Origin of the sequence: Streptomyces sp. NPDC038707 (genome assembly GCF_040636485.1) — a bacterium.
Lineage (GTDB): Bacteria > Actinomycetota > Actinomycetes > Streptomycetales > Streptomycetaceae > Streptomyces.
Genome location: NZ_JBEZUP010000010.1, coordinates 1 through 112,572 on the forward strand (window position 1 = coordinate 1; position 112,572 = coordinate 112,572).

At 73.3% G+C, this 112,572-nt stretch carries 103 protein-coding genes, 1 pseudogene and 1 riboswitch (1 of these 105 only partly in view); of the genes and pseudogenes, 43 read left to right on the forward strand and 61 right to left on the reverse strand.

What is annotated here, in order from left to right:
- Positions 1–450: biotin/lipoyl-containing protein (locus AB0E62_RS15710; RefSeq protein ID WP_362192852.1), on the forward strand; the 450-nt coding region annotated here is incomplete at its 5' end.
- 242 nt (positions 451–692) lie between these two features.
- Here the strand turns inward: AB0E62_RS15710 and AB0E62_RS15715 are convergent.
- Both AB0E62_RS15715 and AB0E62_RS15720 read right to left on the reverse strand, forming a co-directional pair.
- On the reverse strand, positions 693–1,613 hold the full coding sequence (locus AB0E62_RS15715) for a DeoR/GlpR family DNA-binding transcription regulator (RefSeq protein ID WP_362192854.1): 921 nt from the start codon (positions 1,611–1,613) through the stop codon (positions 693–695).
- A 192-nt stretch (positions 1,614–1,805) separates the two neighbouring features.
- On the reverse strand, positions 1,806–3,254 hold the full coding sequence (locus tag AB0E62_RS15720; protein ID WP_362192857.1) for an NAD(P)H-quinone dehydrogenase: 1,449 nt from the start codon (positions 3,252–3,254) through the stop codon (positions 1,806–1,808).
- Between the two features lie 96 nt (positions 3,255–3,350).
- On the opposite strand from AB0E62_RS15720, the gene AB0E62_RS15725 reads away from it, so the two are divergent.
- The 3 genes from AB0E62_RS15725 (at position 3,351) to AB0E62_RS15735 (ending at position 6,500) form a co-directional block, all read left to right on the forward strand.
- The gene (locus tag AB0E62_RS15725) at positions 3,351–3,788 is read left to right on the forward strand and encodes a gamma-glutamylcyclotransferase (protein ID WP_362192859.1); all 438 of its coding nucleotides are present in this window, start codon (positions 3,351–3,353) and stop codon (positions 3,786–3,788) included.
- A 125-nt stretch (positions 3,789–3,913) separates the two neighbouring features.
- The gene (locus tag AB0E62_RS15730) at positions 3,914–4,738 is read left to right on the forward strand and encodes a purine-nucleoside phosphorylase (protein WP_362192862.1); all 825 of its coding nucleotides are present in this window, start codon (positions 3,914–3,916) and stop codon (positions 4,736–4,738) included.
- A gap of 130 nt (positions 4,739–4,868) precedes the next feature.
- Positions 4,869–6,500, forward strand: coding sequence for a phospho-sugar mutase (locus tag AB0E62_RS15735; protein WP_362192865.1), 1,632 nt, complete (start codon positions 4,869–4,871; stop codon positions 6,498–6,500).
- A gap of 680 nt (positions 6,501–7,180) precedes the next feature.
- Here AB0E62_RS15735 and AB0E62_RS15740 read toward each other — a convergent pair.
- Positions 7,181–7,882, reverse strand: coding sequence for a PH domain-containing protein (locus AB0E62_RS15740; RefSeq protein WP_362192868.1), 702 nt, complete (start codon positions 7,880–7,882; stop codon positions 7,181–7,183).
- Between the two features lie 176 nt (positions 7,883–8,058).
- Between AB0E62_RS15740 and deoC the strand changes: the two genes are divergently transcribed.
- Genes deoC through AB0E62_RS15755 form a run of 3 tightly spaced genes read left to right on the forward strand, consistent with a single transcriptional unit; the run spans position 8,059 to position 11,329 of the window.
- A complete protein-coding gene (gene deoC / locus AB0E62_RS15745; RefSeq protein ID WP_362193463.1) occupies positions 8,059–9,018 on the forward strand; it encodes a deoxyribose-phosphate aldolase in 960 nt (319 codons plus the stop codon).
- Positions 9,019–9,021: 3 nt separating this feature from the next.
- Positions 9,022–10,452 (forward strand): aldehyde dehydrogenase family protein, encoded by a 1,431-nt coding sequence (locus AB0E62_RS15750; protein ID WP_362192871.1) that lies wholly within the window; start codon positions 9,022–9,024, stop codon positions 10,450–10,452.
- Positions 10,445–11,329 carry an aldehyde dehydrogenase family protein gene (locus tag AB0E62_RS15755; protein WP_362192874.1) on the forward strand — a complete coding sequence of 295 codons (885 nt, stop codon included), beginning with the start codon at positions 10,445–10,447 and terminating at the stop codon, positions 11,327–11,329. Before AB0E62_RS15750 ends, AB0E62_RS15755 begins: the two co-directional genes overlap by 8 nt.
- A 28-nt stretch (positions 11,330–11,357) precedes the next feature.
- On the opposite strand, the gene AB0E62_RS15760 is transcribed toward AB0E62_RS15755, so the two are convergent.
- Positions 11,358–11,759, reverse strand: a complete 402-nt coding sequence (locus AB0E62_RS15760; RefSeq protein WP_362192877.1) for a hypothetical protein — start codon at positions 11,757–11,759, stop codon at positions 11,358–11,360.
- Between the two features lie 160 nt (positions 11,760–11,919).
- Here AB0E62_RS15760 and AB0E62_RS15765 point away from each other — a divergent pair, with 160 nt between their 5' ends.
- Positions 11,920–12,522, forward strand: coding sequence for a uridine kinase (locus tag AB0E62_RS15765; protein WP_362193466.1), 603 nt, complete (start codon positions 11,920–11,922; stop codon positions 12,520–12,522).
- Positions 12,523–12,693: 171 nt separating this feature from the next.
- Here the strand turns inward: AB0E62_RS15765 and AB0E62_RS15770 are convergent, their stop codons facing one another.
- Positions 12,694–13,428 carry a SigE family RNA polymerase sigma factor gene (locus AB0E62_RS15770; protein WP_362192880.1) on the reverse strand — a complete coding sequence of 245 codons (735 nt, stop codon included), beginning with the start codon at positions 13,426–13,428 and terminating at the stop codon, positions 12,694–12,696.
- Between the two features lie 233 nt (positions 13,429–13,661).
- Between AB0E62_RS15770 and afsQ1 the strand changes: the two genes are divergently transcribed.
- The 5 genes from afsQ1 (at position 13,662) to AB0E62_RS15795 (ending at position 17,596) form a co-directional block, all read left to right on the forward strand.
- The gene (afsQ1, locus tag AB0E62_RS15775) at positions 13,662–14,339 is read left to right on the forward strand and encodes a two-component system response regulator AfsQ1 (RefSeq protein WP_031024517.1); all 678 of its coding nucleotides are present in this window, start codon (positions 13,662–13,664) and stop codon (positions 14,337–14,339) included.
- 17 nt (positions 14,340–14,356) lie between these two features.
- Entirely contained in the window at positions 14,357–15,952 is a 1,596-nt protein-coding gene (locus AB0E62_RS15780; RefSeq protein WP_362193469.1) for a HAMP domain-containing sensor histidine kinase, read from the forward strand.
- Entirely contained in the window at positions 15,949–16,548 is a 600-nt protein-coding gene (locus AB0E62_RS15785) for a hypothetical protein (RefSeq protein WP_362192882.1), read from the forward strand. The genes AB0E62_RS15780 and AB0E62_RS15785 overlap by 4 nt, the downstream gene beginning before the upstream one ends.
- Positions 16,549–16,718: 170 nt before the next feature.
- Positions 16,719–17,285: a VanZ family protein gene (locus AB0E62_RS15790; RefSeq protein WP_362192885.1), complete on the forward strand. Its 567-nt coding sequence runs from the start codon at positions 16,719–16,721 to the stop codon at positions 17,283–17,285.
- Positions 17,286–17,395: 110 nt separating this feature from the next.
- Positions 17,396–17,596 (forward strand): PspC domain-containing protein, encoded by a 201-nt coding sequence (locus tag AB0E62_RS15795; RefSeq protein WP_014674578.1) that lies wholly within the window; start codon positions 17,396–17,398, stop codon positions 17,594–17,596.
- Positions 17,597–17,773: 177 nt separating this feature from the next.
- Here AB0E62_RS15795 and AB0E62_RS15800 read toward each other — a convergent pair whose 3' ends face one another.
- A complete protein-coding gene (locus tag AB0E62_RS15800) occupies positions 17,774–18,151 on the reverse strand; it encodes an ATP-binding protein (RefSeq protein WP_362192888.1) in 378 nt (125 codons plus the stop codon).
- 412 nt (positions 18,152–18,563) lie between these two features.
- On the opposite strand from AB0E62_RS15800, the gene AB0E62_RS15805 reads away from it, so the two are divergent.
- On the forward strand, positions 18,564–19,325 hold the full coding sequence (locus AB0E62_RS15805; protein WP_362192891.1) for an alpha/beta hydrolase: 762 nt from the start codon (positions 18,564–18,566) through the stop codon (positions 19,323–19,325).
- 13 nt (positions 19,326–19,338) lie between these two features.
- On the opposite strand, the gene AB0E62_RS15810 is transcribed toward AB0E62_RS15805, so the two are convergent.
- Both AB0E62_RS15810 and AB0E62_RS15815 read right to left on the reverse strand, forming a co-directional pair.
- Entirely contained in the window at positions 19,339–19,692 is a 354-nt protein-coding gene (locus AB0E62_RS15810; protein ID WP_362192894.1) for a hypothetical protein, read from the reverse strand.
- Between the two features lie 128 nt (positions 19,693–19,820).
- The gene (locus AB0E62_RS15815; protein WP_362192897.1) at positions 19,821–20,771 is read right to left on the reverse strand and encodes a LysR substrate-binding domain-containing protein; all 951 of its coding nucleotides are present in this window, start codon (positions 20,769–20,771) and stop codon (positions 19,821–19,823) included.
- A gap of 62 nt (positions 20,772–20,833) precedes the next feature.
- Between AB0E62_RS15815 and AB0E62_RS15820 the strand changes: the two genes are divergently transcribed.
- Both AB0E62_RS15820 and AB0E62_RS15825 read left to right on the forward strand, forming a co-directional pair.
- The gene (locus AB0E62_RS15820; protein WP_362192900.1) at positions 20,834–22,168 is read left to right on the forward strand and encodes an MFS transporter; all 1,335 of its coding nucleotides are present in this window, start codon (positions 20,834–20,836) and stop codon (positions 22,166–22,168) included.
- Positions 22,169–22,415: 247 nt separating this feature from the next.
- Entirely contained in the window at positions 22,416–23,429 is a 1,014-nt protein-coding gene (locus AB0E62_RS15825; RefSeq protein ID WP_362192903.1) for a sigma-70 family RNA polymerase sigma factor, read from the forward strand.
- Here the strand turns inward: AB0E62_RS15825 and AB0E62_RS15830 are convergent.
- The 13 genes from AB0E62_RS15830 to AB0E62_RS15890 all read right to left on the reverse strand — a co-directional run bounded on the left by AB0E62_RS15830 (position 23,313) and on the right by AB0E62_RS15890 (position 38,086).
- Positions 23,313–23,669, reverse strand: coding sequence for an STAS domain-containing protein (locus AB0E62_RS15830; RefSeq protein WP_362192905.1), 357 nt, complete (start codon positions 23,667–23,669; stop codon positions 23,313–23,315). The two genes, AB0E62_RS15825 and AB0E62_RS15830, sit on opposite strands and share 117 nt — an antisense overlap.
- 55 nt (positions 23,670–23,724) lie before the next feature.
- Positions 23,725–24,309 (reverse strand): Uma2 family endonuclease, encoded by a 585-nt coding sequence (locus tag AB0E62_RS15835; RefSeq protein WP_362192908.1) that lies wholly within the window; start codon positions 24,307–24,309, stop codon positions 23,725–23,727.
- A gap of 95 nt (positions 24,310–24,404) precedes the next feature.
- Positions 24,405–25,682: a thymidine phosphorylase gene (locus AB0E62_RS15840; RefSeq protein ID WP_362193472.1), complete on the reverse strand. Its 1,278-nt coding sequence runs from the start codon at positions 25,680–25,682 to the stop codon at positions 24,405–24,407.
- 78 nt (positions 25,683–25,760) lie between these two features.
- Positions 25,761–26,165 (reverse strand): cytidine deaminase, encoded by a 405-nt coding sequence (locus tag AB0E62_RS15845; RefSeq protein ID WP_362192911.1) that lies wholly within the window; start codon positions 26,163–26,165, stop codon positions 25,761–25,763.
- Entirely contained in the window at positions 26,162–27,448 is a 1,287-nt protein-coding gene (locus tag AB0E62_RS15850) for an ABC transporter permease (protein ID WP_362192914.1), read from the reverse strand. The genes AB0E62_RS15845 and AB0E62_RS15850 overlap by 4 nt, the downstream gene beginning before the upstream one ends.
- Positions 27,448–28,575, reverse strand: coding sequence for an ABC transporter permease (locus AB0E62_RS15855; protein WP_362192917.1), 1,128 nt, complete (start codon positions 28,573–28,575; stop codon positions 27,448–27,450). Before AB0E62_RS15855 ends, AB0E62_RS15850 begins: the two co-directional genes overlap by 1 nt.
- Positions 28,572–30,131: an ABC transporter ATP-binding protein gene (locus AB0E62_RS15860; RefSeq protein ID WP_362193475.1), complete on the reverse strand. Its 1,560-nt coding sequence runs from the start codon at positions 30,129–30,131 to the stop codon at positions 28,572–28,574. Before AB0E62_RS15860 ends, AB0E62_RS15855 begins: the two co-directional genes overlap by 4 nt.
- A 165-nt stretch (positions 30,132–30,296) precedes the next feature.
- A complete protein-coding gene (locus AB0E62_RS15865; RefSeq protein ID WP_362192919.1) occupies positions 30,297–31,352 on the reverse strand; it encodes a BMP family ABC transporter substrate-binding protein in 1,056 nt (351 codons plus the stop codon).
- 345 nt (positions 31,353–31,697) lie between these two features.
- On the reverse strand, positions 31,698–32,936 hold the full coding sequence (locus AB0E62_RS15870) for an amidohydrolase (RefSeq protein ID WP_362192921.1): 1,239 nt from the start codon (positions 32,934–32,936) through the stop codon (positions 31,698–31,700).
- A gap of 271 nt (positions 32,937–33,207) precedes the next feature.
- On the reverse strand, positions 33,208–34,518 hold the full coding sequence (locus AB0E62_RS15875) for a hypothetical protein (protein ID WP_362192924.1): 1,311 nt from the start codon (positions 34,516–34,518) through the stop codon (positions 33,208–33,210).
- Between the two features lie 35 nt (positions 34,519–34,553).
- Positions 34,554–35,492 (reverse strand): N-acetylneuraminate synthase family protein, encoded by a 939-nt coding sequence (locus AB0E62_RS15880; RefSeq protein ID WP_362192927.1) that lies wholly within the window; start codon positions 35,490–35,492, stop codon positions 34,554–34,556.
- A gap of 12 nt (positions 35,493–35,504) precedes the next feature.
- Positions 35,505–36,734 (reverse strand): N-acylneuraminate cytidylyltransferase, encoded by a 1,230-nt coding sequence (locus AB0E62_RS15885; RefSeq protein WP_362192930.1) that lies wholly within the window; start codon positions 36,732–36,734, stop codon positions 35,505–35,507.
- A gap of 23 nt (positions 36,735–36,757) precedes the next feature.
- Positions 36,758–38,086, reverse strand: a complete 1,329-nt coding sequence (locus AB0E62_RS15890) for a DUF6716 putative glycosyltransferase (protein ID WP_362192933.1) — start codon at positions 38,084–38,086, stop codon at positions 36,758–36,760.
- Between the two features lie 198 nt (positions 38,087–38,284).
- Here AB0E62_RS15890 and AB0E62_RS15895 point away from each other — a divergent pair, with 198 nt between their 5' ends.
- Together AB0E62_RS15895 and AB0E62_RS15900 are read left to right on the forward strand one after the other, a co-directional pair.
- Positions 38,285–39,265: a glycosyltransferase family 2 protein gene (locus AB0E62_RS15895; protein WP_362192936.1), complete on the forward strand. Its 981-nt coding sequence runs from the start codon at positions 38,285–38,287 to the stop codon at positions 39,263–39,265.
- Positions 39,265–40,617 carry a polysialyltransferase family glycosyltransferase gene (locus AB0E62_RS15900; RefSeq protein WP_362192939.1) on the forward strand — a complete coding sequence of 451 codons (1,353 nt, stop codon included), beginning with the start codon at positions 39,265–39,267 and terminating at the stop codon, positions 40,615–40,617. The genes AB0E62_RS15895 and AB0E62_RS15900 overlap by 1 nt, the downstream gene beginning before the upstream one ends.
- 89 nt (positions 40,618–40,706) lie before the next feature.
- On the opposite strand, the gene AB0E62_RS15905 is transcribed toward AB0E62_RS15900, so the two are convergent.
- From AB0E62_RS15905 to AB0E62_RS15915, 3 genes are all read right to left on the reverse strand, one after another.
- Positions 40,707–42,056 (reverse strand): polysialyltransferase family glycosyltransferase, encoded by a 1,350-nt coding sequence (locus AB0E62_RS15905; RefSeq protein ID WP_362192942.1) that lies wholly within the window; start codon positions 42,054–42,056, stop codon positions 40,707–40,709.
- The gene (locus AB0E62_RS15910) at positions 42,053–43,039 is read right to left on the reverse strand and encodes a glycosyltransferase family 2 protein (RefSeq protein WP_362192945.1); all 987 of its coding nucleotides are present in this window, start codon (positions 43,037–43,039) and stop codon (positions 42,053–42,055) included. Before AB0E62_RS15910 ends, AB0E62_RS15905 begins: the two co-directional genes overlap by 4 nt.
- A gap of 114 nt (positions 43,040–43,153) precedes the next feature.
- Positions 43,154–43,804 (reverse strand): TetR/AcrR family transcriptional regulator C-terminal domain-containing protein, encoded by a 651-nt coding sequence (locus tag AB0E62_RS15915; RefSeq protein ID WP_362192948.1) that lies wholly within the window; start codon positions 43,802–43,804, stop codon positions 43,154–43,156.
- 71 nt (positions 43,805–43,875) lie between these two features.
- Between AB0E62_RS15915 and AB0E62_RS15920 the strand changes: the two genes are divergently transcribed.
- Complete coding sequence (locus AB0E62_RS15920) at positions 43,876–45,252, forward strand: FAD-dependent monooxygenase (RefSeq protein WP_362192951.1); 1,377 nt, start codon at positions 43,876–43,878, stop codon at positions 45,250–45,252.
- 2 nt (positions 45,253–45,254) lie between these two features.
- Here AB0E62_RS15920 and leuE read toward each other — a convergent pair whose 3' ends face one another.
- Together leuE and AB0E62_RS15930 are read right to left on the reverse strand one after the other, a co-directional pair.
- On the reverse strand, positions 45,255–45,905 hold the full coding sequence (leuE, locus tag AB0E62_RS15925; protein ID WP_362192954.1) for a leucine efflux protein LeuE: 651 nt from the start codon (positions 45,903–45,905) through the stop codon (positions 45,255–45,257).
- Positions 45,906–46,019: 114 nt separating this feature from the next.
- Complete coding sequence (locus AB0E62_RS15930; RefSeq protein ID WP_362192957.1) at positions 46,020–47,609, reverse strand: methylmalonyl-CoA mutase family protein; 1,590 nt, start codon at positions 47,607–47,609, stop codon at positions 46,020–46,022.
- Positions 47,610–47,996: 387 nt separating this feature from the next.
- Between AB0E62_RS15930 and AB0E62_RS15935 the strand changes: the two genes are divergently transcribed.
- Complete coding sequence (locus AB0E62_RS15935; RefSeq protein ID WP_362192960.1) at positions 47,997–48,890, forward strand: L,D-transpeptidase family protein; 894 nt, start codon at positions 47,997–47,999, stop codon at positions 48,888–48,890.
- A gap of 212 nt (positions 48,891–49,102) precedes the next feature.
- Here AB0E62_RS15935 and AB0E62_RS15940 read toward each other — a convergent pair whose 3' ends face one another.
- From AB0E62_RS15940 to AB0E62_RS15960, 5 genes are all read right to left on the reverse strand, one after another.
- Positions 49,103–50,263, reverse strand: a complete 1,161-nt coding sequence (locus AB0E62_RS15940) for a hypothetical protein (RefSeq protein ID WP_362192963.1) — start codon at positions 50,261–50,263, stop codon at positions 49,103–49,105.
- A complete protein-coding gene (locus tag AB0E62_RS15945) occupies positions 50,263–50,925 on the reverse strand; it encodes an RNA polymerase sigma factor (protein WP_362192966.1) in 663 nt (220 codons plus the stop codon). The genes AB0E62_RS15940 and AB0E62_RS15945 overlap by 1 nt, the downstream gene beginning before the upstream one ends.
- 283 nt (positions 50,926–51,208) lie before the next feature.
- On the reverse strand, positions 51,209–51,832 hold the full coding sequence (locus AB0E62_RS15950; RefSeq protein ID WP_362192969.1) for an RNA polymerase sigma factor: 624 nt from the start codon (positions 51,830–51,832) through the stop codon (positions 51,209–51,211).
- Positions 51,833–51,981: 149 nt separating this feature from the next.
- The gene (locus AB0E62_RS15955) at positions 51,982–52,293 is read right to left on the reverse strand and encodes a hypothetical protein (protein WP_362193478.1); all 312 of its coding nucleotides are present in this window, start codon (positions 52,291–52,293) and stop codon (positions 51,982–51,984) included.
- 304 nt (positions 52,294–52,597) lie between these two features.
- Positions 52,598–54,214: a family 20 glycosylhydrolase gene (locus AB0E62_RS15960; protein WP_362192972.1), complete on the reverse strand. Its 1,617-nt coding sequence runs from the start codon at positions 54,212–54,214 to the stop codon at positions 52,598–52,600.
- A gap of 221 nt (positions 54,215–54,435) precedes the next feature.
- Between AB0E62_RS15960 and AB0E62_RS15965 the strand changes: the two genes are divergently transcribed.
- The 8 genes from AB0E62_RS15965 (at position 54,436) to AB0E62_RS16000 (ending at position 60,590) form a co-directional block, all read left to right on the forward strand.
- The gene (locus tag AB0E62_RS15965; RefSeq protein WP_362192975.1) at positions 54,436–54,984 is read left to right on the forward strand and encodes a 2-oxo-4-hydroxy-4-carboxy-5-ureidoimidazoline decarboxylase; all 549 of its coding nucleotides are present in this window, start codon (positions 54,436–54,438) and stop codon (positions 54,982–54,984) included.
- A 180-nt stretch (positions 54,985–55,164) separates the two neighbouring features.
- Entirely contained in the window at positions 55,165–55,545 is a 381-nt protein-coding gene (gene sdhC, locus AB0E62_RS15970; protein WP_362192978.1) for a succinate dehydrogenase, cytochrome b556 subunit, read from the forward strand.
- Between the two features lie 5 nt (positions 55,546–55,550).
- A complete protein-coding gene (locus AB0E62_RS15975; RefSeq protein ID WP_362192981.1) occupies positions 55,551–56,033 on the forward strand; it encodes a succinate dehydrogenase hydrophobic membrane anchor subunit in 483 nt (160 codons plus the stop codon).
- Positions 56,034–56,052: 19 nt separating this feature from the next.
- Positions 56,053–57,807, forward strand: coding sequence for a succinate dehydrogenase flavoprotein subunit (gene sdhA / locus AB0E62_RS15980; RefSeq protein ID WP_362192984.1), 1,755 nt, complete (start codon positions 56,053–56,055; stop codon positions 57,805–57,807).
- Positions 57,807–58,586, forward strand: a complete 780-nt coding sequence (locus AB0E62_RS15985; protein ID WP_289969371.1) for a succinate dehydrogenase iron-sulfur subunit — start codon at positions 57,807–57,809, stop codon at positions 58,584–58,586. Before sdhA ends, AB0E62_RS15985 begins: the two co-directional genes overlap by 1 nt.
- An 88-nt stretch (positions 58,587–58,674) precedes the next feature.
- A complete protein-coding gene (locus AB0E62_RS15990) occupies positions 58,675–59,085 on the forward strand; it encodes a VOC family protein (RefSeq protein ID WP_362192987.1) in 411 nt (136 codons plus the stop codon).
- 50 nt (positions 59,086–59,135) lie between these two features.
- The gene (locus AB0E62_RS15995; RefSeq protein ID WP_362192990.1) at positions 59,136–59,882 is read left to right on the forward strand and encodes a TetR family transcriptional regulator; all 747 of its coding nucleotides are present in this window, start codon (positions 59,136–59,138) and stop codon (positions 59,880–59,882) included.
- A 90-nt stretch (positions 59,883–59,972) separates the two neighbouring features.
- Positions 59,973–60,590 carry a Uma2 family endonuclease gene (locus tag AB0E62_RS16000; protein WP_362192993.1) on the forward strand — a complete coding sequence of 206 codons (618 nt, stop codon included), beginning with the start codon at positions 59,973–59,975 and terminating at the stop codon, positions 60,588–60,590.
- Between the two features lie 65 nt (positions 60,591–60,655).
- Here AB0E62_RS16000 and AB0E62_RS16005 read toward each other — a convergent pair whose 3' ends face one another.
- Complete coding sequence (locus tag AB0E62_RS16005; RefSeq protein WP_030600834.1) at positions 60,656–60,895, reverse strand: SCO4848 family membrane protein; 240 nt, start codon at positions 60,893–60,895, stop codon at positions 60,656–60,658.
- Here AB0E62_RS16005 and AB0E62_RS16010 point away from each other — a divergent pair.
- Complete coding sequence (locus AB0E62_RS16010; protein ID WP_362192996.1) at positions 60,894–62,150, forward strand: D-alanyl-D-alanine carboxypeptidase; 1,257 nt, start codon at positions 60,894–60,896, stop codon at positions 62,148–62,150. The genes AB0E62_RS16005 and AB0E62_RS16010 overlap by 2 nt on opposite strands.
- Here AB0E62_RS16010 and AB0E62_RS16015 read toward each other — a convergent pair.
- On the reverse strand, positions 62,098–63,015 hold the full coding sequence (locus AB0E62_RS16015; protein WP_362192999.1) for a YihY/virulence factor BrkB family protein: 918 nt from the start codon (positions 63,013–63,015) through the stop codon (positions 62,098–62,100). The two genes, AB0E62_RS16010 and AB0E62_RS16015, sit on opposite strands and share 53 nt — an antisense overlap.
- An 85-nt stretch (positions 63,016–63,100) precedes the next feature.
- Here AB0E62_RS16015 and AB0E62_RS16020 point away from each other — a divergent pair, with 85 nt between their 5' ends.
- Complete coding sequence (locus AB0E62_RS16020) at positions 63,101–63,856, forward strand: SDR family NAD(P)-dependent oxidoreductase (protein WP_362193001.1); 756 nt, start codon at positions 63,101–63,103, stop codon at positions 63,854–63,856.
- Between the two features lie 13 nt (positions 63,857–63,869).
- Here AB0E62_RS16020 and AB0E62_RS16025 read toward each other — a convergent pair whose 3' ends face one another.
- The 3 genes from AB0E62_RS16025 to AB0E62_RS16035 form a co-directional block, all read right to left on the reverse strand.
- Positions 63,870–64,451 carry a 2'-5' RNA ligase family protein gene (locus tag AB0E62_RS16025; protein WP_362193004.1) on the reverse strand — a complete coding sequence of 194 codons (582 nt, stop codon included), beginning with the start codon at positions 64,449–64,451 and terminating at the stop codon, positions 63,870–63,872.
- A gap of 163 nt (positions 64,452–64,614) precedes the next feature.
- Positions 64,615–65,625: a tryptophan--tRNA ligase gene (gene trpS, locus AB0E62_RS16030; protein WP_362193007.1), complete on the reverse strand. Its 1,011-nt coding sequence runs from the start codon at positions 65,623–65,625 to the stop codon at positions 64,615–64,617.
- Positions 65,626–65,727: 102 nt separating this feature from the next.
- Entirely contained in the window at positions 65,728–67,182 is a 1,455-nt protein-coding gene (locus AB0E62_RS16035; RefSeq protein ID WP_362193010.1) for a glycine hydroxymethyltransferase, read from the reverse strand.
- 33 nt (positions 67,183–67,215) lie between these two features.
- Positions 67,216–67,304: riboswitch (ZMP/ZTP riboswitch) on the reverse strand.
- Between the two features lie 100 nt (positions 67,305–67,404).
- Here AB0E62_RS16035 and rocD point away from each other — a divergent pair.
- A complete protein-coding gene (gene rocD, locus AB0E62_RS16040) occupies positions 67,405–68,616 on the forward strand; it encodes an ornithine--oxo-acid transaminase (RefSeq protein ID WP_362193013.1) in 1,212 nt (403 codons plus the stop codon).
- Here the strand turns inward: rocD and AB0E62_RS16045 are convergent, their stop codons facing one another.
- The 4 genes from AB0E62_RS16045 to AB0E62_RS16060 form a co-directional block, all read right to left on the reverse strand.
- A complete protein-coding gene (locus AB0E62_RS16045; protein ID WP_362193016.1) occupies positions 68,617–69,078 on the reverse strand; it encodes a nuclear transport factor 2 family protein in 462 nt (153 codons plus the stop codon).
- A gap of 166 nt (positions 69,079–69,244) precedes the next feature.
- Positions 69,245–70,429 carry a glutathionylspermidine synthase family protein gene (locus AB0E62_RS16050; protein WP_362193019.1) on the reverse strand — a complete coding sequence of 395 codons (1,185 nt, stop codon included), beginning with the start codon at positions 70,427–70,429 and terminating at the stop codon, positions 69,245–69,247.
- Positions 70,430–70,442: 13 nt separating this feature from the next.
- Positions 70,443–70,868 carry a hypothetical protein gene (locus AB0E62_RS16055; protein WP_362193022.1) on the reverse strand — a complete coding sequence of 142 codons (426 nt, stop codon included), beginning with the start codon at positions 70,866–70,868 and terminating at the stop codon, positions 70,443–70,445.
- 86 nt (positions 70,869–70,954) lie between these two features.
- On the reverse strand, positions 70,955–72,346 hold the full coding sequence (locus tag AB0E62_RS16060) for a PLP-dependent aminotransferase family protein (RefSeq protein ID WP_362193025.1): 1,392 nt from the start codon (positions 72,344–72,346) through the stop codon (positions 70,955–70,957).
- Positions 72,347–72,393: 47 nt separating this feature from the next.
- Between AB0E62_RS16060 and AB0E62_RS16065 the strand changes: the two genes are divergently transcribed.
- Genes AB0E62_RS16065 through AB0E62_RS16075 form a run of 3 tightly spaced genes read left to right on the forward strand, consistent with a single transcriptional unit; the run spans position 72,394 to position 74,047 of the window.
- Entirely contained in the window at positions 72,394–72,894 is a 501-nt protein-coding gene (locus tag AB0E62_RS16065; RefSeq protein WP_362193028.1) for a carboxymuconolactone decarboxylase family protein, read from the forward strand.
- On the forward strand, positions 72,891–73,334 hold the full coding sequence (locus AB0E62_RS16070; RefSeq protein ID WP_362193031.1) for a carboxymuconolactone decarboxylase family protein: 444 nt from the start codon (positions 72,891–72,893) through the stop codon (positions 73,332–73,334). Before AB0E62_RS16065 ends, AB0E62_RS16070 begins: the two co-directional genes overlap by 4 nt.
- The gene (locus AB0E62_RS16075; RefSeq protein WP_362193034.1) at positions 73,331–74,047 is read left to right on the forward strand and encodes an isocitrate lyase/phosphoenolpyruvate mutase family protein; all 717 of its coding nucleotides are present in this window, start codon (positions 73,331–73,333) and stop codon (positions 74,045–74,047) included. Before AB0E62_RS16070 ends, AB0E62_RS16075 begins: the two co-directional genes overlap by 4 nt.
- Before the next feature lie 15 nt (positions 74,048–74,062).
- On the opposite strand, the gene AB0E62_RS16080 is transcribed toward AB0E62_RS16075, so the two are convergent.
- From AB0E62_RS16080 to AB0E62_RS16105, 6 genes and pseudogenes are all read right to left on the reverse strand, one after another.
- Positions 74,063–75,013: an ABC transporter substrate-binding protein gene (locus AB0E62_RS16080; protein WP_362193037.1), complete on the reverse strand. Its 951-nt coding sequence runs from the start codon at positions 75,011–75,013 to the stop codon at positions 74,063–74,065.
- Between the two features lies 1 nt (position 75,014).
- Positions 75,015–76,967, reverse strand: a complete 1,953-nt coding sequence (locus AB0E62_RS16085) for an ABC transporter permease subunit (RefSeq protein ID WP_362193040.1) — start codon at positions 76,965–76,967, stop codon at positions 75,015–75,017.
- Positions 76,967–78,271 (reverse strand): glycine betaine/L-proline ABC transporter ATP-binding protein, encoded by a 1,305-nt coding sequence (locus AB0E62_RS16090; protein WP_362193043.1) that lies wholly within the window; start codon positions 78,269–78,271, stop codon positions 76,967–76,969. The genes AB0E62_RS16085 and AB0E62_RS16090 overlap by 1 nt, the downstream gene beginning before the upstream one ends.
- Positions 78,268–79,803, reverse strand: a complete 1,536-nt coding sequence (locus AB0E62_RS16095; RefSeq protein WP_362193046.1) for a GMC oxidoreductase — start codon at positions 79,801–79,803, stop codon at positions 78,268–78,270. The genes AB0E62_RS16090 and AB0E62_RS16095 overlap by 4 nt, the downstream gene beginning before the upstream one ends.
- A 112-nt stretch (positions 79,804–79,915) precedes the next feature.
- Positions 79,916–81,436, reverse strand: a pseudogene (locus AB0E62_RS16100) (aldehyde dehydrogenase family protein).
- Positions 81,437–81,611: 175 nt separating this feature from the next.
- Positions 81,612–82,529, reverse strand: a complete 918-nt coding sequence (locus AB0E62_RS16105; protein ID WP_362193049.1) for a LysR family transcriptional regulator — start codon at positions 82,527–82,529, stop codon at positions 81,612–81,614.
- Positions 82,530–82,628: 99 nt separating this feature from the next.
- On the opposite strand from AB0E62_RS16105, the gene AB0E62_RS16110 reads away from it, so the two are divergent.
- On the forward strand, positions 82,629–84,026 hold the full coding sequence (locus tag AB0E62_RS16110; RefSeq protein ID WP_362193052.1) for an MFS transporter: 1,398 nt from the start codon (positions 82,629–82,631) through the stop codon (positions 84,024–84,026).
- Positions 84,027–84,086: 60 nt separating this feature from the next.
- On the forward strand, positions 84,087–84,908 hold the full coding sequence (locus AB0E62_RS16115; RefSeq protein WP_362193055.1) for a serine hydrolase domain-containing protein: 822 nt from the start codon (positions 84,087–84,089) through the stop codon (positions 84,906–84,908).
- Positions 84,909–85,154: 246 nt separating this feature from the next.
- Here AB0E62_RS16115 and AB0E62_RS16120 read toward each other — a convergent pair whose 3' ends face one another.
- The 6 genes from AB0E62_RS16120 to AB0E62_RS16145 form a co-directional block, all read right to left on the reverse strand.
- Complete coding sequence (locus AB0E62_RS16120) at positions 85,155–86,144, reverse strand: malate dehydrogenase (protein ID WP_362193058.1); 990 nt, start codon at positions 86,142–86,144, stop codon at positions 85,155–85,157.
- A gap of 326 nt (positions 86,145–86,470) precedes the next feature.
- Positions 86,471–88,102, reverse strand: coding sequence for a DUF2690 domain-containing protein (locus AB0E62_RS16125; protein WP_362193061.1), 1,632 nt, complete (start codon positions 88,100–88,102; stop codon positions 86,471–86,473).
- Positions 88,103–88,212: 110 nt separating this feature from the next.
- On the reverse strand, positions 88,213–88,878 hold the full coding sequence (locus tag AB0E62_RS16130) for a response regulator transcription factor (protein WP_362193064.1): 666 nt from the start codon (positions 88,876–88,878) through the stop codon (positions 88,213–88,215).
- A 33-nt stretch (positions 88,879–88,911) separates the two neighbouring features.
- Positions 88,912–90,081 carry a sensor histidine kinase gene (locus tag AB0E62_RS16135; RefSeq protein WP_362193067.1) on the reverse strand — a complete coding sequence of 390 codons (1,170 nt, stop codon included), beginning with the start codon at positions 90,079–90,081 and terminating at the stop codon, positions 88,912–88,914.
- Between the two features lie 225 nt (positions 90,082–90,306).
- Complete coding sequence (locus AB0E62_RS16140; protein ID WP_362193070.1) at positions 90,307–90,801, reverse strand: DUF3017 domain-containing protein; 495 nt, start codon at positions 90,799–90,801, stop codon at positions 90,307–90,309.
- The gene (locus tag AB0E62_RS16145; protein WP_359413938.1) at positions 90,791–91,645 is read right to left on the reverse strand and encodes a bifunctional methylenetetrahydrofolate dehydrogenase/methenyltetrahydrofolate cyclohydrolase; all 855 of its coding nucleotides are present in this window, start codon (positions 91,643–91,645) and stop codon (positions 90,791–90,793) included. Before AB0E62_RS16145 ends, AB0E62_RS16140 begins: the two co-directional genes overlap by 11 nt.
- Before the next feature lie 243 nt (positions 91,646–91,888).
- Here AB0E62_RS16145 and AB0E62_RS16150 point away from each other — a divergent pair, with 243 nt between their 5' ends.
- Positions 91,889–92,455: a hypothetical protein gene (locus AB0E62_RS16150; RefSeq protein ID WP_362193073.1), complete on the forward strand. Its 567-nt coding sequence runs from the start codon at positions 91,889–91,891 to the stop codon at positions 92,453–92,455.
- Between the two features lie 160 nt (positions 92,456–92,615).
- Here AB0E62_RS16150 and purH read toward each other — a convergent pair whose 3' ends face one another.
- Positions 92,616–94,181, reverse strand: coding sequence for a bifunctional phosphoribosylaminoimidazolecarboxamide formyltransferase/IMP cyclohydrolase (purH, locus tag AB0E62_RS16155; protein WP_362193076.1), 1,566 nt, complete (start codon positions 94,179–94,181; stop codon positions 92,616–92,618).
- Positions 94,178–94,816: a phosphoribosylglycinamide formyltransferase gene (purN, locus tag AB0E62_RS16160; protein ID WP_362193079.1), complete on the reverse strand. Its 639-nt coding sequence runs from the start codon at positions 94,814–94,816 to the stop codon at positions 94,178–94,180. The genes purH and purN overlap by 4 nt, the downstream gene beginning before the upstream one ends.
- A 282-nt stretch (positions 94,817–95,098) precedes the next feature.
- Here purN and AB0E62_RS16165 point away from each other — a divergent pair, with 282 nt between their 5' ends.
- Positions 95,099–96,067, forward strand: a complete 969-nt coding sequence (locus AB0E62_RS16165) for a hypothetical protein (RefSeq protein ID WP_362193082.1) — start codon at positions 95,099–95,101, stop codon at positions 96,065–96,067.
- A gap of 61 nt (positions 96,068–96,128) precedes the next feature.
- On the opposite strand, the gene AB0E62_RS16170 is transcribed toward AB0E62_RS16165, so the two are convergent.
- On the reverse strand, positions 96,129–97,979 hold the full coding sequence (locus AB0E62_RS16170) for a DUF6350 family protein (protein WP_362193085.1): 1,851 nt from the start codon (positions 97,977–97,979) through the stop codon (positions 96,129–96,131).
- Between the two features lie 93 nt (positions 97,980–98,072).
- On the opposite strand from AB0E62_RS16170, the gene AB0E62_RS16175 reads away from it, so the two are divergent.
- Complete coding sequence (locus AB0E62_RS16175) at positions 98,073–99,047, forward strand: sigma factor-like helix-turn-helix DNA-binding protein (RefSeq protein ID WP_362193088.1); 975 nt, start codon at positions 98,073–98,075, stop codon at positions 99,045–99,047.
- Positions 99,048–99,525: 478 nt separating this feature from the next.
- On the opposite strand, the gene sucD is transcribed toward AB0E62_RS16175, so the two are convergent.
- The 5 genes from sucD to AB0E62_RS16200 all read right to left on the reverse strand — a co-directional run bounded on the left by sucD (position 99,526) and on the right by AB0E62_RS16200 (position 106,970).
- A complete protein-coding gene (gene sucD, locus AB0E62_RS16180) occupies positions 99,526–100,410 on the reverse strand; it encodes a succinate--CoA ligase subunit alpha (RefSeq protein ID WP_318201812.1) in 885 nt (294 codons plus the stop codon).
- A gap of 26 nt (positions 100,411–100,436) precedes the next feature.
- The gene (gene sucC, locus AB0E62_RS16185; protein ID WP_362193091.1) at positions 100,437–101,612 is read right to left on the reverse strand and encodes an ADP-forming succinate--CoA ligase subunit beta; all 1,176 of its coding nucleotides are present in this window, start codon (positions 101,610–101,612) and stop codon (positions 100,437–100,439) included.
- Between the two features lie 380 nt (positions 101,613–101,992).
- The gene (locus AB0E62_RS16190) at positions 101,993–103,210 is read right to left on the reverse strand and encodes a VWA domain-containing protein (RefSeq protein WP_362193094.1); all 1,218 of its coding nucleotides are present in this window, start codon (positions 103,208–103,210) and stop codon (positions 101,993–101,995) included.
- Positions 103,207–105,843, reverse strand: coding sequence for a DUF5682 family protein (locus AB0E62_RS16195; RefSeq protein ID WP_362193097.1), 2,637 nt, complete (start codon positions 105,841–105,843; stop codon positions 103,207–103,209). The genes AB0E62_RS16190 and AB0E62_RS16195 overlap by 4 nt, the downstream gene beginning before the upstream one ends.
- Positions 105,840–106,970: an AAA family ATPase gene (locus tag AB0E62_RS16200; RefSeq protein ID WP_362193100.1), complete on the reverse strand. Its 1,131-nt coding sequence runs from the start codon at positions 106,968–106,970 to the stop codon at positions 105,840–105,842. Before AB0E62_RS16200 ends, AB0E62_RS16195 begins: the two co-directional genes overlap by 4 nt.
- Before the next feature lie 132 nt (positions 106,971–107,102).
- Between AB0E62_RS16200 and AB0E62_RS16205 the strand changes: the two genes are divergently transcribed.
- On the forward strand, positions 107,103–108,458 hold the full coding sequence (locus tag AB0E62_RS16205) for an SWIM zinc finger family protein (protein ID WP_362193103.1): 1,356 nt from the start codon (positions 107,103–107,105) through the stop codon (positions 108,456–108,458).
- A gap of 49 nt (positions 108,459–108,507) precedes the next feature.
- On the forward strand, positions 108,508–110,199 hold the full coding sequence (locus AB0E62_RS16210; protein WP_362193106.1) for a DUF5691 domain-containing protein: 1,692 nt from the start codon (positions 108,508–108,510) through the stop codon (positions 110,197–110,199).
- Here AB0E62_RS16210 and AB0E62_RS16215 read toward each other — a convergent pair.
- Positions 110,175–110,597: a cobalamin B12-binding domain-containing protein gene (locus AB0E62_RS16215; RefSeq protein ID WP_362193109.1), complete on the reverse strand. Its 423-nt coding sequence runs from the start codon at positions 110,595–110,597 to the stop codon at positions 110,175–110,177. The genes AB0E62_RS16210 and AB0E62_RS16215 overlap by 25 nt on opposite strands.
- Positions 110,598–110,817: 220 nt before the next feature.
- On the opposite strand from AB0E62_RS16215, the gene AB0E62_RS16220 reads away from it, so the two are divergent.
- Complete coding sequence (locus tag AB0E62_RS16220) at positions 110,818–111,672, forward strand: alpha/beta fold hydrolase (RefSeq protein ID WP_362193112.1); 855 nt, start codon at positions 110,818–110,820, stop codon at positions 111,670–111,672.
- A 249-nt stretch (positions 111,673–111,921) separates the two neighbouring features.
- Positions 111,922–112,572: the 5' portion of a peptidoglycan DD-metalloendopeptidase family protein gene (locus AB0E62_RS16225; protein ID WP_362193115.1), read on the forward strand. The gene runs 840 nt beyond the window's last position; 651 of the gene's 1,491 nt are visible here — the first part of the coding sequence; the start codon lies at positions 111,922–111,924; the stop codon falls past the right edge of the window.

Below are 112,572 nucleotides of genomic sequence, written 5' to 3' on the forward strand. Positions count from 1 at the left end.
CACACCCGCTGGATCGAGACCGGGTTCACCAACGACATCAAGCCCTTCACCGCTCCCGCCGACACCGACACCGAGGACGAGACCGCCCGCGAGACGGTCGTGGTCGAGGTCGGCGGCAAGCGCCTGGAGGTCTCCCTGCCCTCGTCGCTGGGCATGAGCCTGGCCCGCACCGGGCTCGCGGCCGGAGCCAAGCCCAAACGGCGCGCGGCGAAGAAGTCCGGGCCCGTGGCCTCCGGCGACACCCTCGCCTCCCCCATGCAGGGCACCATCGTCAAGATCGCCGTCGAGGAAGGCCAGGAAGTCCAGGAAGGCGACCTCGTCGTCGTCCTGGAAGCCATGAAGATGGAACAGCCCCTCAACGCCCACAAATCCGGCACCATCAAGGGCCTCACCGCCGAAGTCGGCGCCTCCCTCACCTCCGGCGCCGCCATCTGCGAGATCAAGGACTGATCCACAGCCGTACGGCAGTGAGTCGGCCCCTGGCGCATGTCGCCGGGGGCCGGCCGCATTGTGGGGCTCTCCATCCGGCTCGGCGGTGGCGCACACCATGGCCACCCTCGTCCGCGGGCATCGTCGTGTGGACACGCGGACAACGCCGTCCGGGCCCGGCCGGGGACCGGTTCAAGCCGAGAGTCGCCGGTGGACGCCGATGAGCCACCGCGCCCCGCCCGTCAGGGGCTTCGGCAGGGTGGTCAGCGGCGTCGGAGGTCCGCGACGCGGCCGCGTTCGGCCGGGGTCGGTTCGGGCAGTGCCGTGGTGGAGCGGAGGGGGGAGGCGCCCGGGGCGTGGCTTCTGCGGGGTCCCGGCAGGGAGGTGCGGCGGCCCGCCGGGACCTGGTCACCCCCCGGGCTTCCGCTCGCCCCCGCAACCGCGATGTGGACGCCCTGGTCGGCGAGGGCCTGCAGTTCGGTGACCGCGCGGTCGTCGTGGGCCGGGGGCTCGTCGGTGACCAGGCGGGTGATCAGGTCCGTCGGCACGGTCTGGAACATCGTGTCCGTGCCCAACTTGGTGTGGTCGGCGAGGACCACGACCTCCGCGGCGGCCTGGACGAGCGCCCGGTCGACGGATGCCGAGAGCATGTTGGAGGTGGACAGCCCGCGTTCGGCGGTCAGGCCGCTTCCTGAGAGGAAGGCCTTGGAGACGCGCAGGCCCTGGAGGGACTGCTCGGCACCGGAGCCGACGAGGGCGTAGTTGGAGCCGCGCAGGGTGCCCCCGGTCATCACGACCTCCACCCGGTTGGCGTGGGCCAGCGCCTGGGCCACCAGGAGGGAGTTGGTGACGACCGTCAGGCCCGGCACGCGCGCGAGGCGGCGGGCCAGCTCCTGCGTGGTCGTACCCGCCCCGACCACGATGGCCTCGCCCTCGTCGACGAGGCCCGCGGCGAGGTCGGCGATGGCCGTCTTCTCGGCGGTCGCGAGGTGCGACTTCTGCGGGAAGCCGGACTCACGCGTGAACCCGCCCGGCAGTACCGCACCGCCGTGGCGGCGGTCGAGGAGTCCTTCGGCCTCCAGCGCGCGCACGTCCCGCCGTACGGTCACTTCGGAGGTCTGGACGACGCGGGCGAGCTCACGGAGCGACACGGCACCGTTCGCTCGCACCATTTCGAGGATCAATTGGCGACGTTCAGCAGCGAACACGAAACTGACAGTAACCCCAGCGACCGTCTGGTTTCAGCAGTTTGCGCCGAATAGCAGAAGTTGTTCGCAACACGGGGTGCGAAGTGATATAGGGCGCCGACCGACCCGGCGAGGGCCGTCCGTCGGCGCCCAGAACCCCCGTGACCAGCGGGAAGACGGCCGGAGCCGTCAGCCCTCCGCGCTCGCCTTGCGCGTGTGCAGCTGGCGGGCGACCTCGGCGATCGACCCCGACAGGGAGGGGTACACGGTGAAGGCGTTCGCGATCTGTTCGACCGTCAGATTGTTGTCGACGGCGATCGAGATGGGGTGGATCAGTTCCGAGGCACGCGGCGCCACCACGACACCGCCGACGACGATCCCGGTGCCCGGGCGGGAGAAGATCTTCACGAAGCCGTCCCGGATGCCCTGCATCTTCGCGCGCGGGTTGCGCAGCAGCGGCAGCTTGACCACGCGCGCGTCGATCTTGCCCGCGTCCACGTCCGCCTGCGTGTAGCCGACGGTGGCGATCTCGGGGTCCGTGAAGACGTTCGAGGAGACCGCCTTCAGGTCCAGCGGGGCCACCGCGTCGCCCAGGAAGTGGTACATGGCGATCCGCCCCTGCATGGCGGCCACGGACGCGAGGGCGAAGACACCGGTCACGTCGCCGGCCGCGTAGACGCCGGGGGCGGTGGTGCGGGAGACCTTGTCGGTCCAGATGTGCCCGGACTCGCGCAGCTTGACGCCGGCCTCCTCCAGGCCCAGGCCCGCGCTGTTCGGGATGGCGCCGACGGCCATCAGGCAGTGGGTGCCGGTGATGACCCGGCCGTCGGCCAGCGCCACCTCGACCCGGTCGCCGACGCGCTTGGCGGACTGCGCGCGGGAGCGGGCCATGACGTTCATGCCACGGCGCCGGAAGACGTCCTCCAGCACGGCGGCGGCGTCCGGGTCCTCGCCGGGCAGCACCCGGTCGCGGGAGGAGACCAGGGTGACCTTGGAGCCCAGGGCCTGGTAGGCGCCGGCGAACTCGGCACCGGTGACGCCGGAGCCGACCACGATCAGCTCCTCGGGCAGCTCGGTGAGGTCGTAGACCTGGGTCCAGTTCAGGATGCGCTCACCGTCGGGGCGGGCGTCGGGCAGCTCGCGCGGATGACCGCCGGTGGCGATGAGGACGGCGTCGGCGGTGAGGGTCTCCTCGGTGCCGTCGGCGGCGGTGACGACGACCTTGCGGGACCCGTCCAGGGCCTGCATGCCGTCCAGCCGGCCGCGCCCGCGCATGACCCGGGCACCGGCCCGCGTGACGGAGGCGGTGATGTCGTGGGACTGGGCGAGCGCGAGACGCTTCACCCGGCGGTTGACCTTGCCGAGGTCCACCCCGACCACCCGGGCCGACCGCTCCAGCGGCGGGGTGTCGTCGGCGACGATGATCCCCAGTTCCTCGTAGGAGGAGTCGAAGGTGGTCATCACCTCGGCCGTGGCGATGAGGGTCTTCGACGGCACGCAGTCGGTCAGCACCGACGCTCCGCCCAGACCGTCGCAGTCGACGACGGTCACCTCCGCGCCGAGCTGGGCGGCCACCAAGGCCGCCTCGTATCCGCCGGGTCCGCCACCGATGATCACGATCCGAGTCACGTACCCCATTGTCCCGCACGCTTCAAGGTGCCACTGCCCGGGGGCGCCGCCGGGCCACTCCCGTGACGCACGGGGCGCGCGGGACGTCTGCCGTACCCTCTCCCCATGTCGCTCTATGCCGCCTACGCCGGCAACCTCGACGCGCGCCTGATGTCCCGCCGCGCCCCGCACTCCCCGCTGCGCGCCACCGGCTGGCTGAACGGCTGGCGGCTGACCTTCGGCGGCGAGCAGCTCGGCTGGGAGGGCGCGCTGGCGACGATCGTCGAGGATCCGCTGGCCCAGGTCTTCGTCGGCCTGTACGACATCGCGCCGATGGACGAGGAGTCGCTGGACCGGTGGGAAGGCGGGGGGCTGGACCTCTACCGCCGGGTCCGGGTGCGCGCGCACACCCTGGACGGTGAGGAGCCGGCCTGGGCGTACGTCCTCAACGGCTACGAGGGCGGGCTGCCGTCGGCGCGTTATCTGGGCGAGATCGCCGACGCGGCGGAGTCGGCGGGCGCCCCGCACGACTATGTGATGGAACTCCGCAAGCGCCCCTGCTGAGACCGGCGCCCCGCCCCTTACCTCCCGGTTCGCCCGCCCTTTGTGGAAAACGACAGGACAACGGATCCAATCCCGTGTGCTCTGTCATCTACGCGCGTAGGCGAAGAGCGGCTACCCTCATCGGCGTGAACGCATCTCTTCTTCCGGACGACATCCAGGGCGACCCCTACGCCGCCGCCGACGCCGCCGCCGCGCGCCTGCGCGCCCTCACCGGCGCCGAGACCCACGACGTCGCCCTCGTGATGGGCTCCGGCTGGGCTCCGGCCGTCGACGCGCTGGGCGCCCCCGACGCCGAGTTCCAGGTCACCGAGCTGCCCGGCTTCCCGCCGCCGGTCGTGGAGGGCCACGGCGGCAAGGTCCGCTCGTACTCCTTCGGTGACAAGCGCGCCCTGGTCTTCCTGGGCCGCACCCACTACTACGAGGGCCGTGGCGTCGCGGCGGTCGCGCACGGCGTGCGCACGGCCGTCGCGGCCGGCTGCAAGACCGTGGTGCTCACCAACGGCTGCGGCGGTCTGCGCGAGGGTATGCGCCCCGGCCAGCCGGTGCTGATCAGCGACCACATCAACCTGACGGCGACCTCCCCGATCGTCGGCGCGAACTTCGTCGACCTGACGGACCTGTACTCGCCCCGCCTGCGCGCCCTGTGCAAGGAGATCGACCCCACGCTGGAGGAGGGCGTCTACGCCCAGTTCCCCGGCCCGCACTACGAGACCCCGGCCGAGGTCCGCATGGCCCGCGTCATCGGCGCGGACCTGGTCGGCATGTCCACGGTCCTGGAGGCCATCGCCGCGCGTGAGGCGGGCGCCGAGGTGCTGGGCATCTCCCTGGTCACCAACCTGGCCGCGGGCATGACCGGCGAGCCCCTCAACCACGAGGAGGTCCTCCAGGCCGGCCGCGACTCGGCGGCCCGGATGGGCCAGCTGCTGGCGCAGGTGCTGGGCAAGCTGTAAGCCGACGCGGGCGCCGCGGCGCCGGTGACGGGACTCCCGTGCGTCCGCCTCCGGGCCGACGGTTCCGGGCGGGCGGACGGGGTCCGGGGGCGGGAGCCCCGAGCGACGACTAGGAGAGGTTGATCCCAAGGTGCACGACGATCTCATCGCCCGGGCCGAGGCTTGGCTCGCCGAGGATCCCGATCAGGAGACTCGCGAGGAACTGGCCAAGCTGATCGAGGCCGGTGACACAGCGGAGCTGTCGGCCCGCTTCAGCGGCACGCTCCAGTTCGGCACGGCGGGCCTGCGCGGCGAACTCGGCGCCGGTCCGATGCGCATGAACCGCAGCGTCGTCATCCGCGCCGCCGCCGGTCTCGCCGCGTACCTGCGCGAGCGGGGTCAGGGCGACGGCCTGGTCGTCATCGGCTACGACGCCCGGCACAAGTCGGCCGACTTCGCCCGGGACACCGCGGCCGTGATGACCGGCGCCGGTCTGCGGGCCGCCGTGCTCCCCCGCCCGCTGCCCACGCCCGTGCTGGCCTTCGCGATCCGGCACCTCGGCGCGGTGGCCGGCGTGGAGGTCACCGCCAGCCACAACCCGCCCCGGGACAACGGCTACAAGGTCTACCTCGGCGACGGCTCCCAGATCGTGCCGCCCGCCGACGCGGAGATCGCCGCCGAGATCGACGCCATCGCCTCCCTGCACGACGTACCGCGCCCGGACGCCGGCTGGGAGATCCTGGACGACTCCGTCCTGGACGCCTATCTGGCCCGTACGGACGCCGTTCTCGCCGCGGACTCGCCGCGCACCGCCCGCACGGTGTACACGGCCATGCACGGCGTCGGCAAGGACGTGCTGCTGGCCGCCTTCGCCCGGGCCGGGTTCCCGGAGCCGGTGCTGGTCGCCGAGCAGGCCGAGCCGGATCCGGACTTCCCGACGGTCGCGTTCCCGAACCCGGAGGAGCCGGGCGCGATGGACCTGGCGTTCGCCCGGGCCCGCGCCACCGACCCGGACCTGGTCATCGCCAACGACCCCGACGCCGACCGGTGCGCGGTGGCCGTCAAGGACGGCGCGGACTGGCGCATGCTGCGCGGCGACGAGGTCGGTGCCCTGCTCGGCGCCCACCTGGTCCGGCGCGGCGCGACCGGCACCTTCGCGGAGTCGATCGTCTCCTCCTCCCTGCTCGGCCGGATCGCCGGCAAGGCGGGGCTGCCGTACGAGGAGACCCTGACCGGCTTCAAGTGGATCGCCCGCGTCGACGGCCTGCGCTACGGCTACGAGGAGGCCCTCGGCTACTGCGTGGACCCCGAGGGCGTGCGCGACAAGGACGGCATCACCGCCGCGCTGCTGATCACCGAGCTGGCGTCGATCCTGAAGGAGGAGGGCCGTACCCTTCTCGACCTGCTCGACGACCTCGCCGTGGAGCACGGCCTGCACGCCACCGACCAGCTGTCGGTACGGGTCGAGGACCTGTCGCTGATCGCGGACGCGATGCGCCGGCTGCGCGAGCGGCCGCCGGCCGAGCTGGCGGGCCTGCGCGTCGTCCGGGCCGAAGACCTGAGCCTCGGCTCGGAGAGCCTGCCGCCCACCGACGGCCTGCGTTACACCCTGGACGGCGCCCGGGTCGTGGTCCGCCCCAGCGGCACCGAGCCGAAGCTGAAGTGCTACCTGGAGGTCGTCGTACCGGTCTCCGCGCCGGCCGCCCTCCCGGCCGCCCGCGCCCGCGCGACGGAACTCCTGACCGCCGTCAAGCGCGACCTGTCCGCGGCCGCGGGCATCTGACCCGCCCGAACAGACAACCGCCGCCGGGCACCCCCCACGGGGCGCCCGGCGCCGTCGTCCCGGGCCGCGACACCCTACGGCCGGGCAACCCCCACACCACCGGAAACAGCCCAGCCCGACCGCCCAGGCCGTTCACCGGCCACCGACCCCAGGGACACTCCCGGCGCCCCCCGCGACCACACCCACACCCCAGCCATCCGACCCGAACCGCCACACCCCACGGCCGGGCAACCCCCACACCACCGGAAACAGCCCGGCCCGCCCGCCCAGGCCGTTCACCGGCCCACCGACCCCGGGAACACTCCCAGCGCCCTCCGCGACCACATCCACACCCCCAGCCATCCGACCCGAACCGCGAGACCGTACAGTCGGGCAGCCCCTACACCACCGCGAACAGCCCGGCCCGGTTGCTCCGCCGCCGCGGAGGCGCAAGGTGACGCCGTCGCGCCCGGACCGCTGGGATCCGCCGCAGGGCGTGGCGCTCGGCGGCCGGACGGGCCCCGTGCCGAGGACCGTGCCCGGGCGGTCGGCGCCGTCATGCCCGGTCCCGTGTCGCGCACGCCGTTCGCCCGGGCACGGGACCGGCCCGGACGCCGCACGGCGCCGGGACTCCCCTCGGGGGAGCCCGGCGCCGTGCGGCGGCCGTGGGCCCGGCGGAACGTGCGGCCGGGCCGGCCGTCTCAGCCCGTGGCGAGCAGGATGGCCAGCAGAATCGCTCCGGCGGCCGCGGGCGCGGCCACCTCGTAGGCCCAGCGGACGGTGATCTCCCCCTGGGCCGGCTCCGCCTCGCCCCGCTGTTCCAGCAGTTCGCGCAGGTCGTCCATCACCTGGTCGGTGTCGGCGCGGGACGGCCCGGCCTCCGGGCCGAGCGCGCCGAAGCCGCCCAGGCCCATGCCGCCGGCCCCGAGCCCGCCGCGCCGGCCGCCCGGCGGCACGCCCCGGGCCGCGTCCGCCGCCGCCCGCTGCTGCCGCCGGGCCGCCCGCTTGCGGGCCCGCAGCGAGACGGGGACCGCCCACAGCTGGTACTTGGTGCCGGACTTGGCGAGGACCTCGTTGGTGTAGCCGGAGCGCAGGCCGGCGATCTCTCCCCAGGGCAGGGTGATCACCCGGAACGGGTTGCGTACGCGCAGCCGTTCCTCGTTGGCGAAGACCGCCGGCCGGAGCGTGAAGGCGAGGATCAGCGGCACGACCAGGATCAGGCCGGCCAGCGCCAGCCACGGGGTGCGGCCATGGCCCTTGAACAGCGCGTCGAAGCCGAGCCAGAGGACGACCAGGAGCAGCAGCACGCCCCCCGCCAGCCCGAGAGGTGAGCGGTAGATCCGGTCCTGGCCGGCGGACACCGGAGGCTGTGACGCGGGTGACGGGTGGTCGGGGGTGGTCATGGCCCGATTCTGCCCCACGCCCCCGCCGCGCCACCGTCCCGCCCGCACATCCGTCCTACCGCACCCCGTGCGACGTGTCCCGCACACCGGGTCACCCGGGCGCGGTACCCCGTCCGGTGTCCGCCGTCCCGGGACTTCCCATCTGCTACGCGCGTAGATATGCTCGTCTGGTGACCATGCCCACTACCGCATCCTCAGCCCACGTTCTCTCGGACGTCACCGCGTCCGACAGCACGCTGCGCCGCTTCCTGCACGGGCTGCCCGGCGTCGACGCGGTCGGCCTGGAGGCGCGCGCCGCGTCCCTCGGCACCCGCTCCATCAAGACCACCGCGAAGGCGTACGCCATCGACCTCGCCATCTCGATGGTCGACCTGACGACGCTGGAAGGCGCGGACACCCCGGGCAAGGTCCGGGCGCTCGGCGCCAAGGCGGTCCACCCCGACCCCACGGACCGTACGACCCCCACGACGGCCGCGGTCTGCGTCTACCCCGACATGGTGGCCGTCGCCAAGGAGGCCGTCGCCGGCTCCGGCGTGAAGGTGGCCTCGGTGGCCACCGCCTTCCCGGCCGGCCGTGCCGCGCTCGACGTGAAGCTGGCCGACGTGCGCGAGGCCGTCGCCGCCGGCGCCGACGAGATCGACATGGTCATCGACCGGGGCGCCTTCCTGGCCGGCCGCTACCTGAAGGTGTACGACGAGATCGTCGCCGTGAAGGAGGCCTGCGGGACGAGCGCCCGCCTGAAGGTCATCTTCGAGACCGGCGAGCTGTCCACGTACGACAACATCCGCCGCGCCTCCTGGCTCGGCATGCTGGCGGGCGCCGACTTCATCAAGACCTCCACCGGCAAGGTGGCCGTCAACGCGACCCCCGCGAACACCCTGCTCATGCTGGAGGCGGTGCGCGACTTCCGGGCGCAGACCGGCGTCCAGGTCGGGGTGAAGCCGGCCGGCGGCATCCGCACCAGCAAGGACGCGATCAAGTTCCTGGTGCTGGTCAACGAGACCGCGGGCGCGGACTGGCTGGACAACCACTGGTTCCGCTTCGGCGCCTCCTCGCTCCTCAACGACCTGCTGATGCAGCGCCAGAAGCTGGCCACGGGCCGCTACTCCGGCCCCGACTACGTAACGGTGGACTGAACCATGGCATTCGAGTACGCTCCCGCGCCCGAATCGCGCGCGATCGTCGACATCGCCCCGTCGTACGGCCTGTTCATCGATGGGGAGTTCGTCGAGAGCTCGGGTGGGGATCTCAGCAAGACGGTCTCTCCGGCCACCGAGGAAGTACTCGCCGAGTACACCCAGGCCAACGCGGAGGACGTCGACCGGGCGGTCAGGGCCGCCCGCAAGGCGTTCGAGAAGTGGTCGGCGCTGCCCGGTGCCGAGCGCGCCAAGTACCTGTTCCGCATCGCCCGGATCATCCAGGAGCGCAGCCGTGAGCTGGCCGTCCTGGAGACGCTGGACAACGGCAAGCCGATCAGGGAGACCCGCGACGCGGACCTCCCGCTGGTGGCCGCGCACTTCTTCTACTACGCGGGCTGGGCCGACAAGCTCGACCACGCCGGCTTCGGCGCGAACCCGCGCCCGCTGGGCGTCGCGGGCCAGGTCATCCCCTGGAACTTCCCCCTGCTCATGCTGGCGTGGAAGATCGCCCCGGCGCTCGCCACCGGCAACACGGTGGTGCTCAAGCCCGCCGAGACCACCCCGCTGTCGGCCCTGTTCTTCGCGGACATCTGCCGCCAGGCCGGCCTGCCCAAGGGTGTGGTCAACATCGTGACCGGTGACGGCCGGACGGGCGCCGCGCTCGTCGCGCACCCGGACGTGAACAAGGTCGCCTTCACCGGTTCCACGGCCGTCGGCAAGGAGATCGCCCGCACGGTCGCCGGCACGGCGAAGAAGCTCACGCTCGAACTGGGCGGCAAGGGCGCCAACATCGTCTTCGACGACGCCCCGCTCGACCAGGCCGTCGAGGGCATCGTGAACGGCATCTTCTTCAACCAGGGCCAGGTCTGCTGCGCGGGCTCCCGCCTGCTGGTGCAGGAGTCGGTCCAGGACGAGCTGCTGGACGCCCTCAAGCGCCGCCTGTCCACGCTCCGCCTCGGCGACCCGCTGGACAAGAACACCGACATCGGCGCGATCAACTCCGCCGAGCAGCTGGCCCGGATCACCGCGCTGGCCGAGCGGGGCGAGGCGGAGGGCGCCGAGCGCTGGTCCCCGGCCTGCGAACTGCCCGCCTCCGGCTACTGGTTCGCCCCGACGCTGTTCACGAACGTCACCCAGGCGCACACCATCGCCCGCGAGGAGATCTTCGGCCCGGTGCTGTCGGTCCTGACCTTCCGTACGCCCGACGAGGCCGTCGCCAAGGCCAACAACACCCAGTACGGCCTGTCGGCCGGCATCTGGTCCGAGAAGGGCTCGCGCATCCTGGCCGTCGCCAACAAGCTGCGCGCCGGTGTCGTCTGGTCCAACACGTTCAACAAGTTCGACCCGACCTCGCCGTTCGGCGGTTACAAGGAGTCGGGCTTCGGCCGCGAGGGCGGCCGCCACGGCCTGGAGGCGTACCTCGATGTCTGACCGTTTGAGTGTCTTCAAGACCTACAAGCTGTACGTCGGCGGGAAGTTCCCGCGTTCGGAGAGCGGCCGGGTGTACGAGGTGACGGACTCGAAGGGCAACTGGCTGGCGAACGCCCCCCTGTCCTCCCGCAAGGACGCCCGGGACGCGGTGGTCGCCGCGCGCAAGGCGTTCGGCGGCTGGTCCGGCGCGACCGCCTACAACCGCGGCCAGGTCCTCTACCGCGTCGCCGAGATGCTGGAGGGCCGGCGCGAGCAGTTCGTCCGCGAGGTGGCCGACGCGGAGGGCCTGTCCAAGTCGAAGGCGGCGGCCGTCGTGGACGCGACGATCGACCGCTGGGTCTGGTACGCGGGCTGGACCGACAAGATCGCCCAGGTGACCGGTGGCGCCAACCCGGTCGCGGGCCCGTACTTCAACCTCTCCTCCCCCGAGCCGACCGGTGTGGTCGCCGTCCTGGCCCCGCGGGAGTCGTCCTTCCTGGGGCTGGTGTCGGTGGTGGCGCCGGTGATCGCCACCGGCAACACGGCGGTCGTGATCGCCTCCGAGAAGGCCCCGCTGCCGGCCCTGTCCCTGGGCGAGGTGCTGGCCACGTCCGACGTCCCGGGCGGTGTCGTCAACGTCCTGTCCGGCCGTACGGCGGAACTCGCGGCGCCGCTGGCCGCGCACCAGGACGTCAACGCGATCGACCTCGCGGGGGCGGACGAGGCGCTGGCCAAGGAGCTGGAGATCGCGGCGGCCGACAACCTCAAGCGGGTGCTGCGTCCACAGCCTGTGGACTACTTCGAGACGCCGGGCACCGACCGGATGACGGCGTTCCTGGAGACGAAGACGGTGTGGCACCCGACGGGGTCGCTGGGCGCGGGAGGGTCTTCCTACTGACGGGCACCGCCACCGGGCGCGGGCGCGTTCAGTGACCCAGGGACGCGAGGACCGGGCCCAGCACCGGCACGCCGCCCAGCGACTGGGCCTGGGCCAGCGGGCGCGTCAGCGTCTGGGTGCCGACCGGCTGGAAGTCGGCCACCTGGGTGCCGACGCCGTTGTCCAGCGGGTCGACGCCCGTGCCCGCCAGGGGGTTGGGCTTGAGGCCGGTCACCGGCCCGGTGACGTAGCCGACGATGCCCGTCAGCGCGCCCAGGCCGGCCTGCGGGTCGATGGTGCCGAAGTCGAGGGGGCGGGAGGTCACGCCCGGGACGGCGGCCGTCCCGGCGGACGCCGTGGCCGTCCCCGCGCCCAGGGCCGCCCCGGCGACGGCGAGGACGACCAGGGCGCGCTGCGCGGTGGAGTGCTGGGGTGAGGCGTGTCGGGCCATTGCTGATGCCACCTTCTACTGCACTGGGTGATCGTGTCGGCACGAAGGGTAGTTGAGGCGGGGCTCACGCTCAAAAGCCGACCCGCGGGCTCGGCAGGCGGTCCGCCATGCGTCAAACTGGTGTTCCGTGAGCCTTCATCTTCCGTCTCCCGCCCGTGTCGTGCTGCTGTGCGGCCCCTCGGGCTCGGGCAAGTCCCTTGTCGCCGCCCGCTCCGGGCTGCCCGTGCTGCGCCTGGACGACTTCTACAAGGAGGCTGACGACCCGACTCTGCCCCTGGTGGAGGGGAGTTCGGACATCGACTGGGACCACCCGGGGTCCTGGGACGCGGACGTCGCCGTCGAGGCCATCGCCCGGCTGTGCGCCACTGGTTCGACACCGGTTCCGGTGTACGACATCGCGCTGAGCGCCCGTACCGGCGAGGAGACGCTGAGCATCGGCCGTACCCCGCTGTTCATCGCGGAGGGCATCTTCGCCGCGGAGATCGTCGGGCGCTGCCGGGAACTGGGCGTGCTGGCGGACGCGCTGTGCCTGTCCCGCGGCGCGTTCACCACTTTCCGGCGGCGCTTCGTGCGCGATCTGAAGGAGGGCCGCAAGTCGGTGCCGTTCCTGCTGCGCCGCGGCTGGCGGCTGATGCGCGCCGAACGCTCGATCGTCGCCCGCCAGATGTCCCTCGGCGCGCACCGGTGCGACCGGGACGAGGCGCTGGGCCGGCTGGCGGCAGCGGCGGCGGGCCGTCAGGCACGGCAGCAGACGCCGGCCTGAGCGCCGTACCGGGTGCGCGGGGCCGCCCGATGGCGGGCAGGCGAAACGGGACTGGCCGGTCCCCCAGGTCCACCAGTCCCGTTCCTGTTCCACCCCCGTGTTCCCCCGTGGGCCCACCCCCCAGTGGTCCCCCGTGTTCCCCCCTCGGGCCACCCCCCGGTGACCCTGCCCTCAGGCGACCAGTTCGCCGAAGGCAGCCTCTTCGTCGCGGCCGAAGCTGAGCACCTCGTCGTCGCGCAGGCGGCGCAGCGAGCGCCAGATGCTGGACTTCACCGTGCCGACGCTGATGCCGAGGATGTCGGCGATCTCCGGGTCCGTGCGGCCCTCGTAGTAGCGCAGGACCAGCATGGTGCGCTGGAGTTCGGGCAGCCGGGCCAGCGCCTGCCACAGGACCGCGCGCAGCTCGGTGCCGCGCATCGCGTCCTCGCCGGGCGTCTCCGGCAGTTCCTCGGTCGGGTACTCGTTGAGCTTGCGCCGCCGCCACGCGCTGATGTGCAGGTTGGTCATGGTGCGGCGGAGGTATCCGCCGACCGCGGCCTTGTCGCTGATCCGGTCCCACGCCCGGTACGTCGAGAACAGCGCGCTCTGCAGCAGGTCCTCGGCCTCGTGGCGGTCGCCGGTCAGGTGGTAGGCGGTGGCGTACAGGGAGGCGCGGCGCTCCTGGACGTAGGCGGTGAACTCCGCCTCCGACAGCGAACGGCGCTCCCCCGGGTCCTCCCCGTACGCGGTTCCCCCGTGTGTCTCCCCCGTGTGCGCGTCAACCACCGACATGTACGCCGGATGCTGACGCCCGGTGCCGCGAGCGCACCCCCGCATGCCCGCGGCACCGGACTTCTCGGATCCCCGGTGCACGTCGTGCAGACGCGTGACCACTGCGCTGGTGCTGATGCTGTGCAGCGTGTTCATCTCGCGCTCCCCGTCGTGGACTTCCGGTGAATCGGTCTTGCCGGGCCGGCTCCCCGTCCGGCCCGTGACGAAAAGCCTGCCGGGGCCACTTCATGGCCGTGTCCGCCGACTGTCACAGACCTGTCACAGGGGTACGGCGGTGCCGGTCACCCCTCGCACACGGTGGGTGGCGATGCGCGAGGAGTGGCACGGGCCGGTCGTACGGCAGCCCGTCCATGGGCCAGAATGAGGCCGTGCCTTCCCTGTTGCTGATCGAGGACGACGACGCCATCCGTACGGCCCTGGAGCTCTCCCTGACGCGCCAGGGACACCGGGTGGCCACCGCTGCCAGCGGCGAGGACGGTCTGAAGCTGCTGCGCGAGCAGCGGCCGGACCTGATCGTGCTGGACGTGATGCTGCCCGGCATCGACGGGTTCGAGGTCTGCCGCCGCATCCGGCGCACCGACCAGCTCCCGATCATCCTGCTGACCGCGCGCAGCGACGACATCGACGTGGTGGTCGGGCTGGAGTCCGGCGCCGACGACTACGTCGTCAAACCCGTCCAGGGCCGGGTGCTCGACGCCCGGATCCGGGCCGTGCTGCGGCGCGGCGAGCGGGAGTCCAGCGACTCGGCGACCTTCGGCAGCCTCGTCATCGACCGTTCGGCCATGACGGTCACGAAGAACGGCGAGGACCTCCAGCTGACCCCGACCGAGCTGCGGCTGCTGCTGGAACTGAGCCGGCGGCCCGGTCAGGCGCTGTCCCGGCAGCAGTTGCTGCGGCTGGTGTGGGAGCACGACTACCTGGGCGACTCGCGCCTGGTGGACGCGTGTGTGCAGCGGCTGCGCGCCAAGGTCGAGGACGTGCCGTCGTCCCCGACGCTGATCCGTACCGTCCGCGGGGTCGGCTACCGCCTGGACGCCCCTCAGTGACCGGTACGCGAGGGGGGCTGCGCGGCTGGACCGCGGGGCGTGGGAGGGGCCTGTCCCGGCTGAGGCTCACCAGCCTGCGGCTGCGCCTGGTGGTGGTGTTCGCACTGGTCGCGCTCACCGCCGCGGTGTCGGCGTCGGGCATCGCCTACTGGCTCAACCGGGAGGCGGTGCTCACCCGCGCCCAGGACGCGGTGCTGCGCGACTTCCGGCAGGAGATGCAGAACCGCGCGGGCGCGCTGCCCGCGCACCCCAGCCAGGACCAGCTGCAGCGCGCGGCGGGCCAGATGGCCGCCAGCAGCCAGCGCTTCAGCGTGCTGCTGGTCGCCACGGACGCCGACGGCAAGACGGTGTACGGCAATTCGGGCGGCATCAACGGCTTCGCGCTGGAGGACGTGCCGGCGTCGCTGCGCGCGGCCGTGGCCAAGCGGCAGCCGGTGTCCGACCGGAACAAGGACCCGTACCACCTGTACTGGCAGCGGGTCGTGGACCACGGCACGCCGTTCCTGGTGGCCGGGACGCGGGTCATCGGCGGCGGTCCGACCGGCTACATGGCGAAGTCGCTGGAGCCGGAGGCCAAGGACCTCAACTCGCTGGCCTGGTCGCTGGGCATCGCCACCGGGCTGGCGCTGATCGGCGCCGCGCTGCTCGCGCAGGCCGCCGCGACGACCGTGCTGAAGCCGGTGCACCGGCTCGGGGTGGCCGCGCGGCGGCTCGGCGAGGGCAGGCTGGACACCCGGCTGCGGGTCTCCGGCACCGACGAACTCGCCGATCTGTCCCGGACGTTCAACAACGCGGCCGAGGCGCTGGAGAAGCGGGTCGCGGAGATGGCCGCGCGGGACGAGGCGTCCCGCCGGTTCGTCGCGGACATGTCGCACGAGCTGCGCACCCCGCTCACCGCCATCACCGCCGTCACGGAGGTGCTGGAGGAGGAGCTGGAGGCGGAGACCGGCAGCATGGACCCGATGATCGAGCCCGCGGTCCGGCTGGTGGTCAGCGAGACCCGGCGGCTGAACGACCTGGTCGAGAACCTGATGGAGGTCACCCGCTTCGACGCGGGCACGGCCCGGCTGGTCCTGGACGACGTCGACGTCGCCGACCAGATCACCGCGTGCATCGACGCCCGGGCCTGGCTGGACGCGGTCGAGCTGGACGCCGAGCGCGGCATCCACGCCCGGCTGGACCCGCGCCGCCTGGACGTCATCCTCGCCAATCTGATCGGCAACGCGCTCAAGCACGGCGGGTCGCCGGTGCGGGTGTCGGTGCGGGAGGCGGAGGACTCGGTCGAGATCCGGGTCCGCGACCACGGGCCGGGCATCCCCGAGGACGTCCTGCCGCACGTCTTCGACCGCTTCTACAAGGCGAGCGCCTCCCGGCCGCGCTCCGAGGGCAGCGGGCTGGGCCTGTCCATCGCTCTGGAGAACGCCCACATCCACGGCGGCGAGATCATCGCCGCCAACTCGGAGGAGGGCGGCGCGGTGTTCACGCTCCGGCTGCCCCGGGACGCCTCCCGGCTGACCGAGGAGGACGCCGGGGACGGCCCCAAGGCCCGCGACGGCAAGGACGGCAAGGACGGCACCGCCGGGCAGGAGAGCGCGGGGAAGGAGGGGTCATGACCGTACGACGTCTGGTGGCGCTGCCCCTCCTCGGCGCGCTGCTCACCGGCTGCGGCATCCGGGCCACGGAGGTGCCGACCGACTTCGGGGCGGCGCCGTCCCGGGTGCCGTGCTCGCTGGCCGGGCCGGACCGGGCCGCGCAGTCCTCGCGCGGGGTGCCGGTGCAGGTGTTCCTGCTGTGCGGGGCGTCCCTGGTCGCCGTGGACCGCACGGTGCCGGTCCCGGAGGGCACCCCGGACGACCGGCGCCGGGTGATCGTGGCGCAGGGACTGCTGGACCAGCTCGCCGCGTCCCCGTCGGCCGCGGAGCGGTCGGCGGGCTACACGACGTACGTCCCGGGCGGGCTCGGGGTGCGCGGGCCCGGCCCGAAGGACCCGGAGGACGCGCTCCGGCTGAGCACGGGCCCCTCGCGCCTGTCCTCCCAGTCCCTGGCCCAGCTGGTGTGCACGCTGTCCGACTCGGCGGCCACGGAGGGCGACGGCTCGGTCATCCTGGGCGGCCCGGACGGGGGCCCGCTGCGGCGGTACGAGTGCACGGACGAGGTCCGCGACCACCCCGCCGGCACCCGGCCGCCGTCCAGCGAGGTCACGGGGTAGCCGGGGCGGACGCCCGCTCTCCCGGGGTACCTGCCCGGAACTCCGGGTGCCTGCCCGGCCACCCCTACGGGTGTTCCCCGGTGCCAGGGCGTACCGGAGCGGCGTCACGGCCCGGGCGAACCGTTTTTCGCCGCGGAACCGTTCGACCCCGTGGCCGCGTCTAGGGGGGAGTGCAGCGTCAAGGCTCCATCGGCGGCAGCGCCGCGATCCGCATCCGTGTGACGGGGGGTGTCCTCCTCGCCGCGCACCTCGGCCTCGTCGCCTGGCTGATGCTGCGCCCCCTGGACGTCCCCTGGGTGATGCCCCCGAATCTGCGTCCGCTGGCCGGCATCCGGGCCGATCTGGCCCGGGGCTGGCCCGGGGCCGCCCGGCCGCTCGGCGAGGGTCTCGCGCTGCTCGCCCCGCTGGGCGTGCTGCTGCCGGCGGCGCACGGCAGACTCACCGTCTCCCCGCTCGCCTCGCTGCTGCGGACGGCCGCGGCCGGCGCGCTGATCTCCCTGGGTATCGCCCTGTTGCAGACCGGCGTGCCGGGCCGGGTGGTGGACGTCGACTCGCTGCTGCTGAACACGGCGGGGGTCGTGCTGGCGCACCTGGCCGTCGTACCGGCGGGCCGGTCCTGGCTGCGGCGGCGGACGGTGCGGGACCCTGGCGCGGCGGCCGGGCCGGCGGTCGGCATCGCGGAGGAGCTGTCTCAGGGCCGTACCCCGACGATTCCCAGGGTCGGTATCGCACCTTAGAGTGATGCTTCGTCCGCTTCGTCCGCCTACCGTGGATGTCAGTCGAGGGGCCCGTCCGGGGCCCCCGTCACCGGCTCGGAAACGAGCCGACGACCACGGAGGAGCCGACAATGACCGCCCTTTCCCGCCCCACCCACGGCCGCGTGATCGGCGGAGTCTGCGCGGGCCTGGCCCGGCGCTTCGGCACGTCGGCCACGACGATGCGGGTGATCTTCCTGGTGTCCTGCCTGCTGCCGGGCCCGCAGTTCCTGCTGTACATAGCGCTGTGGCTGCTGCTGCCGTCCGAGGACAAGGCCCGCACCGCCTGGTGAGCGCCTCACCCGCCCGACGAGGGGGCCGCGCCGGGGAGTCGGAGGCGGCGCGCCCGGTGAGCCGGAGGCGGGTCCGGTGCGTCGCGGACGCGGCCGGTGCGTGAGGGGGGCGAGCACCCCAGGGGGCGCGTCCGGACGGGCCGGAGCGCCCCGCGTGCCCTGCGGCGGTGGCCGGGGTCAGCCGAGCGGGATCCCGTTGACCGGCGTGCCGTGCAGGCCGTTCACCGGCAGACCGCCGAGCAGGCCGCCGACGGGCTTGGCCGGCCCCTCGGTGACGGCACGCTCGGCGACGGGCTGGGCGACGACGGCGGCCTTGCGAGCGGCGGGCACCGCGGCGCGGACACCGCTCTTGGCCAGGGGCTTGAGCGTCTTCACCGCTCCGCTGTCCGGCAGCGTCTCGGCGACCTGCTCGGGCGGCAGCAGCTTCGTGGCGGTGTCGAGGGTGCGGGCGACGTCCGGGGCGGCCGGGGCCGCGTTGGCCACGCCCGCGCCGACGGCGGCGACGGCGGCGCCCAGGGCGGCGACACCGAGGGTCTTGGCAGCAGACTGCTTCATGGTGCATGCGTCCTTGCGTGCGGAGACGGGAGCTCACAAACGATCCGAGCGATCCACGACCGTAAACATCCTCCACCACTCACCGCAAACACCGAAATAGGGACGCCGAGTGACATAACATCCGCTTTCCATACCGACCGGCATGCGGCGGCCGCCCGCCCGGACCGTCGGAACCGCTGGTGGACGCCATCCGACGGAACGGTCATGCGGACTTCGGCTCGGCATATCCGGACCTGACGACGCTATTGATCATCACGAAACATTCATCGAAAGGAATGAACGCCGATTTCATCGCATTGACGAACAGCCCTCGGTCCGTGGCCCGGCACTGTTTCCGATGCTTTTCCGTCGATACGCAACGGTGACCCGCCGTACGGGTTTCGTACACCGCCCCTTCTGACACTGTTCTGTCATGGGACAGCGAGCGACGCCGGTGCGAACGGCCAGGCTGGGAAAGGCGGTCGGCCCGGCGCCGACACCGGTGTGCGGAGCGGTGCTGCTGCTCCCCGACGGGGAGGAGGTCTCCGCCCGCCGGCCGTCCGCCCTCCGCCCCCTCACCCTGATCCGCTCCCTGGGCCGCGCCCTCGCCCGCACGGGCCGCGCCGAGGGGCTGGCCGTCCACCGCGTCCACTACCGCTACCGCGGCTGGAACGGCGGCGACGCGCACCCGGCGGCGGACGCCGAGTGGGCCACCGACGAGGTCGTACGCCGCTACGGCGACGTCCCCGTGTGTCTGGTCGGCGTCGACATGGGCGGCCGGGCGGCACTGCGCGCCGGTGGCCACGAGGCCGTCAACTCGGTGGTGGCGCTGGCCCCCTGGCTCCCGGAGGACGATGTCGCCGCCCCCGACGAGCCGGTGAGACAACTGGTCGGCCGCCGGGTCCTGATCGCCCACGGCACGAACGACGAACGCACCGACCCCGAGCTGTCCTTCCGCTACGCGGAGCGGGCGAAGAAGGCGAACCGCGAGGTGTGCCGCTTCGAGGTCCACTCCGACGGCCACGGTCTGCACGGCCACCGCTCCGAAGTCCTCGCGCTGACCATCGACTTCGCCCTGGGTGCGCTGTTCGGGCACCCCGTCTCCCGCCCGGTGGAGGACGCCCTGGCGGCTCCCCCGCCGATCGGCCTGCGGATGCCGCTGGCGGCGGGGTTCGGGCGGTCGTTGCGGCGTTAGGGCGGGGCGCCGCTCAGCGGAACTCGTGCACGACCTGGATCCGGCCGACGATGTGGGCGTTGAACTCGTCCAGTTCCTCCGCCGGTACCCACAGTTCCAGGATCGTCCGCCCGCCCGCCTGCCGGACCGGGTACCGTCGCAGGAAGCCGGAGTCGACGTCGAAGCGGGTGACGAAACCGGCGCCGTCGTGCTCGACGTTCCAGTCGCGCGCGATCCTGACGGCGTAGTCCTCGTTGAGCACCGGGTAGAAGATCGGCTGCTCGGGGAGCCGGGGCGGCCAGGCTCGCCAGTCCAGCTCGCGCACCAGCTCCAGTTCCCTGGGGCCGGTGGGGCGCCAGAGGGTGGTCGTCGCTCGCCGGCTGGTCACGGGAATGCGCTCCTCGACAGGGGAACCGGTGACCGGTCGTACGGCCGGCCGGGGTCCCGACGCTACCGGCGGCCCGTCCGCGGCGGCCAGCGGGTTTCCCCTCCGGCCCCCGCGCACGGGAAGCCCCGTCAGGGGAGGAGGCTGCCCCGCCTCGACAGCAGGAACTTCTTGAACGCCGCCACCGGCGGGGTGTCCGGCCGGTCGGCCAGCCAGGCCACGCCGATCTCGCGGGCCGCTCGCGGGGCCGTGACCGTCAGTTCCACCACGCCCGGGCGGGGGACCGTCGGCGGGGGCAGGAGGGCCACGCCGAGACCGGCCGCGACCAGGCCCCGCAGGGTCTCGGCCTCCTCGCCCTCGAAGGCGACCCGGGGGCGGAAGCCCGCCTGGCGGCACAGGTCGTCGGTGATGCGGCGCAGACCGTAGCCGGGTTCCAGGGTGACGAAGGTTTCCTCGGCCGCCTCGGCCAGGCGGATGCGGCGGCGGGCGGCCAGCCGGTGGTCCGCGGGGACGACCAGGCGCAGCTTCTGCTCGTCCAGGCGGCGGGCGACCAGGTCGGGGGCGTCGGGGACCGGCGAGGTGAGGCAGAGGTCCAGTTCGCCCGCGCGCAGCCGCTCCAGCATCGCCTCGCCGTAGTTCTGGACCAGGCTGAAGCGGACGCGCGGATGGTCGGCGCGGAAGGCGTGCAGCAGGCCGGGCACGGTCTCGGCGCCCATGGTGTGCAGGAAGCCGAAGGCGACCTTGCCGGTGGCCGGGTCGGCGTCCGCGCGGACCTCCTCGGCGGCCCGCTCGATCTCCGCGAGGGCCCGTTCCACGGAGGCGAGGAAGGTGCGGCCGGCGGTGGTCAGCGAGACCGTGCGGCCGTGCCGGGCGAACAGGTCGACGCCCAGGTCCCGTTCCAGGCGGGCCATCGCGCGGGACAGGGTGGACTGGGGGACGTCCATCTCCTGCGCGGCCCGGGTGACGTGCTCCGCGCGGGCCACCCCGGCGAAGTGGGCGAGGCGGGGCGCGAGCAACAGCGCCATGTCTTCTGTGTCACTGAACCGTGACAGGCGGTTCGGTGAGCTGTGCTGATGCACCATGGGAACGATTATGGCCGTTCCATGCATTGGACGCATGAACCCGGTCGTCCTACGGTCGAGGCATGTCTCCCGCCAGTACCGGGGCGTCCACCGGCGTGGGCGCCGTACCGTCCCTTCCCGTCCCCGACTCCGACTCCGACTCCGCCGGCTCCGGTGTCACCGGCTCCGACTCCCGTATGACTCCGGGCGGCCCCGGCTACCGGCGGATGAGCCTCGCCCTCTTCCTCGCCGGGGTCGCGACGTTCGCCCTGCTGTACTCCACCCAGGCGCTGCTGCCCCTGATCTCCGGGGAGTTCGGCGTCGCGGCGAGCGAGGCGAGCTGGACGGTGGCGGCGGCGACCGGTGGACTGGCCCTGTTCGTGCTGCCCATGAGCGCCCTGTCGGAGCGGTTCGGGCGCCGTACGGTGATGACGGCCTCGCTGGCGGTCGCCGTCGCCGTCGGCCTGCTGGTGCCCTTCGCGCCGTCGATCGGCGCGCTGGTGGTGCTGCGGGGCGTGCAGGGTGCGGCGCTGGCCGGGCTGCCGGCCTCCGCGACGGCCTATCTGGCCGAGGAGGTACGGCCGAAGGCACTGGTCACCGCCATCGGGCTGTTCGTGGCGGGCAACAGCGTCGGCGGCATGAGCGGCCGGGTGATCACCGGCTGGGTCGCGCAGGAGTGGGGCTGGCGGGTCTCCGTCGGCGTGATCGGCGTCCTCGCGGTCGGGTGCGCGGTGGCGTTCCGGCTGCTGCTGCCCGCACCGCGCCACTTCACGCCCGGCTCGCTGCGCCCCCGGGTCCTGTTCGGCACGGTCCGCGGTCATCTCTCCGACCCGCTGCTGCGCCGCCTGTACGCGATCGGCGCCCTGTTCATGACGGTGTTCGGCGGTGTCTACACGGTGATCGGCTACCGGCTGACGGCGGCGCCGTTCGGGCTGCCGCAGGGCATCGTGGGCTCGATCTTCCTGGTGTACCTGGTGGGCACGGTCTCGGCCTCGGGCGCGGGCCGGCTGGTGGGCCGGTTCGGCCGCCGGGGCGCGCTGTACCTGGCGGGCGGTACGACGGCGGCGGGCCTGCTGCTGTCGCTCGCCCCGACGCTGCCGCTGGTCCTGCTGGGCCTGGTGCTGATCACGGCGGGTTTCTTCGCCGGGCACGCGGTGGCCTCCTCGGCGGTCGGCAAGACGGCCACGCACGGCCGCGCGCAGGCTTCGGCGCTGTACCAGTCCGCGTACTACATCGGCTCCAGCGCGGGCAGCACGGTCGGCGCGCTGGCCTTCCGCGCGGGCGGCTGGGCGGGCACGGTCGGCGTCGGCCTGCTGGCGGTGCTGGGCGTGGTGGCGATCACCGTGCTCGGTTCGGTGGCGGCGCGGCGGACGGCCGCGCGCCCGGCGCGGGCTTCCGTACAGGCCCCGGCGCACTGAGGCGCCCCGCGCGCCGAAACCTTCCCGCGCCGGGCCGGGACGTCTTTGTGGCCCGTGCGCCCGCACAGCCGCCGAGTGCTCGCGGCGCACGCCCACCGCGTCGGCGTGCGCCGCCCGCGCGGGTGGGACGACCCCCGTGCACCGGCCATTTTCCGACTCCGGCGGTCATTGTCAGTGGGCTGCGGTAGCTTCCGAGGTGCTGGGGCGCGACGTGCGCCACGGGGACGGCCACAGGGGTGGGTGGACGATGGGCAACGGAACGGCGACGGCGGACCTCGATGTCGCACTGGAGAAGTACCGGACCGAGCTGACCGGGTACTGCTACCGGATGCTCGGCTCCTCTTTCGAGGCCGAGGACGCCGTGCAGGACACCCTGGTGCGGGCCTGGCGGAGTCACGAGAAGTTCGAGGGCCGCTCCTCGCTGAGGTCGTGGCTGTACCGGATCGCGACGAACGTGTGCCTGGACATGCTGTCGGCGGGCAACAAGCGGGCCCGGCCGATGGATCTGTCGGAGGCGACCCCGCTCGCGCAGGCGGCGCTGAACCCGCGCCCGGACCACACCTGGCTGGAGCCGATGCCGGACGCGCGGGTGCTCCCGGCCGTGACGGACCCGGCGGAGGCGGCGGTCGCCAAGGAGTCGGTGCGGCTCGCCTTCATGGCGGCGCTCCAGCAACTGCCGCCCAAGCAGCGGGCGGTGCTGATCCTGCGCGAGGTGCTCGCGTGGAAGGCGAGCGAGGTCGCCGAGCTGCTGGAGACCTCGGTGGCCTCGGTGAACAGCGCGTTGCAGCGGGCCCGGGCCACGCTGGCGGAGCGGTCGGAGGCGGGGCCCGAGGGGGCGGTGTCCGATCCGCTGGACGAGGAGCAGCGCAAGCTGCTGGAGCGGTACGTCAAGGCGTTCGAGGGCTACGACATGACGGCGCTGACGGCGCTGCTGCACGAGGACGCCATCATGACGATGCCGCCGTTCGACCTGTGGCTGCGCGGCACGGCCGACATCACCGGCTTCATGCTGTCCATCGGCGCCTCCTGCGCCGGGTCCCGGCTGGTGCCGGTCCAGGCCAACGGTCTGCCGGCGTTCGCGCACTACAAGCCGGACCCGGAGAACGGCGGGTTCACGCCGTGGGCGGTGCAGGTGCTGGAGATCTCAGCCGGCCGGATCACCGGTTTCCACTGCTTCCTCGACACCCAGCGGTGGTTCCCGCTGTTCGATCTGCCCCTCCGTCTGGAAGCGGAGTCCGAGCAGGTCCAGCAGGCCGACTAGCGCGGGACCGGCGTCCCGCAGCCGTATCCGCCCGCCGGCCCGGCGGGCGGTCAGCTCCAGCCGGGCGAGCAGATCGACGGCCGCCAGCCCCGGCGGCCCGAGCCCGCCCACGTCACACACGACCACCCCGCCCGCACCGCCCGCGAGCGCTTCCCGCACGGCGGCACACCACCCCGCCGCCTCGTCGGCGCGGACGGGACCGGTCAGCACGAGCACGGCGACGGGCGTCTTGGCATCCACGTGCGGATAGACCGCCGGGACGGCCGGAACTCATCGCCGTCCCGGCTGAAGGACGTCAGTCCACGGGGAACTCGCCGGTGTCGATGGTGATCCCGAACGGCTCCGGCAGCTTGATCGGATCACCGGACTTCACCGCGGACAGCACCCGGTAGACCTCGCCCTTCGGCTCGCCGTACAGCGTCGCGGTGGGGCCTCCGGGGGCCCACCGGTCGACGAGGAGGTGGAGCGGGATGCCCGCGGTGGCGTAGGAGGCCGGCTTGCTGACGCGGTCGTGGCGGGCGTTGGACTTGGAGGTCACCTCTACGACGAGTTCGGCGAGAGCGGCGGGGATGTGGGAGTCCGACTCCTCGTATGCCCGCACCGGCACCACCAACAGGTCCGGGATGAACATGCCCAGCCGCGACGGCACGGCGATGGCCTGGGTCTGGAAGATCTCCCAGTCCTCGGGGATCACAGAGTAGAGGCGACGCTGGATGCGAGCCGCGATCACGTTGTGACGGAACGCGGGAGCAGGTGACACGGTGACGATCCCCTCGATGATCTCCACCTTGCTGCCCTCAGGCCATTCCATCTCCTCCCAGAACCGGACGAGGTCGTCCCAGCTCTGCTCGGCGTCGTGGCTCACGGTGAGTGCGCTCATGGCGGTCTCCCATCGGTGCGTCACCGATCCCGGCATGCCGAACGGGACCGGTGCAGGTCCACCGGTCCCGTTCACCCGACTGGGGAAACCGCAGGTCAGGCGATGCGCTCCAGGACCACCGGGGTGGGCTGGAAGGCGGTGCCCGGGGCCGCGATGTCGTAGGAGCCCGTCACCGCCTGGAGGGCGTACTCGAAGCGGTCCGGGGTGTCGGTGTGCAGGGTGAGGAGGGGCTGGCCCTCGGTCACCCGGTCGCCGGGCCTGGCGTGGAGTTCGACGCCCGCCGCCGCCTGCACCGGGTCCTCCTTGCGGGCGCGGCCGGCACCCAGGCGCCAGGCGGCGAGGCCGATGTCGTAGGCGTCGAGGCGGGTCAGGACACCGGAGGAGGGGGCCTTCACCACGTGCTGTTCCCTCGACGTGGGCAGCGGGGCGTCCGGGTCGCCGCCCTGTGCCGCGATCATCCGGCGCCAGACGTCCATCGCCGAGCCGTCGGCCAGGGCCTTCGCCGGGTCGGCGTCCTTCAGCCCGGCCGCGTCCAGCATCTCGCGGGCCAGGGCGAGGGTCAGTTCCACGACGTCCGCGGGGCCGCCGCCCGCCAGGACCTCCACCGACTCGCGGACCTCCAGGGCGTTGCCCGCCGTCAGGCCCAGCGGGGTGGACATGTCCGTGAGCAGCGCGACCGTCTTCACGCCGTGGTCGGTGCCGAGGCCCACCATCGTCGAGGCCAGTTCCCGGGCGTCCTCGATGGTCTTCATGAAGGCGCCCGAGCCCACCTTGACGTCCAGCACCAGCGAGCCGGTGCCCTCGGCGATCTTCTTGGACATGATCGAGGAGGCGATCAGCGGGATGGCCTCCACCGTGCCGGTCACGTCACGCAGCGCGTAGAGCTTCTTGTCGGCGGGGGCCAGGCCGTCGCCCGCCGCGCAGATCACCGCGCCGGTGGTGCCGAGGACGTCCAGCATCTCCTCGTTGGAGAGCAGGGCGCGCCAGCCGGGGATCGACTCCAGCTTGTCCAGGGTGCCGCCGGTGTGGCCGAGGCCCCGGCCGGAGAGCTGCGGGACGGCCGCCCCGCAGGCCGCGACGAGGGGGGCCAGCGGCAGGGTGATCTTGTCACCGACGCCGCCCGTGGAGTGCTTGTCGGCCGTCGGGCGGGACAGCGCGGAGAAGTCCATGCGCTCACCGGAGGCGATCATGGCCGCCGTCCAGCGGGCGATCTCGCGGCGGTTCATGCCGTTCAGCAGGATCGCCATGGCGAGCGCGGACATCTGCTCGTCGGCGACCTCGCCGCGGGTGTACGCGTCGATGACCCAGTCGATCTGCTCGTCGGTCAGCTCGCCGCGGTCCCGCTTGGTGCGGATGACGGAGATGGCGTCCATGGCCATGGCTGGGGCTTCCTTCCGGGAGGTGCGAAGTGTGCGGCCCCCCTGCGGGCGGGGCAGGGGGGCCGTACGGCGTTACTGGGTGAGATGGTCCGGGCCGAAGGCCTGGGGCAGCATCTCGGCGAGCGGGAGTACGCCCGCGGGGGTGTCCAGGAGCAGGTCCGGGCCGCCGAACTCGTAGAGCAGCTGGCGGCAGCGCCCGCACGGGACCAGCAGGGCACCGGTGCGGTCGACACAGGTGAAGTGCGTCAGCCGGCCGCCGCCGGTGCGCTGGAGCTCGGAGACCAGACCGCACTCGGCGCACAGGCCGAGGCCGTAGGAGGCGTTCTCCACGTTGCAGCCGGTGACCGTGCGGCCGTCGTCGACCAGGGCCGCGACCCCGACCGGATAGCCCGAGTAGGGGGCGTAGGCGTGGGACATCGCCTCCCGCGCCCGGGCGCGCAGCGGCTCCCAGTCGAAGGTGTCCGCGTCCCGCGTCACTTGCCCTGGCCCTTCCGGTAGCGCATGCCGTCCGCCTTGGGCATCCGCAGCCGCTGTGCGGACAGCGAGAGCACAAGCAGCGTGACGACGTACGGGGTGGCGCCCACGAAGTCGCTCGGGACCTCGTCGGTGAGCAGGTACCAGACCAGTACCAGCACGGCCATGACGGCGCTGACCACGCCCTGGACCACGGCCTTCCGGTACAGCTTCCAGCCGGCCAGCAGCGCGAGCAGGACGACCAGGAGCAGCAGCAGCGCGTGCACGGTGACCCCGCCGTTGCGCAGCTGGAGGGCGTCGGAGTAGCCGAACAGGCCCGCGCCCATGGCCAGCCCGCCGGGCCGCCAGTTGCCGAAGATCATGGCGGCCAGACCGATGTAGCCGCGGCCCGCGGTCTGGCCCTCCAGATAGGTGTGCGAGGTGACCAGCGCGAGGAACGCGCCGCCGAGACCGGCCAGACCGCCGGAGACGGCGACGGCCGCGTACTTGTACTGGTAGACGTTGACGCCGAGGGACTCCGCGGCGACCGGGTTCTCACCGCAGGAGCGCAGCCGCAGTCCGAACGGGGTGCGCCACAACAGCCACCAGCTGCCGGCGAACAGCAGCACCGCCACGACGGTGATCACGGACAGGTTGGTGACCAGACCGCCGAGGATGCCGGCGAGGTCGGAGACCAGGAACCAGTGGTGCTTCTCGAGGGAGGCGAGGCCGTCGGACAGTCCGGGGACCGTGATGTCGGGCAGCGAGTCCGCGGGCGGGGACTGCTTGGGGTTGCCGCCCTCCTGCGCCGCCGAGCCGTCGGCGAAGAACAGCTTGGCGAGGTACTGGGTGGCGCCGAGCGCGAGCAGGTTGACGGCGACACCGGAGACGATGTGGTCGACGCCGAAGGTGATGGTCGCGACGGCGTGCACCAGGCCGCCGAGGACGCCGAAGCCGATGCCGCACAGCAGGCCGAGCCAGGGGCTGGACTGCCAGCCGACCCAGCCGGCGCCGAAGGTGCCGAGGATCATCATGCCTTCGAGGCCGATGTTGACCACGCCGGCCCGTTCGGACCACAGGCCCGCGAGTCCGGCGAGGCCGATCGGCACGGCGAGGCCGAGCGCGGCGGCGACCTGGCCGGAGGAGTCGAGCTGGGTGGAGTCGGTGATCGTCCGGATGGCCGCGAGGAGCAGCAGCGCGCCGGCGACGATCATGAGGATCTGGCCGAGGGAGCGGCCCGTGCGCTGGGGCGCGCCGGGCGCCTTGGGCGCCGCGGGCGGCGGCGTGTCGGTCATCGTGGCAGTCATCACGCCACCTCCTGCTTCTTCGTCGGGGCGGCGGCCTGGGCGGCGAGTTCCGCGCCGACCCGCTGCTGCTGGCGCTTGAGGCCGTAGCGCCGGACGACCTCGTAGGCGATCACGACGCACAGGACGATGACGCCCTGGATCACGCCGAGGATCTCCTTGTCGTAGCCCTGGAACTCCAGGTGGTTGGTGGTGCGCTCCAGGAAGCCCCAGAGCAGGGCGCCGAGCGCGATGCCGACCGGGTTGTTGCGGCCGAGCAGCGCGATGGCGATGCCGGTGAAGCCGATCCCGGTGGGGAAGCTGTTGTCGTACTGGTGGCTCTCGTTCAGCAGTGTGGGCATGCCGATCAGACCGGCCACCGCACCCGAGATGATCATGCTGGTGGCGACCATCTTCTTCACCGACACACCGCTCGCGGCGGCGGCGCTCTCGGACTGGCCGACGGTGCGCAGGTCGAAGCCGAACCGGGTGCGGCCGAGGATGAACCAGTAGGCGAGGCCGACGATCACGGCGACGACGATGAAGCCGTCCAGCACGCCGGCCGGGCCGGTGTCGATGCTGAAGAAGAACGAGGACGACGGCAGCGGCTTGGTGGAGACCAGGGTGCCGCCCTGCTGGAGTTCGCCGAGCCGCTCGGGCTGGAGCAGATAGCCGATGACGGCGGTGGCGATGGAGTTCAGCATGATGGTCGCGATGACCTCGCTGACGCCCCGGGTCACCTTCAGCACACCGGCGATGGCCGCCCACAGCGCGCCGGTCGCCATGGCGCAGATGATGATCAGCGGGATGGCGAGCCAGCCGGGCACGGTCAGCGCGCCGCCGAGGACGGCGGCGATGAACGCGGCGAGCCGGTACTGGCCGTCGACACCGATGTTGAACAGGTTCATCCGGAAGCCGACGGCGACCGCGATGCCCGCGAGGTAGTACGTGGTGGCCTTGTTCAGGATGTAGACCTGGCTGTCGCTGGCGAAGCCGTAGCTCATCATGTCGCTGAACGCGGCGCCGGGGTTCTTGCCGGTCGCGAGGATCACCAGGGCGGTGACGACGAGTGCGGCGACGACCGCCAGCAGCGGCGCGGCGATGCCGAGGGCCAGCCGCTCCTTGTCGATGCGTGAGGTCAGCTTGTTCATCGCTCGTCGTCCTCTGTGTGCTCCAGGTGGCCGGTGGCCGCACCCGTCATGGCGGAGCCCAGCTCCTCGGGGGTGATGGTGGCGGGGTCGGCGTCGGCGACCAGGCGGCCCCGGTACATCACCCGCAGGGTGTCGGAGAGGCCGATCAGCTCGTCCAGGTCGGCGGAGATCAGCAGTACGGCCAGGCCCTCGCGGCGGGCCTCGCGGATGTAGTCCCAGATGGCCGCCTGGGCACCGACGTCCACCCCGCGGGTGGGGTGGGCGGCGATCAGCAGCTTGGGGTGGTGGCTCATCTCGCGGCCGACGATCAGCTTCTGCTGGTTGCCGCCGGACAGCGAGGCCGCGGTCACGTCGATGCCGGGGGTGCGGACGTCGTACGACGCGACGATCCGCTCGGTGTCGGCGCGGGCCGCCTTGATGTCGAGGAGGGCGCCGCGCGAGTTGGGCTTCTCGCTGACGTGGCCGAGGATGCGGTTCTCCCACAGCGGGGCTTCCAGCAGCAGGCCGTGGCGGTGGCGGTCCTCGGGGATGTAGCCGATGCCGGCCAGGCGGCGGTCGCGGGTGGCGGCGCCCGAGATGTCGGCGCCGTCGAGCGTGATGACGCCGGCGTCGGGCTGCCGCATGCCCATGATCGCCTCGACCAGCTCGGACTGGCCGTTGCCCTCCACGCCGGCGATGCCGAGGACCTCGCCCTTGTGGATGGTGAAGGAGATCTCGTCGAGGATGACCCGCTCGATGCCGTCGAGGCCGGTCTGCGTCAGGTGCACGCCGTCCAGCGTGAGCATCGGGACGTCCGTGACGGTGGACTCCTCGGTGTCCGGGCTGGGCAGCTCGCTGCCGACCATCAGCTCGGCCAGCTGCTTGGGGGTGGTGGTCCGCGGGTCGGCCGTGCCGACGGTGGTGCCGCGCCGGATGACGGTGATCTCGTCGGCGACCGACAGCACCTCGCCCAGCTTGTGGGAGATGAAGATGACGGTGAGGCCCTCGGCCTTCAGCTCGCGCAGGTTGTCGAAGAGCGCGTCGACCTCCTGCGGCACGAGCACGGCCGTCGGCTCGTCGAGGATGAGGGTCCGGGCGCCGCGGTAGAGGACCTTGAGGATCTCCACCCGCTGGCGGTCGGCGACGCCCAGCTCCTCCACGAGGACGTCGGGCCGGACGTTCAGGCTGTACGCGTCCGAGATCTCCTTGATCCTGGCGCGGGCCCGGCCCCCGATGCCGTGCAGCTTCTCGGCGCCGAGGACGACGTTCTCCAGCACGGTGAGGTTGTCGGCCAGCATGAAGTGCTGGTGCACCATGCCGATGCCGCGGGCGATGGCGTCGCCGGGGTTGTGCAGGACGACCTGCTCGCCATTGACCGTGATGGTGCCCTCGTCCGGCTGCTGCATGCCGTAGAGGATCTTCATCAGGGTGGACTTGCCGGCACCGTTCTCACCGCACAGGGCGTGGACGGTGCCCGTGCGTACGGTGATGTCGATGTCGCGGTTGGCGACGACGCCGGGGAAACGCTTGGTGATGCCGCGCAGTTCGACGGCAGCGGGCGGGCTGGACGCGTTGATGGCGCACTCTCCTCGGGGAAAGAGGCTGCGGGGAGGGGGCAGGGCGTCGGCGACGCTAGCGCGGCAACTCGGCGCTACACGCGTAGAGTTGACACATTGTTATGGCTCGGCGCGGGGGCTGGGAAGGCCCCCGCGCCGAGCCGGGGTCCGCGCGGACCCATCAGGTCACGGGGTGGTCTTGACCTTGATGGAGCCGTCGACGATCTTCTTCTTCGCCGCGTCCAGCTTGGCCTGGATGTCGTCGATGAAACCGCCGCTCGTGGACAGCTTCACGCCGTCCTGGGCGAGCGCGTAGGTGTGGGTGCCGCTCAGCGGCTTGCCGTCGCGGACCGACTTGACGAAGTCGTACACGCCGAGGTCCACGTTCTTGACCATCGAGGTCAGGATCGAGTTCTTGTACTTGGCCAGGCCCGGGACGTTGTACTGGTCCGAGTCCACGCCTATCGCCCAGGCGCCCTTCTTGCCGGCGACGGCCTCGATGGCGCCGTTGCCGGAGGAGCCGGCCGCCGTGTAGACGACGTCGGCACCGTTGTCCAGCATGCCCTGCGCGGCCTCCTTGCCCTTGTCGGGGCTGGCGAAGCCGGAGGTGTCCGAGCCGTGGGACAGGTACTGGGTGTCGACCTTGATCTTCGGGTCGGTGTCCTTGACGCCCTGGACGTAACCCGCCTCGAACTTCTTGATCAGCGGGACGTCGACACCGCCGATGAAGCCCACGTGCTTCGACTTGCTCTTCAGCGCGGCCGCGACACCGGCCAGGTAGGAGCCCTGCTCCTCGGTGAAGGTGATGCTGTTGACGTTCTTGCCGTCCACCACCGAGTCGACGATGCCGAAGCTGGTCTTCGGGTACTTCGCGGCGACCTTGGTCATGGAGGCGGCGTAGGCGTAGCCGATGCCGACGATCGGGTTGTAGCCGGCCTCCGCGAGGTCCGACAGACGCTGCTCGCGGTCGGCCTCGGTGTCCGAGGTCTTGGCGGTCAGCTCCTTGATCTCGCCGCCGAACTCCGTCTTCGCCTTGTCGGCACCGCGCGCGGCGGAGTCGTTGAAGGACCGGTCACCGCGGCCGCCGACGTCGAAGGCGAGGCCGACCTTGACCTCCTTGCCGCCGCCCGCGGAGGACGAGGGGTTCTCCTTCTCGGAGGAGGTGCTGCCACAGGCAGTGGCAGTCACGGCGAGAGCTGCGGACGCGATACACGCAGCAGAAAGCTTGGCTACCCGGCGCACGGGAAGGCTCCTTCACCTGACCTGAGCGCCATGTCGGCGCTTGATGGGAGCACCATGACAGTGCCCCGGCCGAGTCGCCCCTTCGGCGTCGGCTTCGCGGCATCGTAACGCGCGTAGATGTCGCAAAAAACCCTCTCGCGAAGCCGTTATCGATTCGAGGCAAACACCGTCTGAACTCGGGCTCCCGGTCGTATACGGCCGGGGTCACCGGAGGTGCGCGAATGGCTCGCGCGCGTGTTGCGCCGGAGGGGGGAACGGCCCCGGAGCCGTCCGCACCCCCTCCGCCACCGGCCGTACGACCGCCCTCCCGACTGTCGTCGGTCGGCTCCCCGCCGGCCGCTCCGGTCAGTCCCGGGACGGCGTCGCCGTGTCCAGGAAGGCGGCGGCGGTGAACATCTCCACACCCACCGTGATCGCGTGCTCGTCGGCGTCGAAGTCGCCCTGGTGCAGGTCACGGATCCGGTGCTCGCCGGGCCGGCGCACGCCGAGCCGGGCCAGCGCGCCCGGCACGTGCTCCAGGTACCAGGAGAAGTCCTCGCCGCCGAGGCTCTGCTGGGTGGTCTCCAGCGACTTGGTGCCGCGCCGGGCGACCATGGCCCGGTGCAGCAGCTCGGTGGACGCCCGGTCGTTGACGACCGGGGGCACCCCGCGCACGTAGGTGATCTCGGACTTGGCCCGGTGCAGGGTGGCGACCTCGTCGATGGCCGCGTGCACGATGTCGGGCGCCTGCCGCCATGCCTCCAGGTCCAGACAGCGCACGGTCCCGGCCAGCTCCGCGTGCTGCGGGACCACGTTCGGCGCGTGCCCGGACTCGATCCGGCCCCAGGTGAGGGCGAGACCGACGCGGGTGTCGACCCGGCGGGCGATCAGCGCGGGCACGTCGACGGCGACCCGGGCGGCGGCGGTGACCAGGTCGGTGGTCAGGTGCGGGCGGGCGGTGTGCCCGCCGGGGCCGTCGAGCGCGACCTCCAGGCGGTCGCAGGCACTGGTGATCGGCCCGTGCCGCAGCCCGACCTTCCCGGCCTCCACCCTCGGGTCGCAGTGCACGGCGAGGATCCGGCCGACCCCGTTCAGCACGCCGTCGTCGATGGAGGACAGGGCGCCGCCGGGCAGCACCTCCTCGGCAGGCTGGAAGACCAGGCGTACCGGGCGCGGCAGCAGGCCCTTGGCGTGCAGGTCGGCGAGGACCAGCCCGGTGCCGAGGACCACGGTGGTGTGCACGTCGTGACCGCAGGCGTGCGCCCGGTCGGGCACGGTCGAGCGGTACGGGCAGCCGTCCTTGGTGTCCGGGATGGGCAGCGCGTCGATGTCGGCGCGCAGCGCGAGCAGCGGCTCCTTGGGCCGCTCCCCCTCCGCGAGCCCGATGTCACAGACGAGCCCGGTCCCGGAAGCGAGCACCCGGGGCCTGAGCCCGGCCCGCTCCAGCCGCTCCTTGACGGCGGCGGTCGTACGGAACTCCTGGTTGCCCAGTTCGGGGTGCATGTGCAAGTCGCGCCGGAAGGCGACGAGTTCGGCGTGCAGGGACTCGCTCAGCACGCCGGGGAGCACATCCCCCGAAAGGCCGGACTCGGACTCTTGCGACATCAATTGCTTCACCCTCTGAAGGGTAGGCCGCCCACCGGTCAACTACCCCCGTATCAACGAAAGTTCAGTCCGTTAGGGGACGTAAATCTGACCGGCGGACGCATGGCTGCGGACTCTGGCGGGTAAACCCTCTGTTTTTCTCCTTCCACGCATACCACGCCTCGCCACGATCACGCGCGCCGTATCCGAGAACCGAAGGCGATCAGGGTGAGGTTCAGGTGGCGTATCACTCACCTGACAATCGTGACCGGATGCCGGTGCGGGGGGAGCGCTACGCCAGGCTCACCGCCGCCAGCCGGTGCACGTCGCGGGCCATGCCGGTCACGCCGGACAGGAAGCCCTGGGCGCGCGGGGAGGCGGTGTCCGTGAGCCAGGCCGGGTCGATGTCGCAGACCGCCACCCGCACGCCCGTGCCGGCCAGGGCCAGCGGGAGGGTGTGCACGACCGTGGAGGGGAAGCTGACGATGGTCCGGCCGACGGGGCCGCGCCGGGCGACCAGCTCCAGCGGGAGTTCCGGGCGCACTATCTCCAGGCCGGTCTCGGCGGCCAGCCGGCGCAGCTTGTCGGGGTGCTCGCGGCGGTGGGCGAAGTAGCGGGCGGCGCCGTGCGCCCTGGCCAGGGCGCGGACGGCCTCCAGGTAGCGCTCGCCGTCCACCACCCCGGTCTCCACCAGCGAGGTGCCGACCAGGTCGGCGCCGGCGGTGACGGTGGGCGGGCCGAAGCGGGCGCGGGTCCAGGCGAAGGCGTTGGCGGTGACGGTGACGCCGTCCGGGACCTCGGACACCGGCATGGAGGAGAACACCTCGACGCGCCGCCGGGCGCTCGGGGTGAGGCGGCGCCGGGCGGAGGAGGAGACCGGCGCGAAGAGCAGGTCGCGGGCGCCGGGCCGGCCGCCCTTGCGGTGCCAGCGGACCAGGCGTTCGCCGCGCGCCAGCTGGGCGACGAACTCCATGGTCGCGGTGCCGTCGTCGACCACGACCAGGTCATTGGCCCGGGTGATCGTCAGCAGCAGCTGGACGTAGCGGGAGAAGGGGTCTCCCATGACGATGCGGCCGGCCCGGCGCAGGACGCCCGCCAGCCCGCCGATGGTGTGGAAGGGCGCGGTCGTGCCGCCCCGCGCCTCCTCCCAGCGCACCCGGTGCCCCTCCTCCCGGGCCAGGTCGGCCATGCGGCGCAGCTGGCCCCGGGTCATGGGGTCGGTCGGGGCCAGCACGACGAGGGTGAGGTCCGCGCCGTCCCCCGCCGTCCGCCGGCCCGGCACCCGCCGGCCCGGGTCGCGCCGGGTCTGCGCGGGTACGGCCCCGAGCGCGGCGGACGCGGGGAGGGCCGGCGCGGGGGCGCCCTGCGCCGGCATCACGGCCGCGGCCGGGCCGGTCCCGCCCGCTCCGGCCCCCGGGGGCGGGTCCGCCCTGCCGGAGCCCGGCGGGGCGGCGGGGTCCGCTCCGTCCGCTTCGGAGGGGACGGCCGGTCCCCGGCCGGCGTGCAGGTGGGCCCACTCCAGTACGTTCAGCAGCTGTACCGGGCTCTCCACGAAGGCGAGCGTGCGGGCGGGGTGGCCGGCCTGTCCGGCGCGGGGGCTCATCGGCGTACGACCGTCCCGTCGTCAGTGACCTGGATTCACACCGTGACCGGCTCGCCGGCCGCCGCAGCGATCTCGGCGTCCGCGACGACGCCGGGGACCCGGCGCAGCTTCTTCATCGGGCCCAGCTCGGAGTCGTAGACCTTCTTCACGCCGTCGCCGAGGGAGGCCTCGATGGTGCGGATGTCGCGGACCAGGCGCTGCAGGCCCTGCGGCTCGACCGAGGCGGCCTGGTCGGAGCCCCACATGGCGCGGTCCAGGGTGATGTGCCGCTCGACGAAGGTCGCCCCGAGCGCGACCGCGGCGAGGGTGGTCTGCAGTCCGGTCTCGTGGCCGGAGTAGCCGATCGGGACGTTCGGGTACTCCTTCTCCAGCGTGTTGATCACGCGGAGGTTCAGCTCCTCGGCCTTGGCCGGGTAGGTGGAGGTGGCGTGGCAGAGCAGGATGTTGTCGCTGCCCAGGACCTCCACCGCGTGCCGGATCTGCTTCGGGGTGGACATGCCGGTGGAGAGGATGACCGTACGGCCGGTCGCGCGCAGGGCGCGCAGCAGCTCGTCGTCGGTCAGGGAGGCGGAGGCCACCTTGTGGGCGGGCACGTCGAACTTCTCCAGGAAGGCGACGGCCTCGGTGTCCCACGGGGAGGCGAACCAGTCGATCCCCTTCTCCTTGCAGTACGCGTCGATCTGCCGGTACTCGTCCTCGCCGAACTCCACCCGGTGGCGGTAGTCGATGTAGGTCATCCGGCCCCAGGGGGTGTCGCGCTCGATGTCCCACTGGTCGCGGGGGGTGCAGATCTCGGGGGTGCGCTTCTGGAACTTCACGGCGTCGCAGCCGGCCTCGGCGGCCGCGTCGATCAGCTTGAAGGCGTTCTCCAGCTCACCGTTGTGGTTGATGCCGATCTCGCCGCAGATGTAGACGGGCCGGCCGGGGCCGACCTCGCGCGTACCGAAGGTGCGCAGACGGGAGTGGGTGCTCATCAGGGGGTGTCCTTACTTGGGGAGGGAATCGAGAGAGGGGCCGAGGATCCAGCTGGCGATCTCCCGGATCGCGCCGTCGCCGCCGGGGACGGTGGTGACCGCGCGTGCGGCGCCGCGCACGACGTCGTGAGCGCTCGCGACCGCCACGGGCCAGCCCACGAGGGCGAAGCAGGGCAGGTCGTTGACGTCGTTGCCGACGTAGAGCACGCGCTCCGGCGCGATGCCCTGCTCCTCGCACCACTGCTTCAGCGCGAGGTCCTTGCGGTCGATGCCGTGCAGCACGGGGATCTTCAGCTTGCGTGCGCGGGCGGCGACGACCGGGTTCTGTTCCGTGGACAGGATCAGCAGCTTCAGGCCGCTGCGGCGCAGGGCCGCGACGCCGAGGCCGTCGCCGCGGTGCACGGCGACGAACTCCCGTCCCTCGGAGTCGATCAGCACCCGGTCGTCGGTCTGGGTGCCGTCGAAGTCCAGGACGACCGCGTCCACGTCGGCGGCGGTCGGCAGCGCGCCGGGGCGGTCCGCGTCGAAGAGGGGCGCGAGGGCCCGGGCCCGGGCCAGGTCGTGCGGGTCGTCGATCTCCAGCACCCGGGCCGGGTCGGTGCGGACCAGTTCGGTGCGGCCGAAGAAGCGGTGGCCGTGCGCGCGGAAGCCGGCCGCGTCCATGGCGTAGGCGGCGCCGGTCTCCAGGAAGTCCTGGGGGCGGTCCTGGCGGCGCGGGCGGTAGGACTTGTCGTGGTTGACGCCCGCCCCGCCCTCCGCCTCGGTGGCGCCGTCGCGCCAGACGAAGCCGTGGAAGGGGGCCACGGTGACGGCGGTGTCGGCGCCGTGCTCGACGACCGCGGCGGCCACCCCGTCGATGTCCTCCCGCAGCAGGAAGGGGCTGGTGCACTGCACGAGGAGGACCGCGTCGACGGCGGCGCCGTGCAGCGCCTCGTGGGTGTCCATGGCGTGCCGGACCGCGGCCTCCGAGGTGGCGGTGTCCCCGGCGATGGCGGCGGGCCGCAGCACGACCTCGGCGCCGGCCTCGCGGGCGGCGGCGGCGATGGCCTGGTCGTCGGTGGACACGACGACGTCGGTCACCAGCCGGGCGGCCCGGCACTCGCGCACCGCGCGGGCCACCAGCGGGACGCCGCCGACGGGGGCGAGGTTCTTCGCGGGCACGCCCTTGGAGCCGCCGCGCGCGGGGATGACGGCGAGTACCCGGCGGACCGTGGCGCCTCGGTCCGCTTCCGAGTGGGACATGGGCTCTACTCCTTGCGATGAGGTCACAGCTCGCCCATCCGCCGGATCACGGGGGCGACCCGCTGGACACCGTGCCGGTAGGCGCCGCGGGCGGCCCGGCGCACGATCTGCCGGACGGGGCCGGGCGGCCGGTCGGCGGCGGGCGCGCCGGGCAGCGGGACGCCGTCGGGGCCGAGGTGGTGGCGGGCGAGGATGCCGGGCAGATAGCCGGGCGCGGTCTCGGTGGTGTAGTAGGGGGCGAGGGGCGGCAGTCCGCCGGGCCGGACGAGCAGCTTGGCGATGCGTTCGCGGGCCGCGTCGAAGGCGGTGGCGTAGGAACTCCCCCCGGAGGGGGTGTCCCCGGCGGCCACTCCCTGCCGGGCCAGCCACTCCTCGTCCGGCACCGGCCGGTGCCCGGCGTCCAGCTGCTCCCAGGAGGCGAGGCAGCCGGAGCCGGTGAAGTGGTGGTTGCCGAGCACCTCGCGCACCCCGAGGTCGGTGAGGACGGCGGTGGGGATGCGGCGGTGCAGGGCCTCCAGGGCGGCGGTGGAGCTGACCGTGACCAGCAGGTCGGTGCGGTCCAGCACCTCGCCCATGTGCCCGTAGACCAAGCGGAAGTTGGCGGGCAGGTCCTTGCCCTGGACCAGCTTCTGGTACGGCAGTTCCTCGATGTGGGTGGTGTGCTCGCCGGGCTTGGAGCGCAGTTTGAGCAGCACCTCGCGCCCGGGGTGGCGGCGGGCGTGGTCGAGGAGGCGGTCCAGCAGGTAGGCGCGGTCCCGGCGGTTGTCCGGCACGGACGGCTGGGCGGCGAACACCACGGTGTACGGGTCGTGTTCACCGGTGTACGGCGCTCCGCCGAGGAAGGGCAGCGCGACCTCGGTGACCGCGGAGGCGTCGGCGCCCACGCCCTCGTACACGGCGCGGAACCGGTCGGCGTCGTGGCGGGAGTTGGCGAGGACGAGGTCCGCGCCGTGGCGCAGGAGGAGTCCGTCGGCGAGCTTCTCGTAGACCACGCCGACGTAGCCGGTGACGACCACGGGCCGTTTCCCGGAGCCCCAGGCGGCGCGCAGTCCGTGCAGCATCGCCTGGACGCCGCCGCCGACCAGGGCGAGGACGAGGATGTCGGGCGCCGACTCGCCCATCTCGCGCAGGAATTCGACGCCGGTGACCTCGCGCAGGGAGTCCGCGCGGACGCCGACCTCCTGCAACTGGCGGGCGGTCGGGGTGGCCCGTCCGCGCAGGAGGTAGCCGTCGAGCCGGACCTCGGCAGCCGCGGGAGTGATCCGGCGCGCGGTGAGCGCGCCCCACTTCCAGCGGGTGTCGGAGTCCGCGAGGACGGCGACCCGCAGGGACTTCGTAGCACTTGCTGGCACGTCGAAGACGCTAGGAAGCGTGGGAGAGGAACCGCCCAACCGGAACACAACAAACGGTTAACAGCACCTCTCCAGGAGGCGAATCGGGGGCCGGCCGGGCAGAAATCCGGCGCGGTTCACGGCATTGCCACGCGCAGTTCACCTGGAATCAAGCAGTCGGCCAGAATGCGGGCCGGGCCGCCCTCTACCGTCGTCCGCGTGGTGAAGCTCTCGGTCATCGTGCCCTTCTACAACGTCCAGCAGTACGCGCCAGACACGCTGAAGAGCCTGCGTGCGAACACACGTGAGGATTTCGAATTCATTCTCGTAGACGACTGTTCGCGCGACGAGACACCGGAGATCCTCGCCCGCGCGGAACGTGAACTGCCGGGCGCGGTCCTGGTCAGACACGAGCAGAACGGGGGGCTGGCCACCGCGCGCAACACCGGCATCGACCGGGCCCGCGGGGAGTACCTGACCTTCCTCGACGGCGACGACTGGCTCGCCCCGGGCTACTACCCGCAACTGGTCGCCGCGATGGACGAGTTGGGCTGCGACTTCATCCGCACCGACCACGTCCAGTGCACCGGCCGGGCGCGCGCGATCCACCGGGTCCCGCAGGGCCGCCGCGATGTGGTGCTGAACCCGCGGGAGGCGATCCTGCCCGCCGACCGCTCGACCTCCGTCGACTACGCGTACGCGTGGGCGGGCATCTACCACCGCCGGCTGGTCGACCGGGGCCTGCTGCACTTCACCCACGGGCTGCGCACCGCCGAGGACCGGCCGTGGATCTGGAAACTGCACCGGGAGGCGGAATCCTTCGCCGCGCTCGGCCTGCTCGGCGTGTACTACCGGCGCGGTGTCGCCTCGTCGCTCACCCAGATCGGCGACGTCCGGCAATTGGATTTCATTCGCGCGTTCGACCAGGTGATCGAGGAAACGGCGCGGGATCCCGAGGCCGATAAGCTGCTGCCGAAGGCCGTGCGCACCTATTGCGCCATCATGGCCCATCATCTCGGAGCGATCGAGAGGTTCGAACCCGCCGTGGCCCGACAATTGCGTTCGCTGAGCGCAGCCGCGCTGAGAAGACTTCCGCAGGACGTGCTGGCGCAGGTCATGGACTCGATGGACGCGCAGCGCGCGGGCCGGCTGCGGCGGCTGCGGCGCCGGCCCACGGCCGCCCGGACGGTGACGGCCTGATGCCCCGCACCACCCACATCTTCTGCGCGTCGACGCTGTACGGGGCGGCGACCCTGGCCGCCGCCCTCGACGCCGGCCTGTTCGGGCCGGCCGACCGCCGGCTGCTGCTGATCACCAACAACGCGGCCAATCCGGAGACCACGCCGTCCGTGGACCGGATGCCGGGCTTCGGGCCCATCGGCGACCGCTTCGACGGGGTGCTCTCCTGGAACGAGACCATCGCGCCCCTGCACCCCAGCGGCTGGGGCCCGCGCGCCAACGACGTCCCCATGTGGGAGCGGTACGTGCGGCTGCTGTGGGGGCTGGGCGACGACCGGGTCCGGCTGACCGTGGAGTCGGTGCAGGTCAACCCGGCACTCGCACTGTGCCAGTTGTTCACCGGCGCCCCCGTCGAGGTCTACGCCGACGGCCTCATGAGCTACGGCCCCACCCGCGACAAGATCGACCCGCTGGTCGGCACGCGCATCGAACGCCTGCTCCACCTGGACCTGGTCCCCGGCCTGACCCCGCTGCTGCTCACCGAGTTCGGGGTGCGCCCGGAGCTGGTGCCCACCGAGGCGTTCCTGAAGGTGATCGGGGAACTCGCCGAGGACGAGGCCGAGTTGCCGGGGAGCGGGGAGCCGCGCCCCGCCCTGCTCCTCGGCCAGTACCTCTCCGCGCTGGACATCCTGACCGCCGCCGAGGAGGAGGAGCTGCACCTGAGGATGGTGCGCGGCGCGGTCGCGCTCGGCCACCGCCGGCTGGTCTTCAAGCCGCACCCGGTGGCGCCCGCCAGCTGGTCGCGGCTGCTCCAGCAGGAGGCGGAGCGGCTCGGCGCCGAACTCGTCCTGCTGGACGTGCCCGTGCTCGCCGAGGTGGCCTACCAGCGGCTGCGTCCGGCGCTGGTCGTCGGCTGCTTCTCCACCGCGCTGTTCACGGCGGCCACGTTCTACAACCTGCCCGTCGCCCGGGTCGGCACGGACACGCTCCTGGCCCGGCTCGCGCCCTACCAGAACAGCAACCGGGTCCCGGTCACCATCGCCGACGCGCTGCTGCCCGACCTCGGTGACGCCGGTGCGGTGTCCGGCCGGCGCCCGCCCGCACGGGAGCGGGTGGACGAACTGGCCGCGCTGCTGACGGCGGTGGGCTTCGCCATGCAGCCGAAGATCTATCCGGGGCTGCGGGGGGCCGCCGAGAACTACCTCGCCCGGCACCTCGACGCGGACACCTGGCGTTACTTCAAGCGCCGCCGGCTGACCGCGCTGGCCCTGCCGGGCGCGGTGCCCGCCCAGCTGGCGTTCATCCCGCGCAACGCCACCGTGCGCCGGCTCGCCCGCCGGGCCCGGTCGCTCTCGCCGCGCACCCGGCGCTGAGCCCTCCGGCCCGCCCGGACACGCGCAGGCCCCCGCCCCCGGCTCGTTCCAGGGGGCGGGGGCCTCATCCGGGTCACCGGCCGGCCCGTCTACCGCCGGCGGGCGCGGATCTGCTTCACGGCCTTGCGCACGGCGGGGTGGCGGCGCAGCGCCTCGGCCCGTACGGGGCTGCCGCCGGGCAGGCGCAGGCTGGTCAGGCGGCGCTTCTTGAAGTACCGCTGGTGGTCGGCGGGGTGCGCGGCGAGCCAGGCGGCGGCTTCCTCGCGCAGTTCCGGGTGCTTGCGGGACTGCATGCAGTAGCCGACGGTGCGCACCAGCGGGCCCAGTTCCCCGCCCAGCGCGTCCAGGGACAGCGGGGTCCCGATGGCGTCGCGTTCCGCGTCGGGCAGGGCGGCGTCGATGACGGTGAGCGGGATGCGGTTGCTGTTCTCGTACGGCGCGATGCGTTCCAGGAGCAGTTCGGTGCCGACCCGGGCGACCGGGATGCCGTAGAAGGCGGCGGCCGTCATCAGCGCGGTGGAGAAGCAGCCGATGACCAGTTCCGGCTTCAGGTGGGCGAAGACGGTCTCGGCGAGCACGGGTTCGCTCAGGACGGTCAGCCGGATGCCGAGTTCTTCCGCCGCCGCCTCCAGCGAGGTGTTGTAGACGGCGGGCGCGCTGGGGTGGGGCTTGAAGAGCACGGCGCGGTGTCCGGCGCGGGCGGCGGCGCGCACCATGCGGACGTGGAGTTCCTCCTCCTCCTCCTGGGTGATCAGGTTGATGGCCGACAGGTACTGGCCGAGCAGCACCGCGGTGGGCCGGCCCTCGGCGGGGAGTCGGTCGGCGAGGATGCCGGCGCCCTCCTCGCCGATCTGGGCGAGGACGTCCACGATGGCCTCGTTCGGCACGGGTTCGGGCCGGACCCCGTACTCGGTCAGGAGCATCGGGCGCAGCCCGGGTATCAGGTCGAGGTGCAGCACCCGGGCGATGCGGCTGCTCAGGCCGTGCGGGATGCGGTTGCGGGTGGGGCCGTAGCTCATCAGGCCGTCCGCGTACACGTGGACCGGGCTGTCGGCGAAGATGTCGGCGACCGCGCGGGAGGGGTTGGCCTGGATCGACTCGCAGGCGATCTCGACCGGCTCGTCACCGAGGTTCCAGGCGAGGCGTACGGCCTTCTCCCACATCACCAGGTCCTGGCCGCGCGGTGACCAGCCGGCCGGGTGGTGCGGCGCTATGAACTCGTTCCAGGAGCGCACCTCGTCGAACTCGGGCCGTATTCGCTCGAATCCGGCCATCCGGTCCAGCGGGGTGCCGACCTCGGGCACGGCGGCGGTGTTGCTGACGACGAGGATGCGGCGGTGCTCGGAGCGGGGGCCGAAGAGTCCGGCGCGCAGGGCGGCGGTGACGGTGGCCGCCGCGTACTGGGTGGCCGAGAAGAATATCTGGGTGGTGCCGCTCATGCCGCGACTCCCTTCATGCCGCCGCGTATGCGCCGCAGGACGTCGACGCGCTTCTCCCCCATGCCGAAGAGGGCTTCGGTCAGCTCCTCCTCCGACATCCGGCCCAGTGCGTCGGCGGCCCGCTGCCGCAGCTCGGCGGCGACGCTGCGCTCGAACCGGTCGCGCTGGAGGAGCTGGTGGGCGATGACGACGCAGTAGTTGCGCAGTGCCTTCTTGCGCAGCCGGCCGGCCTCCGGGTCCGCGGCGAGTTCGCTGAGGACGAGGTCGAAGGAGCGGAAGAAGTCGAGCTGGCGCACGTCGCCGATCTGGGTCAGCGAGGTGGCGACGCCCCTGCGGTAGAAGACGCCGCGCAGACCGGCGACGGCGTAGGAGTCGGCCCGGCGGTGCAGGTCCCAGATCCAGGGCCGGTCCTCGGCGGTGCGCAGCCCGTCGTGGAAGCGCAGCATCCCGCGGTCGAGGAGGCGGCGGTGGTAGACGCCGGCCCAGGCGTAGGGGTAGTCGACCATCGTCGTGACGTCCACCGGCAGGATCGAGTCGCGGGGGTCGAGCGGGATGTGCCGGCGGCCTTCCGGGGCCCGGTGGACCGTGCGGTTGACGCCGGTCACCTGGACGTGGTCGGTGCGGACGAAGTCGACGTCCAGCCGTTCGATCCAGTCCACCAGACCGGCCAGATAGCCGGGGGCGAGCCAGTCGTCGCCGTCGAGGAAGGTGAGGTAGCGGCCTTCCGCCGCGTCGATGCCGGTGTTGCGCGCGGTGGCGAGTCCACCGTTCTGCTCGTGCCGGATCACCCTGCTGTTCGGCAGCCGTTTGGTCAGTTCCAGCAGCGCCTCGTACGTGTGGTCCTTGGTCGAGCGGTCCTCGACGAACAGGAACTCGAAGTCGTCACGGGCGTTGTGGACGCAGCTGGCGACCGTCTCCGGGACATACCCCTCGACGTTGAAGCAGGGGATGATCACCGACAGTCTCGGGGAACGGTTGGTCACGCGGACACCTGGGCTCTCTCAGGGGCGGGTCGCTGTGACCGTAGGAAGCGCTCGCCGCCACGGAGCGACTTCCACCGGAACGCCGGGTGAACGCGGGGTGGCGGCTGTCCCCGTTCAGCCGATCCCGTACCGCGCCCCGATGCCCGCGATCAGCAGCGCCAGCCCTTCCTCGAACTGCTGGTCGTAGTCGTCGAAGAGCAGCTTCCCGGCCTCGGCGGCCAGTGGGTAGGCGGCCAGCCGCCGGGTGCGTTCCCCGAGGTCGTACCCCTCGCGGCCCTCGTCCGGGAACGGCCGCATCCCCTGTTCCTCGGCGACGAAGCCGAGGGTGTACAGGTGCGTCGTGCGGCCCGCGTGGACGGCCTGGGCGAGGGTGAGGCCGGACTCCGTGAGCAGCCGCAGGTTCGCCTCCAGTTCAGGGGCGTGTTCCGTGCCGGTGAAGCGCGAGCCGCCGAAGACCCGGGCGCCGTCGCGGTAACCGAGCAGCTCGCCGCGCAACCCCCGGTTGGTCTTCAGCAGGCGTTCCCGCCAGGTGTCGGCGGGGTCGAGCGCGGCCCCGGCGGCCATCCGCCGGTACATCTCCGTGGCCATCTCGTCCAGCAGCGCCTGCTTGTCCCGGAAGTGCCAGTACAGCGCGGGCGCCTTCACGTCCAGCTCGCGCGCGATGGCCCGGAGCGTCAGCCCTTCCAGGCCGACCTCGTTCAGCAGCCGCAGCGCCGTGCCGACGACTCGCCCGCGGTCCAGGGGTGTGCGTTTCTCAGCCTTCACACTTGACAGCTTAACGCCGTTAAGGGCACCCTCACGGACGACGGCACTTAACAACGTTAAGGAGATTCGGGATGGATGTCCTGATCGTGGGGGCGGGCCCGACGGGTCTGGCCCTCGGTATCGACCTCGCCCGGCGCGGGGTCGACGCGCTGGTCGTGGAGCGGGCGGACGGGCTGTTCCCCGGCTCCCGCGGCAAGGCGATACAGCCCCGCACCCAGGAGCTCTTCGACGACCTCGGTGTCCTGGCCGAGGCCCGCGCGGCCGGCGGTCCCTACCCGCCCCGGCTGGTCTGGCAGGACGGCGAACCCCTCGGCGCGGAGCCGATGTTCGACCCGGTCCCGGCGGACGAGGGCACGCCGTACACCGAGCCGTTGATGATCCCGCAGTGGCGGACCCAGGAGATCCTGCACGCCCGGCTGACCGCGCTGGGCGGCAAGGTCGCCTTCGGCCACGAGGTGACCGGCCTCGCGCAGGACGCGGAGGGCGTGACCGCGCGCCTCGCGGACGGTACGGCGCTCCGCGCGGCGTACGTGGTGGCGGCCGACGGCGGACGCTCGACGGTCCGGCGCGCGCTCGGCGTGGACATGGCCGGGGAGACGGTGGACCCGGCCTCGTTCCTGGTGGCGGACGTCCAGGTCAAGGGCCTCGACCGGGACCACTGGCACATGTTCCGCAGAGCCGGGGACATCGGCCTCGCGCTGTGTCCGCTGGCCGGCACGGACGACTTCCAGCTGCAGGCACGCCTCCCGGAGGACACCGGACCGGAGCCGGCCCTGGACGGCGTCCGGTCGCTGGTGGCCGCCTTCACCCACCTGGACGCCGACAGCGTGACCGGACTGCGGTGGATCTCCGCTTTCCGGTCGCGCACCGGGCTCGCGGACCGGTTCCGGGTGGGCCGGGTCTTCCTCGCCGGCGACGCGGCCCACGTGCACTCGCCGGCGGGCGGCCAGGGCCTGAACACCAGCGTCCAGGACGCCTACAACCTGGGGTGGAAGCTGGGAGCGGTGCTGCGCGGCGGGGCGCCGCACGAGCTGCTGGACACCTACGAGGAGGAGCGCCGGGCCACCGCGGCCGGCGTGCTCGGCCTGTCCACGGCGGTGCACCGCGGGGAGGTGCGGCGCGGCGCGGCGACGGTGCAGCTGAACCTGGGCTACCGGGAGTCGTCGCTGAGCGTGGAGAGCCGTACCGCCCCGGCCGGGCCGCGCGCGGGCGACCGGGCCCCGGACGGCAGGGTGGACGGCGTCCGGCTGTTCGACGTGCTCCGCGGGCCGCACTGGACCCTGCTCGGCGCGTCCCTGCCGGGCGTCCGGTCGCTGCCGTCGGCCCCGGAGTCCTACGGCCCGGGCATCTTCCTGATCAGGCCGGACGGTTATGTGGGCTGGGCCGGCGAGACCACCGGGGGCCTGCCGGACTACGCCTCACGCGTGGGCGGCCTGACGGCGCCGTAGCGTCACGCGCTCGCCAGGGACAGCTTGACCGCGAAACCGAGGAACAGGGCGCCCGCCGCCGAGGTGGCCGTCGCCGAGAGGCGCTTGCGGCGGCGGAAGGCGGCGGCGAGGCGGGTGCCGCCGAATATCAGCGCGCTGAGGTAGAGACAGCTGGCGACCTGCGCGAAGGCGCCGAGGACGACGAAGGAGAGGGCCGGGTAGGCGTACCCCGGGTCCACGAACTGCACGAAGAAGGCGACGAAGAACAGGATCGCCTTGGGGTTGAAGAGGCTGACGACGAGGGCACGGCGGAACGGGCGCTCGTCGGCGGCCTTCTCCGCCGCCGTGACCGGGGCGGCCGGTTCGCGGCGGGTCCGCCACATCTGCCGGGCCGCCCGCAGCATGCCGACCGCCAGCCAGGACAGATAGCCGGCGCCGGCGTACTTCACGATGCCGAACAGCAGGTCGTTGGCCTGGAGCAGGGAGGCCACCCCGGCGGCGGACAGGGTCATCAGCACGGTGTCCCCGCACCACACGCCCGCCGCCGCGGTGTACCCCGCCCGCACGCCACGGCGGGCGGCGACGGACAGGACGTAGAGGGAGTTGGGGCCGGGCAGCAGCACGATCAGGATCAGGCCCGCGAGATACGTGGGGAGGTCGATGACGCCGAACATGGAGGGAGTGTCGCACGGGGGTACGACAACGGACCCGGACGGTCCGAAGGACGGTACGCGGGGCACGCCGGTCAGGACAGGGCCGTACGGCGTCCGGGACGTGCGGCACCCCGCTCAGAAGGTGTCCGGCGGTACGTAGCTCCCCCAGACCTCCCGCAGCGCCCCGCACACCTCCCCCACCGTCGCCCGGGCCCGCAGCGCCTCCTTCATCGGGTACAGGACGTCGTCCTCCCCCTCGGCCGCCGCCCGCAGCGCGTCCAGCGCCGCCGACACCACCCGCCGGTCCCGGCCGGCCCGCAGCCGGGCCAGGCGCTCGCACTGCCGGGACTCGACGGCCGGGTCGGCCCGCGACGGCACGTACGGCGCCTCCTCGCCGGGCTCGTCGAGCCGGAACCGGTTGACCCCGACGACCACCCGGTCCCCGGACTCGGTCTCCCGGGCGATCCGGTACGCGTTCCGCTCGATCTCGGCCTTCTGGAAGCCCCGTTCGATCGCCGCGACCGCCCCGCCCAGCTCCTCGACCCGGTGCATCAGGTCCAGCGCGGCCTCCTCCACGTCGTCCGTCATCCGCTCGACGGCGTAGGAGCCCGCGAACGGGTCCACGGTCGCCGGTACGTCCGTCTCGTGGGCCAGCACCTGCTGGGTGCGCAGCGCCAGCCGCGCGCTCCTCTCGGTGGGCAGCGCGAGCGCCTCGTCGAAGGAGTTGGTGTGCAGGGACTGGGTGCCGCCGAGGACGGCCGCCAGGGCCTGGACGGTCACCCGGGCCAGGTTCACCTCCGGCTGCTGGGCCGTCAGCTGGACCCCGGCCGTCTGGGTGTGGAAGCGCAGCATCCAGGACCTGGGGTTCCGCGCGCCGAACTGCTCCCGCATCACCCGCGCCCAGATCCGGCGCGCCGCGCGGAACTTGGCGACCTCCTCCAGCAGCGTCGTACGGGCCACGAAAAAGAAGGAGAGGCGGGGCGCGAAGTCGTCCACCTCCAGGCCGGCCGCCACGGCCGTACGGACGTACTCGATGCCGTCGGCGAGGGTGAAGGCGATCTCCTGCACGGGGGACGCGCCCGCCTCGGCCATGTGGTAGCCGGAGACCGAGATGGTGTTCCACCTCGGGATCGCGTCGGCGCAGTAGCGGAAGACGTCCGCCGTCAGCCGCAGGGACGGCCCGGGCGGGAAGATGTACGTGCCGCGCGCGATGTACTCCTTCAGCACGTCGTTCTGGACGGTGCCGGTGAGCCGGTCCGCGCCGACGCCCTGCTCCTCGGCGACCAGTTGGTACAGGAGCAGCAGGACGGCCGCCGGGGCGTTGATCGTCATGGAGGTGGAGACCCGGTCCAGCGGGATGCCGTCGAACAGCGCCCGCATGTCCTCCACCGAGTCGACGGCCACGCCCACCCTGCCGACCTCGCCGCGCGCCAGGGGGGCGTCGGAGTCGTGGCCCATCTGGGTGGGCAGGTCGAAGGCCACGGACAGGCCCGTGGTGCCGTGGGCGATCAGCCGGCGGTAGCGGTCGTTGGACTCGGCCGCGGTGCCGAAACCGGCGTACTGGCGCATGGTCCAGGGACGGCCGGTGTACATGGTCGGGTGGACTCCGCGGGTGAACGGGTACGCGCCCGGTTCGCCCAGCTTCCGCTCCGGGTCCCAGCCGGCCAGCCCTGCCGGACCGTAGACCGGCTCGATGGGCAGACCCGATTCCGACTCACGTGCCATGGCTGCCTCCGCGGTGCACCCCACCCTCCCTCCACCATGCCGCGCCACCCGGCTACGGTCACGCGGGGGACGACGGCCGGGTGGACGGCTGCGGCGATCGGGACGGTCAGGGGGGCGGGCGGTCAGCGGTCGGGCGGTCGGCGCTCAGGCGGACAACGGGCCGACGGCCCTGCGGCCGGACGGTCAGCGGTCCGGTGGACGGCTGACCAGACGGGCGTCACAGCCGGGCGGTCCGCCGGCCGGCCCTCGCGGCCGGGCGGACAGCGGTCCGGCGGTCCGGCGGTCCGGCGGTCCGGCGGTTTGCCGGACCGGCGGGAAACGTGCCCCAGGGGTCGCTCGCGGCGCGAACGGAGTTCGGCGGCGGTCGCGCGGGGAAGCATCCCCGGCATGAGGATTACGGGGAGACCCGCCGCCCTGCTCGCGTCGGCCGCCGCGTTCACCGCGTTCGCCGCCCTGGCCGGCTGCACCGTGCAGCCGCAGGATCCCGACGCCAAGCGCGGCCTGCCGGTCCGCATCCAGTTACCCTCCAGCCCCGCTCCCGCGCCCACCGGGATGGCGGGGACCAAACCCACCACCACACCCAGCACCTCACCCCCGCGCGCCACCGTCCCCGCCCCGGACACCCCCACCGCACCCCCCGCGCCCCCGCCCCGCGTGCTGTGGGCGCACGGGAGCAGCGGGCCGGAGGTACGGGAACTCCAGGCACGGCTGCGCCAGGTGGGCTGGCTGTCCGCCGCGCCGACGGGGACGTACGGCCCGCGGACCGAGCAGGCCGTCAGGGGCTTCCAGGGCAAGCGCGGGCTGCCGCCGACCGGCAGGCTGGACACCGTCACCTGGCAGCGGCTGCTCGCCATGACGCACCGGCCGTCCCACTGGGAGCTGTACCTCATGGGCGGACAGCCGGCCGCCGCGCCCGACACGCGCTGTCTGACCGGCCGGGTGCTGTGCATCGACAAGACCAGCCGGACCCTGCGCTGGATGATCGACGGACGCACGGTCGACACGCTGTCCGTCCGGTTCGGCACCCAGTACACGCCCACCCGGGAAGGTGTGTTCAAGGTCTACTGGAAGTCACGGCACCATGTGTCGACGCTCTACCACTCCGCGATGCCGTACGCGATGTTCTTCAGCGGCGGCCAGGCGGTGCACTACTCCGCCGACTTCGCGGCGCGTGGCTACGCGGGCGGGTCGCACGGCTGCGTCAACGTGCGGGACGAGGCGGGGATCGCACGGTTGTTCGCCCAGGTGAAGGTCGGCGACAAGGTCGTCATCTCGCGGTGAGGCTGCGGGGCGCGGGCGGGACCGGGGGAACGTGTCCCGCCCGCGCCAGGTGCACGTGCCGTGGGTACGGGGGGAACCCCGGCTCCGTGCGACGGCCGATGACCAGTCGGCTCACTCAGTACTGCGTCACGGGCTCCAAAAACGTCACACCTGGCACCGAAAAATTTTTTCCACTCACAGAAGTGCAGGTCAGACGGGTGAGGGCGGTGCGATCAGCGCGCGGCGTGCGTGACGCCGCTGCGGCGCCCGCCGCCGCGACCGGGATCCGGGTCGGCGGCCCCACCACCACCCCCGGTACCCCCCTTGCCGGCTTTCCCAGGCTTGCCAGACTTGTCGGGCTTATCTGCCTTGCTGGGCTTATCGGCCTTGCTGGGCTTATTGGCCTTGTCAGGCGTGTCGGGCTTGGCGTCATCGCCCTTCCCGGTGCCCCCGCGCTGCCCCTGCCCGCGTCCTTGTCCCTGTCCGTGCCCTTGTCCTTGTCCCTGCCCCTGCCCCTCTCCCTGTCCGTGCTCCTGCCCGGTGCCGGAGGCATGGCCGCCGGCGGTCAGCAGGACCTCGCAGTACCGGGTCACGCGGGCGGAGCCGCCCGCCAGGTGCTCCAGGGCGCGTCGGCGGCCCGCGTCCAAGCCCTTGCCGTCCCGCAGGGCGCGGCAGGCGTCGGCGTCGCGGAGCCATCCGGTGCCCGGGGGCGCGGAGGAGGTGCCGGAGCCGGGCGCGGTACGGCGCCCGGCTCCGTCGCCCGGCCCGCGGGTCCCGCCGGGGCCGGTTTCCCGGCTTTCCTCCGCACGGCCGCCGGGAGTGCCCGCCGCGTGCGGGGCGCCGGTGCCCGCCACGGCGTCCGGGACGGACCGTGGGGGCGGGGAGGCGAGGGGCCGGCCGGTGGTCGTACCCGGGGCGGCGGAGGCGGTGGGGCGGGGGTGATCGTCGCCGAACGGCGTCGGGAGCGCTCCGCTGCCCGCGGCCACGGCGACCCCGCCGAGCGTGCCGACGGCCAGCGCGGCGGCGAGCGCGAGGCGCGCCGGGCGGATTCCGCGGGGGCGCCGGGCGGGGATTCCGGTACGGGCCGGGGCGGCGGTACGGAGCGGGGCGACGCCGGCGCCGAGCGCCGGCGCGCGGGCGGCGGAAGGGGCGTGCGCGGCGGCGGTGCGCTCCGCCTCGGCGGCCTCGCGGGCCTTGCGGAACGCGGCCAGGGCCGCCTGCTCGCCGGGGAGTTCGCCGGTGGCCGGGGCCGCCCCGGCGGCCAGTGCGCCGAGCGTCCGGGAGAGGCGTTCGGCCTGGTCACGGGCACAGGGGTCGACGGCTTCCAGCGGCTCGCCGCGCAGCAGACGTTCCGCCGTCGCACGGTCCAGCCACTTGTCCTGCTCGTCGGCCATCACATGTCCTTCTGCGTCCGCGAACGCGTATGCGTCACAGTTGCGGACGTCACCGCGCCGCGGCGCGGTTCTCGCTGTGGCGGGAGGGCGTCGAGTCCGCCCGCCGATTCCGGATCCGCGCCGATCAGCTCCGCGAGCCGCTTCAGACCTCGGTGCGCGGCGGTGCGGACGGCGCCCGCGCGTTTGCCGAGCGTCTCGGCGGCGGTCTTGGCGTCCAGGCCCACGACCACGCGCAGGACGACGGCCTCGGCCTGGTCCTGCGGGAGCTTGGCGATCAGGGACAGGGTGCTGTCGGTGGCCAGGGCCTCGATGGCCTCGCCCGCCGTGTCGGACTCGGCGGGCCGGCCGGTCAGCTCGGTCTCGTCGCCGCCTATGGCGGGACGCCGGCCGCGCATACGGATGTGGTCCAGGGCGCGGTTGCGGGCTATCCGGGCGGCCCAGCCGCGGAACCGGTCCGCGTCGCCGCTGAAGCGGTCCAGGTCACGGGCGATCTGGAGCCAGGCCTCGGAGGCGACGTCCTCGGCGTCCGAGTCGCCGACGAGGGTGCGGACATACCCCAGCAGCCGGGGGTGCACCGCGCGGTACATCGTGCGGAACGCGGTCTCGTCCCCGCCCTGTGCCGCGCGCACCGCGGCGGTCAGCTCCGCGTCGTCCCCCAGCACCGTACTCCCTTTACGCCTGTCTTCGGTCGGCGCGAATGGCACGTTACGGCGTGAAAGGGCCGCTCGTCCATGTCCGTAGAAGATGCAACTGACTCGTGACCGGGCTCGGATGTGCGCACGGTGAGGACATGGTGTGGCCGGGTGTGACACAAACCGCACGCACGGCGCTGAAGAGAGTACGGGCCGCACGCGACCCGTCCACGCGACGACCGGGGCCTCTCCTGTGGGGGGTGGCGGCCCCGGTCGTTGCCTTGTGGGGGTCGTGCGCACGCCCCCGTTCCGGTCAGTCGTGGGGGTGCTCGGCGCCGGTCCCGGGGCTGGGGTGCCGTGCTGTGTCGGTGGTCAGGTGGCGGGCCAGGCGGCGCAGGCCGCGGTAGGCGGCCGTGCGGACCGCGCCGGGGCGTTTGCCGAGGACGCGGGCGGCGGCCGGGCTGTCGAGGCCGACGACCACCCGCAGCAGCACCGCCTCGGCCTGGTCCCGTGGCAGCGCCCGCACCAGCTCCAGCGCCCGCTCGGTGGACAGCGTCTCCAGCGCCTGGTCATGGGTGCTGTGCCGGCCGGGCAGTTCCAGCGCGTCCTGTTCCAGCGGCGCGGGCCGGGGCCGGGACCGCTGCCGGCGCAGATGGTCCAGCGCGCGGTGCCGGGCGATGGTCGCGGTCCAGCCGCGGAAGCCCGCCCCGTCGCCCCGGAACCGGCCGAGGTCCCGGGCGATCTCCAGCCAGGCCTCGGAGGCGACGTCCTCCGCCTCCTCGCCGACCAGGCCCCGCAGATAGCCGAGCAGTCCGGGGTGCACGATCCGGTAGGCCACCGCGAAGGCGGTCTCGTCGCCGTCCTGGGCCCGCGCGACGGCCGCGCCCAGCTCCCCGTCCCGCGGCTGCGGGCGGCGGGGTCCGACTCCCTGGCCCAAGACCGTCCTCGTTCGTGCCGAGTTCCTGGCCACTGCGTGGCGCCTGCCGCACGGCGCGACACGTTCCGGCCGTGTCGGTCGCCCTTCACGATCATCAGCGTCGGCCCCGGCCGAAGTGTCACAGCCCGGCGGCGCCCGGGCCGGTGGCCTCAGGCGGGTGCGGTCGCGTCCCGGCACAGCAGCCGGAGCGAGCCGTGGCCGCCGTAGCAGCGGCGGGCCTCGTCGATGGGGTCCCAGAGCCGCCCGTCGGGGGTGCGCACCCAGTGCTCACCGCCCGTCGCCCACCACTCGGCGCCGGTCTGGCGGACGATGACCTCGCCGGCGTAGGCGCCGAAGCCGCGCAGGACGCTGCGGACGGCCGCGTACGGCGGTCGTTCCCGGCGTATCTCCTCGATCATCCGGTCGACCCGCCGCAGGCTCCGCGCCGAGTAGTCGAGCCGCACCCGGGCGCCCTCGCGCATCGCCGCCACCGCGTCCGCCGCCCAGCGCGCGGGGCGTGCCGCGGGGTGCGGCCGGGTCTCCCGGCGTGCCGGCCCGTACCGGGCGTCCGGGCGGGCTGTCGCAGCGCCTGTCACAGGCGCGTTCCAAGCGTTCACACGGGCTGTCGCATCGGCTGTCACGTGGGCTGTCATATAGGGGAGAGCGGCCCGGGGCGGGGTTGCGTCACCGGGTTCCGGCAGGCTTCGCAAACGTTTCGCCAACCGCCGCAGGACCGCCCCACCTCCACCGCACGAAGGTCACACCACCGGACCCCGGTGCCCGCGCTCAGCCCAGCCGGTCCGCCAGTTTCCGGAAGTCGGTCCAGGACAGCGCGGGCCGGCCCGGGTCCCACAGCTTCTGCACGGTGGCCCGCAGCGGCATGCGGATCCCGGCGGCGACCTGGGCCTCGGTCTGCGCGTGCGGGAAGTCGCCCCACACGGCGAACGAGCCGCCGAGGATCTGCCCGTCGTAGCGCGCGGGCACGGCGGTCGTGCCGCGCACCACCCTCGGGGTCCACTGCTCGTAGATCCGCTGGCCGGTCGGGTAGACGAAGGTCTGCGGCTGGCCGAGCACGTAGTAGAGGAACTCGTCGTTGTAGTTGATCAGCTTGCGGCCGGCGCTCAGGTACTCGTCCGGCGGCCGGGCGCCGATCTCCTTGCCGGTCCAGTAGGCGACCTGGAGGGACGGGTCGGGCGACACGGAGGTGCCCCGGAAGAAGCCGTCGTTCCAGGCCCGTACGGTCGTGCCGTGGGCGCGGACGGTGGCGGCGCGGTCGTCCAGCCAGCCGGTGGCGAGGTCGGCGACCGTCCCGCCGGGGCCGTACTTCCGCCGTGCGGCGGCGGCCAGCTGCGGGTACGACGCCTGCGGGTCCCGCACGGTCAGCGCCTGGTACTCGTCCCCGCCCAGGTGCCACCGGCCGCCGCGGAACAGTCCGGCGTACTCGTTCAGCAGGTCGTCCACGAGCTTCGCCGAGGCGTCCTCGGAGATGTCGACCGCGCCGCGGGTCACCGTCCCGCTCGCGTTGCGCAGCTTCAGGCCGGGGTGGGCGGCGAGGGCCGCGCCCAGGTGCCCCGGGGAGTCGATCTCGGGGACGACGGTGATGTGCCGGCTGTCCGCCAGCGCCACGATCTCCTTGACCTGCGCCTTGGTCAGATGGTCGGCGGAGACGATCTCGGGGTAGCTGGCGGACTCGATCCGGAAGGCCTGGTCGTCGGAGAAGTGCAGGCCCAGCTCGTTGAACTTCAGGTCCCCCAGCTCGCGTATCCGGTCCTCGATCCAGGCCGCGGAGAAGGGTTTGCGCGCGATGTCCAGCGTGAACCCGCGCACCGGCTTGGCCGGCCGGTCGCGCACGACGCCCTCCGGTGCCGTGCCGCCGCCGCTGACCTCCTGCTTCAGGGTGCGGGTGCCGTAGAAGACCCCGGCCTCACCGGGGCCGCTGATGTCGACCCGCCCGTCCCGGACGGTCAGGGTGTACGACTCCGGATTCCCGCCCCCGCCCCCGCCGCCGAGCGCGAGCCGCACGTCGCCCGGCCGTACGTCGTCGCTCCGCCCCGCGTACGCGAGCCCCAGCTCCCCGGCGGTCAGCCGCCCCTCGTCGGCCAGTGCCGGATCGGCCACCACCACCCGCGCGCCGGGCCGGGGCCGCCAGCCGGGGCCGCGCGCCGGGGTGTGCGAGCGGACCGCGGGGATCGTGCGCGGCGCCCGCGACAGCGGGTACGACCGGCTCGGGCTCGGCGCCGCCGACGGGGTCTTCGGGGCCGTGGGACCGGTGCCGGTGCCGGTCACCCGGCCGGACGAGGGCTCCCGCGCGCCCGGTCCGGGCGGCGCGCCGCCGTCGTCCGCCGAGGCCCACAGGCCGACGCCCGTGCCGAGCGCGACCGTCCCGGCGAACACGGCGGCCATCACCGCCCGCTTCCGTATCACCTGCCGCGCCGGCTTCCGGCGCCTGTGCCTGTGCTGGGTCACCCTGCCAACGTACGACCGCTCCCCGGATCAGCGGTCAGCCGGACGAAGCGAAACTCTGCCGTTCGAGTGAAATTCCGTTATCGCTCGGACACCGTACGACCACGCTCGATAACCTGACGACACCCACATCCTTCACAGAATCCCCTTCCGCACCACAAGTGACGCGAGGACCCACGCTGCCCACCCATCCCCTGCCGTACCTCCCCAAGCCGCTCGACGCCTTCAACACCGCGTCCGCCGACGAGGCGCGCGCCCTTCTCCTGCGCTGCCTGCGCTGCCCCCGCTGGTCCGACCGGATCGCCGCGCACCGGCCCTACCCCGACCTGGACTCCCTGCTGGCCGCGGCGGACGAGGCGACGTACGACCTCTCCCCCGCCGACCTCGCCGAGGCCCTGGCCGGCGAGTGCCTGCCCGAGCTCCCCGAGGACACGTACTCGGCGGCCCACACGGCCCTCGGCGCCGCCCACGCCGCCTACGAGGCCCGGTTCGGCCACACCTTCATCATCTACCTGGGCGACATCCCCCCGGACGAGGTCATCGACCACATCCTCCAGGCCATCCGATCACGATTGGCGAACGATCCGGAGGACGAGCGGGTGGTGGCGGCGGAGCAGCTCCGGCGCCTCGCGAAAGGGAGGATCGCGACATATCTCAGGGGTGCGATGAATCGCGCGACCAGCCACAACGCGCCCGCACCCGGCAGATAAGAGGGCACACCGCACCGGGCTAGCCCAACCGCGTGCCACTTTGATCACACCGGTAGGCCCCCCGTAAGGCAGAGCGCGATGCCTCGCTACGATGCTGGGGGCCGGTGGACCGTACCCGGCCGGGCCCGACCGACAGAGAAGCCGGCGCGGCCCTAGTCCCCGCTCCCGGAGGGTTCTTCCGTGCCGGCTGGAACGCTGTACCGCGGCCGGGAAGGAATGTGGTCCTGGGTGGCTCACCGAGTCACCGGCGTCCTCATTTTCTTCTTCCTGTTCGTTCACGTGCTGGACACCGCTCTCGTGCGTGTCTCCCCCGAGGACTACGACAAGGTCGTAGCCACGTACAAGACGCCGATCGTCGCGCTGCTGGAGTACGGCCTCGTCGCCGCCATCCTCTTCCACGCGCTCAACGGCCTGCGGGTCATCGCCGTCGACTTCTGGTCGAAGGGCCCGCGCTACCAGAAGCAGATGTTCTGGACCGTGATGATCGCCTGGTTCGTCCTGATGATCGGCGCGATCTACCCGGTTCTCGGCCACGCCTACCGTGTCCTCTTTGGGAGCTGACGCCGATGTCCACGACTGAAACCACGGCCTCGGGAGTGGGCCCCGTCGAGGGCGCCCCCGTCTACACCGTCGACCACCCGGCCCCGCTGATCGAGGCCCCGCGCAAGCGCACCAAGAAGTCCCCGAAGTCGACCCGGGGCAACTTCGAGCTGGCGGCGTGGCTGTTCATGCGCCTGTCCGGCATCGTGCTGGTCGTCCTCGTCCTCGGCCACCTGCTGATCCAGCTGGTGCTGGACGGCGGCGTCTCCAAGATCGGCTTCGCCTTCGTGGCCGGCCGCTGGGCGTCCCCGTTCTGGCAGGTCTGGGACCTGGTGATGCTGTGGCTGGCGATGCTGCACGGCGCCAACGGCCTGCGCACGGTCATCAACGACTACGCCGAGCGGCCGAGCAGCCGGCTGTGGCTGAAGGCCCTGCTCTACACCGCCACGGTGTTCACCATCCTGCTGGGCACGCTGGTGATCTTCACCTTCGACCCGAACATCCGCTAGGCACGGGGCTGCGAGAATCATGAAGATCCACAAGTACGACACCGTCATCGTCGGCGCCGGCGGCGCGGGCATGCGCGCCGCCATCGAGGCGACGAAGCGCAGCCGCACCGCGGTCCTGACCAAGCTCTACCCCACCCGCTCCCACACGGGCGCCGCGCAGGGCGGCATGGCCGCCGCGCTCGCCAACGTGGAGGAGGACAACTGGGAGTGGCACACCTTCGACACGGTCAAGGGCGGTGACTACCTGGTCGACCAGGACGCCGCCGAGATCCTGGCGAAGGAGGCCATCGACGCCGTCCTCGACCTGGAGAAGATGGGCCTGCCGTTCAACCGGACCCCGAACGGCACCATCGACCAGCGCCGCTTCGGCGGTCACTCCCGCAACCACGGCGAGGCCCCGGTCCGCCGGTCCTGCTACGCCGCGGACCGCACCGGCCACATGATCCTCCAGACGCTGTACCAGAACTGCGTCAAGGAGGGCGTGGAGTTCTTCAACGAGTTCTACGTCCTGGACCAGCTGATCACCGAGGTCGACGGCGTCAAGAAGTCCGCCGGCGTGGTGGCGTACGAGCTGGCCACCGGCGAGATCCACATCTTCCAGGCGAAGGCCGTGATCTACGCCTCCGGCGGCTGCGGCAAGTTCTTCAAGGTGACGTCGAACGCCCACACCCTCACCGGTGACGGGCAGGCGGCGGTCTACCGGCGCGGGATCCCGCTGGAGGACATGGAGTTCTTCCAGTTCCACCCGACCGGCATCTGGCGCATGGGCATCCTGCTCACCGAGGGCGCCCGCGGCGAGGGCGGCATCCTGCGCAACAAGGACGGCGAGCGCTTCATGGAGAAGTACGCTCCCGTCATGAAGGACCTGGCGTCCCGTGACGTCGTGTCCCGCTCCATCTACACGGAGATCCGCGAGGGCCGCGGCTGCGGTCCCGAGGGCGACCACGTGTACCTGGACCTGACCCACCTGCCGCCGGAGCAGCTGGACGCCAAGCTGCCGGACATCACCGAGTTCGCGCGGACGTACCTGGGCATCGAGCCGTACACGGACCCGATCCCGATCCAGCCGACCGCGCACTACGCGATGGGCGGCATCCCGACGAACGTCGAGGGTGAGGTCCTGGCGGACAACACCACGGTCGTCCCGGGCCTGTACGCGGCCGGCGAGGTCGCCTGTGTCTCCGTGCACGGCGCCAACCGGCTCGGCACCAACTCGCTGCTGGACATCAACGTCTTCGGCCGCCGCGCGGGCATCGCCGCCGCCGAGTACTCGGCCAAGGCCGACTACGTCGAGCTGCCGGACGCCCCGGAGTCGTTCGTCGTCGAGCAGATCGAGCGGCTGCGCACCTCCACCGGCAACGAGCGGGTGGCGACCCTGCGCCGCGAGCTGCAGGAGACCATGGACGCCAACGTCATGGTGTTCCGCACCGAGCAGACGATCAAGACGGCGGTCGAGAAGATCGCCGAGCTCAGGGAGCGCTACAAGAACGTGGCGATCCAGGACAAGGGCAAGCGTTTCAACACGGACCTCCTTGAGGCGATCGAGCTGGGCAACCTGCTCGACCTGGCCGAGGTCATGGCCGTCTCGGCCCTCGCCCGCAAGGAGTCCCGCGGCGGTCACTACCGCGAGGACTACCCGAACCGCGACGACGTCAACTTCATGCGCCACACCATGGCGTACCGCGAGGTCGGCGCCGACGGCTCGGAAACCGTCCGTCTCGACTACAAGCCGGTCGTCCAGACCCGCTACCAGCCGATGGAGCGTAAGTACTGATGGCTACCCCTGTTCTGGACAAGGCGGACGCGGCCGGCCGGCCCGAGCCCGGCTTCGCCGACTCCCCCTACATCACGGTCACCTTCCGTGTCCGCCGGTTCAACCCGGAGGTCTCGGCGGAGGCGACCTGGGAAGACTTCCAGCTGGAGATCGACCCCAAGGAGCGGGTCCTCGACGGTCTGCACAAGATCAAGTGGGACATCGACGGCTCCCTCACCTTCCGCCGGTCGTGCGCGCACGGCATCTGCGGCTCGGACGCGATGCGGATCAACGGCAAGAACCGCCTCGCCTGCAAGACGCTGATCAAGGACATCAACCCCGAGAAGCCGATCACGATCGAGCCCATCAAGGGCCTGACGGTCCTGAAGGACCTGGTCGTGGACATGGAGCCGTTCTTCCAGGCGTACCGGGACGTCATGCCGTTCCTGGTCGTCAAGGAGACGAACGAGCCCACCCGTGAGCGGTTCCAGTCCCCCGAGGACCGCGAGCGCTTCGACGACACGACGAAGTGCATCCTCTGCGCGGCCTGCACCTCCTCCTGCCCGGTGTTCTGGAACGACGGCCAGTACTTCGGTCCGGCCGCGATCGTGAACGCCCACCGCTTCATCTTCGACAGCCGTGACGAGGCGGGCGAGCAGCGCCTGGAGATCCTCAACGACCGCGACGGCGTGTGGCGCTGCCGTACGACCTTCAACTGCACGGACGCCTGCCCGCGCGGTATCGAGGTCACCAAGGCCATCCAGGAAGTCAAGCGCGCCCTGATCACGCGCCGCTACTGACCTGCCGAGGCAGCCTCGCCGAGCCCCACCGCGGTCCGCTGCGGTGGGGCTCCTCGCTTCCCGGGGGCCGGGATCCTAATGTGACGACATGTCAGACGAAGAGTCGTACGAACTGCTCGGCTTCGACAACGTGCTGCTCCCCGTCGGCGACCTCGGCGAGGCCGTCGCCTTCTACGAGCGGGCCGGGTTCACCGTGGGCTACCGGCTGGACGAGGCCGGGATCGCGCTGCTGAAGGTCGGTGCGGAGACCCCCGGCATCCTGCTGCGCGCCGAGGAGGGGCTCGGGCACCGGTCGCCGCACTGGCCCGCGCCACGGGTCTGGCTGGAGGTGCCGGACGCGCGGGCGGCGGCACGGGAGCTGGCGGCCGCCGGGATCCCGCCGCTGGACGAGATCAGCCAGGGCGTCACCGGCTGGACCGTGGAGATCGCCGATCCCTGGGGCAACCTCCTGGGCTTCACGGACTACTCCAAGCGCCCGGCCCTGGCCCGCAGGAGCTGAGCCATGCGTCCCGGGCGGGGGCCCCGGCCGCCACTCGTTAGGCTCCTGCCGTGCCCGCGAAGAACGACGGCCCCGAGGCGGCCGGCCCCCAGAGCAGCAAGTCCGAGCAGACCCGAGCGCTGATCCTCCAGACCGCGATGCGGTTGTTCCAGGAGCGCGGCTACGACAAGACGACCATGCGGGCCATCGCCAAGGAGGCCGGGGTCTCCGTCGGCAACGCCTACTACTACTTCGAGGGCAAGGAACACCTGATCCAGGGGTTCTACGACCGGATCGCCGCCGAGCACCAGGCGGCGGTCCGGTCGGTGCTGGAGCGGGAGACCGACCTGGAGGCGCGGCTCGCGGGGGTGCTGACCGCCTGGCTGGACATCGCCCGGCCGTACCACGAGTTCGCGGTCCAGTTCTTCAAGAACGCCGCCGACCCCGACAGCCCGCTCAGCCCCTTCTCCCCGGAGAGCGAGCACGCCCGCGAGCAGGCCATCAGCGTGCACCGGGAGGTGCTGGCCGGCTCGAAGTCCAAGGTGGCCCCGGAACTGCGGGACGTCCTGCCGGAGCTGATGTGGCTCTCGCAGATGGGCCTGGTGCTGTACTGGATCTTCGACCGCACGGAGAACCGCGAGCGCAGCTACCGGCTGGCCCGGCGCGGGGCCCGGCTGACCGCGCGCGGGGTGGCCCTGGCCCGCTTCCGGGTGCTGCGGCCGCTGGTCATGGAGGTCCACGAGCTGTTCACGGACTTCCTGCCGGGCATGACGAAGGTCCTGCCGGACCCGGGGCGCGGGGGCCGGGAGAGCGGGTGATCACTTCCGGGTGAAGGCGCGGGAACGGGACACGTGGTCCGGGGACTGCCTACGATGATGCTCTCGACACCGGCCCCTAGGAGGCACGCGATGTCCGCTGCATCCGTCGAGCAGCCCTTCGACGCCGACGAGCCGTTCTCCCTGACGGCCATCGCCGACGAGATCATGGAGCGCCATCCGGGCTACCGCGTCGAGATCATCGGAGGCCACCTCCTCGTGACCCCTTCACCGGATGCCCCGCACGCCTTCGTTCTGACGGATCTCATGGTCCCGTTCCTTGCCGCAGGACTGCACAGTCATGAGAGCAAGGTTGCCCAGAACGTCGCGATCAAGCTCCCCACCGGCGCCGAGGACTACTGCATCCCCGATCTCGTGGTCGTGGACGCCGACATCGACGATCACCACATGGAGAACAACGCCTACGACCCGGTCTGCTTCCGCCTCGTCCTGGAGGTCACCTCCACTAACTGGCGGGACGACCTCAAGACCAAGGTCGGCGCGTACGCCGAGGCCAAGGTGCCGGTCTATGTGGTCGTCGACCGCAAGCACCAGCGACTCCACGTGCTCACCGACCCCGACGGGAGCGAGTACACCAGCCACCGCGTGCACGCCCCCGGCGAGAGCGTCACGCTGCCCGACTCGGTCGGTGCCGAGGTCGTCCTCGACGTGGAGCAGATCGTCAGGGCCGGTCAGAAGAAGTCCGACTGAGCGGATCAGCCGCAGCATCCCGAACGCCCCCGCGCCTCTCGGACGCGGGGGTTTCCGTGTGTCCGCTATGAGTTACGGCGCAGTGCGCGCACTCCGCGCAACCCGATGACGCCGATGACCGTCCCCAATACGAAGGAAACGACTGCCAGCAGCAGGTGCACCCAGAAGTACGCGGTCGGGTGACCGTCGTCGAAGGCCAGACCGCTGCCGTCCTTGACGAGATTCTTGACGAAAGTGACCCAGATGACCCAGCTCCACACCCCGAAGGCGAGCAGGAACCAGGAGACAGGGCGGCTGAGCTTCATGAGTCCAGTATCGCCGTCCGGTGTCCGGGTCCGTGCCGGGGGTGCGCGGCGGTCCCTGCTGGTCGCCTCCGCCACGCTGTGCTCCCTGGCCGTCACCGCGCCCGCCGCCCTCGCCGCGCCCTCCCCCACGACGAGCCCCACGGCCACGCCCCCGGCGCAGATGTCCACCCTCGGCGGCGCCCGGCTCGGGATGCCCGGCACGCAGGTCAATCTCGCCCCCGGTGTCCCGGTGCTGCCCAAGGGCCTGACCGCCCGCTCCTGGATCGTCTCGGACGCCGAGTCGGGCCAGGTCCTGGCCGCGCACAACGCGCACTGGGCACTGCCCCCGGCCAGCACGCTGAAGATGCTGTTCGCGGACACCGTGCTGCCCCGGTTCCCCAAGGACACCCGCTACCGGGTGGCACCGGCCGACCTCAAGGGGGTGGGCGACGGCTCCAGCGTGGTCGGGGTGAAGGCGGGCGGCACCTACTCGGTGCGCGATCTGTGGCTCGGGGTGTTCCTGAAGTCGGGCAACGACGCGGTGCACGTGCTGTCCGCGATGAACGGCGGGGTGAAGCAGACCGTCCAGGACATGCAGGAGCACGCCGAGGAACTCCAGGCGCTGGACACCCGGGTGCTCTCCCCCGACGGCTACGACGCGCCGGAGCAGGTCTCCTCGGCGTACGACCTGACGCTGTTCGCCCGCTCGGGCCTGCAGAAGAAGGACTTCCGCGACTACTGCTCCACGGTGAGCGCCCGGTTCGGCGGGAAGGAGATCCGCAACACCAACCGGCTGCTGAGCGGCGACAGCGACGTGCCGGTGTACCGGGGCATCGCGGGCGTGAAGAACGGCAACACCACCCACGCGGGCGCCACCTTCACCGGGGTGGCCGAGCGCGGCGGCAAGGTGCTGCTGGTCACGGTGATGAACCCGGAGAAGCACGAGCACAACGAGGTCTACAAGGAGACCGCGAAGCTGTTCGACTGGGGCTTCCAGGCGGTCGGCAAGGTGAACCCGGTGGGCGAGCTGGTGCCGCCGCGGAGCGCCGCGCCGGCCGGCGCCTCCGCCGGGGCGAGCCCGCGGCAGTCGCCCGGCACGGGCGGCGCGCCGGGGGCGAAGGCGGCGGCGAGCGCTCCCACCGTTTCCGGCGCCGGTGGTGCCGGGACCGCGCTGGCCATCGCGGGCGGACTGCTGGTGCTGCTCGGCGGCGGGGTGTTCCTGGTCAACCGCCGGTGGCCGCTGCCGGACCTGATGCGTCGCCGGTCCCGTCCCTGACCTCGGCGACCTCGGTCTTCTTGCTGCCCGTCGCCGTCCAGGAGGCGCAGAACAGCACGAGTTTCGCGGTGAAGTTGATCCACAGCAGCAGGGCCACGGGGACCCCGAACGCGCCGTACATGCTCTTCGCGGCGACCCCCTGGACATAGCCGCTGAGCAGCAGTTTCAGCAGTTCGAAGCCGACCGAGCCGAGCAGCGCGGCGACCAGCAGACGGCGGCGCGGCGGCTCGACCCCGGGCAGCAGGGTCAGGACGTAGAGCAGGACCAGGAAGTCGGCGAGCACGGCGACGGTGAACGCGGCGACCTGCAGCAGGACGGTGCCCCAGCCGTGCTCGTCCAGGCCGAACTGCCGGGACACCAGGCCGACGGCGGCCGAGGCGAGGGTGGACGCGGCGAGCGTGACCAGCAGGGCGCCGCCGAGGCCGAGCAGGATCACGGTGTCCTTGACCTTGGCCAGGAACGGGTTCTCCCCCTGGTCCGGCAGCTCCCACACCGCGCGCAGGCAGTCCCGCACCTGGCCGACCCAGCCGATGCCCGTGAACAGCAGCGCCGCGCCCGCGATGACCCCGACGGTGCCCGCGTTCTGCGCCAGCGAGGCCACGTCCAACTGGTCGGACAGGCCCGGGAACTGATCGGCGATCCGCTGTTCCACGGTCTTCTGGCGGGCCGGGCCGAGCGTGGCGGCGGTGACCACGGCGGCCACGGTCAGCAGCGGGAACAGGGCCACGAAGCTCACGAACGTCATGGCGGCGGCCAGCCGGGCCCACTTCACCCGGTCCAGCCGCTCGTAGCTCCGCCACGCATGGGTGATCGTCAGGCGGGTGACGATCGGCCCGATGCCGGGCAGCCTCTTCAGCCAGTCCATGATCCGACTCTGCCCGCTGCGCGGGAATGCCAACACCGCGTTTCGCCGCCGGAACGGTCATATGGGGGCGATACGGTCATCTGTCATGAAGGATGCCACCGAACTGCCCCGGTCCCTGCTCGTCCTCGGCGGCACGTCCGAGATCGCGCTGGCCACCGCGCGCCGGCTGATCGCCCGCCGCACCCGCACGGTGTGGCTGGCGGGCCGCCCCTCGCTCGCGCTGGAGAACGCGGCCGGGAGCCTGCGGGCGCTCGGCGCGGACGTCCACACCGTCGCCTTCGACGCGCTCGCCCCCGAGACCCACGAGGGCGTCCTCGGCAAGGTGTTCGCCGACGGCCCGGTCGACCTGGTGCTGCTCGCCTTCGGCGTCCTCGGCGACCAGGCGCACGACGAGCGCGATCCGGTGCGCGCGGTCCAGGTCGCCCAGACCAACTACACCGGGGCCGTCTCGGCTGGCCTGGTCGCCGGCCGCGCCCTCCAGGGCCAGGGCCACGGGTGGCTCGTCGTGCTGTCCTCCGCCGCCGCGGAACGCGCCCGCCGCGCCGACTTCATCTACGGCTCCAGCAAGGCCGGGCTCGACGCGTTCGCGCAGGGGCTCGGGGACGCCCTGTACGGGACGGGGGCGCGGGTCATGGTCGTACGCCCCGGTTTCGTCCGCACCCGCTCCACGGCGGGCCGCCCGCGCACCCCGCTCGCCACCACCCCCGAGGCGGTGGCCACGGCCATCGAGCTGGGCCTGCGCCGCGCCGCCGAGACGGTGTGGGTGCCGGGCTCGCTGCGCCTGCTGACGGCGGCCCTGCGCCACGCGCCGCGGGCCCTGTTCAGACGGCTTCCGCTGTAGCGCTACGGGCGGCTCACGGGGCGACGCGCGGGGCCCACACGTCCGCGTGGCCCGGCTGGGTCGGGACGACCGGCCCCCCGAACGTGTACTCGCGCAGCTTGCGCCAGACGCTGTCGGCGCCCTGCTCGTAGAGCGCGAAGCCGGTGCACGACCACTCGGCCTCGTAGTCCGCCAGCTCCTCGAAGGCGCGGTCCATCGCCGCCTCCTCGATGCCGTGCGCGACGGTGACGTGCGGGTGGTACGGGAAGATCAGTTCGCGCGCCACCGGGCCGGAGGCCTCCCGGATCCGCTGCTGGAGCCGGGTGCACGCCTCGGCGCCCGCGACCACCCGGACGTAGACCACGGGTGACAGGGGCCGGAAGGTCCCGGTGCCGGACAGCCGCATCGGGAACGGCCGGCCCTCCGCGGCGACCTCGGCCAGGTGCGCGTCGACGGCGGACAGGTCGGCCTCGTCCACCTCGGTCGGCGGCAACAGCGTGACATGGGTGGGGATACCGTGAGCCGCGGCGTCGCCGAAGCCCGCACGCCGCTCCTGGAGCAGGCTGCCGTGAGGCTCCGGGACCGCGATCGACACGCCGATCGTTACGGTCCCCACGTCGTCTCCTGTCGTCACGTCTGTCGTCGTCACGTCTGTCGTCGTCTCGGCCGTCCCGTCCCGGCCGTTGGCATCGACTGTACGGCCACGGGTGTCCCGTGGGCAGGCGCGACGGAAGTGATGTGCAGCGCTCTGCCCGCGCGGACCCGTGCGGTCGTACGCCTCAGTGCTTGGCCGGGAGGAATCCCACGCGGTCGTACGCCTGCGCGAGGGTCTCGGCGGCGACGGTGCGTGCCTTCTCGGCGCCCTTGGCGAGGACCGCGTCCAGCGTCTCGGCGTCGTCCAGGTACTGATGGGTGCGCTCGCGGAAGGGGGTGACGAAGTCGACCATGATCTCGGCGAGGTCGGTCTTGAGGGCGCCGTACATCTTGCCCTCGTACTCCTGCTCCAGCTCGGCGATGGTCCTGCCGGTGAGCGTGGAGTAGATGGTGAGGAGGTTGGAGACGCCCGGCTTGTTCTCCGTGTCGTAGCGGATCACCGTGTCGGTGTCGGTGACCGCGCTCTTGACCTTCTTGGCCGTGGTCTTCGGCTCGTCCAGGAGGTTGACGAGGCCCTTCGGCGTGGATGCCGACTTGCTCATCTTGACCGCGGGGTCCTGGAGGTCGTAGATCTTCGCCGTCTCCTTGAGGATGTACGGCTTCGGGACCGTGAAGGTGTCGCCGAAGCGGCCGTTGAACCGCTCGGCGAGGTCACGGGTCAGCTCGATGTGCTGGCGCTGGTCCTCGCCGACCGGCACCTCGTGGGCCTGGTACAGCAGGATGTCCGCGACCTGGAGGACCGGGTACGTGAACAGGCCGACGGAGGCCCGGTCGGCGCCCTGCTTGGCTGACTTGTCCTTGAACTGGGTCATGCGGGAGGCCTCGCCGAAGCCGGTGAGGCAGTTCATGACCCAGGCCAGCTGGGCGTGCTCGGGGACGTGGCTCTGCACGAAGAGGGTGCAGCGGTCGGGGTCGAGACCGGCGGCCAGCAGCTGGGCCGCGGCCAGGCGGGTGTTGGCCCGCAGTTCCTCCGGGTCCTGCGGGACCGTGATCGCGTGCAGGTCGACCACCATGTAGAAGGCGTCGTGGGACTCCTGGAGGGCCACCCACTGGCGGACGGCGCCGAGGTAGTTGCCGAGGTGGAACGAGCCAGCCGTGGGCTGGATGCCGGAGAGCACGCGAGGTCGGTCAGCCATACCCCTTATTGTCGCAGAGGCACGGGGTGGGTTCGGCGGGTGGGGAACTGCGGGCCGCCGGTGGCTGCTCGCGCAGTTCCCCGCGCCCCTCGGGGGGGCGGTTCAGCCGAGGTCGACCTGCGGGTACAGCGGGAAGCCCGCGACCAGGTCCGTGGCGCGGCGGGCGATCTCCTCGGAGACCTTCTCGTCCAAGACGTGGCTCGCCTTGGACGGGGCGCCGGACTTGGTGGTGCCCGGCTCGGTGGTGGTCAGGACGCGGTCGATCAGGGCGGCGACCTCGTCCATCTCCGCGGTGCCGAGGCCGCGGGTGGTCAGCGCGGGGGTGCCGACGCGGATGCCGGAGGTGTACCAGGCGCCGTTCGGGTCGGCCGGGATGGCGTTGCGGTTGGTGACGATGCCCGAGTCGAGCAGGGCCGCCTCGGCCTGGCGGCCGGTGAGGCCGTAGGAGGTGGCGACGTCGATCAGGTTGAGGTGGTTGTCCGTGCCGCCGGTGACGAGGGTGGCGCCGCGGCGCATCAGGCCCTCGGCGAGGGCGCGGGAGTTGTCGACGATGCGCCGGGCGTAGTCCTGGAAGGCGGGCTGCCGGGCCTCGGCGAGGGCGACGGCCTTGGCGGCCATGACGTGCGGCAGCGGGCCGCCGAGGACCATCGGGCAGCCGCGGTCCACCTGGTCCTTGAGGGAGTCGTCGCACAGCACCATGCCGCCGCGCGGGCCGCGCAGGGACTTGTGGGTGGTGGTGGTGACGATCTGGGCGTGCGGGACCGGGTCGAAGTCGCCGGTGAGGACCTTGCCGGCGACCAGTCCGGCGAAGTGGGCCATGTCGACCATGAGGGTGGCGCCGACCTCGTCGGCGATCTCGCGCATGATCCGGAAGTTCACCAGCCGGGGGTACGCGGAGTAGCCCGCGACGATGATCAGCGGCTTGAACTCGCGGGCCTGGGCGCGCAGGGCGTCGTAGTCGATCAGGCCGGTGGCGGGGTCGGTGCCGTAGGAGCGCTGGTCGAACATCTTGCCGGAGATGTTCGGGCGGAAGCCGTGGGTGAGGTGGCCGCCGGCGTCCAGGGACATGCCGAGCATGCGCTGGTTGCCGAAGGCCTGCCGCAGCTCGGCCCAGTCGGCGTCGGTGAGGTCGTTGATCTGGCGGGCGCCGGCCTTCTCCAGGAAGGGCACCTCGACGCGGTCGGCGAGGACGGCCCAGAAGGCGACGAGGTTGGCGTCGATGCCGGAGTGCGGCTGGACGTAGGCGTGGCGGGCGCCGAAGAGTTCGCGGGCGTGTTCGGCGGCGAGGGACTCGACGGTGTCGACGTTGCGGCAGCCGGCGTAGAAGCGGCGGCCGATGGTGCCCTCGGCGTACTTGTCGCTGAACCAGTTGCCCATGGCGAGCAGGGTCGCCGGGGAGGCGTAGTTCTCGGACGCGATCAGCTTGAGCATCCCGCGCTGGTCGGCGACCTCCTGGCCGATGGCGTCGGCGACGCGCGGCTCCACCGCGCGGATCACGTCGAGGGCGGCACGGAAGGCGGTGGACTCGGTGGAGAGGGGGGCGGCGTTCTCGGGCATCGGGGACCTCCGGACGGTGTGCGTACAGCATTCACGTTCGGCCCAGGCGCACGGCACTCTTACCGCTCGGGCCGCTCCCTGATGGTCCGTCCCATCCCAGCGCGCCAGTCACGGCCCGGGGCCAGCCTACCGGGCGCGCCGGGCGGGGAAGATCCCGCGTCCGTCGTGCGAGCGGGGTTAAGAAGGAGGCCACGTCGTATCCGGGCCGATCCGGGAGAGTCCGTGGCCGCTGCCGAAGAAGACCTCGTCGCCCTCGCCGGCGCGCACTGCGCGCCCACCTACGATCCGCTGCCGGTGGTGATCGCCACGGGTGCGGGGGCGTGGGTGACGGATGTGGCGGGGCGGCGGTATCTGGACCTGCTGGCCGGCTACTCGGCGCTGAACTTCGGGCACGGCCATCCGCGGCTGGTCGAGGCGGCCCGGCGGCAGCTGGAGCGGGTGACGCTGACCTCCCGCGCCTTCCACCACGACCGGTTCGCGGCGTTCTGCACCGAGCTGGCCGAGCTGTGCGGGATGGAGATGGTGCTGCCGGCGAACACCGGCGCGGAGGCGGTGGAGGGCGCGGTCAAGACGGCCCGGAAGTGGGGCTACCGGGTGAAGGGGGTGCCCGCGGAGATGGCGAAGATCGTCGTGGCGGGCGGCAACTTCCACGGCCGGACGACGACGGTCATCAGCTTCTCCACGGACCCGGCGGCGCGGGCGGACTTCGGGCCGTACACGCCGGGGTTCGAGATCGTGCCGTACGGGGATCTGACCGCGATGCGGGCGGCGCTGACGGAGAACACGGTGGCGGTGCTGCTGGAGCCGGTGCAGGGCGAGTCGGGGGTGATCGTGCCGCCGGCCGGTTATCTGGCGGGGGTGCGGGAGCTGACCCGGGAGCGGAACGTGCTCTTCGTCGCCGACGAGATCCAGTCGGGGCTGGGCCGGACCGGGCGGACCTTCGCGTGCGAGAACGAGGGAGTCGTGCCGGATGTGTACGTCCTGGGCAAGGCGCTGGGCGGCGGGATCGTGCCGGTGTCGGCGGTGGTGTCGAGCGCGGCGGTGCTCGGGGTGTTCCGGCCGGGTGAGCACGGGTCGACGTTCGGCGGGAATCCGCTGGCCTGCGCGGTGGCGCTGGAGGTGATCGCGATGCTGCGGACCGGCGAGTACCAGGAGCGGGCGGCCCGGCTGGGCGAACGGCTGCACGGGCTGCTGGGCGATCTGCGCGCCACGGGCCGGGTGACGGCGGTGCGGGGGCGGGGGCTGTGGGCGGGGGTGGACGTCTCCCCCGCGGTGGGCACCGGGCGCGAGGTCGCCGAGCGGCTGTCGGCCCGCGGGGTCCTGGTGAAGGAGACCCACGGGGCGACGATCCGTCTCGCGCCTCCGCTGGTGATCGGCGAGGTGGATCTGGAGTGGGGGGTCGAGCAGGTGCGGGCGGTGCTGTCCGGGGCGTGATCAGCCCAGGGGGAGGTCGATGCCGTGCTCGGCGGCGGGCCGGGGTCCGAAGATGCGCCGGTCGGACTCCCGGATGGCCACGTCGTTGATGCTCGCCTCGCGGCGGCGCATCAGGCCGTGCTCGTCGAACTCCCACAACTCGTTGCCGTACGAGCGCCACCACCGGCCGCCGGTGTCGCGGGACTCGTACTGGAAGCGGACGGCGATGCGGTTCCCGTGGAAGCTCCAGAGGCTCTTGCGCAGGGCGTAGTCGAGTTCGCGGCGCCACTTCTCGGTGAGGAAGGCGACGATCTCCTCCCGGCCGGTGAGGAACCGGTCTCGGTTGCGCCAGACGGAGTCCTCGGTGTAGGCGAGGGCCACCCGGTGGGGGTCGCGGGTGTTCCAGGCGTCCTCGGCGGCCTGGACCTTCTGCCGGGCGGTTTCCGGAGTGAACGGCGGATACGGCGGACGGCCTTCGGCCACGGCGGTCTCCTCGGGGCGAGAACGATCGTTCTCCAACGGTGCGGCACCGTAGGGAACGACCGTTCGCACGTCAAGGAGACACCCGGGAGGGACCGGTCCGGGAGGCGTCCGGCCAGGGAGGAGCCGGCCGCGCGCCGGCGGGAGGGGTACCGGCGGTTCTGACGGGTCAGAGGATCACGTGCGGCAGGAAGCGGGCGTACTCGTCGGTGATCAGGCCCGTGGACTCGCGGATTCCCAGGCCCGCCGGTTCGCCGCCGACGACCCAGGTGCCGAGGACGGTGTGGTTGCCGTCGAAGGCGGGGAGGGGGGACAGCTGCTGGTAGCAGCAGGGGTCCTCGCGCGGGGGCGGCGGGGTGCCGGGGGCGTGGACCGTGATGCCCGCGCCCTCGCGGCCCAGCAGGGGCTTGGTCACGTAGCCGGTGGTGGTGGCCAGGTCGCGGGGGCCGTCGAGGTAGGCGGGGAGGAGGTTGGGGTGGCCGGGGTACAGCTCCCAGAGGATCGCCAGCAGGGCCTTGTTGCTGAGCAGCATCTTCCAGGCGGGTTCGATCCACAGGGTGCTGCCGGTGCCGCCGCCGTTGTCCAGGGTGTCCAGGACGTGGCCGCCGAAGGAGTCGGTGGTGAGCCACTCCCAGGGGTACAGCTTGAAGATGCCCCGGATGAAGCGGAGCCGGTTGTCGACGAAGCGGCCGGAGAGGGTGTCCCAGCCGATCTCCTCCATGGCGAGCCAGTCGGTGGTGAGCCCGGCCTGTTCCGCCGTCTCCTTCAGGTAGGCGACCGTCATCAGGTCCTCGCCGAGTTCGTCGGCGGCGGAGTGCGCGAAGTGCAGCGGAGCGCCGGGCGGCAGCAGCGCGGCCTGGGCGCGCCAGGCCTCCACCAGGCGTTCGTGCAGGGAGTTCCACTGGTCCGCGCCGGGGAAGCGCTCCTCCATCCAGAACCACTGCGGGGAGGCCGCCTCCACCAGCGAGGTGGGCGTGTCGGCGTTGTACTCCAGCAGCTTCGCCGGGCCCGTGCCGTCGTAGCGGAGGTCGAACCTGCCGTACAGGGAGGGCAGTTCGGCGCGCCGGTGCCAGGACTCGGTGACCGCGGCGGCCACCCGTCCGTCGGTGATGCCGAGGTCGGCCAGCCGGTCCTCGGCCACGATGTGGTCCGCCGCCGCGAGGCACATGCGGTGCAGGTCCGCGACGGTCTCCTCCAGCGCCTCGACCTCCTGGAGGGAGAAGACGTAGTAGGCGCTCTCGTCCCAGTACGGGCTCAGGGAGTCGTCGGGGTGGCGGGTGAGCGGATAGACGAGGCCCTGGGCCTCGACGGTCTGCTGCCAGCCGGGGCGGGGGGTCGTGGTGCGGCGTTCCATGCGCGTCCTCCGGTCAGCCGCCGGAGCTGCCGTGGCCGCCGCCGAAGCCGCCGCGGCTCACCCCGCCGTGGCCGCCGCCGCTGCTCCCGTCGTCGTCCGACGATCCGCCCGAACCGCCGCCCGAGCCCCCGGACTTGGTGAAGGAGCCGCCGTCGACCCAGCCGCCCTTCTCCTTGCCGTCGTAGTACCAGGCCGCGTTGACCGGCCGCTTGGCGCCCTTCTTGACGGACTTCTTCCGGCCCGAGGAGGAGCCGGTCCCGGACGTCGTCCTGCAGTTCTTGTCGGAGACGACCTTGTAGCCCTTGGCCGCGTTGTAGCTGTCGCGGTCCACGCAGCGCTTGTCCGGGTCGGACGAGCAGGCGGTGAGGGCGGCGGCCAGCAGGCCCACGCCGCCCAGGACGACCGTGCCGGAGCGGAGTTGCCTTCCGGTGTGCGCCATGGTGTGACTCCCCCGTCGGATGTGAGTTCGACGGTCAGCCTAGAGGGGGCAGCGCGTGCGCCCAACCGGGGGTGGCTCGCGGTCCCTTACGGCAGCACCCGGCACAGGGCCTCCAGCGTGCCCGACCACGCGCTGTCCGGAGGCGTGCCGTAGCCGACCACCAGGGCGTCCGCGGGGTCGGCCGGCGCCTCGCTGTGGCGGTAGTAGGACAGGCCGGTCAGGGCCAGGCCCTGGAGGTCCGCCGCCTGCACCACCGGCCGTTCCAGGCCCGGCGGGAGCCGCAGCACCGCGTGCAGTCCGGCCGCGATGCCCGTCACCCGCACCGCCGGTGCCCGGCCGGCCACGGCCGCGGCGAGGGCGTCCCGGCGGCGCCGGTAGCGCAGGCGGGCGGAGCGGACGTGCCGGTCGTAGGCGCCGGAGGTGAGGAACTCGGCCAGCGTGAGCTGGTCCAGCGCCCCGACGGTGTCGACGTGGCCCTTGGCCGCCACCGCCTCCTGGACCAGGGCCGGCGGCAGTACCATCCAGCCCAGCCGCAGCCCGGGCGCGAGGGACTTGCTGGCGGTGCCCAGGTAGACCACCCGGTCCGGGGCCAGTCCCTGGAGGGCGCCGACGGGCTGGCGGTCGTAGCGGAACTCGCCGTCGTAGTCGTCCTCCAGGACCAGCCCGCCGGTGCGCCGCGCCCAGTCCACGACGGCGGCCCGCCGGTCGGGGTGCAGCGGGACGCCGGTCGGGAACTGGTGGGCCGGGGTGAGCAGCACCGCCGCGGCACCGCCGGGTGCGCGGGGGTCGGTGCCCAGCGCGTCGTAGGGCAGCGCGGGGGTCGCCAGGCCCGCCGCGCGCAGCAGCCGCCAGTGGACGTCGAGGCCGTAGGACTCCACCGCGAGGGTGTCCGCCCCGCGCGCCCGCAGCATCGTGCCGATCACCCGCAGGGCGTGCGAGGTGCCGGCGGTGATCACGACGGTGTCCGGGGTGGCGCGCACGCCCCGCACCCGGGCCAGGTATCCGGCGAGGGCACAGCGCAGCTCGCGCCGGCCGCGCGGGTCGCCGTAGCCGAACGCGTCGAAGGGGGCCGCGGTCAGCGCCCGGCGGGCGGCCCTGAGCCACTCGGCGCGCGGGAAGGCGGCGAGGTCGGGGGTGCCGGGGACCAGGCTGTGGGCGGGGCGGCCGGGCTCCCGGCGGCCCGGCCCCGCCGCGGCGGGCGGCGTGGCCGCCACCCGGTCCGCGACCCGGGTGCCGGAGCCCTGCCGGGCGGTGAGCCAGCCCTCCGCGACCAGGTCGGCGTAGGCCTCGGCGACGGTGTTGCGGGCGATGCCGAGGTCAACGGCGAGGGTCCGGGAGGAGGGCAGCCGGGTGCCGGGGGCGAGCCGGCCGGTGCGCACCGCGTCCCGCAGGGCGTCGGTCAGGCCCCGGCGCAGTCCGCCCGCGAGGGCCGGTTCCAGGTGCAGGTCGACGCCCAAAGTGGCCCAGGATTCCGCCATGGGAATGGACCATACCCCTGGGCTGCCCCGGTTCTAGGGTCGAAGGCATGAGCACTCAGGAAGAACCCGTCACCTACGCCCCCGAGGAGCCGGCGCGGCTGCGCTGGGCCCAGCACGCGCCCGAGGTCTACAAGGCGATGATCCAGCTGGACGCCGTCGCCGGCCAGGGCCTGGACCCCCGGCTGCGCGAGCTGGTCAAAATCCGCGCCTCGCAGATCAACCACTGCGCGCGCTGCCTCGACATGCACTCCAAGGACGCCCTCGCGGCCGGCGAGAGCGTGGAGCGGATCATCCAGCTCGGCGCCTGGCAGGAGTCCCGGCACTTCTACACCGAGAAGGAGCTGGCGGCGCTGGAGCTGACCGACGCGGTGACCGTCCTCACGGACGGCTTCGTGCCGGACGAGGTCTACGAGCGGGCCGCCAAGCACTTCGACGAGGCCGAACTCTCCCAGCTGATCGCCGCCATCGCCGTGATCAATGCCTGGAACCGGTTCGCCGTGACCACCCGGACGCCGGCGGGCCACTACCACCCGGGGCAGCACAAGTGAACCGTACCCAGCTGCTGGACCCGGAGGTCTTCCGGGCGATGGCCGCCGTCAGCGCGGCGGCCAAGAAGGGGCTCGGCGATCCGGGCCTGGCCGAACTGGTCATGATCCGCGCCTCGCAGATCAACCACTGCGCGTTCTGCCTCGACATGCACCTCGGGCTGGCCCGGAAGAACGGGGAGTCCGAGGACCGCATCCACTTCCTCAACGCCTGGGAGGAGACCGAGGACCTCTACAGCGAGCGGGAGCGGGCCGCGCTGGCCCTCACCGAGGCGGTCACCTTGCTCACCGAGGGCTTCGTGCCCGACGAGGTGTACGAGGCCGCCGCCAAGCACTTCGACGATGCGGCGCTCGCCCACCTCATCGCGCTGATCACCGTCATCAACGGCTGGAACCGCCTGATGGTCAGCCGCCGTGTGCCACCGGGAGGGCGGCAGCCATGAGCAAGGCGGAACGGTTCCGCGCCCTGCACCGGGGGCGCGCCCCGGGTGACCCGCTGGTGCTGCCCGGACCGTGGGACGCCGCCGCCGCGCGGGTCTTCGCGGAGGCCGGGTTCCCGGCGCTGGCCACGCCGAGCGCGGGGGTCGCCGCCTCGCTCGGGTACGCGGACGGGGCCACCCCGGCCGACGAGATGTTCGCGGCCGTCGCCCGGATCGCGCGGGCGGTGGACGTGCCGGTCTCGGCGGACGTCGAGGGCGGCTACGGGCTCGCGCCCGGGGAGCTGGTCGAACGGCTGCTGGAGGCCGGGGTCGTGGGCTGCAACCTCGAGGACTCCGACGGGGGCGTCCTCAAGGACCCGCACGCGCACGCCGAGTTCCTCGCGGGGGTGCGGGAGGCCGCCGGCGACCGGCTGTTCGTCAACGCCCGCGTCGATGTGTTCGCGCACGGGGACGGCGATCCGGAGCGGGCCATCGAGCGGGCCGCGCTGTACCGCGCGGCGGGCGCCGACTGCGTGTACCCGATCCTCGCCCCGGCGGACCTGGTGCCGCTGCTGCGGTCGGGGATCGAGGGCCCGCTGAACCTGCTGTGCCGGGCGGACGGCCCCTCGCCCGCCGCGCTCGGCGAACTCGGGGCCACCCGGGTCACGTTCGGGCCGGGCCTCCAGCGGCGGGCGACGGCGGCGCTGCGGGAGATCGCCGCCGGCCTGCTGCCGTAGGCCGGGGGTGTCCGGTCAGGGCAGCCACTTCTTCCACACGGACGGGTGGCTGTCCACCCACCTCTCCGCCGCCTCGGCCGGGGACAGCTTCTGCTCGGCGATCATCAGCGACACGTCGTTCTGGTCCTCGGTGGTCCACCGGAACTTCTTCAGGAAGGCCGCCGCCTCGCCGCCGGACTTCGCGAAGCCCGCGTTGAGGTACTTCTTCAGCGGGGTGTGCGGGTAGCCGCAGGCGACCTTCGCCGGGTCCGCGTCGCAGCCCTCCTTGTGCGGGGGCAGTCCCACCTCCGTCATCGGCACCTTCTCGAACAGCCACTGGGGCGCGTACCAGTACGTGAGGAAGGGTTTCCGCTCCTTGGCGAACCGCTTGATCTGGGTGATCTGCGCGGCCTCGGAGCCGGCGAAGACGACCCGGTAGTCCAGTCCCAGGTTCTTCACCAGGGCCTTGTCGTTGGTGACGTAGGACGGGGAGCCGTCCATCAGCTGGCCCTTGCCGCCGCTCTCCGCGGTGCGGAACAGGGGGGCGTACTTGTCCAGGTTGCGCCAGTCGGTGATGTCCGGGTGCTGTTCGGCGAGGTACGCCGGCACGAACCAGCCGATGTGCCCGGTCACCCCGAGGCCGCCGCCGGGCACGACCGTCCCCTTGTCCTCGACGTAGCGCTTCTCCTGCTCGGGGTGGCCCCAGTCCTCCAGGAGGACGTCGACCCGGCCCTGGCCGAGCGCGTCCCAGGCGGGCACCTCGTCGACCTGGACGGTGTCGACGCGGTAGCCGAGCTTGTGCTCCAGGATGTACTGGGCCACGGCCGCGTCGGCCTGCGCGCCCACCCAGGACTGCACGGACAGGGTGACCGTCTTCGCGCCCCGGGCGTTGGCGAACGGGCTGGCCTGCTTGGTCATGTCGGCGGCGCCGCAGCCGGTGGTGAGGGCCAGGGCGGCCACGGCGGCCGTGATCGCGGTACGACGCATGTCAGGCTCCCTTCCCCGCGCGGCGGCGGGCCGGCTGGGTCACCCGGTCGAGCATCAGGCCCAGGCAGACGATGGCGGCGCCGGCCACCAGACCGGTGGCCAGGTCGCCCTGGGCGAGGCCGAAGGCGACGTCGTAGCCGAGGGCACCGCCGCCGACCAGGCCGCCGATGATGACGACGGCGAGGACCAGGACCACGCCCTGGTTGACGGCGAGCAGCAGCGCGCGCCGGGCGAGCGGGAGCTGCACCTGCCACAGCTGCTGCCGTCCGGTGGCGCCGAGCGAGCGCGCCGACTCCAGCGCGGCCGGGTCGACCTGGCGCAGGCCCTGCGCGGTGATCCGGACGACGGCCGGGAGGGCGTAGACGACGGCCGCGGCGACGGCGGGGGCGCGGCCGACGCCGAACAGGGCGACGACCGGGATCAGGTACACGAACTGCGGCATGGTCTGGAAGACGTCCAGGACCGGGCGCAGGGCGCGGTCGACGCGGTCGCTGCGGGCCGCGGCGACCCCGGTGGCGAGGCCCAGTGCGAGGGTGACGGCGACGGCGGCCAGCACCTGGGAGAGGGTGTCGAGCGCCGGTTCCCACACGCCGAGCACGCCGATCGCGGCCATGGCGCCGACGGCGGTCAGCGCGGTGCGCCAGGTGCCGATCGGCCAGGCCAGCGCGGCGACCAGGAGCAGCACCGACCACCAGGGCATGCCTTGCAGTCCGGCGCGGACCGGGTCCAGGACCCAGGTGGTGAAGCGGCCCGCCCAGTCGGCGGTGCCGCCGACGACCGGGACGCCGGAGTAGAGGTGGTCGGTCATCCAGTCGACGGCCCGGTCGACCGGTCCGGCGATGTCCAGGTTCCAGGCGGGGGGCCAGTCGGCCGCGCCGAGCAGCCGGGCGGCGAGGGCGGCGGCGCCGGCGCCGGCCACGGTGACGGCCCAGCCGGTGAGCGCCGGCCGGCCGCCGGTCTCCGGGCGGGCGGGGCCGGCGCCCGCCGCGCCGGTCAGCCGGTCCAGCACGATCGCGAGCAGGACGAGCGGGATGCCGGCGGCGAGGGCGGCGCCGACGTCGACCGAGGCGAGCGCCTGGTACACGCGGTCGCCGAGGCCTCCGGCGCCGATGACGGCGCCGATGACGGCCATGGACAGCGCCATCATGATCGTCTGGTTGAGGCCGAGCAGCAGTTCTTCGCGGGCCAGCGGGATCCGGGCGGTCAGCAGCCGCTGGCGGCGGGTGGCGCCGAGCGACTCCACGGCCTCCAGGACTTCGGGGTCGGCCCCGCGCAGGCCGAGCGCGGTGAGGCGGGCCATCGGCGGGGCGGCGTAGACGACGGTGGCGAGGACGGCCGCGGGGACGCCGATGCCGAAGACCAGGACGACGGGGAGGAGGTAGGCGAAGGCCGGGAGCACCTGCATGGTGTCCAGGACCGGGCGCAGGGTGCGGTCGAGCCGGCCGGAGAGGCCGGCGGCGAGCCCGAGGAGGGCGCCCACGACGACGGAGGCGAGGACCGCCACGACCATCAGGGCGAGGGTCTGCATGGTCGGCACCCACATGCCGAGGGCTCCGCAGGCCAGGAAGGCGACGGCCGTGCCGGCGGCCAGGCGGAGGCCGGCCAGGCGCCAGGCGAGCAGGGCGCCGAAGGCCGTCACACCGGCCCAGCCCGCCGCGAGGAGGGTGAGGTAGACGGCGCGTACGGCGATGACGACCGCGTTGCTGACGTGGCCGAGGAAGTACAGGAACAGGGGGTGGCTGTCCCGGTGGTCGATGACCCAGTCGCCGGCGGCGGCGAGGGGCCGGTCGAGGCTGACGGTCAGGGAGTGGGGCCAGGTGCCGTTGCCCCAGCGGTTCAGCAGGGGCAGGAGGACGGCGGTGAGGAGGGCGAGGAGGAGGAGTTTGGCGGCGGCCCGGTTCCTGAGCAGGCGCGGGGCCCTGGTCCGGGCGGTCGGGAGACTGAGCGTTGCCATCAGACGGCCTCCCGGGTGGTGCGCGCCGGGGGCCGGCCCGCTTGCCGCTGCTCGCCGGATGCCGTTTCGTCCGGGGCAGGTGCCGGCCGGGCGGCACGACGGCCGGCGGCCAGGGAGGAGGCGGCGCTCGCGGCCGCGGCGGTCCCGGGCGGGGTGGCCGCGGCGGGCGCCGCGGCGGTCCCGGGCGGGGTGCTGAGGGTTTCGGGGGGTTCGGGGGTCACGTCCCGCTCGGACGCGGTGTCGGGGGCGACGCCCGCCACGACGCCGAGCAGGCGGTCCGGGTCGACCACGCCGAGGCAGCGGCCCGCGTCCACCACCCGGGCCGGGGTGCCCGCCCGGGCCACCGCCTCGATGGCCTCGGCGACCGTGGCCTCGGGGCGGAGGGCCGGGCCGTGTCCGGCGTCCTCGGGGGACACCGGGCGCATGGCGCTGCGGCAGGTCAGCACCTGTTCGCGGGGGACGTCGCGGACGAACTCGCGGACGTAGTCGTCGGCCGGGGCGCCGACGATCTCCTCGGGGGTGCCGAGCTGCACCACCCGGCCGTCGCGCATCAGGGCGATGCGGTCGCCGAGCTTCAGGGCCTCGCTCAGGTCGTGGGTGATGAAGACCATCGTGCGGCCCTCCTCCCGGTGCAGCCGGGTCACCTCGTCCTGCATGTCCCGGCGGATGAGCGGGTCCAGGGCGCTGAAGGGCTCGTCGAACAGCAGCACCTCGGGGTCCACGGCCAGGGCCCGGGCCAGGCCCACCCGCTGGCGCTGGCCGCCGGAGAGCTGGCCGGGGCGGCGCTTCTCCATGCCCGCGAGGCCGACCTTGGCGACGAACTCGGCGGCGCGCTCCCGGCGTTCGGAACGGCCGACGCCCTGGATCTCCAGGCCGTAGGCGACGTTGTCGAGGACCGTGCGGTGCGGGAGCAGCCCGAAGTGCTGGAAGACCATGGCGGCCCGGTGCCGGCGCAGTTCGCGCAGCCGGGAGGTGTCCATCGCGCGGACGTCCTCGCCGTCGATGGCGATGGTGCCGGCCGTCGGCTCGATCAGCCGCGTCAGGCAGCGGACCAGGGTGGACTTGCCGGAGCCGGACAGACCCATGACGACGAACACCTCGCCCTTGCGGACGTCGAAGGAGACGTCCCGGACGGCGGCCGTGCAGCCGGTGCGGGAGCGGAGCTCGGCGGGGGTCAGCGCGCTCAGCTCCGGGTCGGCGGGGACGCGCTCGGCCTTGGGGCCGAAGACCTTCCACAGGCCGGACACCGAGAAGACCGGGTCGGCGGTGGTGGGCGGCTTGCGGGTGGGGACGGTGAGGGTCATCGCAGGTCACCTCCGATCAGGTCGGCGGCCTTCTCCCCGACCATGAGCACCCCGATCATCGGGTTGACGGCGGTCATGGCCGGGAAGACGGACGCGTCGGCGATACGGATGCCGTCTAGACCGCGGATGCGCAACTCGGGGTCGACAACGGCGAGTTCGTCGTCGGCGGCGCCCATCTTGCAGGTGCCGGCCGGGTGGTAGACGGTGTGGGCCGCCTTGCGGGCGTACTCGCTCAGCTCGGCGTCGCCGGTGATCTCCGGGCCGGGGCACACCTCGCGCTTGAGCCAGCCGGCCAGCGGCTCGGTCCTGGCGATCTCGCGGGCGATGCGGATGCCGTCGACCAGGGTCCGGGCGTCGTAGTCGTCCTCGTCGGTGAAGTAGCGGAAGTCGAGGGCCGGCTTGACGGCGGGGTCCGCGCTGGTCAGGTACAGGCGGCCGCGGCTCCTCGGCTTGGGGATGTTCGGGGTCATGGAGACGCCGAACTCCGGCCTCTCGTAGCCGAGGCGCTCCGGGTTGTCGGTGAACGGGATCTGGTAGAAGTGGAACATCAGGTCCGGTCCGGCGTGCTCCGGGTCGCGGCGCACGAACAGGCCCGCGTCGGAGTCCATCGCCGAGTTCTCCGGGATCGGGCCGTGGGTCTCCCAGACGATGACCGACTCGGGGTGGTCGAGCAGGTTCTCGCCGACGCCCGGCAGGTCGTGCGCGACGGGAATGCCGAGCGCCTCCAGGTCGGCGCGGGGACCGATGCCGGAGTGGAGCAGCAGGCGCGGGGAGTCGACGGCGCCCGCGCACAGCACGACTTCCCGGCGGGCCCGGACCAGCAGTTCCTCGCCGTCCTTGGTGCGCACGCGCACGCCCTCGGCGCGGGTGCCGTCCAGTTCCAGCTGGTACGCCCAGGTCTCCAGCAGGATCGTCAGGTTGGGACGCTCGTCCATCACCGGGTGGAGGTAGGCGACGGAGGCGGAGGAGCGCTTGTTGGTCTCCGGGTGGTAGGCGAGGTCGAAGAAGCCGACGCCCTCGCTGAACGGCGCGCGGTTGAAGCCCTCGACGCGGGGTACCCCGAGCGCCTCCTGGGCGGCGTCGACGAAGTCGCGGGCGATGGCGTTCCGGTCCTTCTCGTCCACGGAGACGATGTTGTTCTTCAGCCGGGCGAAGTAGGCCTCCATGGGGACGGCGCCCCAGCCCTTGGCGCCGGCGGCCTCCCACTCGTCCCAGTCGGAGGGCAGGGGCTTGAAGGAGATGAGGGTGTTGTGCGAGGAGCAGCCGCCGAGGACGCGGGCGCGGCTGTGCCGGATGTGGGAGTTGCCGCGGGGCTGCTCCACCGTCGGGTAGTCGTAGTCGAGTTCGCCGCCGAGCAGGCCCATCCAGCGGCGCAGGGTGAGGACGTCGTCGCGGCCGACGTCGCTCGGGCCGCCCTCGATGACGGCGACGGTGACGTCCGGGTTCTCGGTGAGCCGGGAGGCGATGACGGAGCCGGCCGTGCCGCCGCCGATGACGACGTAGTCGTAGACGTGGGGGGTGCTGTCGGACATGGGGGTACTACTCCAGGGACTCGGTGCAGGGGGAGTCGAAGGCCGCCGGCCGGTGGGACGGGTGGGGGTCGGTCAGTGGGCTGGGTCGAGCCGGCCGGGTGCTGAACGGCGGTCAGCCGGCGAACCAGCGCACCGGCTTCGGCGCCAGGTTCTGGTAGACGTGCTTGGTCTCGCGGTACTCGGCGAGCCCGGCGGGGCCCAGCTCACGGCCGGTGCCGCTCCTGCCGAAGCCGCCCCACTCCGCCTGCGGCAGATAGGGGTGGAAGTCGTTGATCCAGACGGTGCCGTGCCGCAGCCGGGACGCGACCCGGCGGGCCTTCGCGGTGTCCGCGCTCCAGACCGCGCCGGCCAGGCCGTACTCGGTGTCGTTGGCGAGGCGGACGGCCTCCTCCTCGGTGCGGAAGGTCTCCACGGTGAGGACCGGGCCGAACACCTCCTCGCGGACCACGCGCATCTCGCGGTGGCAGGCGTCCAGCACGGTGGGCTCGTAGAACCAGCCGGTCGCGGGGCGCTCGGGGGACGGCTCGGGCCGCTTGCCGCCGCAGCGCAGGACGGCACCCTCCGCCAGGGCGGAGGCGACGTACGCCTCGACCTTGGCGCGCTGCTGCTCGGAGACGAGCGGGCCGCACTCGACGCCGTCCGCCGTGCCGCGGCCGAGCCTGATCTGCTGGGCCCGGCGGGCGAGTTCGGCGACGAAGCGCTCGCGGACGGACTCCTCGACGATCAGCCGGGAGCCGGCCGAGCAGACCTGGCCGCTGTGCAGGAAGGCCGCGTTGAGGGCCTGGTCCACGGCGGTGTCGAAGCCCTCGTCGGTGGCGCAGGCGTCGGCGAAGACCACGTTGGGGTTCTTGCCGCCGAGTTCGAGGGCGACCTTCTTCACGGTGGGCGCGGCGGCCTGGGCGACCTTGATTCCGCTGGTCAGACCGCCGGTGAAGGAGACCAGGTCGACGTCGGGGTGCTCGGCGAGGCGGGCGCCGACGGTGTGGCCGGGGCCGGTGACGAGGTTGGCGGTCCCGGCGGGCAGGCCGGCCTCGGCGAGCAGCCCGATCAGCGCGACGGTGGTCATCGGGGTGATCTCGCTGGGCTTGACCACGAAGGTGTTGCCGGCCGCCAGCGCCGGGGCGATCTTCCAGCTGGCCTGGAGGAGCGGGTAGTTTCAGGGGGTGATCAGGGCGCAGACACCGACGGGTTCGTGGACGACCACGCTGTGGATCTCGGGCGTGCCCGCGTCGACCACCCGGCCGGGGGCCTCGGCGGCGACCAGGTCGGCGAAGTAGCGGAAGGCGTCGGCGACGCAGTCGATGTCGACGCGGCCCTCCTCGGCGGTCTTGCCCGCGTCCCGGCTCTCCAGCAGGCCGAGTTCCTCGCGGTCGCGGGTGAGGAGGCCGGCGACGCGGCGCAGCAGCGCGGCGCGTTCGGCGACCGGGGTGCGGGGCCAGGGGCCGTGGTCGAAGGCGTGCCGGGCGGCGGCCACCGCGCGGTCGGCGTCCTTCTCGTCCCCCTCGGCGACCACGGCGAACGGCAGGGCGTCCGCGGGGTCGAGGATCTCCCGGGTCGCGCCGGAGGCCGCCGCCAGCCACTCCCCGTCCGCGTGGATGGTCGCCCGGGGCTGTCGTTCCGTTCTGTCCGCCATGTTCGGTGTTGCCTTCCGTTCCTGTTCCGTGCCCCTGTGTCACACGCGTGTCACGCTCGGGGACCGTCGCCGCCTGCCCAGGGCTCCGGCCGGGCATGCGGAATCCGGGGCCGAACGTGCGCGGGGTCACGGAAAACGGGGGCCATAGCGGGTGGAAACGGAAGGCCGGTCGCGGCTAACCGGTCGCCGGCCCCGGCGTCAGCAGCTCCCGTACGCAGGCGCGCAGCCAGGCGTGGGCCGGGTCGGCGTCGTGGCGCGGGTGCCAGGCGAACCCGACCGTCATGGTGGGCAGCGGCAGCGGGATCTCGAAGGCGACCAGTCCGAGGGCGTCGGCCAGCGGGCGGCCCCACTCGGTGATCAGCCCGATGAGGTCGGTGTCGCGCAGCGTGAACAGCGAGGCCGGATAGCTGCCGACGCTGCCCACCACCCGGCGCCGGAGACCGAGCGCGGCGAGGGCGTCGTCGACGGGTCCGCGCTGTCTGCCGCGCCGGGAGACGACGAGGTGCCCCGCCGCCCCGGCGAACCGCTCGGGCGTCACCTCCCCCTCCAGCAGCGGGTGCCCGGCCCGTACGACGCCGAGCATGCGGTCCTCGTGCACGGTCTCCACATGGACCTCGGGCGCGGCCGAGTCGATCACCCCGACCTCCAGGTCGGCGATGCCCTGCCGCAGGTACGGGGCGTCCGTGTGGCTCTCGCTCAGGAAGCGCAGCCGGATGCCGGGGACCTCGCGGGCGGCGCGGGCGAGGAGGGCGGCGCCGTGGGTGGCGGCGATCATGTCGTGGCCGAGAACGGTGAAGGTGCGGGTCACCGTGCGCAGGTCGGCGTCCCGGCCCGGCGCGAACAGGGCGCGGGCCCGCTCGACCACGGCGCCGACCTCGGCGCGCACGGCGAGCGCGTGCGGGGTCGGCACCATGCGTCGGCCGGCCCGGACCAGTACCGGGTCGCCGAGCGCCTTGCGGATCCGGCCGAGGGTGCGGCTCATGGCCGGTTCGGACAGGTGCAGCCGGCGGGCGGCGCCCTGCACGCTCTCCTCCTCCAGCAGCACGTCGAGCGCGACCAGCAGATTCAGGTCCAGGCCGGTGGATTGCGTCATGTGCAGGTGTTCCTTGCGAAGGTTGCACTGGAGGTAAGGGCGGGGCCGAGCCTACGGTGAGGACGCATCCCACACCACCCACCAGCTCCCGGAGGAGCCGTGCCCGCGCACGCCCTGACCCGCCCCGTCCTGCTCACGCTGTGCGCCTGCGTCCTGGTCGCACAGAGCATGGTCGCGGCCGTCAACCTGCTGATACCGCAACTGAGTTCGTCCGCCCTGCACCCCTCGCACACCGAGGTGCTGTGGACGGTCGACGCCTACGTCATCGTCTTCGCGGGCCTGCTGATCCCGGCCGGCGCGCTCGGCGACCGCCACGGCCGCAAGGGCGCCCTGCTCGCCGGCCTCGCCCTGTTCGCCGCGGGCGCCGCGACCAGTGCGCTGGCCCCCGGACCGGCGCTGCTGATCGCCGGCCGGGGCCTGTCCGGGGCCGGGGCCGCGCTGATCACGCCCGCGACGATGTCGATCCTGGTGCACCTGGCCGGGCCCGGGCACCGGGCCCGGGCGATGGCGTCCTGGACGCTGGCCATCGGGCTGGGCGGGATGGCGGGCAACCTGGGCGGCGGGCTGGCCGGCCAGTACCTGTCCTGGCGGGCGCTGTTCGCCGCGATGGTGCCGCTGGCGGCCGTGCTCGCCGCCGCGGTCGCGGTGACCACCCCGCGCACCGCCCGCTCCGCGCAGGGCAGCCCCGACCCGGCCGGCACCCTGCTGCTCACCGCGGGCCTGGCCGCGGTGCTGTTCGGCATCATCGAGGGTCCCGGCCACGGCTGGACGTCGGCCCGCATCCTGGCCGCGTTCGCGGCGGGGGTCCTGCTGCTGGCCGCGTTCACCGGGCACGCCCTGCGCTCGCGCGCCCCGCTGTTCGACCCGCGGGTGTTCCGCTCCGCCGGGCTGCGGGCGACCTCGCTGGGCCTGGCGACCGGCTTCTTCGGCCTGTTCGCCCTGTTCTTCGTCAACTCGCAGTACCTGCAGCAGGTCAAGGGGTTCGGTCCGGCGCTGACCGGGGTCGCGATCGTGCCGCTGATCGTCGGCATGGCCCTGGTCCCGAGGTTCGCGGCCCGCTGGTCGGCGCGTCCGCGTCCGGTCGTCGGCACGGGGCTGGCGCTGATCGGCCTCGGCCTGCTGGCCGCGTCCACGGCGGACGCGCACACCCCCTACCCGCTGTACGCCTGCTGGCTGCTGGTCATCTCGGCGGGCACGGGCCTGGCCATGCCCGCGCTCACCCTCGGCGTGGTGGTGTCCCTGCCCGCGCACCAGGCGGGCCTCGGCTCCGGTCTCGGCACCTCGGCCCGCGAGATCGGCGCCGCCCTCGGCGTCGCCGTCGCCGGCACCGCCCTCGCGGGCCACGCCGACTTCGCGAGCGGCATGGGACCGGCGCTGCGGGTGGTGGGCCTGACGGTCCTGGCGGCGACGGCCCTGGTCGTCATCGGCCACCGGGACCCCGGCCGCCCGTCCCGGTCGGCCCCGGTGGCGCGCGTGACACGGGAGCCGGTGGCCTGAAACGGTCGGTGCGTCCCGGGCGGCGGCGCACAATGCGGGCCCCGACCGGAAGGACCCGCCGTGCGCCGTATCCCCACCTGTGTGCTGACCGACGCGGCCCCGCCCCGGGTGAGCGGCGGCCACGCGGTGGACCGCTTCGTTCAGATCGGGTCCCTCACCAAGGCCCTGACCGGCACGTTGCTCGCCCGGCTGGCCGAGGCGGGCGTGGTCGCACCCGGCGACCCGGTCGAACGGTGGCTCCCGGCCCCGCCCGGCACCGGGATCACCCTGCTGCACCTGGCCCGGCACACCTCGGGCCTCCCCCGGCTGCCGCCCGGCCTCGGCCGCCGCGACCCGTACGCCGCTTTCGGCCACGCGGAGCTGGCGCGGCTGGTCCGCCGCCTGGACACCGTCGCCGTACGCCCGCCGGGGGACGAGGAGTACTCCAACCTCGGGTACGCGGTCCTCGGCGCCGCCCTGTCCGCCGCGGGCGGCGCCGCCTACGAGGAGCTGCTGGAGGCGTACGTCCTGCGGCCGGCGGGCGTCACCGAGGTGGCCGCCCGCCCCGCTCCCGCACACCGGCTGACGGCGCCCGGCCTGCTGCCGGGGACGCGGCGCCGGCCCTGGACGACGGACGGGGCGGTCCTCCCGGCGGGCGGCCTGTGGGCGACACCGCGCGCGGTCGCCGCGCTCGTCGTGGCGCTGCTGGTGGAACGGCGGCTGGGCGGGCCCGGCCCGGGGTGGCAGTCGGCGGGTCCGCTCACCTGGCACAACGGCGCGACCGGGGACGCGTCCGTGTTCGCGGGGGCGATGGCGGACGGGCGGGGGGCCGTGGTGCACCGGCTGAACGGGCGGCCGGAGGACACCGACCGGGCCGGGATCGCGCTGCTGAGGCGGGCGTAGGCCGCAAGCAACGAGCCCGGAAACAGCCCCGGAACGACGAGTCCGGAAACGACGAGGTCCCCTCCCGCCGCAGCGGGAGGGGACCTCGTGTGTGGAGCGCCGGGCAGGCCTTGCACCTGCATCTCCCCGCAGGAAGCGGGGCGTCTTTCCTTGGACCACCAACGCACAGTCGGCTTCCGGGAGTTCCGGTGGCCGGTGTGTGATCAACTATAGCCCACACCGGCCGCCGGGGTCACCTTCGGACGCTCAGATGAGGCCGAGGCCGCGGACCGCCTCGCGCTCCTCCGCCAGCTCCTTGACGGAGGCGTCGATGCGGGCGCGGGAGAACTCGTTGATGTCCAGGCCCTGGACGATCTCGTACTTGCCGTCCTTGCAGGTGACCGGGAAGGAGGAGATCAGGCCCTCCGGGACGCCGTAGGAGCCGTCCGACGGGATGCCCATGGAGGTCCAGTCGCCCTCGGCGGTGCCGTTGACCCAGGTGTGGACGTGGTCGATGGCGGCGTTGGCGGCGGAGGCGGCCGACGAGGCGCCACGGGCCTCGATGATCGCGGCACCGCGCTTGGCGACGGTCGGGATGAAGTCCTCGGCCAGCCACTTCTCGTCGTTCACGACCTCGGCGGCGTTCTTGCCGGCGACCGTGGCGTGGAAGATGTCCGGGTACTGGGTGGCGGAGTGGTTGCCCCAGATGGTCAGGCGCTTGATGTCGGCGACCGAGCTGCCCGTCTTCTTCGCGAGCTGGGTCAGCGCGCGGTTGTGGTCCAGGCGGGTCATCGCGGTGAAGCGCTCGGCCGGGACGTCCGGCGCGGCGGCCTGCGCGATGAGCGCGTTGGTGTTGGCCGGGTTGCCTACGACGAGCACCTTGATGTCGTCCGCCGCGTGGTCGTTGATGGCCTTGCCCTGCGGCTTGAAGATGCCGCCGTTGGCCTCCAGCAGGTCACCGCGCTCCATGCCCTTGGTGCGCGGGCGGGCGCCCACCAGCAGGGCCACGTTGGCGCCGTCGAACGCGACGTTCGGGTCGTCGGTGATCTCGATGCCCCGGAGCAGCGGGAAGGCGCAGTCGTCCAGCTCCATCGCGGTGCCCTCGGCGGCCTTGAGCGCCGGGGTGATCTCCAGGAGGCGCAGCTTGACCGGCACGTCCGCGCCGAGCAGCTGGCCGGAGGCGATGCGGAAGAGCAGGGCGTAACCGATCTGGCCGGCCGCGCCGGTGACGGTGACGTTCACGGGAGTGCGGGTCATGGCGTTCTCCGTATGACAGCTGGCGGTGGGGCGTCCCTGCCCCGGGCGGATGATCGATCTCTTGGTATCAAGAGAGATCAGCGGTCAGGCTATCGCGCATCCGGCATGTGAGACCCCCGGGGCCGTGTGGCTCACCCCACAAGGGGACCAGTGGGACGTAATGCCTGGCCGGCCGTGGTGGGGGCGGAAACGAACGGCGGCCGTGCGCCGTCCGGGAGAGGAGGGACGACGACGGCCGCCGGAGGGGGGCCGGAGTTCCGGACTCCCGTGGGGGTACGGTTCGCGTGCCCAGGATCTGGGGCCCTATGCACGCGGACCGGAATTTCTCACTCCGTGCAGCCGGTCTGGCCCGAGGCGAGCGTGGCGCACGCCCTGGCCTGGGCCGGGTTCCGCACGGCGACCATCGGGGTGTACCCGATCGTGTCCCCCGAGGCGGTGATGTCGCCCGTCTGCCGCTCCTTGCCCGCGGTGACCCGCACGGAGTCGCCGGGCACGCCGCTGGTGATCCGGCCCCAGGCCGTGCCGCAGGCCTTGCTGTAGCGGACCTCCAGGGTGGTGGTGCCGACGGTGGCGGTCTTGGCGGTGGTCACCAGGTCGCCGCTGCACCCCATGGCCTCGGCGTCCTTGCCGGTGCAGGCGGAGCCGGCGCACTTGACGCCGGGGGGCGGGCTGACCGGGGCGGCCGACCGGGAGGGCTTGGCCTCGTTCCCGGCCTTGCCGTCGCCGTCGTGGTGGGTGAACCAGAAGACACCGGCTATGAGGACGAGCACGCCGATCAGCCCCGCGAAGAACATCACCACCTGCTGCCGGCGCGCGGACCACCGCTCCGCCGGCCCGGGGCGCCCTGCGGGAGTACGGGCGGGACCGGGCGTGGACCCGGCCGGCGGGGTGCCGAGAGCCCGGGTGGCGTCCGGCCCGGCGGGGGTGCCGGGGGCGTTGAGGGCGTGGGGCGGGGTGGCCGGGGTGGTCGCCGCGGCTCCGTCCGACCGCACCCCGGGCCAGGTGCCCGGGCGGGCGCTCGCCTGCGAGGGGCCCCGGTAACCGGCCACTCCCCAGCTGTTCTTGACGGGCTTGTCCGCCTCGCCGCCGGTCGCACCGGTCCGGCCGGAACCGTCGGCCGGACGCGCGCCGGAGCCGCCGCCGGTGACCGCCCCGCCGCCGGCCACCGGCCAGGTGACCCGGGGCGGGCCCCCGGCGGCCTTCCCCTCGGCGGCCTTCCCCGCGCCGTCGGCCGTGCCCCCGCCCTCCGCCGTACGCCCGCCGGCACCGCCGCCCTTCGCCCAGCCGGTGGTGCCGGAGCCCTTCCGGGTGGCCGTGCCCGCGCCGCCCGCGCTCCCCGGACCGTCCTTCGTGCCGCCCTTCGTACCATCCCGGGCGCCGGTGTCGGCGTCCCGGGCCGACGGCTGGGCCGGGACGGCGGGCGGACCCCCGCCGGGGCCGGCGGCCGCCGGGACGACGGCGGTACCGGCACCGCCCGTCCCGGAGCCCTTGCCCGGCTCCTCTCCGGGGTCTTGCCCCGCGCCCTTGCCCAGCCCCTTGCCGGCGCCCTTGGCGAGACCCGGACCGGTGCCCTTGCCCAGCCCCTTGCCGAGGCCGAGGCCCTTCACGACGCCCTTGCCGACGCTCTTCCGGTCGCTCTCCCCCTCCGCGATCCGCAGCGCCTGCAGCGTGCTGCCGTCCCGCAGTTCGGCCTGGCTCCAGACACGTTCGGCCAGCTCCCACAGCGTGGTCAGCGGGCCCGGAGCGGTGCCGGTGACCTCCGCGAGGGCGATGACCGCGCCCTTGGGCGCCAGCAGCCGGCCGTCGAGGTACCGCTCCCAGGACGTCGTGCCGTAGCCCGTCCGGTCGGCCAGTGCCGTGATGTCCAGGCCGCTGCGGTCCACGAGTTGCCGCAGTCCGACGGTGAACTCCTCGATCTGCGGGTGCAGATCGTCCGGCAAGGCTGTCCATCGAGGCATGGGTTCCCCCTCTTCCCCCGGTCGTGCTGTCGATCGCGCACCCCGGACACCCACAGGGATGCATTGACCAAGGATCCCAGTTCCCGGAGCCGGACGCACACGACGGTCCGTCAGCAGCCGGGAGTGACCAGTCCCGTCTCGTACGCCAGCACCACCGCCTGGGCCCGGCTGCCCAGGTCGAGCTTGGACATCGTGCGGTTGAGGTGGGTCTTGACGGTGGCCTCGCTGATGTAGAGGCGGTCGGCGATCTCCGGGTTGGACAGGCCGCGCGCGGTGAGCTTGAGCACCTCCACCTCACGGGAGGTGAGCGCGTCGAGGGCGGGCGGGGCCTCCTGGCCGGACGGGGTCCGCTGCCGGGCGAAGGCCTCCACCAGGCGCCGGGTGACGCTGGGCGCGAACAGCGCGTCGCCCCCGGCCACCGCGGTCACCGCGGCCAGCAGCCGCTCCGGCCCGGAGTCCTTCAGCAGGAACCCGGAGGCGCCGGCCCGCAGCGCCCCGTACACGTACTCGTCCAGGTCGAAGGTGGTGAGCACCAGGATCCGCGGCGGGCGGTCGGCGGCCTCGGCGAGGATCCGTCCGGTGGCCTCGATGCCGTTGACGCCGGGCATCCGGATGTCCATGAGGACGACGTCGGGGCGAGTGTCGGCGGCGAGCCGCACGGCCTCGGCGCCGTCCGCGGCCTGGCCCGCCACCTCGAAGCCGGGTGCCGCTTCCAGCAGGCCGACGAGCCCGGCCCGGATGAGGAACTGGTCGTCGACGACGAGCACTCTGATCATCCCGCCGGTCGTCCCCCCGCCGTGCGCCTCCCGTTACCGCTCCGCGTCCGCCGCGCTGCCGCGTCCGCGGCCCGCGGCCGAGGTCGGCAGGGTCAGCAGGACCTCGTAGCCGCCCCCGGAGCGTGGGCCGGCCGAGACCGCCCCGCCGTAGAGCTTGGCCCGCTCCCGCATGCCTATCAAGCCATGACCCGCGCCCGCCGGGACTCTGGCCGGATCCGTGCCCCCGCCGTCGTCGGTGACCCGGGCCGTCAGCTCCTGGGCGCCGTACCGCAGTTCCACCCGCGCGCGGGCGGGACCGGCGTGTTTGAGGGCGTTGGTGAGGGCTTCCTGGACGACGCGGTAGGCGCACAGTTCGACGCCGGGCGGCAGCGGGCGCTCGGGACCCTCGACGGCGAGGTCCACGGGCAGCCCGCCGGCCCGGACCCGTTCGACGAGGTCGCCGAGCCGGGCCAGGGTGGGCATGGGGGCCCGGCCGGGGGACCCGGGGTCCTCCTCGCGCAGCACGTGGAGCATGCGGCGCAGTTCCTCCAGGGCCTCGCCGCTGGTGTCCGCGATGGTGCCGAGCGCGTCGCGGGCCTTGGCGGGAGCGGAGTCGAGGACGAACCGGGCGAGGCCCGCCTGCACGGAGATGACCGACATGTGGTGGGCGACCACGTCGTGCAGTTCACGGGCGATCCGGCCGCGTTCCTCGGCGACCGCGCGGCGGGCCCGCTCGGCCTGTTCGGCGCGCAGCCGACGGGTGAGTTCGGCGGAGCGGCGGGCCAGGTGCCCGAACCAAACCAGCACCGAGCAGTACAGCAGCGCCTGGCCGAGCACGGACGCCATGGACGGGGTGTGGCTGACCACGCCGGCGTACACCCAGAGCGCGGCCAGACAGCCCGCGCAGACCAGGGCGGCGCGCAGCGAGCGGGTGGCGGCCACGGTGTACAGGGCGAGCAGGCAGCCGAAGGTGCACACCACGGGCCAGTAGCCGAGGGTGACGTAGACGGCCGCCGCGGCCTCGACGGCGGCGAACGCGGTGACGGGGTGCCGGCCGCGCAGGGCGACCGGGAGGTGGGCGAGGGCGACGAGGAGGTAGGCGGGGGCGTCGAGTTCCGGCCACCCCTGCGACCGGGACTCCCGTCCGAGCAGGACGGCCACCAGGGCCATGGCCGAAGCGATCAGCGCGTCCACGACGAGCGGGCGGGGGGTCCTCGGTCGCATCGCCGCAGGGTAACCCGCACGGCCGGAGGCCGGAGTCAACCCCGCGCCGTACCGCGGAAGTTGCAGGAAGCGCCCGGCTACCACCCCGGGTGGTACGGAGGCTCGGCCCGGAGGTGGACGCGGGGCGCGGCGGACGGCCGTAGCGTCGGGTCAGGGGAGCGGGGGGATACGGCGGGTGGCCCGCGTCCTTGGGGGAGGAGCGGGCCACCTGGCGTACGGCGTGGGCTACTTGGTGACCGTGAAGTGCAGGATGTCCTTCAGGAAGGGCAGCTTCAGCAGCGGGTCGGGCTGGATCATCAGCGCCAGCAGGACGATCACCAGGCCCATGACGCCGTAGGTGACGATGTCCGTGAAGCGGGAGCGCACGGCGAGCATGCCGACGCCGGGCAGCAGCCAGCGCAGCACCGCGCCGCCCAGCAGCGCCAGGCCGATGATCAGGGTGCCCGCGCGGAACGCGTCCAGCGCGGTCACCAGCAGGCCGACCGCGACCAGGCCGACGACGGTGAGCAGCGGCCACTGCCGGGCGGGTGCCGGGGCGTCGCCGGGCGCGGCCCGGCCGCCGCCCTCGGGCCGGGCGGTGTCCTTCGTGCGCCATCTGCGGGGCGGTGTCCGCCCGGCGCCGCCGCGCGGGAAGCGGCGCGCGCGGCCCCCCGCGGCCGGCCCGGTGAGCCTTTCCCGCAGGGCCGGTTCCGCGCGCCCGCGGGCGTCCTCAGCCGGCACTGCGCTCCGCCGCCTCGACCACGTTGACCAGCAGCTGGGCCCGGGTCATCGGGCCGACGCCGCCGGGGTTCGGGGAGATCCAGCCGGCCACCTCGGTGACGTCCGGGTGGACATCGCCGACGATCTTGCCCTCGGCGTTGCGGGAGACGCCGACGTCCAGGACGGCCGCGCCGGGCTTGACGTCCTCGGCGCGGATCAGGTGCGGGGAGCCGGCCGCCGCGATGATGATGTCGGCGCGCTTGAGGTGGGCGGACAGGTCGCGGGTGCCGGTGTGGCACTGGGTGACGGTGGCGTTCTCGCTGCGCCGGGTGAGCAGCAGCGGCATCGGGCGGCCGATGGTGACACCGCGGCCGACCACCACCACCTCGGCACCCTTGATCTCCACGCCGTGGCGGCGCAGCAGGGTGAGGATGCCGTTGGGGGTGCAGGGCAGCGGGGCGGGCTCGTTCAGGACCAGCCGGCCAAGGTTCATCGGGTGCAGGCCGTCGGCGTCCTTGGCCGGGTCCATCAGCTCCAGGACGCGGTTCTCGTCGATGCCCCGGGGCAGCGGCAGCTGGACGATGTAGCCGGTGCAGGCCGGGTCGTCGTTCAGCTCGCGGACGACCGCCTCGATCTCCTCCTGGGTGGCGGTGGCGGGCAGCTCGCGCTGGATGGAGGCGATGCCCACCTGGGCGCAGTCGCGGTGCTTGCCGGCGACGTACTTCTGGCTGCCGGGGTCGTCCCCGACCAGGATCGTGCCGAGGCCGGGCGTGACGCCCTTCTCCTTCAGCACCGCCACGCGGGCGGTCAGATCGGACTTGATCTCGGCTGCGGTGGCCTTGCCATCGAGAATCTGGGCGGTCATGTCCCCATCCTCGCGGATGACCCGCTCCAGGTTCCAATCCGGGTGCCGGGGCTCGCGGGTTGATGTTGCACTTGCACAACGCCTCCCGGCCCGGCTGGACAAGTAAGACGCTGTTAAAGAACGATGAGTGCACAGTGCCGCGGGCAGTACCGGGGGGACGGACCGCATTTCTGTAGAACTCTCCTCCGCACCGTGCCGCGCGTCGTCCCCGCACTTGAGCAACACGACGGAGGAAGTCCCGCCATGAGTTTCGGCGACCCGAACAACCCCTACGGCGCCCCGCAGGCGCAGCAGCCGGGCTACGGCCATCCGCAGCAGGGCCAGCAGCCCGGTTACGGCTACCCGCAGGCGCCGCCCGTCGGCGCGTACGGCATGCCCCCGGCGCCCGAGACCATGCCCGGCACCGTCAGCGCGGCCCGGGTGATGATGTGGGTGATCGTCGCCCTCCAGGTCATCGGCGTCGCCCTGTTCGCGTTCAGCGCCGTCAGCGTGAACGCCGCGAAGAACGACAACGACCTCAAGGACGACGCCGCCTTCCAGCGGCTCGCCGACTACTCGTCCGGCCTGCTGTGGGGGCTCACGCTGTTCGCCGTGGCCTGGGCGGTGCTCACCATCATGCTGGCGCTCAAGTTCGGCAACGGCGGCAACGGCGTCCGTGTCACGACGCTGGTCTACGGCATCATCACCGCGATCCTCGGCATCTACCCGTTCATCGTCGTCGGCCTGGTGCACACCGTGCTCGCCATCCTGATCGCCTGCTTCGTCGGTGGCTCCAAGGGCTCGGCCTGGTTCAACCGCCCCCGGTACTGAGGCGTCGGCGCCCACCCCGCTCACAGGCCGCGTTCCGTCCGGGCGGACGGAACGCGGCCTGTGCCGTACCGCCCGTTCGAGGGCGGCGAAATCCCCTGTGCGAACGCACAGGTGATCCCGCCCGCGGCCGGCGGGCGGGATCACGCGGGGACTGCGGGGGTCAGTGGAAGAAGTGGCGCGTGCCCGTGAAGTACATGGTCACGCCCGCCTTCTTGGCGGCCTCCACGACCTGCTCGTCCCGGATCGAGCCGCCCGGCTGGACGATCGCCCGGACCCCGGCGTCGATCAGGATCTGCGGGCCGTCGGGGAACGGGAAGAACGCGTCGGAGGCCGCGTAGGCGCCCCGCGCCCGCTCCTCGCCCGCCCGCTCGACGGCCAGCTTGCAGGAGTCGACGCGGTTGACCTGGCCCATGCCGACACCGACCGACGCGCCGTCCTTGGCGAGCAGGATCGCGTTGGACTTCACCGCACGGCAGGCCTTCCAGGCGAAGGCCAGCTCCTTCAGCTCCGCCTCGGAGAGCGCCTCGCCGCTGGCCAGCGTCCAGTGGGCGGGGTCGTCGCCGTCGGCCTGGAGCCGGTCGGTGATCTGGAGCAGCACACCGCCGTCGATGTGCTTGGCCTCGTCCGCGTTCGCCGGGGCGCCCGGGGCCTTCAGCACGCGGATGTTCTTCTTCTTGGCGAGGGCTTCCAGCGCGCCCTCCTCGTAGTCCGGCGCGACGATGACCTCGGTGAAGATCTCGGCGACCTGCTCGGCCATCTCCTTGCTGACCGGCCGGTTCACGGCGATCACGCCGCCGTACGCGGAGACCGGGTCGCAGGCGTGCGCCTTGCGGTGCGCCTCGGCGACGTCCGCGCCGACCGCGATGCCGCACGGATTGGCGTGCTTGATGATCGCGACACAGGGCTCGTCGTGGTCGTACGCGGCACGGCGGGCGGCGTCCGTGTCCGTGTAGTTGTTGTACGACATCTCCTTGCCGTGCAGCTGCTCGGCCTCGGCCAGGCCGCCGGTGCCGTCGACGTAGAGGGCGGCGTCCTGGTGCGGGTTCTCGCCGTAGCGCAGGGTGGCCTTGCGCGTGTAGGTGGTGCCCGTGAAGTCGGGGAAGCGGGAGTCGTCGGCGGGGGCGTAGGACGCGGCGAACCAGGAGGAGACCGCGAGGTCGTACTCCGCGGTGTGCCGGAACGCCTCGGCGGCCAGCCGCTTGCGGGCGGCGAGGTCGAATCCGCCGTCCTGGACCGCGGCGAGCACGTCGGCGTACCGCTCCGGGCTGGTGACCACGGCCACGGACGGGTGGTTCTTGGCGGCGGCGCGGACCATCGAGGGACCGCCGATGTCGATCTGCTCCACGCACTCGTCGGGGGAGGCGCCGGAGTCGACGGTCTCGCGGAACGGGTACAGGTTGACGACGACCAGGTCGAACGGCTCCACGCCCAGCTCGGCGAGCTGCTCGCGGTGGCTGTCCAGGCGCAGGTCGGCGAGGATGCCCGCGTGCACCTTCGGGTGCAGGGTCTTCACCCGGCCGTCCAGGCACTCGGGGAAGCCGGTCAGCTCCTCGACCTTGGTGACGGGGACGCCGGCGGCGGCGATCCGGCCGGCCGTGGAGCCGGTGGAGACCAGCTCCACACCGGCCTCGTGCAGCCCGCGGGCCAGCTCTTCGAGCCCGGTCTTGTCATAGACGCTGACAAGCGCACGGCGGATGGCCCGCTTGGCGTTGCTCTCGGCGGTCACTGGATAACTACCTTTCGTCCCTCAATGCGATAGCCGTGGCGGGCGAGCCGGCCCACGACCTCTACGAGCAGCCTTCGCTCGACTTCCTTGATGCGCTCGTGCAGCGCGCTCTCGTCGTCCTCGTCGCGGATCTCCACCACGCCCTGGGCGATGATCGGCCCGGTGTCGACGCCGTCGTCGACGAAGTGGACGGTGCAGCCGGTCACCTTGGCGCCGTACGCGAGCGCGTCGCGGACGCCGTGGGCGCCGGGAAAACTGGGGAGCAGGGCGGGGTGGGTGTTGACGAGGCGTCCGCCGAACCGGGCCAGGAACTCCTTGCCGACGATCTTCATGAACCCCGCGGAGACCACGAGGTCGGGCTCGTACGCGGCGACGGCCCCGGCGAGGGCGGCGTCCCACTCCTCGCGGGTGCCGTGGTCCCTGACCTTGCGCACGAAGGTGGGGATACCGGCGCGCTCGGCCCGGGCCAGCCCCTCGATGCCGTCGCGGTCGGCGCCCACGGCCACGACCCGGGCGCCGTACGCCTCGGGGCCGACGGCGGCGATCTCGTCCAGCAGCGCCTGCAAGTTGGTGCCGGAGCCGGAGACCAGCACGACGAGGCGCTTGACTGCCGGGCCGGCGGAGGTGGCGGCCACGATGGGGCCCTTTCTCGGGTTGCGATCCGTGTGCGGCCGGTTTGTACGGTCGTACGAATGCTTCACGCCCCCCGATACGGGGAAGTCTACGAAGCGGCCGGCCGTCAGCAACGATACCGGCACTCCGGACGGGCCCCTCGGGACGGGTGCCCGGCCGGACGGTAGCGTTCGCGGGGAATCACGAAAGAGCAACCCCGGGAACGCGGTCGCCGTGCGGTGCGTTCACGGGGAGGAAGCTCACGACGGAACTGCCGTAGTCACCTAGGGGAAGACGCTCTTTTGATGCCCGATCGCAGCCCGCGACTCCTGACGTTCCCGCCGCGCCCGGCCCAGGGAGGCGAGCGGGGCGCCGCACTGCTGCGGGAGCGCCCGTCCTCACCCCCGGCCCACACCCCGGGAGGCGGGCACGACGGCTCCGGACAGGGTGCCGGCGGCGGCTCGGGACGGGGTGCCGGCGGCGGCTCGGGACGGGATGGCGGGCGGCAGGAGGACAATCCGTTCGCGCCGCCGCCGGAGGGCGCTCCCGACCGGCCCTGGCGGCCCCGGGATCCGGGGGCCGCGGGTGGTCCCGGCCACGGGCCCGGTCAGGGACCGGGCGCGGGACAGCAGGGCCAGGAGCAAGGACAAGGACATGGGTACGCCCCGTGGCCGGGGGCCGGTGCGGGGCAGGACCCCGGTCAGGGGCAGGGTCAGGGTCCCGGTCAGGGGCAGGGACCGTGGGGCGGTCAGGGGCAGGGCCCGTGGGGCGGTCAGTGGAGCGACCGGCAGCCCGGCCGTTCCCCCGGCGGTTTCGGCGAGCGGCCGGGCGGCGGACCGCAGGGGCCCGGCGGACCGACCGGTCCCGGGATGCGCTGGGACCCGAGGGACCCGGCCCAGCGGCGCGCGCGGTTCGCCCTGCTCTCCGGCATGTGGTCCGTCTTCTTCGTCCTGTTCAGCTGGCCGTACGTGGCCCTGCTGCTGGGTGCGCTGTCCCTGTACTGGGGAAGCAGCGCGCTGCGCGCCAAGCCGCGCGGTCAGGGCCCGGACGCCCCGGCGGCCCCGCCCGGCCGGCCCCACACGACGGCGGCGGTCGGCGGCCTGGTCACGGCGTCCCTGGCGCTGATCCTGGTGGCCTCCACGTTCACCGTCCAGCTGGTCTACCGCGACTACTACACGTGCGTCGGCGACGCGCTCACCCACGAGGCCAAGCAGTCCTGCGAGACCCTGCTGCCCCACGAACTGCGCGGCGTCCTGGGCGGCCAGAACGACTGAGGCCCCGTCCGCACGCCCTTCTGCCGCCGCCGAAGCACCGCAACGGAGCGGCTGAGGACGGTCACCCCGAGGAGTCCGGCAGGTGGCCGGGGCGAGGCTCCTGCGGGTCCGGGCCGGCGGGCCGGTGCTCGGCGGGCGACGGCTCTGCGGGGACTGGCTCGGCAGGGGACGGCACTGCGGGGAGCGGCTCGGCGGGTGGTGTGGGGAGCGGCTCGGCGGGTGGTGTGGGAGCCGGGTCCGGCGCGGCCTGTCCCGGGGCCGCCCGGTGGGAGGCCCGGCCCATGTCCTCGTGCCAGTCGCCGGTGCCCCCGGCGCGGGACGCGGTGAACGGCGTGCGGAACGGGTCTTCGGCCGGGAGGAAGTCGTAGAGGTCCTCCTCGGCGGCCTCGGCCGCGGTCTCCGTCCGCGCGGGCGCCTTCCGCCTGCCCCGGCCCCACCGTCCGGTCCCGGGGGCCTCCGCGCCCCGGTCCGTGGCCTCCGTGGCCGCCCCCGGCGTCGCCGTGCCCCGGGGCACGACGGCCACCGCGCCTGCCTGCGGCGCCGTACTCTCCGTCTCCGCGCCCTGTGCAGGACCCCCGCCGGGGCCCGGACGCCGGCCGCACAGCATCCGCCAGGCACGGGCGAGCAGGGCCACCGGCAGGGCGAACACCGCCGTCCACAGTCCGGCCGCTCCCCCGGCGCGCAGCCACAGCGGGCCGAGCCGGGACAGCGCGGCCACGCCCAGCGGTCCGCCGGCCAGCGCGGTGAGCAGGGCGACGGCCGCCGCGCAGACCACCGCCGTCAGCAGCACCACTCCGGCGGTCGGGCCGACCGGCCAGCGGGCCCGGGCCGGTTCCCCGGGCCCCGGCGGCCGTACCGCCGCCCGCGCCACGAACCACCCCGCCGTCATCCCGGCCACCGCCGGCACCAGCCCCACCACCCAGTGCTGCGGCGTACCGGCGCCCGGTTCCGGCACCGCGGCCAGCAGCGGGAACGCCGGCAGCAGCGGGGCCGGGTCGGACGCGAACGGGCTGACCAGGTGCCCGGCGCCGAGGTCGAAACCGGGACCGAGGGCGTAGGAGGCGGCCCACAGCGCGGCGTTGGGGATCAGCGCGATGCCGAGCAGCAGCACGGCGAACCGGCCCGTCCAGCTCTCCGACAGCTGGAGGAAGGACGCCCGCGCCACCGCGCCGTGCCACACCAGCGACACCCCGACCAGCAGCGCACCGCCGCCGAGGAGCACCGCGGTGGCGGCGCCGGCGGCCCGGGCGGCCGCACCCAGCCGGGCCTGCTCGTCCATGCCGAACACCAGCCGTCGCACCCGTCCCGGCAGCACCGCGAGCACGCTCAGCAAGGGCTCGGGCGGGCAACCGTGGCCCGACCACACCCCGGCACCGGCCGCACTCGCCACCACGGCCGGGAGGCACACCGTCAGCCACCCCCAGTGCGGGCGCAGTTCACCACCGGAGCAGTACAGCGCCGCCGCGACACCCACGCCCAGATAGCCGAGGACCACGCCCGTCCACGCCGTACGCGCGGGCACCGGCGGCGGGCCGTCCGGTTCGGCGGGCGCGTCGGTGGCGTCCCGGGCCGCCCGGTACAGCAGCCACACCGGCAGGGCGAGCAGCAGCAGCGGGGTGAGGCCGACGGGCATGGGGGCGCCGGAGAGCGTGCCGGGGCGGATCAGTTCGACACCGTGCGCGAGCAGCCACAGGGCGGCGGCGACGTGCAGCGCACCGGTCGGTCCGCTGTCCGGGTACGGCGAGCTGACCCACAGCACCATGACGAGGACCGCCGCCGCCCCGAGGCCCAGGCCGGCCGCGAGCGCCCCGGCCAGCAGACTCGCGGCGAGTCCGGGCGAGCGGTCGCGCAGCCGGGAGAGGGCGGGCGACGACGACGAGGGGCGCACGGTCATCCGGATCACGCACGCCATGCTGCCAACGACACGCGCTTTCCCGGTGTAACGGGCGAACCGCCGATGTGTCGCCCAATATATGTTTATGTTCTTTTTCGTACGAAAGGGTGCATGGTGACGACGCAGAACCCCGCCGGCCCGCCACCGCCGGCCCACCGCCGACGCCTGCGCCGGTCCCGGCCGCTGACGCCGGTTCACAAGCCGTCCGGGCAGGTGGCCCCGGACACCGCCGCGGCGGAACCGGAGCAACGGGCCGGCGCGCCCGCTGAACCCTCCGGTCCACTGCGGCAGCTGACCCCCGCTCAGGCCTTCGACGCCCTCTACGCCTTCTGCGCCCCCGCCCTCGTACGCCAGACCTATCTGCTCACCGGGCGCCGGGAGCTGGCCCGCGAGGCGGTGGAGCGGGCCTTCCAGCTGGCCTGGCAGCGCTGGCCGGACGTGGCCCGGGACCGGGATCCGGCCGGATGGGTGCGAGCGGTGGCCTACGACTGGGCGCTCTCCCCCTGGCACCGCTTCCGCCCCCGCCACCGCTCCCCGGAGCCCCCGCCCGCCGACCCGGCCGACCGGGAACTGCTGCACGCGCTGCTCAGGCTGCCGCCGGCGTACCGGCGCACGCTCGTCCTGTACGACGGTGTGGGGCTCGATCTGCCGGAGACGGCGGCGGAGACGGAGGCGAGCACACCGGCCGCCGCCGGCCGGCTGACCCGTGCGCGCGAGGCGGTGGCCGCGCGGCTGCCGGAACTGGCCGACCCCGACGCGCTCCATCGGCGGCTGCTCGAACTCGCCTCGGCCGAACGGCTGGGCGCGGCCGGGGCGACCCAGGTACGGACCGGCTCCGAGCGCCGGAACGTCTTCTGGACCCGGGCGGCCATCGCCTTCACGGTGACCATCGTCGGCGCGACCACCCTCACCCTGCGGACCGCGCCGACGCGCTACGAGCCCCCGATCGCCCCGGCGCAGGCGGTGCGGGGGGTACCGGCGGCGGGAGCGATGGGCCCGCTGTCACGGGAGGACCGAGCGCTGCGGGAGAAGCTGAGAAGATCCGAGACGAGCGGGCCGGAGAGAGTGTTCCCGCAACCCCGCTGACGGCCACCCGCCCGACCGCACGACTCCGGCAGCCGGCCACGAGACCGGGCGGGCGGCCCGTACGACTCCGGCAACCGGCCGCAAGACCGGGCGGGCGGCCCGTACGGCTGGGACAACCAGCCGCGAAACCGGGCACCGGCCGTACGACCGGACAACCGGCCACGAGACCGGGCGGTCGGCCATGCAGCTCGGACGAGGGGCCACGAGACCGGACGGTCGGCCATGCAGCTCGGACGAGCGGTCGTGAGCGGGACGCTCGACGGCGAGACGGGGTGTCCCGCCGTGAGGCTCGGCGGGCCCTCTGGAACCAGGGCGCGCTGTGCGGCCGGGCGCCCCTGGGAGCCAAAGGCCTCGCCGGGTGCGGCCGTGCCGAGGCGGGGGCGCGCACGGAGGCGGTGCCCCCGCGCAACGTCCGGCGGAACGCGGGCAGGCCCGCCCCGTCGCCCGGGGCGGGCCTGCTTGCGGTCGGCTGAGCCGGTCAGGCCGAGAGGATCTCCCGGGCCAGCTTCGCCGTCTCGGTCGGGGTCTTGCCGACCTTGACGCCGGCGGCCTCCAGGGCCTCCTTCTTGGCCTGTGCGGTGCCGGAGGAGCCGGAGACGATGGCGCCGGCGTGACCCATGGTCTTGCCCTCCGGCGCGGTGAAGCCCGCGACGTAACCGACGACCGGCTTCGTCACGTTCTCCTTGATGAACGCCGCGGCACGCTCCTCGGCGTCACCACCGATCTCACCGATCATCACGATGAGGTCGGTCTCAGGGTCGTCCTGGAACGCGGCCAGGGCGTCGATGTGCGTGGTGCCGATGATCGGGTCGCCACCGATGCCGACGGCGGTGGAGAAGCCGATGTCGCGCAGCTCGTACATCATCTGGTACGTCAGCGTGCCCGACTTCGACACCAGGCCGATGCGGCCCGGCTTGGTGATGTCACCCGGGATGATGCCGACGTTCGACTGGCCCGGGGTGATGATGCCGGGGCAGTTCGGGCCGATGATGCGGGTCTTGTTGCCCTTCTTGCCGGCGTACGCCCAGAACGCGGCCGTGTCGTGCACGGCGATGCCCTCGGTGATGACGACGGCCAGCGGGATCTCGGCGTCGATGGCCTCGACGACCGCGTCCTTGGTGAACTTCTCCGGCACGAAGATGACGGAGACGTTGGCGCCGGTGGCCTCGATGGCCTCCTTGACGGTGCCGAAGACGGGTACCTCGGTGCCGTCGAAGTCCACGGTCTGACCCGCCTTGCGCGGGTTCACGCCGCCCACGACGTTCGTGCCGTCACCGAGCATGAGCTTGGTGTGCTTCATGCCGGTGGCGCCGGTCATGCCCTGGACGATGACCTTGCTGTCCTTGTTGAGCCAGATAGCCATGGTGGTTTGAGTCCTCGTCCTCGTACTTACTTGGCGGCGGCCAGCTCGGCGGCCTTGTCGGCCGCGCCGTCCATGGTGTCGACGCGCTGCACCAGCGGGTGGTCGGCGTCCGTGAGGATCTTCCGGCCCAGCTCGGCGTTGTTGCCGTCGAGGCGGACGACGAGCGGCTTCTCGACCTTCTCGCCGCGGTCCTCCAGGAGCTTCAGGGCCTGCACGATGCCGTTGGCGACCTCGTCGCAGGCGGTGATGCCACCGAAGACGTTCACGAAGACGGACTTCACGTCCGGGTCGCCCAGGATGATCTCCAGGCCGTTGGCCATGACCTGGGCGGAGGCGCCGCCGCCGATGTCCAGGAAGTTGGCGGGCTTGACGCCGCCGTGCTTCTCACCGGCGTACGCGACGACGTCCAGGGTGCTCATGACGAGACCGGCGCCGTTGCCGATGATGCCGACCTCGCCGTCCAGCTTGACGTAGTTGAGGCCCTTCTCCTTGGCAGCCGCCTCGAGCGGGTTGGCGGCGGCCTTGTCGTGGAGCTCGTCCCAGTCGTGGCGGAACTCCGCGTTGTCGTCCAGCGACACCTTGCCGTCGAGGGCGATGACCTCACCGGAGGCGACCTTGGCCAGCGGGTTGACCTCGACCAGCAGGGCGTCCGACTTGATGAAGGTGTCCCACAGCTTGACCAGGACGTTCGCGACCTTGTCCGCGACCTCGGCCGGGAACTTGGCGGCCTCGACGATCTCGCGGGCCTTGGCCTCGTCCACACCGTCGATGGCGTCGATCGCGATCTTGGCGACGGCCTCGGGGCGGGTGGCCGCCACCTCCTCGATCTCCATGCCGCCCTCGACGGAGGCGATGGAGAGGAAGGTGCGGTTGGCGCGGTCGAGGAGGAAGGAGACGTAGTACTCCTCGAGGATCTCCGGAGCGGTCTCGGCGATCATGACCTTGTGGACCGTGTGGCCCTTGATGTCCATGCCGAGGATGTCCGTCGCGCGGGCGACGGCCTCGTCCGGGGTGGCGGCCAGCTTCACGCCACCGGCCTTACCGCGGCCACCGACCTTCACCTGCGCCTTGACGACGGACTTGCCGCCGAGCCGCTCGGTGATCTCGCGCGCCGCCTCAGGCGTGTCGATGACTTCACCGGCCAGCACCGGTACATCGTGCTTGGCGAAGAGGTCCCTCGCCTGGTACTCGAACAGGTCCACGCGCTTCCGTCCCTATCAGTGATCTCGCGGTTCGTTGGATGCGTGGGCGTGCCGCGAAGGGCAACGTGACGTCCGCTTGTCACAAGGGGGGCGCACACGGTGTCCGAGCGCGCGGCATGTCCGTCTCGCAGGTTATCGCCGCTTGCGGGGGCTCCCTAAATCGAGGGTCACACACGAGCGGTGATACCTGTCACATGATGCCGCGTTCTCTGGCACGGGGTGCCGTCGTATGGGTGCGTTGCGTGGCCCGCGGGTGGTGTGCGCGGCTCTGCTCGACTCTGCTCGGCTCTGATCGGCTCTGCGCGGTCTCACCGGGCGGTTACGGGCCCGGTGAGACGCGCTGCTCCGCGCGACCCCGGCCGGTGGCCGCCGGAGTCAGGTCACGCCGGGTCGGGTATCGGCAGCGGGCGCTTCTCCAGGGCCGCCGCCATCACCTCCGGGAACAGGTCGGGGGTGCAGGCGAAGGCCGGTGCGCCGAGCGCGGCGAGCGCCGCCGCGTGGTCGCGGTCGTAGGCGGGCGCCCCCTCGTCCGACAGCGCGAGCAGCGCCACGAACTGCACCCCGGACGCCCTCATCGCGGCGACCCGCTTGAGCATCTCGTCGCGTATGCCTCCCTCGTAGAGATCGCTGATCAGCACGACGACGGTCTCGGCCGGACGGGTGATCCGCTCCTGGCAGTAGGCGAGCGCCCGGTTGATGTCCGTGCCGCCGCCGAGCTGGGTGCCGAAGAGCACGTCGACGGGGTCGTCCAGCTGGTCGGTGAGGTCGACGACCGCCGTGTCGAAGACGACGAGCCGGGTGCTGATCGACCGCATGGAGGCGAGGACCGCCCCGAAGACCGACGCGTACACCACGGACGCCGCCATCGACCCGGACTGGTCGATGCAGAGCACGACCTCCTTCTTCACCGATCGCGCGGCCCGCCCGTAGCCGATCAGCCGCTCGGGCACGACCGTGCGGTACTCCGGCAGGTAGTGCTTGAGGTTGGCCGCGACGGTGCGGTTCCAGTCGATGTCGTGGTGGCGGGGGCGCTGGACGCGCGCGCTGCGGTCCAGGGCGCCGCTGAGGGTGGCCCGGGTGCGGGTGGCCAGCCGCTTCTCCAGTTCCTCGACCACCTTGCGCACCACCGCGCGGGCCGTCTCCCGGGTCGTCTCGGGCATCGCCTTGTGCAACGAGAGCAGCGTGCCGACCAGGTGCACGTCGGGCTCCACCGCCTCGAGCATCTCGGGCTCCAGCAGCAGGGCGGCCAGGCCGAGCCGGTCGATGGCGTCGCGCTGCATGACCTGGACGACGGGGGCGGGGAAGTAGTCGCGGATGTCCCCGAGCCAGCGCGCCACGGACGGCGCCGAGGCGCCGAGCCCGGCCGAACGGTCCCGCCCCGTCCGCGGTCTGTCCCCCGTGCCGTAGAGCGCGGCCAGCGCGCCGTCCATCGCCGCGTCCCGGCCGGTCAGCGTGCAGCCGGTGCCGTCCGCCTGGTCCCCGCCGAGCACCAGCCGCCAGCGCCGCAGCCGCTCCCGCGCCGGGTCGGCTTCCGGTACCGGTGCCCGTTGCGGTGCCGGTGCCCGTTCCGGCGTCTGTCCGGCCGTCGTGTGCGTCATGTGCCCACCCCCGCGAGGCTCTCGTGGTCTGTCATGTCCGTCGCGTCCGTCGTGCCCGTGCCGTCGTCCGCCGCCAGGCCGAGCAGCAGCCGCAGCACGGGCAGCACGGCGTCGGCGCGCGCGGTGTCCGGTTCGGCGGCGAAGCCGGGGACGGCGGCCCCCTGGGCGGCACCGCCCGGACGGTCACCGGGGCCGCGCCGGACCAGTTCGCCGAGGGTTCTGCGCACCCCCGGCTCATACGCCGCGAAGGTGCGCCGCAGCAACGGCAGTACGTCGGTGAAGGCGTCCGCCGGCACCCCGGTCAGCCAGGTGTCGAGCAGGCCGAGCAACCGCTCGTCGTGGACCAGCAGCAGCCCGCCCCCGCCACCGGCGAAGCCCTCGACCCAGGCGGCGGCCACGGCGGGCGGCGTGCCCGGCGACAGCGCGAGCCCCATCAGCCGGGCCGCCTCCTCGGGCCGCAACGCGCCGTCGTCCAGCAACAGCCGCACGGCCCGCCCCCGGATGACCCCGGGCGCGGTCTCGCGCAGCGACAACGTCCGCAGCACCGTCCGCCAGCGGTCCCGCAGGCCACCGCCGGCGCTGTGCCCGTCGGCGCTGCGCCCGCCGCCGAGGGGCTCGCCGGTGAGGGGCTCGCCGGTTGCGCGGGAGGCCCGGCCGTCGCCGCCCCCGGCACCTTCCCCTCCCGTCGCCGTCAGGCTCTCCGTCAGCAGGCCCACCGCCGTGTGGACGGCGTCCACATGGCCGCGCATCTCCTCCGCGGCGTCCGCGTCGAGGGCGGCGCAGGCCGGGGGCAGGCCGACGAAGACGCGCTCGGCGAGGCCCGCGGCGACCCCGGCCAGCGCCCCGGTGTCGGTGCCGCGCACGTCGCCGTAGCGCAGCGAGCGGACCAGGGCGGGCAGGGCCTGGGCCAGGTGGCCGACGTCGGTGTCGAGGGCGGCCCGGTCGGCGAGCACCCGCATGACCACGGGCAGCGCCTCCGGCAGCCCCGCCAGCAGGCACTGCTCGGCGAGCGCGGTGACGTCGGCCAGGGCGTGCGCCGCCGCCGCGTCCGCCTCGGCCTTGGCCCGGGCCGCCGCCTGTACGGTCGTCCCCCACACGCCCGCCTCGGCGACCCGCACCGACAGCTCCGGTTCCCAGCGCAGCCGCCAGGTCTCCCGGAACGTGCCCGTGCCGCCCCGGGACCGGGCCGGCTCCCCCCAGCCGACGCCGAGCAGCCGCAGCCGGTGCAGCAGCCTGCTGCGCCCGGCGTCGGTGTCGCCGCGCAGGTCCAGCTCCAGGTCGCGCTCCAGCGCCTCGGGCTTGAGCCGCAGCGAGCGCTGCTGCCGGGCCAGGTCGCGCTGCAAGGGCACCGCGGGCGCCGACTCCGGCACCTCACCCAGCGCGTCCCCGACCACCAGCCGGTCGCGCACCAGCGCCAACGGCACGTCCGAGCCTTCGCACAGCACCGCGCGCACCGCGTCGGTGGTCTCGCCGAGGCCCGGCAGCGGGCGGCCGCGCAGCACCGCCAGGGTCTCCGCGAGCCGCACGGCCTCGATGACGTGCGCGGAGGACACGATGCGGTCCTCCGCGCGCAGCAGCCCGGCCACTTTCGTCAGCCACCGCTCCACCGGCCGGTCGGGGGCCTGGAAGAGGTGCTCGTACCAGCCGGGCGAGTCGATGCCGGCGCCGTACCCCGCGGTCCGGGCCAGTCTGCGGTGCGTCCACGGCACCCAGGTCACGTCGGTCTTGACCTTCGGCAGGCCCCGGAGCAGCGCCCGGTCGGCGGTGACGGTGGTCCGCTCGCGCAGCGCGGGCACGTGCCAGGCCCCGCACACCACGGCCACGGCGTGCCCGCACTCCTTGCGCGCCGCCCGCAGCCGCAGCCGCATGTGCGCCTCCCGGACGAGGTCCCGGCGCCCCCCGGCGCCGTACCGCTCGCGCAGCGCGGTCATCGCCTCCTCCACCGCCGCGAACGGGGCGAAGGGGTCGTCGGCGCCCGGCCCCCGGTGCTCGACGACGTCCTCCCACCAGCGCTCCGGATCGTCGTACCCGGCCGCCTCGGCGAGCACGGCGAGCGGATCGACCCGGACCTCCTCGGCGTCGCCGGGCCCGAACCGGCGCCCGCCGGGACCGGTCTCCCGGTCACCCGGGCCCGCCCCGCTTCCGTCGGAGGGCGAGTCGCCGCCACCGCCGGCACCCGCGTCGCCGCCGTCCGGAGCGACCACCTTCGTGCGGGAACCGGCCCCCGTCCCGTCCGGACCGGCCCCGCCCCCATCGGACCCGGCCCCCTCCGCGTTCTCTCCCCACGCCAGCGTGTGCGTGGCAGGCAGGTCGATGAAGCGGGCCGGGACGCCGTGGTCCAGGGCCCAGCGGATGGCCACCCACTCGGGGCTGAACTCGGCGAACGGCCAGAACGCCGAGCGGCCGGGCTCGTCGACCGCGTGCGCGAGGAGGGCGACCGGGGGCCGCAGATCCGGGTCGGCGGCCAGCGGGATCAACGCGTCGGCCTCGGGCGGCCCCTCGATCAGGACCACGGCGGGCCGGGCGGCCTCCAGCGCGGCCCGCACCGCGCGCGCGGAGCCGGGCCCGTGGTGCCGTACGCCGAGCAGCAGCGGCCCTGCGTCGTAGGCCGTGCTCTCCCGGGGGCCGGTCATGCGCTCGCCTCCCGGCAGGCGCGGTAGAAGTCGGTCCAGCCCTCGCGCTCGCGCACGACCGTCTCCAGGTACTCCTGCCAGACGACCCGGTCGGCCGCCGGGTCGCGGACGACGGCACCGAGGATGCCGGCGGCGACATCGCCCGGGCGCAGCACGCCGTCGCCGAAGTGGGTCGCCAGGGCGAGGCCGTTGGTGACGACGGAGATGGCCTCCGCCGTGGACAGCGTGCCGCTGGGGGACTTGAGTTTCGTCCGGCCGTCGGCGGTGACGCCGTCGCGCAGCTCGCGGAAGACGGTGACGACCCTGCGGATCTCCTCGATGCCGTCGGGCGCGGCCGGCAGGTCCAGGGAGCGGCCGAGCTGGTCGACCCGGCGGGTGACGATGTCCACCTCGGCGTCGGCGCTCTCGGGCAGCGGCAGCACCACGGTGTTGAAGCGCCGGCGCAGGGCGCTGGAGAGGTCGTTGACCCCGCGGTCACGGTCGTTGGCGGTGGCGATGAGGTTGAAGCCGCGGACCGCCTGGACCTCCTCGCCCAGTTCGGGGATGGGCAGGGTCTTCTCGGACAGGATCGTGATCAGCGTGTCCTGCACGTCGGCCGGGATCCGGGTCAGCTCCTCCACCCGGGCCGTCATGCCCTCGGCCATGGCGCGCATGACGGGGCTGGGCACGAGGGCGTCGCGGCTCGGGCCGTGGGCGAGGAGCCGCGCGTAGTTCCAGCCGTAGCGGATGGCCTCCTCCGGGGTGCCGGCCGTGCCCTGCACCAGCAGTGTCGAGTCGCCGCTGACGGCGGCGGCCAGGTGCTCCGACACCCAGGTCTTGGCGGTGCCGGGGACGCCGAGCAGGAGCAGGGCGCGGTCGGTGGCGAGGGTGGTGACGGCGACCTCGACGATGCGGCGCGGGCCCACGTACTTCGGGGTGATCACCGTGCCGTCCGGCAGGGTGCCGCCGAGCAGATAGGTCGCCACCGCCCACGGCGACAGCTTCCAGCGGGCCGGGCGCGGGCGGTCGTCCTGTGCGGCGAGCGCGGCGAGTTCGGCCGCGAAGGCGTGCTCGGCGTGCGGTCGCAGCGCCTGCGCGGTCTCGTCGCGGTGGGGTGTGGCGGTCGTCGGTTCCACGGACACAGTCATGGCTGAGGCCCCCTCCAGCTCGGCCGGTTCGGTTCTGGCATCCACCGTGCACCACGCCACTGACAATCGCTGTGACCTGCGGGAACGCGCTCGCCGGGGCGATTGTCAGTGGCGGGGCCTACCGTCGGTGGCATGACTGAGCAGGGGGTGCGCTGGACCGCGGACCAGGTGCTGGCACTGGCGCCTGACGCCGCGTCACGCAAGGCGGGGAGCAAGCTCGGGGTGGCCGGGCCGTGGTCCGGGACCGGAAGCGGAGAGGGGACGGTGTGGGGGCTGTGCAAAGGCAGTGGCAGCAGGCCGTACCAGACGGTGGTGGACCTGGCCGGCGCCGACGGGCCGGGATACCGGTGCAGTTGTCCGAGCCGTAAGTTCCCGTGCAAGCACGCCCTCGGTCTGCTCCTGCTGTGGGCGGGTGACGAGGACGCGGTGCCGGCGGGTGCCGAGCCGCCGGACTGGGCCGGGCAGTGGCTCGCCGGCCGGCGCGGCCGGGCCGAGGCCAGGAGGACGCGGAGCGAAGGCGGTCCGGACGGCGGGCCCGCCGATCCGGAGGCGGCCCGGCGGCGGGCCGAGCGCCGGGCCGAGCGGGTCACGGCGGGCGCCACCGAGCTGGAGCAGCGCCTGACGGACCTGCTGCGCGGCGGCCTGGCCGCCGTCGAACAGGCGGGGTACGGCTGGTGGGACGAGACGGCGGCCCGCATGGTCGACGCCCAGGCGCCGGGCCTGGCCGCGTACGTCCGGGAGCTGGGCACGATCCCGGCGTCCGGCGCGGGCTGGCCGGCGCGGCTGCTGGAGGAGAGCGCGCTGCTGCACCTGCTCGACCAGGGCTGGCTGCGCCGCGACCGGCTGCCGGACGCCCTCGCGGCCACGGTCCGGGCCCGGATCGGCCTGCCCGCCGCGCCGGACGGCCCGCCGCTGCGCGACCGCTGGCTGGTCCTCGCGCAGTACGACGTCACGGACCCGAAACTGACGACGCGCCGGATATGGCTGCACGGCGCGGAGACCGGCCGCACCCGGCAGCTGCTGTCCTACGGCGCGGCGGGCCGGCCACCGGAGCTGTCCCTGCCGGTCGGGCTGGCGCTGGAGGCGGAGCTGTCCCTGTATCCGGGCGGGGGCCGGGCCCGGGCCGCCCTGGGCGAGCGGTTCGCCGCGCCGGTTCCGGCCGCGTTCCGCCCGCCGGGGACGACCACCGCCGAGGCGGCGGCCCGCTACGGCGGGGCGCTGCGGGACGACCCCTGGCTGGAGTCGGTCCCGGTGACCCTGGAGCGGGTGGTACCGGTCCCGGACGGCGACCGGTGGCAGCTGGCCGACGCGGACACGGACACGGCCCTGCCGCTGACCGGACCGGCCCGCTCCCGGCCCGGCCTGTGGCGGCTGGTCGCCCTGTCCGGCGGCGCCCCCGTCACCGTGTTCGGGGAGTGCGGCCACCGCGGGTTCACCCCGCTCACGGCCTGGTCGGAAGGGTCGGGCGAGGCGGTGCCGCTGTGCTGACCGGTCGTACGGACACCCGAGGACAGGCGGACGAAGGGGAGGGAGCGCGATGAACGGGGCACCGGACGGCAGGCACACGGCGATACCGGACGGCAGGGACACGGCGATACCGGACGGCACCTGGGAAGATCTGGTCACCACCGCGCTCCTGGGCACCGACCGGCGCGCCCCGGCGCACGTCCCGCCCGGCCGCACGGCACCGGCGGCGCTGCTCGACGCGGCGGCCGTGGCGACCGTACGGCGGCGGGCCGGACTGCGCCCCGGACGGGCGGCGGGCCGGCCGGAGCGGGCGCCCGCCGATCCCCGCCCGCCGCTGCCCGCACCGGCGGCTCGCCGGCTCACCACCCTGCTGGCCGACCGCTCCGGCGGCGCGGGCGGCGGGCGGCGGGGCAGCTCCCCCGACCTGATGGAGCTGCTCCCGCAGTGGCTCGCGGCGGCCAACGCGCACGGGTACGCGGCGCCCCCGCAGGCGCTGCCCGCCCTGCTGGACGCGGCCCGCGGCCGCACCGACCTGCGGCCGGCGGCGCTGGCGTTCGCGGGCCCGCGCGCCCTGTGGCTGGCCCGGCTGAACCCGGACTGGCGGTTCGCCCTGCGCGCGGCCCCCGGCGGCGGTGCGGCCCTGCCGGACACCGAGGACGCCGAGGCGGTGCGCCGGCTGTGGCAGGAGGGGCTGTTCGCGGAGCGGGCCGCGCTGCTCGGCGCGCTGCGCGCCCGCACGCCCGCGCGGGGGCGGGAACTGCTGGCGTCGACGTGGGCGACGGAGCGGGCGGAGGACCGGCTGATGTTCCTGGACTCGCTGCGCACGGGTCTGTCGGACGCGGACGAGCCGTTCCTGGAGCAGGCACTGGGCGACCGCAGTCGCAATGTCCGGGCCACGGCGGCGGAACTGCTGTCGGCGCTGCCGGACTCGGCGCTCGCCGCGCGGATGGCCGTACGGGCGATGGGCTGTGTGGCCCTGGACCGCACCGGGGACGCGCCGGCGATCGTGGTGGAGGCGCCGCTCGCCTGCGACGCGGACATGGAGCGCGACGGCGTGGTGGCCACGCCCCCTCCGGGCCGGGGCCAACGGTCTTGGTGGCTGGGGCAGTTGGTGGAGTCCGCGCCGCTCGCCACCTGGCCGGGGCGGCTGGGCGGGCGGACGCCCGGGGAGATCGTGGCGCTGCCGGTGACGGACGGCTGGCAGGGCGAACTGCACGCGGCCTGGTGCCGGGCGGCGGTCCGGCAGCGGGACGCCGCGTGGTCGCGGGCGCTGCTCGGCTCGCCGTCGGCACCGGAGGCGGGCGGGCCGGGGGCGGTGTCCCTGGCGGAGCGGGCGAAACTGCTGGCCGCGCTGGAGCCGGACGAACGAGCCGCGTGGGTGGCCGGGTTCATCGCCACGCACGGCCTGTCCGAGGCGTTCCAGCTGCTCGGGGTGTGCGCGGTGCCGTGGGCCGCGCCGCTGGGCCGGGCGGTGGTCGACGCCCTCGACATCGCCCGGGAGGCGGGCAGTTACCCGTGGAGCTTCAGCGGGGTGATGGGGCTGGCGGAGCGCTGCCTGGACCCGGCCGAGGCCACCCGGCTGGAGGCTCTGCTGGCGCTGCCCGACGAGCCGGAGGACGCCGCTCCGGGCTCCGGCGGGTACTGGGCGGAGGCGTTCCAGCGGCTGGTCACCACGCTGCGGCTACGGGCGGAGATGGCACGGGAACTGCAGCCGCCCGGCCCGCGGGAGGAGGGCGCTCAGCCGCCGGACGCGGCCGGCTGACGCACGTTCTCCCGGACCCATTCCACGATCGCCGCGGTCGTCGCCCCGGGGGTGAAGATCTCCGCGACGCCCTTCTCCTTGAGCGGCGCGATGTCCTCCTCCGGGATGATGCCGCCGCCGAAGACCAGGATGTCCTCGGCCTCGCGCTCCTTGAGCAGGTCGATGACCGCGGCGAACAGCGTGTTGTGGGCGCCCGAGAGGATGGACAGGCCGATCGCGTCGGCGTCCTCCTGGATGGCGGTGTCGACGATCTGCTCCGGCGTCTGGTGCAGGCCGGTGTAGATGACCTCCATGCCGGCGTCGCGCAGAGCGCGCGCGATGACCTTGGCCCCGCGATCGTGGCCGTCGAGCCCCGGCTTGGCCACCACCACGCGGATCGGACCGGCTGCCACACCCATCACTGCCTCCATCAAGCGACCACGGAAGCGATCGCTTCCGTGCGTACCGACAAGTACCGCACTCTTGGCGCGTCCCGCCATCGTCGAAGTGAACGAACGTTATCTCCAGCATCCCGCACCGGGCGGTTTTACGGTGCGCGGCGAGGGGGAAATCACATGGTGGGACATGTGGCACACGGGAGTCGAGGGCGATCCCCGGGTGCCGACAGGAGGTCGGCCGATGAAGGTCACCGGGGTACTGCCGCTCTTTTCCCCGCTCTGCCGCCGCCTGTGGCCGGGCAGACTGGCCGGACTGTCCGTGACGCTGCTCCGCGCGACGGCCCTGGAGGCCACGATCCTGGCGGGCCACCTGCTGCTCTACCCCACGGGCCTGTTCCAGGAACGCCGCTCCCCCGCCCTGCCCGCCCCCGCCGACGGCGCCGCCCGGCTGCCGGTCCGGCCCGCCCCGCCGGTCGTGCTGCTGCACGGCTTCATCGACAACCGCTCGGTGTTCGTCCTGCTGCGCCGCACCCTCGCGCAGCACGGCCGGCAGCGCGTCGAGTCGCTGAACTACTCCCCGCTCACCTGCGACATACGCACGGCCGCGGAGCTGCTCGGCCGGCACATCGAGGAGATCTGCGAGCGCACCGGCAGCGCCCGGGTCGACATCGTGGGGCACAGCCTCGGCGGCCTGATCGCGCGCTACTACGTCCAGTGCCTCGGCGGTGACCAGCGGGTGCGCACGCTGGTCACGCTCGGCACCCCGCACTCCGGAACCCGGGTGGCGCCGCTGGCGGACGCGCATCCGATCGTGCGGCAGATGCGGCCGGGTTCGGCGGTGATCGAGGCGCTGGCCGGGCCCGCCCCCGGCTGCCGGACCCGGTTCGTGAGCTTCTGGAGCGACCTGGACTCCCTGATGGACCCGCTGCAGACGGCTTGCCTGGAGCATCCCGACCTCGACGCGCACAACGTCCGGGTGAGCGGCATCGGCCATCTCGCCCTGCCGGTGCACCCCGCCGTGGCGGCCGGCATACGCGAGGCCCTCGACGCCCCGCACCCCGCGGACCGGATCAGCGGCGGCCTGACGGTGGCCTGAGCCGACCGGGGCGTACCGGAAAGGCGCGCGGACGCCGCACAGGACGTACACAGTCGGCACAAATCGCCGCTCGACATCGAACATTCTTCGAACGCAAAGCCAAAGTCGCGTTGGGAGCCCCCGAAACACGGCCGAATGCCCGTTTACGGCCCACACGAAACCGTCCGAAGATTGTCGCGCCCAGGTACCGCCGGGTACAGTCGCCGCACTGCTCTGGCAGCCCCTGTTGTCGAGGCGAAAGAGAAGTTGGTGAACGACCGTCACCCGTCGGGGACGATGACCACCCCGGCCCCGGCTTCCGACGCCTCCACCGGGCACTACGCGCCGTACGGAGCACAGGAAGCCTCCTACGACGACCTCACCACGTACGGCGGCTATGACGCCACCGGTTTTGCCGACACCCCCGGAAGCGCGGCCTTCGACGCGGACCCGCTTTTCGGCAGCCTCCCGGGCACCGAGCCGACCACCGGCGCCTACGGCACCGCCCAGTGGCAGACCGGCACCGGCCAGCTCCCGGCCTACGACCCGTACGCGGCCCGGCATGCCGGCGCCTACGACTCCGGGGTCTACGACAGCACCGCCTGGGCCGTCCCCGCGCAGGCCACCGGAAACGATGTCAGCGGCCAGTGGGACACGAGCACCTGGCAGCAGTCCGGCCCCTCCGGTACCGCCGACACCACCCAGCAGTGGGCGTGGGACACCCAGACCTTCGACACGGGCGCGTACGACGCCACGCAGTGGAACTCGGCCGGACCGGAGCCGGACGGCGAGCCGTTCGACCAGCAGGCCACCGCGACGTTCGAGGCGGTCGGCGCCCCCGCCCCCGGCGTCCCGGCCACGGCCTTCGCGCAGGAGCCGTACGAGGACACCGGGTTCGCCGGGCAGCCCTCCGCCGCGGAC

Bases quoted from the DNA above. Each gene is read 5' to 3' on its own strand.
- AB0E62_RS15740 (WP_362192868.1), bottom strand. From the start codon at position 7,882: ATGACCACCCCCGACCACCCGTCACCCGCGTCACAGCCTCCGGTGTCC.
- AB0E62_RS15885 (WP_362192930.1), bottom strand. From the start codon at position 36,734: ATGTCCCACTCGGAAGCGGACCGAGGCGCCACGGTCCGCCGGGTACTC.
- AB0E62_RS16005 (WP_030600834.1), bottom strand. From the start codon at position 60,895: ATGAAGCTCAGCCGCCCTGTCTCCTGGTTCCTGCTCGCCTTCGGGGTG.
- AB0E62_RS16095 (WP_362193046.1), bottom strand. From the start codon at position 79,803: ATGTCCGACAGCACCCCCCACGTCTACGACTACGTCGTCATCGGCGGC.
- deoC (WP_362193463.1), top strand. From the start codon at position 8,059: ATGCCCACTACCGCATCCTCAGCCCACGTTCTCTCGGACGTCACCGCG.
- AB0E62_RS16075 (WP_362193034.1), top strand. From the start codon at position 73,331: ATGAGCAAGGCGGAACGGTTCCGCGCCCTGCACCGGGGGCGCGCCCCG.
- AB0E62_RS15905 (WP_362192942.1), bottom strand. From the start codon at position 42,056: ATGAGCGGCACCACCCAGATATTCTTCTCGGCCACCCAGTACGCGGCG.
- AB0E62_RS16215 (WP_362193109.1), bottom strand. From the start codon at position 110,597: ATGGGTGTGGCAGCCGGTCCGATCCGCGTGGTGGTGGCCAAGCCGGGG.
- AB0E62_RS15825 (WP_362192903.1), top strand. From the start codon at position 22,416: ATGGGCAACGGAACGGCGACGGCGGACCTCGATGTCGCACTGGAGAAG.
- AB0E62_RS15805 (WP_362192891.1), top strand. From the start codon at position 18,564: ATGGGACAGCGAGCGACGCCGGTGCGAACGGCCAGGCTGGGAAAGGCG.
- leuE (WP_362192954.1), bottom strand. From the start codon at position 45,905: ATGTTCGGCGTCATCGACCTCCCCACGTATCTCGCGGGCCTGATCCTG.
- AB0E62_RS15840 (WP_362193472.1), bottom strand. From the start codon at position 25,682: ATGGACGCCATCTCCGTCATCCGCACCAAGCGGGACCGCGGCGAGCTG.
- AB0E62_RS15985 (WP_289969371.1), top strand. From the start codon at position 57,807: ATGGCTACCCCTGTTCTGGACAAGGCGGACGCGGCCGGCCGGCCCGAG.
- AB0E62_RS16205 (WP_362193103.1), top strand. From the start codon at position 107,103: ATGACTGAGCAGGGGGTGCGCTGGACCGCGGACCAGGTGCTGGCACTG.
- AB0E62_RS15990 (WP_362192987.1), top strand. From the start codon at position 58,675: ATGTCAGACGAAGAGTCGTACGAACTGCTCGGCTTCGACAACGTGCTG.
- sdhA (WP_362192984.1), top strand. From the start codon at position 56,053: ATGAAGATCCACAAGTACGACACCGTCATCGTCGGCGCCGGCGGCGCG.
- AB0E62_RS16035 (WP_362193010.1), bottom strand. From the start codon at position 67,182: ATGCCCGAGAACGCCGCCCCCCTCTCCACCGAGTCCACCGCCTTCCGT.
- AB0E62_RS16080 (WP_362193037.1), bottom strand. From the start codon at position 75,013: ATGCGTCGTACCGCGATCACGGCCGCCGTGGCCGCCCTGGCCCTCACC.
- AB0E62_RS16145 (WP_359413938.1), bottom strand. From the start codon at position 91,645: ATGACCGCCCAGATTCTCGATGGCAAGGCCACCGCAGCCGAGATCAAG.
- trpS (WP_362193007.1), bottom strand. From the start codon at position 65,625: ATGGCTGACCGACCTCGCGTGCTCTCCGGCATCCAGCCCACGGCTGGC.
- AB0E62_RS16150 (WP_362193073.1), top strand. From the start codon at position 91,889: ATGAGTTTCGGCGACCCGAACAACCCCTACGGCGCCCCGCAGGCGCAG.
- AB0E62_RS16125 (WP_362193061.1), bottom strand. From the start codon at position 88,102: ATGCCTCGATGGACAGCCTTGCCGGACGATCTGCACCCGCAGATCGAG.
- AB0E62_RS15785 (WP_362192882.1), top strand. From the start codon at position 15,949: ATGACCGTACGACGTCTGGTGGCGCTGCCCCTCCTCGGCGCGCTGCTC.
- AB0E62_RS15855 (WP_362192917.1), bottom strand. From the start codon at position 28,575: ATGAACAAGCTGACCTCACGCATCGACAAGGAGCGGCTGGCCCTCGGC.
- AB0E62_RS15820 (WP_362192900.1), top strand. From the start codon at position 20,834: ATGTCTCCCGCCAGTACCGGGGCGTCCACCGGCGTGGGCGCCGTACCG.
- AB0E62_RS15930 (WP_362192957.1), bottom strand. From the start codon at position 47,609: ATGGCACGTGAGTCGGAATCGGGTCTGCCCATCGAGCCGGTCTACGGT.
- AB0E62_RS15725 (WP_362192859.1), top strand. From the start codon at position 3,351: ATGTCGCTCTATGCCGCCTACGCCGGCAACCTCGACGCGCGCCTGATG.
- AB0E62_RS15835 (WP_362192908.1), bottom strand. From the start codon at position 24,309: ATGAGCGCACTCACCGTGAGCCACGACGCCGAGCAGAGCTGGGACGAC.
- AB0E62_RS16170 (WP_362193085.1), bottom strand. From the start codon at position 97,979: ATGGCGTGCGTGATCCGGATGACCGTGCGCCCCTCGTCGTCGTCGCCC.
- AB0E62_RS15800 (WP_362192888.1), bottom strand. From the start codon at position 18,151: ATGAAGCAGTCTGCTGCCAAGACCCTCGGTGTCGCCGCCCTGGGCGCC.
- AB0E62_RS15770 (WP_362192880.1), bottom strand. From the start codon at position 13,428: ATGAACACGCTGCACAGCATCAGCACCAGCGCAGTGGTCACGCGTCTG.
- AB0E62_RS15750 (WP_362192871.1), top strand. From the start codon at position 9,022: ATGGCATTCGAGTACGCTCCCGCGCCCGAATCGCGCGCGATCGTCGAC.
- AB0E62_RS16165 (WP_362193082.1), top strand. From the start codon at position 95,099: ATGCCCGATCGCAGCCCGCGACTCCTGACGTTCCCGCCGCGCCCGGCC.
- AB0E62_RS15870 (WP_362192921.1), bottom strand. From the start codon at position 32,936: ATGTCGCAAGAGTCCGAGTCCGGCCTTTCGGGGGATGTGCTCCCCGGC.
- AB0E62_RS16055 (WP_362193022.1), bottom strand. From the start codon at position 70,868: ATGGCGCACACCGGAAGGCAACTCCGCTCCGGCACGGTCGTCCTGGGC.
- AB0E62_RS15975 (WP_362192981.1), top strand. From the start codon at position 55,551: ATGTCCACGACTGAAACCACGGCCTCGGGAGTGGGCCCCGTCGAGGGC.
- AB0E62_RS15960 (WP_362192972.1), bottom strand. From the start codon at position 54,214: ATGGCCGCCGTGTTCGCCGGGACGGTCGCGCTCGGCACGGGCGTCGGC.
- AB0E62_RS16195 (WP_362193097.1), bottom strand. From the start codon at position 105,843: ATGACCGGCCCCCGGGAGAGCACGGCCTACGACGCAGGGCCGCTGCTG.
- AB0E62_RS15720 (WP_362192857.1), bottom strand. From the start codon at position 3,254: ATGGGGTACGTGACTCGGATCGTGATCATCGGTGGCGGACCCGGCGGA.
- AB0E62_RS16085 (WP_362193040.1), bottom strand. From the start codon at position 76,967: ATGGCAACGCTCAGTCTCCCGACCGCCCGGACCAGGGCCCCGCGCCTG.
- sucD (WP_318201812.1), bottom strand. From the start codon at position 100,410: ATGGCTATCTGGCTCAACAAGGACAGCAAGGTCATCGTCCAGGGCATG.
- AB0E62_RS16210 (WP_362193106.1), top strand. From the start codon at position 108,508: ATGAACGGGGCACCGGACGGCAGGCACACGGCGATACCGGACGGCAGG.
- AB0E62_RS16175 (WP_362193088.1), top strand. From the start codon at position 98,073: ATGGTGACGACGCAGAACCCCGCCGGCCCGCCACCGCCGGCCCACCGC.
- AB0E62_RS15815 (WP_362192897.1), bottom strand. From the start codon at position 20,771: ATGGTGCATCAGCACAGCTCACCGAACCGCCTGTCACGGTTCAGTGAC.
- AB0E62_RS16120 (WP_362193058.1), bottom strand. From the start codon at position 86,144: ATGACCCGCACTCCCGTGAACGTCACCGTCACCGGCGCGGCCGGCCAG.
- AB0E62_RS15900 (WP_362192939.1), top strand. From the start codon at position 39,265: ATGCCCCGCACCACCCACATCTTCTGCGCGTCGACGCTGTACGGGGCG.
- AB0E62_RS15875 (WP_362192924.1), bottom strand. From the start codon at position 34,518: ATGAGCCCCCGCGCCGGACAGGCCGGCCACCCCGCCCGCACGCTCGCC.
- AB0E62_RS15935 (WP_362192960.1), top strand. From the start codon at position 47,997: ATGAGGATTACGGGGAGACCCGCCGCCCTGCTCGCGTCGGCCGCCGCG.
- AB0E62_RS15760 (WP_362192877.1), bottom strand. From the start codon at position 11,759: ATGGCCCGACACGCCTCACCCCAGCACTCCACCGCGCAGCGCGCCCTG.
- AB0E62_RS16000 (WP_362192993.1), top strand. From the start codon at position 59,973: ATGTCCGCTGCATCCGTCGAGCAGCCCTTCGACGCCGACGAGCCGTTC.
- AB0E62_RS16065 (WP_362193028.1), top strand. From the start codon at position 72,394: ATGAGCACTCAGGAAGAACCCGTCACCTACGCCCCCGAGGAGCCGGCG.
- AB0E62_RS16190 (WP_362193094.1), bottom strand. From the start codon at position 103,210: ATGACGCACACGACGGCCGGACAGACGCCGGAACGGGCACCGGCACCG.
- AB0E62_RS15955 (WP_362193478.1), bottom strand. From the start codon at position 52,293: ATGCGCGAGGGCGCCCGGGTGCGGCTCGACTACTCGGCGCGGAGCCTG.
- AB0E62_RS15795 (WP_014674578.1), top strand. From the start codon at position 17,396: ATGACCGCCCTTTCCCGCCCCACCCACGGCCGCGTGATCGGCGGAGTC.
- AB0E62_RS16200 (WP_362193100.1), bottom strand. From the start codon at position 106,970: ATGACTGTGTCCGTGGAACCGACGACCGCCACACCCCACCGCGACGAG.
- AB0E62_RS15755 (WP_362192874.1), top strand. From the start codon at position 10,445: ATGTCTGACCGTTTGAGTGTCTTCAAGACCTACAAGCTGTACGTCGGC.
- AB0E62_RS15850 (WP_362192914.1), bottom strand. From the start codon at position 27,448: ATGACTGCCACGATGACCGACACGCCGCCGCCCGCGGCGCCCAAGGCG.
- AB0E62_RS16050 (WP_362193019.1), bottom strand. From the start codon at position 70,429: ATGGAACGCCGCACCACGACCCCCCGCCCCGGCTGGCAGCAGACCGTC.
- AB0E62_RS16060 (WP_362193025.1), bottom strand. From the start codon at position 72,346: ATGGCGGAATCCTGGGCCACTTTGGGCGTCGACCTGCACCTGGAACCG.
- AB0E62_RS15920 (WP_362192951.1), top strand. From the start codon at position 43,876: ATGGATGTCCTGATCGTGGGGGCGGGCCCGACGGGTCTGGCCCTCGGT.
- AB0E62_RS16220 (WP_362193112.1), top strand. From the start codon at position 110,818: ATGAAGGTCACCGGGGTACTGCCGCTCTTTTCCCCGCTCTGCCGCCGC.
- AB0E62_RS15880 (WP_362192927.1), bottom strand. From the start codon at position 35,492: ATGAGCACCCACTCCCGTCTGCGCACCTTCGGTACGCGCGAGGTCGGC.
- AB0E62_RS16010 (WP_362192996.1), top strand. From the start codon at position 60,894: ATGAGTCCAGTATCGCCGTCCGGTGTCCGGGTCCGTGCCGGGGGTGCG.
- AB0E62_RS16135 (WP_362193067.1), bottom strand. From the start codon at position 90,081: ATGCGACCGAGGACCCCCCGCCCGCTCGTCGTGGACGCGCTGATCGCT.
- AB0E62_RS16090 (WP_362193043.1), bottom strand. From the start codon at position 78,271: ATGACCCTCACCGTCCCCACCCGCAAGCCGCCCACCACCGCCGACCCG.
- AB0E62_RS15940 (WP_362192963.1), bottom strand. From the start codon at position 50,263: ATGGCCGACGAGCAGGACAAGTGGCTGGACCGTGCGACGGCGGAACGT.
- AB0E62_RS16130 (WP_362193064.1), bottom strand. From the start codon at position 88,878: ATGATCAGAGTGCTCGTCGTCGACGACCAGTTCCTCATCCGGGCCGGG.
- AB0E62_RS16105 (WP_362193049.1), bottom strand. From the start codon at position 82,529: ATGACGCAATCCACCGGCCTGGACCTGAATCTGCTGGTCGCGCTCGAC.
- AB0E62_RS16015 (WP_362192999.1), bottom strand. From the start codon at position 63,015: ATGGACTGGCTGAAGAGGCTGCCCGGCATCGGGCCGATCGTCACCCGC.
- AB0E62_RS16020 (WP_362193001.1), top strand. From the start codon at position 63,101: ATGAAGGATGCCACCGAACTGCCCCGGTCCCTGCTCGTCCTCGGCGGC.